This is a genomic window from Gracilibacillus caseinilyticus (genome assembly GCF_022919115.1).
Lineage (GTDB): Bacteria > Bacillota > Bacilli > Bacillales > Amphibacillaceae > Gracilibacillus > Gracilibacillus caseinilyticus.
In genome coordinates, this window is sequence record NZ_CP095072.1 from 3977477 (window position 1) to 4092819 (window position 115343).

The window sequence follows — 115343 nt, forward strand, 5'->3', positions numbered from 1 at the left end:
TTTTTTAACTTGTTGGCCTCGTGATTTTTTAACGTTAACGTTTGGCGGAAGTTGATCCGCTACCTTGCCGGCTAATAAGTCGGGGTTTCTAACGTCCTGTACGTTCTGCAATACGATGCTAGGCTTTATATTAACCTCGCTTTGATTGCCTTTCCTTCCGTTGTACTTCTCGCCTGCTTGTTCAATGGCGGAAAGTAGTCCGTCCATTTTTGATTGAAGCGCTACTTTCTCCGAGTCGCTCAAATGTTTTATACTTGCTTCGGCATCTTTTAACGCGGCAGCTGCTTCAAGTCCATTCGACGCCCCTTTAATTTGTAGCGCTAACCTTGTCGCTAGTTGGTCGGCAAGTGTATAGTCCGCTTGTGTGACGTTAACTGTCGCTTTAGCTGCTTTCTGTTGCGCTTGGTTAATCATTTCTTTTTGTTTCTCTTCCCACTCTCTTTGTAGCGCTCTTGATTCGTTAGTGTATTGACGTTCAAGTTTTGAGATTTCCCAACGTTTATACTCGTCCGTATGAAGTGGGTTGTCTGATTCCTTGATTTCTTTTACTTTCTGTTTATAGTCGTCGTAAGCCTTCGACGCTTTAGCCTCTAGTTGGTCATAATCTCCGAATGATATTTCAACCCCTGCGCCACTTTCTACAATCTCTTTCGCTTTCTCGTCGCTTACTTTTGTTGCTGTGTGCTGCGGTATTCCTTCGGTTTGCTCAAATGTAAATATTCTTTTCTCTGCCATGTTATAAATCGCTCCCTTTTATTAGTTTTTATTGAAACGGATTCCATACGCCCTTCTTTTCAGTTGCTCCTGGGTCGGCGTACCCTTTTCCACTTGTATTATGACTCTGTACTTCCTGCGATAACTCTAGCGCCTGGCGCTCGATCTCTTCGCTTGATTCTCCTGTTACATACTGTTCATACTTCGATATTTGGTCGAAAGAGAATCCGGCGTCTAATAGCTTCGCTTGCTTTAAAGCGTTAAGGTACTTTGCTTTATATTCGGCTTGCTCGTCGTTCTTGTCCTCTGTTTGTTCGTCGCTTGCTTCGGGTTCTTCTTCCGGCGTTTCCTCCTCTTCCGGATTGCCTTCGCCTTCTAACTCTGCAATTCTCGCTTTTAATGCTTCGACCTCTTCACGGTATTTTCTTTTTTCTCGGTCTAGTCTCTTTTTTACAACCTCGTTTACTTCTTCTTGATTTAATAAAACTTCCTCGCTCATGTAATCCCTCCGTTATTTTCTACGTAATTTTCCTTTTTCTCGAAGCCTTCTTACCGCCTCACGACCTTTCTCAGCCTTATCTTTAGGCTTTGCTTTCGTCCGTGTTCCGTTTATAATGCTTGGTTCCGCGTATTTCTTTTTCGGAGGAATGTCTAGCGTTAACTTGCTTACCGATTCTTTTATTTCATCGTCGGTATCACCTGTTATTTGTTCGGAATATTTATTCGCTTGCTCCTCCGAATAACCTTCGCTAATTAACCTTTGACGTTTCTTCTCGTAGGTTGACTTCGCTTTTCTTGCGGATAAGTCCGCTTGTAATTGCTCGTACAGTTGCTTGTAGTCCGTTTGTTCTTCGCTCATATCCTCGTTTGCCTCCTTAGTTGTGATCATTCCGAAGCCTTTTAGCTCCGTCCTTCGCTTTACGTTTATTACCTAGTTTCTTATCCGTTTGTTCTTCGCTTGCAAGTAGCTTCTCCGTCCAGTTCTTGCCTTCGGACATTGATTTACGTTTTCTGATATCTCGGTTACTTCTCAAGTGGTTATTCCGTTTCTTCTTCGCCATGCTCGGCATTACCTCGCTTTTTCTGAGGAATATCTATTCTCGTAATTCCCGGAGAACGTCCGCCTTGATAGCCTTTGTTCGGGTTATCCCCTTTGGGTTGTTCTTGTCTCGCTTTTAAAGTTTCATTGTAAGATTGTGGTTTTATATTGATTTCTCTTTTGTCGTTCATCGGTTACCATCCTTTCTATAGTGAGCCTCTTCTTTTTCCGCTTCTTTCGATTGAACTCTCTTCGGCGGTCTTTCTTTTTGAATAAGTATTCCGTTTTTATTAAATTGTTTTTTCCTTTGCATTATTTCGTGTCCTCCATTTTTTCGATAATAGTCGTCTTACGTTGTAACGCATCCTCAGCTAATGCCAACGCCTCTTTATTCGCCTTATCTATCGAAGTAGCGTAAAGCCTTAGCGCTTGCCTGTCGTTCTTCCAATGCTTAATATGCGAAGTGCTAACTCCGTGGCCGTTAATGAATGCGAAGTCCTCAGCGTTTAGTAAGTCGTTTATATAGTCGAGTAGATAAAGCGTTCTTTCTCGATTTGTTAGCTTGGTAGGTTCGTAGATCGAATAGAACGCGATTGTTTCGTTTTCCTTACGTTCAACTATTCCAAAGGCGGTCGCGTCGTCCTCTGTTAAAGTAACGTATCGGAAACGCCTTGTATTATTTCGTTGAATTAAGCCGTGCCCGTATTTTCGCAAGTAGTCGGAGTACGGTAATTCGACTTCTTTAACTTCGTCAACTACCATTAAATTTTCGATATAAAAGTCTAACGCCTTTACGGCTTGGATAGCGTCCGTTTCCGTTCCTTCTCGGATAACCTCGCCTGCTTTTGTTGTGAGTCGGTAGCCTTCGGAAGTGACGGTTATAACTCCGCCGTGCTTAAATATAGGCTCGTACGTTTCAGCGTCTACCAGGACGGTCTTTCCGGCTCCGTACGTGGAGTGTTCGTGCATTTTTATAATACATTTCATTTAACGCCCTCCAATCAGATATAGTAGGTACAGATATAGCGTTTTGGCGTAAAAATATCGAAGGTATGAAGCTTGTTTTTACTTAGTTACGTATTATCAGCTATAAATACCCTCGACTACCTTTAACGCTCTAAAAACCGCCTTACAACGCCTATATTTTAGGCTTGAACAAGCGTACTTGATTTCGATCTACATAACCGTCAAATGATATGATTCTTCCGGCTTCATCCGTTGTTTTAGCGATCATTTCCGCTTTTCCTAGCAACTGTCGGATGTCTGGCGGATAAGTCGAGTACACTCGCCACCTTTTTTCTAATACATCGTAAGTGTAGATCGTTTCTTGTTCAGCCTTATCGTAGTAACTCATTTCCTCACCTCTTTAGTTGTAAGCGCTTACATTATTGTTCATGCGCTTTTATTATTCCGTCGGTTATTCGCCTGTACCTCGTACGTCGCAAACCTTACATTACTAGGCTCGTAGTTTCCGTTAGAGTCTATGCGGTCAAGTGTCGTTTCTTTCTCTCCGTGTTGTAAGGCGTGTTCGTTATACATATGAACTACATCCCGATAGAACATGATAAAGTCCTTCCATGGTTCATATACGGTTACCCCTCGCCCGCCGTAGTTGGCGAAGTTGTGATAATTTTCGGAATAGCATCGGCCCATCATGTGTGTCCATGTTTTATATAAGCGAAGGTGACTCATGCCGTGCGTTTTGTTATGCTTTCTTTTAGAACATCCACACGTTTTCGTGTTTCCGCTTGTTAATGCGCTGCCTCTAACTTCCTTAACAGTTTCACACTCGCAAATACAACGCCAATAACTGCGCCCTTTACGATTCTCTGCTCGTTCTATTACCGTGAGTTTTCCGAACTGTCCACCTTTTAAATTGTTTACTTTTCTCATTCAATTCCACTCCATTCGGTAAGTATTCCGTTCATACCCTCCGGCGATTGCCTTCATCGAGTGCTCTAAAATGTGTTGGTTTTCGGTACTAATAACTTATTTATATATAGGAGTATCTAATATAACGAGTAATAAAGCATAGTTATACTGGTACATACTCCCTCCAACGGCTCTCAAATTCATATCGTTTTACATGTTTACGGATCTCTGTAACCGTGCAAAGTTTTAATGCAACTTCGATCATATCCTCTTCTTTTGTAACCTTGACGGATTCTTCGTCCTCTTTCGGTTTATCGAAGGCTAGTCGGTACTTATTAGGCTTGTATCGTACTTGTCCGATTTCTAAACTACGCGCCCTGTCGACCTCAGCTTTACGGTGATATTCGATAAATCCACTTTCAATTAGCTTTTTTATAGCTGCCTGCACGGTTTGCCTAGAATTTGTACCGATCATCTTCATAGCGGTATTAACCGTTAGATAAAATATATTTCCGTAACGTTTACTTGTCATAAGCATGGCGTAAGCTAACTGCTTTTGTCGGAACGTTCCACTATTTAAAACGGCTAATATCTCGGATTTGTGTATCTTCACAGGTCTGTCGGACCCTGCTACCGTTTTATCCTGATCGAATACGTAGTCAACTAATCTAACCGCCTCTTTATGCCAATATTCCGGCGTACTTCCTTCGCTAAAATAATCTTTCGGCGTATTGTGAAGTATTTCGAGAATAACCTCGACCGTCTCTTCGCGTTCCCAGCCTTGCGTATTTCCGAAACAAGCTAACGTATAGGTTACCTTGTGACGGCTCCCACTTTCCGTAAGGCGTCCGGTTTCGATTATCTTAGCTGCCTTATGCAATGCACCCGATAAGTCTATAGCGTTAACGGTTACGTCCGTAGTTGCGACAACCTCTTCAAACTCCGTTATTTGTTCGTTAGTTAGGTTTATCTTAGAATCGGTTACAATCTCGGACGACATAGGCTCAATCGCAAGGAAATAGTCGTAAGAGTCGCCTTCGTCGAACGGCTCTAACGTTTCATTGTCGACAAACAAGCAACGCCTACCGGTCTTCTGGTGCGTTCCTAACGGTAGCTTAACCCCTTGCGTCCATGAAGGTCGGAACTCGATTTCCCCTTCCGGTAGTTTTCCAACGCTAATAACAACCGATTGATAGAACGCTTTCAATTCTTCGACTTTAACTTGATCTTTAAAGAATAGGTCGACGTGATAACCTTTATTTCCGGAATAGCTTACGTGAATGTTATCTCGTTCGATCTCGTATTCCGTTTCAAGTACGTAAGCAAGTCTTAACGTTATCCATCGTGACATAGATTCGTTACTACAATCGACGTCGAACGTTATAAACTTACTGAAATAACCTCCGGCGAAAACTCCATATGTTAGATCACCTTTTAAATGCGTGTTAAGCATACTATCGTTCAACTTAACTACTTTGTTGTCCGGTGCATGTGTTAACGTGATGTACTTACTTTCCGGAAATTGAACAAGATACTTACTTCTCGTTTGGATGTACAACTCGTTGAATTTCGCAACAAGCTGCTTGATAGGCTGTTCCATTGATTAACGACGTCCCTTCTGTCGATATTTAGATAACTCGCTTTCAAGTTCTCCGCTATTCTCGAAAACGAAAACGAGTTTCCCCTCTCTTTTATGCGATGGTTCGATATAGACTAGCTTATAATTCTTCGCTACTAAATCATTCGCCACCCTTAAACTTAGAATACATTTGTACTTTTCCATTTCTTCCACCCCTTTAGTAGTTTGATAGATTTTAGATGTGTTGGTTTTCGGTACTAATAACTTATTTATATAGGTGATAACGTATAGAACGTAAGATAGTACGCTTATCTAGCTCCCATACGCTCACAGAACGCTAAGTAACCGGCATCTTGTAGATCATAAACTCGAAGCACCCTCGATCTTGTTACGTCGGATACGTCTACAAAACCCGCCTCAACTTTCGCGACTGTCGATAATGCTAAGTCAACCTTTTCTGCGAACTCTTTCTGAGTTAAGCCTTCATAGAGTCGCAACAACTTCATTTGTTTTGGTGTCATCCTTATTCCTCCTCGTTTAATTAGTGTTAAAATTATTCTTTAATCGAAAATAAAAAAGCGAGGCTCTGCGCCTGCTTCAATTAATAAAAAGTATTCCTCATATACATAGTTACAAAATCGCCTCTTAGACAACCCTCTAAGCGAAAGTTTTTAAAATAAAATTCCCTCTCACCTATATAGTTACAAAATCACGTCTTATTACAGTATCGAAACAAAACTTTTTTAACTTCCTCACTATACTAGTGTATTTTTTCGCCTGTTTGTTGCATACCTAACACAAACTTTTTAAAATAAATAGTTCCCTCACCTATATAGTTACAAAATAAAGGCTTATACAAGTAGTAAGAGTAAATTTCTTAAAATAAAATTACCTCTCACCTATATAGTTACAAAATCGCCTCTTATTACAGTATTGAAACCAAACTTTTTAAAATAAATAGTTCCTTCTCATATACATAGTTACAAAATCACGTCTTTGTTGCATAGTCGACCGAAACTTTTTTAACTTCCTCACTATACTAGTGTATTTTTTCGCCTCTTATACACCCAGTAAATCGAAACTTTTTCCGAAAATTTAAAAACCCCTCTATATTCTTATACAATTTTCGCACCCTTAGTTCGGCATTTTCAGCGAAAAAAAAGAGAAGCGCCTAACTCTCAGCGCCTCTTCATAACAAACCGGACATATTCGAGTTGTTTTTCGTCATTTTTAACTTTGTCTATTAACGTATCCTTCACCCACTTTGGCAGCCGGTCAAACTCGCTAATTAATTCACCTAAGTAGCTTTTAACGATACCTTCCGTATTGTCTACTGGTGTTACTTTTCCGTTACTTCCGATCCAATAAAATTCGCTAAGTTGCTTTGCCACAATAAAATCGCTCCAATTCTGTTAGTTTTATTTTCGTAAGTTGCTCGTACTTTATTCCGTTCAATTTTCGGGTATACTATTTATTTCGGTTCTACGAAACCCGCTCGCATCTAAGAATAACTTGACTTAAAAGTAGTTGGCGCTACTTTGTTCGGATATTTGGCGCTATCCTTGTTCGGCAGTTGGCGCTGCCTTTCGATTAAAAAACTCTAGCGTTACTTGCTTGCTTGTATACGTGCATTAGATGCGGATTATTCTCCGCGTATTCTTGCGTAGATTCTAACTCGTTCATAAAGTCGGCTAGCTTGCGATTTTTAATTCTAACGGAGGTTATTTCCGTTTCAATCGCTTTAAGGCGGTGTAAGTAATTGTTTAGTTGGCGTAGTTGCATTCGGTGGCCTCCTTCCGTTGTTGTGTGTGCTTGGCGGCTACAAATATAACTATATCGTATAAGCGATATATCGTCAAGTAGATATTGCGATATTTTTAAAAAAGAATTATAATACGGATAGTTAGCGAAATATAAACGTGAGGGAACGGAAGGGGAACGAAAGTAATGTCGGATAAGTATGTATTGGAAATAAAGATAGGTAGCGAGTTAAAAAAGCGAGGCTTGACGCAAAAAGACCTGGCCGAACTAACCGGAATACGTCCTAACGCCATTTCTAACCTTGTACGAGGCTTTGTAGAAAGAATAACGATAGATCACCTTGAACGGATAGCGAAGGCCTTAGAAGTCGACGACATTAACGAATTATTAACATTACATATAGAAGAGTCGAAGGAAGAAAGCGCCAAATAAAGGCGCTCTTTTTTTTCGCCTAAAACTCCCGAAAAATTACAGAAATTTTTTTTCGAGTAGGGACGTTAAGCCAGGCGGAGGCATTTTCGGAGGCTTTCGCTTGAGAAGGCGCTTGCTTGGTTGCGAAGGTATTCCGATAATGGTCCGATAACTTTTCCGACCCCGATGCTACAAAATTTTAACTCAATTTTCCAGATAGCCGGCCGAAGGAAACCGCTTACATTAGGGGCGGGACTTCTCCGCTATTTCCGTCGCATTCCCGAACGATAGAGCGATCCTCCGACTGAAACGAATGTAACCTTTTGAATAAAAGCATACATACGATTTACTATAATAACGCCGTTATTCCGTTGACCACTATTCGAATGTATGGTATTATATCTATAACGAATAAAACGATACATATTAAACGTTAATGTTACGTTACGGAAGGACGGATATATTATGGCAAATACTACGGATAAAAAAGGTATGATCGTAGACGTACAACCTCTTAGAACTTCGGAGGCTATAAACGACTTTAGAGAGTCGCTTAGCTTAGCCGGTAAGAATAGCGCTCAAAGTCAGCGTAACCTTCTGCTTTTCAATATCGGCATTAATACCGGCTTACGGATCGGCGATATAGTGAAACTACGGATAGAAGACGTCAAAGGACGTTCATACCTGGTAATCCGTGAAGGTAAGACGGAAAAGACTCGTAAGGTATACCTTAATTCGATCATGGCCGACATATCCGACTACTTGGACGGTAAACCATCGGAAGGCTGGCTTTTCCCTAGCCGTAAAGGTGACGGACATATATCGACCACACAGGCCTATAGAATACTTGCGAAGGCTGCGGAATTAATCGGACGTAAGGACATAGGAACTCACACACTCCGGAAAACTTTCGGTTATCATTACTACCGGGAAAAGAAGGACATAGCGACGTTAATGGCGATCTTTAACCATTCGAGTCAATCCGTAACGAAAAGATATATCGGAATAACGGACGAGGAAATCGAAATAAGTCTACGTGACTTTAGCTTATAACCGAACAATGCTGCGGAGGAACTCGCTTTCCTTCGCTTTTTTACGTAGTACGGACGTTGCCCCTCGATGTTTGGCGAGTCTGTCTGCGGTGAAGGCTTCGCCCGGTAAATATTCGGTTATATTAACGGTCATCCACTCGATGAGTAACGATGCGTATACACTCCGAACACATTTCGCCTTACTATATCGTAATATTTCCGACTTTCTTCATATGTCGTTATTTATCGTTAATCCGTCAAGTATTTATACTTTACAGTACTGTTACACATTCGGAATTACTTCGGCTTTATCTCCTGGAATACTTTCGGCTACATACGATACATTCGTCGGTGTAGAAGTCAAAACGATGCTTATTAAATAACCGGCAATCTAACCAGTGTCTTAAACGTCGGAAACTCATTCCGTTCACCTCCCTATAATTGCATTGCCTCGGACATCAACTCGTCTAACTTATTACTAAGAACTCCCGAGAAATATCCGGCTATATTCCGTATGTTCTTTCGCTTAGTCGCTTTGAACGTCTCTCTTATCGCCTGTACTGCTGCGGATATTAGTGCCGGTTGTCCTTCGGTGCTATAATATTCCGTTAACCTTAACGGCTTTGTTTGACCGAGATACACTCCGAACAAACGGCTTACTAACGGTTGATTGTCTTCGCCTATGAACGTAGTTACTGCCTCTTTAAATGCGACGTATGGCGATATATGACGGCTTGTTAAATACGTATTAATAGAATTATTAATAAATTGCTTATAGTGAATTGGTTGCGGAGTATTTTCGCTTTCTATCTCGTTGGGTGGCGTAACTTCTTCGGCTTTCGTTGTGGTGTCATTCTGTGGTGTCAACTGCGGTAAAATACGAATAATATTAACGGACTTCTTTCGGCTTTTGCCTCGCCAGGTTTTAACCGTCGGTAATTTCTCGATCATTCCGTAGCCTGCTAATACGTTCATACAACGGATAACTGTTCGCTTTGATTTATTTATTGCGGTTGCTATCGTTTCATATTTGGCGAAACTTACTCCGGTTATCCGAAGACTCGAACGGCCTAAGAATAACAACGTATCTACAACGGACGTTGGTTCGTCGTTGGTGCGTAGTTGCTCTATGTATGAATAGATAACATCGTCCATTTCTGCGGTTGTTTCAAAGGTTGCTAAAGGTTGTAATTCCGATAGATTGATAGTTAGGTAGCTTAGCATTGCGTAATTCCTCCGATTTATGACCGGAAGAAACTAACCCTATTACAAACGTATGTTCTGTTAAATCTACATAGATTCAGAATTTTAGTACTTGCGAATTTTTAGAAATACGTTTATAATTTACTTACGTCAATAAGTGGTATCGGGGTTAATTCTCCGGTACTTCTTTTTTTTGTTTTTATCCTCGTTTGTTTAGCTTCATAACTGGCGAATATTGGTCATGGCTCGATCTCATTTCCGTAACGTCCATTTGTATATATCGCCTCATGGTGCGTATGTCTGCCCAGCCTCCGATCTTTTGTAACGTGAACGGATCGCAACCGTTAAGAATCATATTCTTCGCCCAGGTGTGGCGGTAAATATGTGCAGTTACTTTCTTGCCTTCTACTCCAGCTTTTTCTGCGTGATACTTCAAACGTTTGTTAAAGTGATTAGCCTGTATCGGTTCTCCGTAAGAAGATAGGAAAATTCGATCCGTTTTGAAATGCTCTCTATTCTCCGTTATTAACTGTAAGAGTAACTTAGAGACATGCGTCGACATCGGCACAAGTCTAGCTTTTAGATTCTTACTTCTTCCGGCCTGTATCGTAATAAACCTAGAGGCAATATCGACATCTCCGGCTCGTAAAGAAAGTAATTCTTGTATACGTAATCCGGTATCTAATAGCGTATTAATCGCTACAAAGTCTCGGAAACCTACAAACTCCCTTAAATTTGGTTGTGCTAATATTCCTTTAACTTCCTCGTCGGTTAAGGCGGTTTTTAAATCGCTCTCGTTTTCAACTCTAAGGAGTTTAACGTTCTCAACCGGATTAACTTCGATCATTCCCTCACGATATAGAAAGTTAAATAGCGCCTTTAAAGCCCTCAAGTTAATATTTATCGTTGTTTTTGCTAGTCCTATCGGTTGCTTTTCGTAGTCAATCAGCTTATGACCGCTATACTTCTGCTTGTCGTATTGTAGATAGTTAATGTAATTACGAAAGACTTCCGGCGATAATTCGTTAACATACTGAAATTCATAGTTCTCGTTTAACCATTCTTCAAAATAGCCGTACATTTTAACGTAATCTTTTAGCGTACGTTCTCGAATTCCTTCTGCCCGTTTTCCTGCTAGTACAATGTCTAGCGCCTGGCTTCCGGTTAACTTCGGATATTCCTTAACACTTTGCGATAACTTAGTGACTCGCTTCCTCCGTTTTAATGCCATAAAAAAAGAGACCTCCTTAACGTTTTAAATTCCGTTAAGAAAGTCTCGATAGTAACCGCCCTAAATCGTGCCTATTGCGGTTGTTTTTATTCAGTTGAACAGTTATATTGCGTCTATTTTCCGTTGCAATCCTCAACCCCTGCGAAAAGTTTCCGTAAAGTTTACGAATTGTTTCCGTTGACGTAAACGCCTCAAAGCCTTAACAGTTTTCCGGTGTTCCTTCACGCTCTTTTGCTTTAAAGGATGAACCGCATCCGCAAGAAACGATAGCATTCGGATTATCGATGGTGAATCCGCCACCCATCATATTTTGTTTGAAATCAATGGTCGTTCCTTGGATTACATCAATGTCGAACTTCTGAATGGTTAGTGGAATACCATTTGATTCTTCGGTATGATCTAACTCTTCGTTTACATCGTAATCGAATCCAAGTGAGTAGGATAAACCACTGCACCCTCCACCTTTCACACCGAAACGAAGGCGAACTGTTTCTGCATCCTCTTCCTTCATCATTTCTTGAATCTGCATTTTTGCATTTTCTGTTATATTAATTACCATAGAAAAACTCCTTTTTCTAAGCACTTTTATTAGCTATTGTATGTTCAAGTATACAAACTAGCACGAATGATTTCAATATTTTTGTTTATTTACTGCCAGAAGAAAATGCCAGTAATGCTAGTCTCCGCTTTCCCTCTCATCCATACTCTGTTATCTTCTCTCCAGGTAATATATAAATCACCACCAGCTAAATGGACAGTGATTTCTTTAGCTTTTTCCATTGTTTGATTTAGAATAGCCGCCACAACGGATGCACATGCTCCTGTTCCGCATGCCTGTGTCACACCAGACCCACGCTCCCACACGCGGAAATGTAATTCCCGATCATTCACTTTTTCAATAAATTCTACATTCACACTTTCTGGAAAGCGTGCATCTTTTTCAATGATCGGTCCGAGTGTTGTTAATGGTGCCTGATTTATATCATCGACGAAAAAGACAGCATGTGGGTTCCCCATCGAAACGGTAGTAACTGCTAATTCCTGATCACTCACCACAAAAGGCTCGGCAACTACCTGCTTTACCTCATCACCTTTCATAGGTATTGCTGAACGATTTAAAATCGGTTCTCCCATGTCTACAGTTACTTCTTCGACATAATCTTTGTCTCCGTGCACTTCGGCCGTAACATTTCCTGCTTTCGTTTCAATGGTGAAGGTTTTCTTTGATACCAGCTGATGTTCATATGCGAACTTGGCCACACAACGTAAGCCATTACCACAGTTTTTCCCTTCTGATCCATCTCTATTAAAAATGCGCATACCTACTTCTGCCTTGTCGGTGGGATGGATTAAAATAAGACCATCCGATCCGATTCCTGTATCTTTATCAGCTACAGCAATAGCCAGATCATGTAATTTTTCATCCTCAACGGGATAGTCAAAAGTATTGATAAAAATATAACTGTTACCAAGTCCATGCATTTTTGTAAAAGGTATTTCCATTATCCGCTTGCTCCCTCTCTATAACTGATCGATTAATTCATTATCGATATAGTCCTCTATATTTTCAAGTAACGCTTCCGGTGTATCAGCTTGTATGGGTTTACCATTGACAATTGCTACGTGATAATTACGGCATATCCCACAGTAACTTGTACAGCCATACTCTACAACATCCATATCAGGATCTGTTATTAACTGCTGACGAACCTTCTCTGTTCCCTTGGCTAAATTTTTGATACAGAAAGCTACTTTGATTCTAATCATTATTATACCACACCTCTATTTTATCCAACGTCCATGCCGCCTCCATATACTATTTTTAACACACTTTTATTTACAAATAAAACGATAATCGCTAAAATAGTAGTGGAAACTTTAATAATAAAAAGAGTGCAACCATAGATTTTTTATATAGTTGGATATATAATAGTAATGTAGTGACGAAAGGAGAGTCTCCATTCATGGAACAACAATCAGAGCAAGTACAAGAAGTGTTAAATAAATTACGTCCATTCTTGTTACGAGATGGTGGCGATGTCGAACTAGTAGACGTAGAGGATGGTATCGTTCGCTTACGTTTAATGGGTGCATGTGGCAACTGTCCAAGTTCCACCATTACATTAAAAGCAGGAATCGAACGCGCCTTAATGGCAGAAGTCCCAGGCGTAACCGAAATCGAACAGGTATTTTAATTATACATGCAAAGGAGTTATCTTCGAGATAACTCCTTTTTTTATCATAAAAAATAGCATAATTGTCTTACCACAGACTGTGTCCACTAACTAGCAATTTTGACATTATATATAAAGCCGCTGCCGATAATATGGATTATGTCAACTAGCGTTGAAGTCATTTTGAAATGCTTAGTGTGCTGGCATACCGCTAGGGCAACCACTTCGCGTCCTGCGGGGATATTTCCGGAGCTTTGCTAAACCCATAAAACATGTCAAAATAGCTAAATAGTTATACAGTTCCACTTTACGTAATCCATTTTATAAGAACCTACTCTTCACCCTTAGCATGATTACTTTTGTGATTCGCTTTTATGACTGAATTTTATATCGATAACGAAAAAAACCTGCTGACCATAAATAGATCAGCAGCTTTCGTTACTATTGAGCTTGTTCTTGTATTCTGTCCACTTTTGCTCCACTATTTTCGACTTGAAGTGGCAGCCACTTGAACTCAGGATAATCATTTCGCCATTTCTTTAATGTAAGAAAAACTTTTTTGTCATCAACTACCGCGATCATTGTCGGACCCGCTCCACTTAAGAAGACACCATATGCTTCTTCGAGCAAATAATCATACAGTTCATCATAATGTGATATTAATGATTTACGATACGGCTGATGAAAATGGTCCTTCTCCATCATTTTTCCTAGTGTTCGCCAGTCTCCTCTGCAAATAGCAGCAACACTGACATTGGCTACACTGCTTGCCTGGACGCTTTCTTTAAACGAGAAAGTATCCGGCAGTACTGCCCGCGCATCCTTTGTTTTTAGTTCAAAGCTTGGAATCAGTGCTACAAACGTAACACCATTCACTGGAATCTTGGTATATGAAACTTCGCCGTCATAATGCCCAATCACACATCCTCCTAGCAGACATGGTGCCACATTATCCGGATGACCTTCAATATCGGTTGCGATCTGAAGTTTCTCACTAGTGGTCAGTTGTAATTGTAGCAACACATTCGCAAGTTCAATACCAGCGATAATTGCTGTTGCACTACTTCCAAGGCCTCTTGCTAACGGAATATGGCTGGTCATTTCTACACGACAAGCAGGAATATCTTGAGCCTTGTCGTATTTCTCTGCTACCTGTTCCACAATTTCATAGACTAAATTACCTTTTCCAGACGGTATTCCTTTAAGACACTCGGATTTCGGAATGAACTCCCATTGCTCTGCTTTGGAGATATCGAGCTCTAAATAGAGATTTAATGCTAGACCAATCGAGTCGAAACCTGCCCCTAAATTTGAGGTACTCGATGGTACTTTAATCGACCAGTTCATGCCTTGACACTACCCAGGATTTCGTTCATGATTACTTCTTCATCATTGGGTAACACGGTTGGCTTCACTTCACTGTAGTCGATTGCTGTATTAGGATCTTTTAATCCATTTCCAGTTAAAACTGTGACAACTGTAGAGCCTTTTTCCACTTTACCCTCTTTCAGTTTTTTAAAAAGACCTGCTACAGAGGCACATGATGCTGGTTCCGCAAAAACTCCCTCATTTTGGGCGATCCATTGATAGGCTTCGATCATCTCTTCATCGGTAATCTCATCGATTTCACCTTGTGATTCGTCACGCGCATTGACGGCACCTTGCCAGCTGGCTGGATTACCAATTCGAATCGCTGTACCGACTGTCTCCGGATTTTCAAAAACACGATCATGAACAATTGCTGCTGCACCACTTGCTTCAAAGCCCATCATTGTTGGCAATCCTGAAGCTTTCATCTCATGGTATTCTTTGAAACCTTTCCAGTATGCGGTAATATTTCCTGCATTACCGACCGGAATAAATAAATATTCAGGAGCTTTGCCTAGCGCATCACACACTTCGAATGCTGCTGTTTTTTGACCTTCAATTCGATATGGGTTGACGGAGTTTACTAATGCTACTTCGCCTGTTTCAGCCAATTTTCGCACATAACGTAATGCATCATCAAAATTCCCCTGAATCGAGTAAATTTCTGCGCCGTACATAACAGCTTGCGCTAATTTACCTTGAGCGATCTTTCCTTCCGGGATTACTACGATACATTTCAACCCTGCTCTAGCTGCAAATGCTGCAGCTGAAGCAGAAGTATTCCCGGTTGATGCACAAATAACAGCTTTCGCTCCATCTTCCATCGCTTTTGCCATTGCCATGACCATACCGCGATCTTTAAAAGAACCAGTAGGATTTAAGCCTTCGAATTTAGCATAAGCATTAACACCATACTTTTCAGATAATCTTTCCAGTTTAATTAACGGTGTATTTCCTTCGTGTAAACTGATGATTGGTGTATTTTCGTTAATTGGTAGATATGCTTTATATTCTTGTAACAATCCTTGCCAAGCCATAAAAATTAATCCTCCCCATCGACGCGATAACAACTGATAATTTCATTAACAACGTCTAATCCTTTTAGATTTTCTCTGCTATTTAATAATTGCTGTTTGCTGATTTTGTGTGTGACCATGACGATTTCCGCCATTTTCTTTTGTTCAGATGGTAATTGCAAAATCTTTTGGAAACTAACACTTTCATCTAAAAATACATTTGTAATTTTCTGAAAAGTACCAGCTTCGTCGTCCACTTCCATGCGAATGAAATATTGCATGTACTTCTCATCATCTTCTTTTAGTTGCTTTTGAAACTGAGGTAATATATATTCATTTCCCGTGATGCCTAAGCGAATGTTCTTGACGACATCCATTAAGTCCGAAACAACCGCTGTTGCAGTTGGCATGCTTCCTGCACCAGGACCGTAGAACATTGTCTCCCCTACTGCTTCACCATAGACATATACGGCGTTAAATTCATTTTTAACCATTGCTAATGGATGGTCTTTCGGCAAAAGGGTTGGTTCAACGCTGACTTCCACTTTTCCATTGTCATTAATTGAAGCAATCCCTATTAATTTAATAGTATACCCTAAACTTGTTGCAAATGTAATATCTTCTTGTGAAATAGTTCGAATACCTGATACTTCTACATCCTCTAGGCTGATTTCCATTTTGAAAGCAAGGTTTGCTAATAGTGCCATTTTTCGTGCTGCATCTAATCCATCAACATCTGATGTTGGATCTGATTCAGCAAACCCAAGATCCTGTGCCTCTTTTAATACTGGCTCAAATGCTACTTCATCATCCGTCATTTTCGTAAGGATATAGTTGGTCGTACCATTAACAATACCCATAATTTTCTGAATACGGTCAGATGCAAGTCCTTCTGTTAACGAACGAATAATCGGAATACCACCGGCCACACTTGCATCATACAAAATATCACAATTATTTTCTTTCGCTAAACGGAGTAATTTCTGTCCGTGTACAGCCATTAGATCTTTATTGGCAGTCACGATATGCTTCTTATTGCGGATTGCTTTTTCCAACAGCAGATTGGTGTCTTCAATACCACCCATCACTTCAATAATAATATCTATTTCCGCATTATTCACTAATTCATCTGGATTATCTGTTAACCATTCAGCCTGGATCGCAACATCACGTTTCTTGTCGATGTCATGGACCAGGATTTTTTCTATATGGATTTCACAACCCACTTTATATTTGATTTCTTCGGCATGGTTTTGCAACAGCTTTACTACCCCTGTACCAACTGTTCCAAGACCACATAACCCTACGTAGACTTGATTCATTAAGACGCCCTCCCTTTGTTCACTTTACGAATACAATTGTTTATATATAGTGGACATTATACAACTGTCTCACTATATTATCAAGACACAATTGCCTAAAAAACAAAAAAAAAAGCATCCCATCTATCAAAAATGGAAATGCATCGCCTTTCCTAATATACATTTTGTAACCAATCTAATTGTATACTATTTATTTCTCTTTGATCAATGCCTAATTGTGAAAAAAATGTCCGTAAATTCTCTTCATAGTGCGTTTGGTTATCAATCACTTGTTCCATATCCGGGTATTCCGAAGAAAATGACCGGATCTGATCCATGAAATCAAGAAGGTGCACTGGAAATAATAAACGGGCATATAATAATTTCCAACCAAATACCGACAGTTGCTGATTAGTCAGGTATTCTCTTAAAAAATCCCTGCACTGTGGAGAAGCAAGGCCTTCTTCCGTCAGCATATAGCCTCGTAGTTTTTCTGCTAGATCTCTGACCGGGTGATCATATACGAAATGATCACACCAAATAAATGATGAATCCATCTGATTATCGTATCTGCCGAACGTAATAGCGGGTTGATCACTTTCATTAAATTGTGTTTCTTGTTCTACTACGTGCAAGTATTGAATCGCATTTTCTGCGATCCCCATCATATAAGGAAATATGTTAACAAATTCTCTTAAAAATGCATTAGCAGGACGTTGCTGATACAATTGTTGAAAGAGTGCTTCGTACTGATCAATTTTGGTCGTCCATAAATCCTTCCATTTTCCATAGCTGTTCATCGAAGACGGCTGATAAGGATAAGTAAATCCGGACTGGTGAAACATTGCTAATCTGCTAGCCTCGTCTCGCTTATCCTTGTGATTGATTGCATAGCTTAACAAGTATTTCTTTTTGCCTATCGTTGTTAAAAACTGATTATGAACATTTGGCATAGGACAAGAAACATTGTTCCAGCCTTGTTGGTGGAAATGGGTCGCTATCGTATATAATTCTAATGCATTTCGCTCGCTCATATCTGTAGGAATGACAAAATAATAATAGGATTGATCAGCAAATGTAACATACGGCTGATCTGCTATTTGTTTAGTTGGCACCTGAATTGGGTAATGTAAGAATATGGGATGCATGAATTTTCCCCCTATATAGATTATATATTAGAATATATGTCATAAGGAAAAATAAAATGATGAATACAGGAAGTGATGAAATGAAAAAAAACTTAACTGAATTAGAACAAAAAGCACGCCAATGGTTGAAGGATCGCGGTGTACAGCTGGAGGATATAGCTGATCTAGTTTATTTTCTGCAAAATGACTACCAAGACGGATTAACCTTGGAATTATGTTATGAAAATGTGGATAGCGTTATCGGAAAACGTGAAGTGCAAAATGCTATCATTACAGGGATTCAATTAGATATGCTAGCCGAACAAAATAAGTTAGAATCTCCATTGCAAGAGATTCTTGAAACAGATGAAAGTCTTTATGGCATTGATGAAGTCATAGCGTTATCGATAGTTAATGTTTACGGTTCAATTGGTTTCACCAACTATGGCTACATCGATAAAATGAAGCCAGGTATTTTAGAGAAATTAAATGATAAATCAAATGGCTGTCATACCTTTTTAGATGATATCGTCGGTGCAATAGCAGCAGCCGCTTCTTCCAGACTTGCACACCGTGCCGTTAATGACGAAACCATTGATGATGAATAAAATACGTTAAAAATTAGTAAAATGCCAAAAACCGCCCCTCATTCTGTAAATGAAGGGGCGGTTTTTGGCTGCTTTTCTTTTAACAATGGAGAAGTAAAAATAAATATACTAACAAACACAGCAATAGCTAATACAAAGAGTTTCACGAACAATAAAGGAATGATCATTAAGGTAAACAGTACACTCGTCCAAACAATGACCACAGCGAAGCCTTTAATACGCAGTGGAACACCTTTGCCATTTTGATAATCCTGCAAATAGTGTCCAAAATATTTATTCGTCACCAGCCACTTATGTAAGGCAGGTGATGATTTACCAAAACAAAAACCAGCAAGAATTATTAATGGCGTTGTTGGCAAAATAGGTACAATGATGCCGATCAAACCTGTTGTTAAACTTAAAGTACCAGCAATTATCCAAAGAAACCGTATAACTCTTTCCATTCCCTTCACCCCTCTTTGTTCGTAATATAACGATAAAAGTCATCTGCAGAATTAATATTTACAAAACAAGAAGATTCTTTATCTCCGAAAGACACATATTTTACCTTTAGTCTTGTAAGCAACTGATGCATAGAACGCTTATTGTCTGCTAACTGCTTTTGAATCACTGCTAGTACATTTATATTGTAAATACCCACTAACGGCTGAACACGGCCATCAATACAGGGAATGATCGCGTCATAAGTGGGGTCCATCTGTTCAATTAAAACGTGAAGGATCGTTTTTTTCATGAAAGGTGTATCAACTGGAACAACGAGATACCACTGTGCATCCGTGACAACCATAGCTGAATAGATGCCGGCAAGCGGCCCTTCTCCTCTACATCGATCGTCATCGGTCAAAACAGATACACGTTGATCTGCTATCACATTCGTTTGATCAAGTCGACAAACAAGAGAGACCTGTTCAACTAATGGAGTCAGGAGATCGATGGCATGCTGATAAAATGGCTTGCTTTGATAAATCGCAAAAGCCTTGTCTCCATTGAACCTGGAAGAGCTCCCCCCTGCCAACACTATACCATGAAACCGGTGCATCCTTCTCACCTTCCACTCTCAATATGCCACTCAAACAATTTCAAGTTGGTTTCCACCATTTTCATCGCTTCCTCTATCTGTCCACGACTAACCAGCTGCACATTTTCTAGCTGATGCATAACGTCCTCCCGGTCATCTCTTATCAGCACTATTTTCGGCAATGGCCATTGTTTGAAGCCTTCTACAAACACATAATCTGTACCTAGTAATTGATATAGGTTTAACAACTTGTCTAATGGCAGTTTGTCCTTCTCTGCTGTCATCAACAATTGATTCTCGCCAATGACAGTAGTAATCGAAGCACCTGCTCGATAATGCTTATAGCTATCTTTCTTTGTCAGTATATCCGGATCTCCACCATGACCATGATGCTTTATCGTAGCCGTTTGCAATCCTTTAGCGGTTAACGTTTTAATCCATTGATTAATGAAAGTGGTTTTTCCACTATTTTTATAGCCGACTATTTGGATGACATACATCTTAGCCACCACTAACTGGAGGGATAATCGCTACTGTATCACCGTTTCTCACCATGTCTTGCTCTAATGCATATGCTTCATTTATTGCAATCATCGATTCCGAAAGTTGGCTAAGTTTAAATTGTGATTGAAGCATATTTTTCAATTCAGCTACGGTGCCTTCCTGAAAATCGATTTCGATCACATCTGTTTTGGCTTCTTCCTGTAACTGAGCAAATAGCAATACTTTAATCATCCTGATCCCCTCCATTTATCTCTGGCTTACCTGTAGGGTATGGTACATTCTCTAATTGATCGCCAATCCATGCCGCTCCATCTTCCCATTGCTCTTTTTTCCATATCGGCACTATTTGTTTAATTCGTTCTATCGCATATTCATTGGCCTGATATGCCGGTTTTCGATGTGGAGAAGAGACAGCAATTACAACAGCAATATCAGAAATATTTAGTGAACCAATACGATGCGTTATAGCGACGTGTGTACCTGACCATTTTTCGCCAATTTCTTGTCCAACTTGCTCAAGCATTTTCTCTGCCATCGGTTTGTAAGCTTGATATTCCAAATAAATGGTACGTTTATCGCCCGTCAATTCTCTTACCGTTCCAATAAAGGTCGTAATCGCTCCTGCATTGCGATCCTCAACTTTTTGAATAATAGCATTTATATCAATGGGATTTTTGACAATTTCAAAATGTTTGCTTGGCATTCTCATTCTCCTAACCGATGAATCAACACGCGATCACCTTTATTAAATCCTGCTGTACCACCCGGTAATTCTATCAGACAATTCGCATTTGCCAACGAATGGACCATATTGGATTTATCTTTACCTGCAAGTTGAACAAAGACGGTTTGATCTTGAAAGTAATAGTACCCTCTCATGAAACGTGAGAATGGATTTGCTTTTGGTATATCCACATCAAGCACCGCTTCCACTGCAGGTAAACCAATTTGACGTTTACCTAAGAAGTGATCAATCAGTGGTCTCGTAAATAGTTCAAATCCGACATAACAAGCAGAAGGATTTCCTGATAATCCAAACAAAATATTATTTGCGGTAGTCGTTACAGTTGTCACACTTCCTGGTCGCATTGCCACTTTGTTAAACAAAACGTCTGCTTCTAAAGCCTGATAAATTTCTGGTAATAGATCAAAATCACCGACAGACACACCACCTGTTGTAATTAAAAAATCAACCTCTTCTAACACTGCAGAAATTTTTTCAATACTGGACGCAAGATCATCAGCTAATTGCCCATAATACCTAGGAATGGCTCCTGCCCGCTCTAATTGTGCCGAGATCATATATGCATTACTGTTACGAATCCTGCCTGGCTCTAGTGGCTCAGATACTTCTAATAGTTCACTGCCAGTAGCAATGACACCGATCACTGGTTTTTTTGCAACAGGTACAGAAGCATAGCCGAACGTAGCTAGTAAAGCGATCACTCCTGGGTTTATTTCTGTACCCTTTTTGATGATCACTTCGCCTTTTTGAACGTCTTCCCCTTTAAAGGAAATATTTTGCTGTTGTGCACTTGGTTTCATAATATTAACGTATGTTCTGCCTTCTATTTCTTCAGCCGCAGTATCTTCCAGCATAACAACTGCATCGGCTCCTTTGGGAATGGCTGCACCTGTCATTATTCGGACGGCCTGATGATCTGTCAGTGGTTCAGAATGGACGCTGCCGGCCCCGATATGACCCACGACCTCCAGTTTTTTGGGCTGCTCTGCGCTCGCTCCTGTTGTATCATCTGACCGCAATGCATAGCCATCATACGGTGATCGATCAAATGGTGGGACGTGGTGATCTGCCGTAATATCCATAGCTAGTATACGAGTTGCTGCTTCTGTTACCGGGACCCACTCTGTCTGCCCCGTCTGATAACAGGCTTGTACTTTTGCTATGGCTTCTTTTACCGGAATCGGATTTCGCTCGTTTAACATAATGACATACTCCTAACCAACAATCTGATAATATAATTTTTTGGCTTCTTCAATTGATTTAGTACCGTGGATAAAGGTACGTCCATCCTTAAAGAAAATAATGCGTTTATCATGGATATCTACCGACAATAAAAAGGCATTCTCACGCACATTATGATAACTGGATAGTTTTTGTTGCAAATGAGAGAAACTAAATTTTTTTCCGCGAATTTGAACGGTATCCCGGCCACATAAAATTTCTGTTTTTGTTCGATTCTGATAAGAAAGACTCGGATAGTCAGGAGTGGCACCACAACTTGCACATTGAGGCTGTTTTGCCCTGCTGACATCAATGGTTTGATAATGGTGATGCCACAGATCGAAAATAATTAATTTACTACTTACTTCTTCGTCAGCCCCAATTAATAGTTTCATAGCTTCTGTCGTTTGGTGCGCAACCACCATTTGTACTGCAGGACTGATAATACCAACTGCGTCACATGTCGCACCGAACATCGGCGTAACCTTTAACAAACAGTCCAAGCAAGGTGTCTTTTCAGGAATAATCGTAAATGTCATACCAGAACTGCCTACACATGCACCAAAAATCCATACTTTTTTATTTTTTTGACAAAGATCATTCAAGATAAATCTGATATCAAAATTATCCGTAGCATCAATCACCAGATCTGCCTGTTGTACATAGCTTTCAAGATTCTCTGCAGTTGCGTCCATCACAACTGGCTCTATTTCAACACAGCTGTTGATTTTTGTTAAATGATCACTTGCCGCTGCCGCTTTCGGGAGCTGATCGCGCGCATCTTCTTCGGTAAACAAATGCTGCCTTTGTAAATTGCTCCATTCGACATAATCACGATCGATGATGGTCAGCTTTCCTACTCCGGCTCGAGCAAGGATTTCCGCTACAGATGATCCCAATGCACCACATCCGACAATCAAGACGCGCTTGGCCAATAATTTTCGTTGACCCTCTTCACCAATTCCTTTGAAAAGCATTTGGCGATCATATCTATCTAGTTCTGGCATAGGACTAACTCCCTTTCTTATCCACCGATATACGACATTTCAATTTTCTTACGATTGCGTGCTGTTTCTTCGGTCCGTTCGTCGGAATAACGATCCTCCCGGTATTTCCAGCGGGACACAATCGTTTCTTCCATTTGCTCATCACTTATACCGCTCCGCAAAAGATCTTTTAAATTAAATCCTTCCCCGGCAAATAAACAAGTATAGAAGTTACCGTCTGCTGCAATTCTTGCCCGTGTGCAGGAGGAACAAAAAGATTCGGAAACAGATGTGATAAACCCTACTTCTGTGTTAGTCCCTTGATAACGATACCTTTTGGCTACTTCACCAAAATAGGATGGGTCAACCGGCTCTAGTGAATAATGTTCGCTAAGCATGTCGAAGATTTCTTTCTTAGTAAGCACATGTTTAAAATCCCAACCGTTTGTTTGACCTACATCCATAAATTCGATATACCGTAACGTAATACTCAAATCTTTAAAAAAAGCGGCCATTGGGACAACCTGGTGATCATTCATCCCTTTTTTTACGACCATGTTGACTTTCACTTCTAATCCGGCTTTTTTTGCTTTGATAATACTATTAATAACTGGCTGCGTCCGGTAATTACTATCATTAATCTGCATGAACGTTTCATCTTCAATCGCGTCAAGACTGACATTAACCCGTTTTAATCCTGCTGCTTTTAAATCATCGGACATTTTGCCAAGCAGTACGGCATTTGTCGTTAAACCAATGTCCTGGAGACCCTCTAATGCTGCTAATCGTTCAATTAACGACACTATGCCCTTTCGTAATAATGGTTCTCCACCTGTTAGTCGAATTTTTCGAACACCTAATTTTAGAAATATCTTTGCTAAACGCTCAATTTCCTCAAAGCTTAACAAATGCTCTTTCGGAAGAAATACAAAGTCCTTTCCAAATATTTCACGGGGCATACAATAGCGACAGCGAAAATTGCAGCGATCTGTCACTGAAATTCGCAAGTCCTGCAGGGCTCGGCCAAATTTATCCGTTATGACTGACTGTTGCATACAGAATCGCTCCATTCCTATTTTTGTTCTGCTTGACCATTTGTGATATACATCACAATTCATATTAAGTGTAAGCATTCTTATATGAAGAATGCTTACATTCTTTTAATTAATATTGGTAAACGTATTAGCAATTCCCATTTCACTAGCCAAGTAGCTCCGAATATGCGTGGTAAATTGCAATAACACCGGCAAATTCTCAGCTAACAATGTTTGCAGTTCCTGATGGTCCATTTTTTTATAATCCTGCACTAATTTCTTGCGAATGCTTACTATATCTTCATACACCTTAATATCTTCTTCCGGCAATACGTTCTCATCAGCTAAGATGTGGACAATATCAAGGTAACTGCCTGGATCTCTCATGATAAAACCATCGATCATCATATTACCTGTATCAATAATGGCTTCGATTAATACATGTGTGATCCGTTCCAATGCAAGATACTCCAATGAGGTTGCAAAGTGCTGTTCTTTCACTATCTTTAACGTTTCATCAAAAAAATCCAATGTTTCATTCATTTGTCTCATATCAACAAAATACATGATGACTCCCCCTCGTTGACAACTTATTAACATGATACCACATATAATCAGTTGACGTTAAGGATATCTTATGTTTAAGGGTAGTCTAATCATCAAACGGTTGAAAATCAGGGAAAAGGAGTGACTATTTTTTGCAAAACGATCGACTTACATTTATAAAAAACGAACAAGAAAACAGTAATATACGATTAGTAAGCTTTAAAGGTGGCCTAGACCGCTTTGACCTTGCGATTATTTCTTCAGATTGCTTGGGTGATGAGTTTATCATTGTGGATCTGAATACCAATAAGTATTCCAAGTTAAATGCATCGATGCTTGACAGTACTGAATTTGTCGAACATGCTTTTCAGTACAGTCAACTGGAAGCGGACGATTTTCGTGCCTATTTAAAGCCAATATTACAGGAAAACTAACACAGAGGTCCATGTTAGTTTTCCATTTGCTTCACGATAAAGAAACGGCAGCCAAAATTACAGTATTCATATAAATAATCTTCACATGTGCTGATTTTCGTATCAAATGTTGCCTTCGGATTTTGATCATCATAAAAACCTTTTAGGCGTAACTGCTCATAACCCCAGTCTCCAACGATAAAATCGTATTTACTTAAAATATCGGTGTATCTGTCCTTAAAAGCTTTTTCTTCAAAGCCATTTCGATAGTCTTTAATAATTTGATAACGTTGACCTTGTACCTCAACCAATCTATTTCACACCTTTTCTTTTCTCAAGATAGTCAAATTAACAAATGTTGCTAGCATGAAATCAATATTTATAACCAAACTAACGATATGATTGCAATAGCAGAAGGAGGTTATTTATTGATTCAGCGCTATACAGTTTGTATATTCCTTAGTTTTTTTCTTCTCTCTACTATAGCACATGCAGAAGAAAATGTGGATATCGAACAACAAAAAATCACATTATATAAGCAAATCGAAGCAATCACACTTATACCTTGGCACTATTTAGCAGCCTTGAACCGATATGAAGCAAATATTGCGGAAGATCCGGCAGAAGACGCGCTAATCCATATTAATATCCCGAAAGAAAAATGGTATGGCGCAGCACCTGTGGATGAACCAATCGACGAAGAAACCATTTTATTGTTCGGCGGAATTGGGAAAGATGGAGACGGAGATGGAATTGCAGATCGAAATAACCAGTATGACATACTATATACCATCGCCAATTACTTACAACAATACGGGAGCACTCCTCAGGATATACGCACGGGACTTTGGAATTATTATAAACGAGAACTCACTGTTTTATCTATCATGAACTATGCCCGTTTGTTTGATACGTATCAGAAGATTGACCTTGACGAAACGGCCTTTCCTATACCTAAAGGCTATAATTACAGTTACCGAAATACTTGGGGAGATGCTCGTGGATTTGGTGGTCGTCGTATTCATGAAGGGACCGATATATTTGCCAATTATGGAACACCTGTAAGAGCAACTACCTATGGTATCATTGAACTTAAAGGCTGGAATAAATATGGCGGATGGCGCATTGGTATTCGAGATATCTACAATCGTTATCATTATTATGCGCATTTGAATGGGTTCGCAGACGGTTTAGAGATCGGTGACATTGTCGAAGCCGGACAAACAATCGGCTCCGTTGGGGCATCAGGTTATGGACCTCCAGGTACTTCTGGCAAGTTTCCGCCACATTTGCATTATGGATTATATAAGGACAACGGCAAGACAGAATGGTCATTTGATCCTTTTCCCAATTTAAAAAGGTGGGAAAGAAAAAACCCGTAAAGAGCATAATAACCTCTTTACGGGTTTTTTGCATTAATTATTAGAAGCATTTTTGGCGTTTAATATACTTACAATTAAACCACCCCAAATAATAACGCCACCGATAATCGCCATTACAATCGCACTTGCTGTCATGAAGTAAACCTCCTTTGATCCTTTGTTTTATGCTTCATGATCTTTCTCAGGCCATTTTTTAATCGTCAGTAATGCACCAAAGAGCATGGCACCGATCGCCACGATCCAGCCATACTTGAATAAGAAATCAATCGGATAGCCTTCATATGCATCTGATAGTTCATTTTTCAAATTCAGCAGCATCATACAGCCTAAAATTACTGGTGTTATAATACTTAAACAAAATCTCCACCATACACCTAGCTTAATATCAGATACAGAATCCGCATGAATTTGTAAATTCTTTAACTCACGGGCAAACCATGCAATGGCTACAACTTCAAATAAACCAGCTAAAGCGACGCCATAATTATTAATAAAGTGATCGACCGTATCTAACAAGTTTAATCCGCCTTGGTTGGCATAGAATAACGATACAACAAACGCAAGACCTCCACCTATCAGAACCGCAGTTCCACGGGAAATAGAGAATTTCTCTTGAATACCTGCAATATACGTTTCGGAAATTGAAATCATGGAAGATAGCCCTGCTAAGAATAATGAGGCAAAAAACAAGAGTCCGAAGAAAGTAGACCCTGGCATTTGACTGATAATCTCAGGAAATACCATAAATGCTAGTCCAACTCCACCTTGCACGACTTCTGAAACACTAACACCAGACTGTTGTGCCATAAAACCTAATGCCGCAAAGACTCCAATACCGGCTAATAACTCAAAAGAAGAATTGGCAAAACCAGTAATAAACGCATTATTAGTAATATCTGATTTTCTTGGTAAGTAAGATGAATAAGTTATCATAATGGCAAATGCAATCGACAAACTGAAAAAGATTTGACCATATGCTGCCACCCAGACCGAACCGTCCAAAATTCTGCTCCAATCCGGTTCAAAGAAGGCATTTAAACCTTCGACAGCTCCAGGTAATGTAACGGCACGTATAACAATAATAAAGAAAACAATAAATAATGTCGGAATAAAAATTCTATTTGCAAATTCAATCCCTTTCTTAACTCCTCGTCCTAAGAAAAAGAATACGAGTATCCAAACAAGAATTAATGGCAATAATACAGAAGGAACAAAAGATCCAAATGTTCCTGCATCCGCCAGATTTAAATAGTCACCAACGAAGAATCCGGTCGGATCGTTGCCCCATTTTGTCCCAAATGAGAAATAAGCGTACATTAAGGACCAGGCAATAATAATTGGGTAGTAAGTAGAAATAACGAAAGAAATGAATACTTGCCACCATCCGATCCATTCCATTCCTTTACTTATTTTTGCAAAACTGCGTGGTGAAGAACTACGAAACTTATGACCTATTGTGTATTCCATAATCAGCAACGGAATACCTGCTGTTAATAAGGCAAATAAATACGGTACAAAGAACGCACCCCCGCCATTTTCAAATGCTGTTGCCGGGAATCGCCAAATGTTTCCCAACCCTACAGCAGATCCAATTGCTGCAAGAAGGAAACCTATGCGTGTTCCCCATTGTGATCGATTTTCCATCACATAAACCCCTTTCTTCTTTTGACAAATGATTATAATAATTCTGAAAATTATACATTGCTAATCTTTGAAATTATAACGAACTTTCGAATATTCTGTCAAAGGTAAAATAAGGTATTTATCCTACTCCATTAAATCAGGCTCAATCGGTACGGAAAGATTGGAAGAACCTTCGCCATCATGATAGTAATCTGGTACATCACCAGGATGGAAAACCTTTGAAACCGGTATATCTTGTTCAAGTTTTACAGGTTTAGAAGCAAATGGTATAACTACTCTCATTTCCACGTTAATGTGGACGTTTATATAAATCCACGCACCATTAATGCCTGTCTGCACAAGCTGGCTCGTTATTTCCGTTCCTACCGCTCCGATCACTTCCATATTCACCGGAATTTTCGGACCCAAATTAGCTAGGATTGGAATTCCTAACGCTTGACCAACCGGAACCTCCACTAACAAACCATTTTCTCTTATATCATCCAGCAGTTCTTGCTCTGAAGGATCTAGATCCTTTTCCAGCTCTATCGGGATCCCTGTTTCTGGTCTTTCGCCCTCCTCCAACAACTTCAGAAAATTTTCAACCCGATATTGAATGTTACGCTGTACCCGATTTTCGACAACTGCATTAAACGTATAGCTCTCCACATTCCCTTGTTCATTGACTTGCGTTTGAATTAATTCTTCTGCATTTAAATCTTCTGATATTTTCTTACTGACAGCAATCCCCATTGCTTGATTTGAAATAGACTTTACTCTATATTCTGCATAGTCAAGCAAAACTGGTTTAATACCGTCATTCACCACATATAGACTTGCAATCATCGCCAATATAAAAAAGAAAAAGGAGATAAACACGATTTGGCTTGGAGGTGTTGCTACTTTTCTTTTTTTAACCCATCTTTTCTTTGGCATCATAAAATCCCCCCAATACATTCATATGATTGGAGGGATTTATTTAGAGATAAATCTATAAATTTTTTATTTATGAGAAAGCATATAATCACTCTCATTAACGAGATCAACATTTTATAAATGTAAATTGGGTTCTTATAATACGGATTATGTAAACTAGCGTTGCATCCATTTTGAAATGTAGTTAGAGCTATAATGTCGCTCCGGCCAACCACTTCGCGTCCTGTGGGGCACGGCTTCAGCTAACTTTGGAAAGAAAATCTTTTTCTTTCCAAAGTGGATCTTCAGCTCGCGCTGATCCCACGGGAGTCTACGTGGTTGGCCTGCGCTAAGGTATGGATCTACAACAGAGTCATGAGAAAGCAGATTGATTGATACCCTCATTAATAGCTGCTTCATTCTCAAACACATTATGCATAGAACTGCTGCTTTTATCTGTTCCAATCGTTGTAGAACATCCCTTAAGCGTAGGAAATATGCGGAGACTCCCGTGGGATCAGTCGTGTCCGAAAATCCCGCAGGAAAGCGGGATTTGCTTTCTGAGGAAGTTGAGGCCGACCCACAGGACGCGGAGCATATTTCCGGAGCTTTGTTACGCATATATAACATTTCAAAATTACCAATTTGACATACTGCTACACTTTACATAATCCGTATTATAGGTAGCTGTATATATGGAAGTTTGTTAGGACCGGGCTAGGGTTTTAGCCCGGGTTTATTTAACTGGACTGCGTTTGTTTGTGTGAATGAATCATGACGTTCAGCACTTTGGCAAGATCCAGATCATAAGGAGTAACGTTGACACCATTCTCCTTCAAAATTCGCACAACTGGCCTTTCTAACAGATGATAATTTTGGTGGGCAACGACTCCTTCACGGCCATCACTCAATTGAACCGTCAACCCGTTTGGATAGAGTGCAATGGTTTTCTTGAATGTTTCGACTAACGATTTATCAAAAAGAGTACCAGCGCCACTATAAAGTATTTCCAGGCCTTCATGCGGCAACAGCGCTTCACGGTAAACCCTGTTACTTGTAACTGCATCAAATACATCTGCAACACCAATTATCCTGGCGTACGGATGAATCACGTCTTCTGTAATGCCGCGCGGATAACCGGATCCATCCAAACGTTCATGATGCTGAAATGCACAATGCGCAACAAGTAAAGGAATTCCGGGTGCCTTCCTCAACATCTCAAAGCCATAATCGGTATGGGATTGTACTATTTGAAACTCCGTATCAGACAGTTTACCCGGTTTATTTAATATTTCATCAGGCAGAATTATTTTTCCGATATCATGCAAGATTGCACCTAAACCAAGCTGTTCTAATTCTGATTTTTTCATATTTTTTTCTTGTGCGAGTGCCAGGGTATACAAACTTACATTAAATGAATGAGAAAAAACATAATTATCAATAATTAACAGGTCAGATAAATAATGAATCACGTCTTCATTTTTTCCCAGTTCCTCTGCAATTTCAGTTACAAGATGATTTAATTTATTTACTGTTTTATCTAATAAATAATTTTGATTGGAAATACCCTGAACTTCAACAGGTTTAAAGGTCTCTTTGATCTGCTGAATCGCTTCCATCCGTTGTTGGTCTGGAATTGGTGGATGGACAAAAATATCCTCCGTATCCTTATCACGTATAAAAACATAGGTTACACCTAAATTCTGCAGACGATGGACCATTGATTGGGTTAACCTTATTTCTTCTTGGACAAGTATCCTTCCACGTGCATCATAAATAGGCTTCGCTAATTCAAAACCAGGACGGATATTTTTTGTGGGAATTAATTTCATCGACATACACCTATTTTATCATTTTAGTAAAATTTTATCAGATTATGTCAGTTTAATCTAGTATTATTATCATAAAAATGCATATTTTTCACATTTTCCTTGACAATATTTACACAATTTTCAATAGTGCTTCTTCTATAGGCATACCTTCATACCAGCCGAATTGTTTAGAATGGTTTGTTACTTTATCTAAGGTTGCTTTTTTTAAATCCTCTATGGTCTTTACTCCCACTGCGCGTCCTGCAATAATAGGACGATCTGTCAGCCGGTCATTTAATAAGTCTACATCTAATGCACCACACATTACATAACCTTTTTCGTTCGTAATCACTAATAAATTGGTATATGGTAATCGAACCGTTACAGCAGTAAACGCATGACCTTTAATATCAATTGGCTTCATTTCCATCATAATAAAAACACCCCTCTCCATATAAAATATGAAGATAGAGTGTATGTGTGTACTATTCTCTATAATCTATTTTGCAAGGTTTCCTTTAATAAATCTCGAAGAAATTCTGGTAAGTAAAATTGTTTCGTCTTCGAGCGGGCTATTTCCGGAAACATCTTGCCAAAGGTAAACATATCAGCTGTAGCAAAGGTGTAGACTCGCTCATGTTCTAATTCCTTATTATTTAGTAATACTTTCTGAACATGCTCCACCCCCTCTTCATCTTGAGTCGTCTGAATCTCAGTACCACTAAAGACAAATGCACCGAGAATCTTACCTCTAAAACCAAATCCCATCAGCTCTAACTCCACTAATCGCTGGTTATATGCACCCCGAACTACTTCTAAAATTTCAATTCCTCTGAGTTGTACGGTACATGGATTGATCGGATGAGGACAGATTCGATGCACATCACCATATGTGATATATCCTGGCTCCATACTTTCCAGAAGAAGCCCGGCATTTAACATACTGATATCAGCCTTGGTCCACTTCTTTAATTCATCTGTTAAAAGTTGAATAATTGGTGTTCGTTTATACCAATCTACTTCTAACCGTTGATGCAGATAAGTGACCGGTTGATTTAACTGTTCTTCCGCCTGTTCACTTTTCTTTTCAAGCAATTGGATCGTGTCCTTGTCTTGCTTCATATGTTCTGTTTCAACTGCATATGCTTGCTTATCAACAATCTCAGCAGAAGTTCGATCCCAGCCAATATGAATTTCTCCTACATATTTACCATGCTTTCCCGCAGCTGTTAGAAGGGTTTGGTTTACAACCTCGCCATTTTTTAGCAGGTGATGTGTATGGCCCCCTATAATAATATCAATCTGGGGAAATTTCTCAGCAATCAATTGATCCTCTGAGTAGCCTAAATGTGATAAGAGGATCAAAATATCCGTATCTTCTTTCAACTTATTTATTTCACGTGACAAATAATCAAACGGACTTTCCACTTGCCAGCCTAACGGATTATAGAAAGGATTAAACGGTGCCGTTAAACCAAGGATTTTGACACGGGTATTTTCGTTTGTTGTGAAAGCTATACTATTTTTTAACCAGGTTGGTTGCTTTCCTTCGATAGACTGCAAATTAGCACAAGTAACTTGGAAATCTGCCTGGTCATACAAATGATACAGGTCATTATATTCGAGCGTGATGCCTTCATTATTTCCAAGCGTTGCAAAATCAAAGCCAGCCTCATTTAACAGTTCGACATTTGCCTTCCCTTTGTATGCTTCTGCAATGGGGTGAGATCGGTCGACATGATCTCCAATATCAATGAACCAGGATTCCTGATTGAGCCTTTGATGCTGGTGTTTTTTTTGTTTAAAATAATGAACGATCTGCGGCCATTGTTCAAAGTGACTATGTAAATCATTGCAATAATAGAAATAAATATGTTCCATCATGACGTGACCCTCCTCTAACTAAACAAACCTTGCCAAATTAAACGAATACCGATAATAAGTAAGATAATGCGCAGTAGGTATTCCACTGCTTTACTCGACATCTTTTGATTTAATTTCGCACCGAAAACCCCTCCTAGCCATGCGCCGGGAATGAAGGCCCAGACGTAGCTCCATTCAATATGTCCCAAGGCTATATGCGTTACAGAGCTGACCATACTTAAGGCCAATATCATAAACATCGAAGTTGCCGTGGCAATATGTGGTGGAAAATGAAAAAATAATATCATAGCAGGAACCATTAAAGATCCTCCTCCAATACCAAAGAAACCAGATAAAATTCCAACTAGAAAAGCAATCCCACAGGCAATCAACGGTGAAAAGGAATAACGATAGCTGCGAGAACCTAACCAGACTTCACGAATTATCTTGCTTGAATGGTGAACCTTTTCATTAGCAACAGGTGATGGGGCAGATTTCTTGAATAAAAAAATCAAGAATATCAATAACATAAATATCCCTAAATAGACGGAAAATAAATCTGTTTGCACAAATTGATTCAACCATGATCCAAGGATGCCGCCAGGGACACTGCCTACAATAAAATAGATTCCGCTTGTATAATCAATTCGGTTACTTTTTGCATAGGCGTATGTGGAAGACATTGCCGTAAAAATCATAACAATTAGTGATATTCCAACAATCGTACTTGCATCCGCCCATTGAAAAAGACCTGTCGTAGTATGGAGGATAAGTAAAACCGGTACTAATATTACGCCACCGCCTAATCCGACGATACTGCCAACCATAGCCGATAACAGTCCTATGACAAAACAAATAATGATAACCACTATTATCCCTACTATCTTATCGTAAGTTTTATGTTGAAGGTACTCACTCTATTATATAGGTTAAATATGTATTTATCCAATCAAGCAAATTTGAGTGATGAGAGTCAGATGTCGAAGACACCCTCCTTTTTAGCAAGTGAGAGAGAGTATTAAAAAATAAATGTTTCGAAAGTTGTAGAGTCTCACTGAAACGCAGGAATTATATTTCGATTTACTATTATATCAATTCAATTGCTTGAATTTTCTAAAACCCAAAACTAATTATCGCTCTATTCGTAAGTGATTAGAGATAAAGATTTATAATAGGAACAGGTAAATTAAAAAATGTCAAATATGAGGAGAGATTTTTATGGCTGAGTTTTTTTTCTGTTACTTATTGTTTTAATAACTGTTGTGATCATCGAAAAAAAGAAAAAAGAAGAAGAAATTGTAAAAGGAGCAGTTTTTCACGTTGCTCCCTTTATTATAGTATCAAATAACGTTTTACTTAGCTGAACAACTTACAAACGTGACAAAACCGGTACCATTACTTTAATACTTGCTGCATTTTTTACAGAACAAAATAGCTTGCAGGCAGGATCCCGTATTAAATCTCACTCGCACATTTGTGGATCGCCATACAAGCACCTTTCGTTTTAGGACTCCATTTCCTATCCACCATAAGCCCAGTATTAGATTGTTTGTTCAATGTTTTAATTAGTGCTGCTAAGGTTTCAATACTGACGAAAGAAAGCCAGTTTACAGTATAATACGAACCTACACATTACACATCGTCTTGAGCATGATTACATCTGCAGTCCGTCTTTATGACTGTAATTATATACTTTCTCGATTACTAAAAAAGCAGTTATCGATATGCCGGCACTGCCTTGAACTTCAACACACATCACCACTCAGAAGTATAATATTTAATATTATATATGTGCTTAGAATATGATGCTGAACAAAGAGTTTTCAATACTTACCAACACAATAACAAGCTTCTTGGATAAAGACCCAATGGTCTTCGCCAATGCTAAGCAACTTTTTTTAGCCAACAGAAAAGATGTTATCTTTCTTATGTCATTAATAAGACAGGATTAATGTATAGGAAACGTTAAACACATGCGGACACTTATAAAGAAAAAAGCACGAGGAGATAAGCTTTTTTAAACGAATAACGTTTCATATGCTTATACCTCGTGCTTAAAGCTTTATATAGCTAAAGATTGAATTAACCGATAGAACCTTCCATTTCGAACTTGATAAGGCGGTTCATTTCGACTGCGTATTCCATTGGAAGTTCTTTCGTAAATGGCTCGATGAAGCCCATTACGATCATTTCTGTTGCTTCTTCTTCTGAAATACCGCGACTCATTAAATAGAATAATTGTTCTTCTGATACTTTAGACACTTTTGCTTCGTGTTCTAACGAAATGTTTTCATTTAAGATTTCATTGTAAGGAATTGTATCAGAAGTTGATTTGTTATCCATAATCAACGTATCACACTCAATGTTGGAACGAGCATTATCTGCTTTACGACCAAAGTGTACCATACCAAGGTATGTTACTTTACCACCTTGCTTCGAAATCGATTTAGATACGATTGTTGAAGAAGTATTTGGTGCTAAGTGATGCATTTTCGCACCAGCGTGTTGGTGCTGCCCTTTACCTGCAAGCGCTATAGAAAGGGTATTACCACGTGCACCTTCACCTTTTAGAATGATCGCTGGGTATTTCATGGTAAGTTTAGAACCAATGTTACCATCAATCCATTCCATCGTTGCATTCGCGTCACATGTAGCACGCTTGGTAACTAGGTTATAAACGTTATTTGCCCAGTTTTGGATCGTTGTGTAACGGCAATATGCATCTTTTTTAACAAAGATTTCTACTACTGCACTATGCAAGGAGTTCGTTGTATACGTTGGTGCTGTACAACCTTCTACATAGTGTACAGATGCGCCCTCATCGACAATAATCAATGTACGTTCAAACTGTCCCATATTTTCAGAGTTAATACGGAAATACGCTTGTAAAGGTGTATCTGCTTTTACGCCTTTTGGAACATAAATAAATGATCCACCAGACCATACAGCCGAGTTTAACGCAGCAAATTTATTATCAGAAGCTGGAATTACTTTACCAAAGTACTCTTTAAATAAATCTTCATTTTCTTTTAATGCTGTATCAGTATCTTTAAATACAATACCCATTTTCTCCAGGTCTTCTTTTAAGTTGTGATACACAACTTCTGATTCATATTGTGCAGAAACCCCTGCAAGATATTTTTGTTCTGCTTCTGGAATCCCTAATTTATCAAATGTCTGTTTGATTTCATCAGGTACTTCATCCCAAGAACGCTCAGAACGCTCAGAAGGTTTTACGTAATACGTAATTTCATCAAAATCTAATTCAGATAGATCGCCGCCCCACTGTGGCATTGGTTTTTTGTAAAATTGCTCCAATGCTTTTAAGCGGTACTCTAACATCCATTCCGGTTCTTCTTTCATACGAGAAATTTCTTCTACAACTGCACGCGTAAGACCTTTTTCAGTACGAAAAATCGAAACGTCTCTGTCATGAAAGCCATATTTATATTCGCCTATTTCAGGTGCATTTTTAGCCATTTTATTACCTCCTATTTTAGGATTTCTAACTTACTGTTCTTCATCAGCGTCAACTGCTTTTTCCATCGCCTTCCACGCCAACGTTGCACATTTTATTCTGGCTGGGAATTTAGTTACACCTTGTAGTGCTTCGATATCTCCCAGGTCGAATTCCACATCTTCCACATCTTCCCCTAACATCATCTTCGAGAAGATGGTTGACATTTTTAACGCATCTTCCTTTTTCTTCCCTTTGATCGCTTGTGTCATCATTGAAGCAGATGACATACTGATGGAACAACCTTCCCCTTCAAATTTTGCATCTGTAACGATGTCATCTTCGATTTGAAGGTGCAATTCAATGCGATCACCGCATGTAGGATTGTTCATATCTATTGTAACAGATTCCTGCTCCAAAGTTCCACGGTTGCGAGGGTTTTTGTAATGATCCATAATTACTTGTCTGTACAATGTATCCAAATTATCAAAAGACATCGCCGAAATACTCCTTCGCTCGCTGAATTCCTTCTGCTAACCGGTCAATATCACTTTCATCATTATATAAATAGAAACTCGCTCTAGCTGTTGCTGTAGCATTTAACCATTTCATTAAAGGCTGTGCACAATGGTGACCAGCACGCACGGCAATTCCTTCCGCATCAAGCACAGTAGCTGTATCATGAGGGTGAACATCTTCTATATTGAACGTTACCAAGCCTGCTCGGTGCTCTGGCCCATAAATATTAATTCCTTCTATTTGGGACAATTTGTTCTGAGCATAGCTGGCAATTTGCTGCTCATGCTCGATGATGTTATCCATACCCACTTCGCTTAGGAAATCGATAGCTGCCCCTAAACCGATAGCACCAGCAATAATAGGTGTACCACCTTCAAATTTCCAAGGTAACTCTTTCCACGTTGAATCATATAAATCAACGAAATCGATCATTTCCCCACCAAATTCTACTGGTTCCATCTTCTCTAACAATGCTTTTTTACCATAAAGGACTCCGACTCCGGTTGGTGCACACATTTTATGACCAGAAAATGCATAGAAATCACAATCGAGTTCTTGCATATCCACCTGCATGTGTGGCACGCCCTGTGCACCATCCACTACAATGATAGCACCGTTCTCGTGTGCAATTTGTGCTATATCTTTGATCGGGTTGATCGTACCAAGTACATTTGACACTTGCGTCACAGCTACCATCTTTGTTTTGTCTGTCACTGTAGCACGAACAGCCTCCAAAGTGATGGTTCCGTCAGCTTCCATTGGAATATATTTTAACTTGGCACCGGTATATTTGGCTGCCTGTTGCCATGGAATAATATTACTATGATGTTCCATTTGCGTTAAGACTATCTCATCATCTTCTTTAAGAAAATGACGAGCATATCCGTAAGCAACCATGTTTAACGAGGTAGTGGTTCCACGTGTAAAGATAACTTCTTGTGTAGAACCGGCATTGATAAAGTTTTTGACTTTTTCTCTTGCCCCTTCGTATTGATCTGTCGCTCTCGTTCCAAGCGTATGAACACCACGGTGAACATTAGAATTATGCTGACGATAATAAGCCTCTAATGATTGAATCACCGGTAACGGCTTTTGCGACGTAGCGGCAGAATCTAAATACACAAGTGGATGACCATTTACTTCTTGATTTAAAATTGGAAACTGCTCACGAATAGCTTGAACATCCATTAATATACTTTCCTTTCAATTACCTCTGTTAATTGTTCACGTACCGCTGTAATCGGAATTTCTTTTACAACTGGTGCCAAGAAACCATGAATAATTAAACGCTCTGCTTCTTGTTGTGAAATACCGCGACTCATTAGATAATACAATTGAACCGGGTCAACGCGTCCTACAGATGCTGCGTGACCAGCTGTTACATCATCTTCATCAATGAGAAGAATTGGGTTGGCATCTCCACGAGCATCTTTACTTAGCATTAATACACGAGATTCTTGCTCAGCATTAGCTTTAGTAGCACCATATTCAATTTTTCCGATACCATTGAAAATAGTAGAAGCTTTTTCCTTCATTACACCGTGCTGTAAAATTAAACCTTCACTTTGCTTACCGAAGTTTACAATCTTAGCAGTGTAATTTTGTGCTTGTGTACCACGTCCAACAGAAACTGTCTTGGCATATGAATAGGAATTATCTCCAATTAGATGTGTAATATTTTCTGATACTGTATTACCATCATTCATTTGTCCAAGGTTCCATTCGATTTTCGCATCACGGTAAGCAATTCCACGACGATTGACGTAAACAGTAGTTCCTGCAGCAAAATTATCAACAGAACCAAAGTTGATATTTGCATTATCATGTGCAATAACTTCTGTTACGATATTTGCTACTGCATGCTCTTCTTTATTTTGGGAAATATAATTCTCTACATATGTTAAAGAGCTGTTTGCTTCTGCAACAACAATAACATGATTAAATGTCCCAGCATTTAGATCTTCTTGCCAGAAAACGGCTTGAAGCGGCTCTTCGACTTGTACGTTTTTCGGTACATACACAAACAAGCCACCATTCATTAACGCGGTATGCAATGCTGTAAGCTTGTGTTCATCAATTTGTACCGCATCTTTCATATAGTAACGTTGTACAAGGTCGCTGTGTTCTTTCAATGCTGTTTGAATATCCGTTAAAATAACACCTTTGTCTTCAAGATCAGCTGTTAATGTTTTATAAGCAACGGATTGGTTACGCTGAATCACTAAATTCTGATTTTGGTTTTCCACATCAAGAAATACTTGAATGTCTTCAGGTAATTCATCAAGTGATGAAATCGCGTCACCATTTACATCATGTTTATAATCTTCAAAGTTCCAGCGCTTAATACTTGTTTTATCAGGTTTAGGCATTTCTAAACCTTCTGCTAAATCAAGTGCCTGTAAACGCAAGTTTTTCATCCATTCTGGTTCATTTCTATTTTCTGAGAATGACCGGACATAGTCCTGATCATATGGCAGTTTAGTTTCCACAGTCATACGATACCTCCTACTTACGCGTTTTGTCCTACAGTTTCATCTTCGATACCTAATTCTTGCTTAATCCAGTCATAACCTTCTGCTTCTAGACGTTGAGCTAATTCAGGTCCACCAGATTTCACAACGCGTCCTTGCATCATTACATGAACTTTATCTGGCGTAATGTAGTCTAATAGACGTTGATAGTGAGTGATGATTAAGCAACCGAAGTCTTCACTACGCAATTTGTTGATTCCTTTAGATACAACTTTCAACGCATCGATATCAAGACCAGAATCAATTTCGTCTAGGATGGCAATTTGAGGCTGAATCATCATTAATTGAAGAATTTCATTACGTTTCTTCTCACCGCCTGAGAAACCTTCATTTAAATAACGTTGTGCCATGTTTTTATCCATTTCAAGATAATCCATTGCTCCGTCCATTTCTTTAATGAATTTCATTAAGGAAATTTCATCACCTTCTTCACGCTGTGCATTGATAGAAGAACGTAAGAAGTCAGAAGTTGTTACACCACTGATTTCACTTGGGTATTGCATTGCTAGGAATAGACCAGCTTTTGCACGCTCATCTACTTCCATTTCTAAAACATCTTCTCCATCAAGAATAATTTGACCTTGTGTTACCTCATATTTCGGGTGACCCATGATAGCTGAAGCCAATGTAGACTTACCTGTACCGTTTGGACCCATTACTGCATGAAATTCCCCACCAGTGATTGTAAGGTTAACACCTTTTAATATTTCCTGACCTTCAATTTCAACATGAAGATCCTTAATTTCTAGAGTAGAACTTGCCATAACTACATACCTCCAAAACTTATAAATGTTATTGATATGAAGTGGAATTAAATTCATTCTCACTTTATTCTCATTATAATCTTATACTATTTCGAATCTATAATCAACCTTTTCACTACATATTAAAATGACTGACCTTTTCCCTACCGTCTGTTATTATACCACATATAAGCGGATATTATCGATTCATGTATTTTTTTAGAAAAAGGAATGCTATAATACGTAAAACTCAACAAAACAGATTTCTAATTATTTGGGTATCCTTTATAAGAAAACGTGGCCACATTCCTATTTACTAACAGTTATTCTAAACTTTCTATAATCATAAGAAAAACTTGGCTAAACACACCGGACTCTTACTAACTTAAGTTTAAACAACTACCTATAATACCTATTATGCCAACTAGCTTGAGTGGTAATTTTGAGAACTTTAAAGTGCTATGATACCGTTCCGGCCAATCATTTCCGAAGCTTTGCTAAACATATACAATATGTCAAAATCACCAAATTGTAATACCTCTTTATTTTACATAATCCGTCTTATAAGCACTCTTACTTTTACTTTCCAATCCGCATTACGATTCCCTTCTGTAAAAATTGCACACTTTCTTTTCATATAAGAAAAAAACAACTGCGCGCATGCAGCTGTTTTTTTATGTCTATTTTCATTTATTCATTTTTGCCTCTAACGCACTTTTACTTATCTGTGCACTTGTCGTTCAATATCTTTTACAACATTCAAGCTTTTCTTATAACTGCTTTCTCTTCGCTTTTCTACATTCAACATTTTAGAAAGCTTACGACCGTATTCTGCATAGCCTACACCATGAGACTGGTGCATTGCCTTTTCCATTTCGGGTGTATACTGTAGATTTGCTAGTTGGTCACTAATAATGAACCCATCCTTTCTTTATTTGGACAGTTAATATTGTAACATTTTCTCACAGTGTAACCAACAAGCAAATAACGCTATTTACTTTTACACAGCATCTCGTACTCTTATCTCTCACAAACAAATTACCAATGATATTCAATTTGTCGTTTTTGCTAACTTTTATTAAGAAATGCTCTGTTTTTGCTTCCAACCATCGATTACACCATGTAATTTTGTAACAGATTCGAAGGCATACAACTGATCTATAACTTGACCATCCTGAATGAATAACAAAGCAGGTACACTATGAATTCTGTTTGACTCCATGAATGCCGGAAAGAAAGAAGCGTTCATACGATAATATTCAACAGATGAATCTGTTTGTTCCATTATCGTGATCATTTTTTCAGCTAACTGACATGTTGCACAAAAAGGTGTATGCACAAACATAACGAAGGATTGCTTTTCTTGCAAAATCTCAGCAAAGTTTTCGGTTGTCATTTCCATCATGTCGATCACCTTCTATAAAAAATTGGGATTAATTCTAATATGAGAGGATACAAGCGCGACAGCCAGCTCCGATTCAGGAGTTGCTGCTACTTCGCGATAGGATTTATCAATATTAATATGGATAGCATGTGGTAATTCTTTCGATAATTGCTTTCTTAGCTTTTTTCCTGCGTTATCCTCGTCCACTAAAATAAACACATCTCGATGATCCATATCAAACATTTCGATTAAATCTTCCAATCGTTCTACGTTTATCGTCCCATTGGTGCAGACGATTTCTACGTCTTCGTTCACCACTTTCAATACTTTCTCTTTATCTGTTCTACCCTCCACAATGATTACTTTTATATCTTGTCTTGTCAAATGGCTCACCTACTTCATCAAAGTTCAAATATAAATGACACCCTGTTAATTTATCTTATGGATATATGTTAATATCTTATGACAAACTAGCCAATCTTGCGCAAATAAAATTTGGATTTATTTAACATGAACAAAAAATAAAGCTTTATTAATAAATAATTTAAGTGAATCATCGGGAATTATTCCATCTTTTTATCATTATAGCTCTTTCTCAGTTATTTCCGGCTAAAAAGATAGCATTCGCTTATCGCGAATGCTACTTCTTACACTTCGTTAATCAACTGGTGATAATCTTCATCAGTTAATAATTGATTCAAATCAGCTGAATCGGCTGGTTCAACGACAATCATCCAAGCTTTCTCATACGGAGACTCATTGACTAATTCCGGACTATCCTCTAAATTGTTATTTACTTCAACTACTTTACCTGAAACAGGCGCATACAGCTCAGAAACCGTCTTAACTGATTCTGCACTTCCAAACGGCTGATCTAATTTAATCTCATCGCCAACTTCCGGGAGCTCAATAAAGACAATATCTCCTAATTCATCCTGAGCATGATCGGTAATACCGATACGCACGTTATTGGCTTCTTTTTTCACCCATTCGTGCTCTTTTGAGTATAAATAGTCTTTTGGTAATGTCATTTCAGATTCCTCCTATTAATGTATGTTTACTTCCATGTATTTTCAAAAGTTTCTTGTTTAAAACCTACCGTTGCCTGGTTACCATCATATGTTAGCGGCCGTTTAATTAACATACCGTCAGAAGCTAAATAAGCAAGCATGTCCTCTTCTGTTGCATCTTTTAATTTATCTTTTAAGCCTAGTTCACGATACTTTTTTCCACTGGTATTAAATAATTTCTTATACGGCAACCCGCTTGCTTCGATAATTCCCTTTAATTCTAACTCAGTCGGTGGCTGATCGACAATATGTATGGATTCATAATTGATTTCATGATTGTCCAACCATTTTTTTGCTTTTTGACATGTGCCACATTTAGGATACCAGTAAAATTTCAACGTCATGTTAATTCCTCCCATTATTCGTTGCTATTATTTTAACGAAAACAGGTATTAAAAACAAATGATCTAATTTCAACATGTATTTTCCATATTGTGAAATACTATATAGGAACAAACATTTTACAAAACGTAATGATTACGATATAATTAGTAAAGATTTTTGAGCGAAGGTGATAATTATGAACAAGACGATTGTAGAGATGAGCGATGTCAGTTTCTACTATGGAGATCGGCAAGCACTGTCTCACATCGATTTTTCCATTCAACAAGGTGACTTTATCGGACTGATAGGACCAAATGGCGGTGGGAAAACCACTTTAATTAAATTACTGTTAGGGCTAGTCAAACCTACAAATGGCAAGATCGAATTATTTGATCAGCCAATTCGTAAATTTAAAGAGAAAAATAAAATTGGCTATGTATCGCAAAAAGCAAACAGTTTCAACCGGGGCTTCCCCGCTACCGTTGAAGAAGTCGTAACAGCGGGGCTGACGTCAAAGCTCGGATACTTCAAACGACCAACTGCTTACGATCACGAAAAGGTATTTCAAGCTGTTGATAAAGTTGGTATGTCGAGCTATTTCAAAGAAAATATCGGCAACCTGTCTGGCGGGCAGCAACAGCGCGTCTTTATCGCACGTGCCCTTGTCAGCGATCCCCAGCTATTAATATTAGATGAGCCAACTGTCGGTGTAGACGCAGAAAATGCAGATAAATTCTTTGACTTGTTACATGAATTAAATCAGCAGCAAATTTCTTTATTACTGGTTACTCATGATATTGGAACGATGACACATCACGCCTCTAAGATAGCCTGTTTGAACAAATCACTGCATTTCCATGGAAATCCGAATGAGTTTAACAACATGTCAAAAGATCAATTATCTGATTTCTACGGACATCCGCTACATGTAGTCACACACGAGCATTAATGGAGGAAATGGTATGCTAGCGAATTTATTAGAATATGAGTTTTTAAGAAATACATTTTTGACCGGTATTATTATAGGTATAATCGCACCTTTACTTGGAGCTTTTATCGTGGTAAGAAGATTATCGTTGATAGCTGATGCCCTGTCCCATGTGACACTTGCCGGCATTGCTTTCGGACTATTTTTAGAAAAAAAGACAGGTGCTATGCTGATTACACCTTTCTATTCTGGTTTAGGCTTTTCTGTACTTGGATCTATTATTGTAGAACGACTGCGCCGTGTCTATACGGCTTTCCAGGAGTTAGCGATCCCTATCATACTGTCTGGCGGAGTCGGTTTAAGTGTCATCTTTATATCTTTGGCGAACGGATTCAACACTGATTTATACAATTATTTATTTGGGTCGGTTTCAGCCGTAAGCAGGCAAGATTTATATATGATTATCGGAATAGCGATAATTGTATGTACAGTGATTTACTTTTTATATAAAGAATTGTTTCTCTTGTCATTTGATGAAGAGCAAGCAGTTGTCACAGGTATTCACGCTAAACGAATTCATTTTATCTTTATTGTATTAACAGCCTTGGTTATTGCTGCATCCATTCGGATCGTCGGTGTGTTACTGGTCTCCTCTCTTATGACCTTACCAGTAGCATCTAGCATTCGTATTGCAAAAGGATTTAAACAAACGATCATTTATGCGATAATATACGGAGAAGCAGCGGTTATTTTTGGTTTGGTAGCCGGTTATTATTTAGAAATTCCACCAGGCGGAACCATTGTCATGCTGCTTATTCTGTTCTTAATTGCAACGATGCTGATTAAAAATGTGATAGCTAAAGTGAAAAGCCGCAAGCATCGGATCAAAAACGGGGTGATCGAATGAATACCAGTGAAGCATTAACGATTTTGAAAGAGAAAGGTTACAAATATACGGATAAACGAAAACATATGATTGATTTTTTCGAAAAAGAGAATCGCTACCGGACAGCAAAAGACTTATTGGAAAACATGGAGCCGAATTACGTAGGAATCAGTTTTGATACCATTTACCGAAATCTCCATCTGTTTGATCAATTAGAGATTTTAGAATCTACTGAACTCAATGGCGAAAAGCATTTCCGGCTTAAATGTGACCATCATCACCATCACCACTTTATTTGCAAAAAGTGTGGTGTAACCAAGGAAATACACCAATGTCCAATGGATCAGTTATCCGAAGAATTAAAACAATATATGATTGACGATCACAAATTCGAAATTTACGGGTTTTGCCCAACTTGTCAATGAAAGTACACTTCCAATTAAATAAAAGCTAAAGAACAAAGTATATAATGAACTAACTAAAATACGGATTATGAAAATAGAACTGTATTATAATGTGTCTATTTTGAAAAATTTTTGTGCCCTAACTATGCTCCGGAAATATGCCCCTCTTCCTGTGGGGGCACGGCTTTAGATAGGATACTACTTGGTTGCTGCCTTGTGCCGAGGAAGCTCACTTTGAAGCGATACTTGTAGTCACAGGCAAAGCCAAAATGGATCCTCAGCTCTCATATTTCCTACGCTTAAGGAAGTGCTACAACGCGTACGGAAAAGCTAACTAGGCATTATGTTATTACTTCAAGTGCTGTTACTTATGGATGCGCTCAATATGCTAGCTCTTATAAAAGTTGTAGAATACCTATCCTAGCGTAGTCCAAACACGTAGACTCCCGCAATTGCGCAGGTGCTGAAGCGAAGTGGTTGGACGGAGCAATATCCCAGCACATTAACAATTTCAAAATTACCACTAAGTTGACATAATCCGTATTATATTTACTTTCACTTCTATTTTCCCAAACTCAAGCGAAAATTTTAGTATTTCGGCTTGAGGTAATTATATACTTTCCTTTTGAAACAGGATCGGGTGTGTGCCCGGTTCTGTTTTGTTATATATACGCAAGCTCCACAAAAACCCTTCTCCTGTTTATCGTCCACGTTATAAATCTCGTGTGTAATTTTTTATTTACAAATATTTTACATATAACTGTTGTTCTTTACAACTTTTCGACATATGTTTGTAGTAAGCAAGTGATTTAAGGGGGGAGACAATTTGAAAATTGCGATCTTTACAGATACTTTCCTGCCTGATGTAAATGGTGTGGCCAAAACATTAGGACGATTAACCAAGTATCTTGACAAGAGTCATCATTCGTATATTGTTATTTCACCTAAACTTACCAGAAAAGAAATAAACGCTGGTCAAATTTACCGTCAATCCAGCTTTCCTTTTCCGCTCTATAAGGATTGTCGTATTTCTGTCCCAAATACCATTCACCTGAAAGAAATTATCAAAAAATTTCAACCGGATATTATTCATGTAGCCACACCCTTCTCGATCGGATTGGCCGGATTACACCTCGCAAAAAAATATGACATACCAGTTGTTGGTTCCTATCACACTGATTTTGATCACTATTTAAAATATTATCATCTCACACTTTTATCAAAGGCATTATGGCGTTATATGGAATGGTTCCATCAGCCCTTACTGCGAATTTTTGTACCTTCAGCGGTTACAAGGGACCAATTGCAGCAAAAAGGATTTCAACGATTACAAATATGGCAGCGTGGCGTTGATATGAATGTCTTTCACCCTAGTTATGAACGCTCTGTTATCCGTCAAAAATATCAAATAAAACAAAAATATATCCTGAGCTATGTAGGGAGATTAGCGCCTGAGAAAAATGTAGAATTGTTACCTAAAATTGCAGAACAACTGCCACCTAAATTGAGAAAAGATATTCATTGGTTAATTGTTGGTGATGGCCCTTCAAAGGCTGAACTAACGAATACCTGGCAACACCAAGTAACCTATACAGGCTTTTTACCACAAAAAGAAGTAGCTCAAATTGTTGCTACAAGTGACTTATTTATTTTCCCTTCCGAAACAGAAACATTCGGAAATGTTGTGCTAGAAGCTTTAGCAACAGGTACTCCTGTTGTGGCAGCGAACGCTGGTGGCGTGAAAAATATTATTCAGGAAGGTTTTACAGGAAAATTATGTAATAGCAATTATATTAATTCTTATACTGATTCGATTCGATCGATTTTAGAAGACGCTGAATGGCGGCAACAATTAGAACAGAATGCCATCCGCTATGCGCAAAAGCAAAAATGGGAAGATCGCTTTGAGGAATTATTACACAGTTATCACCAAATTGTAGAAGAAATAAAAACAAAGCAAAAGCATGCTTAATAGCATGCTTTTGTTTAAGAAAATGCATTTTTCGCAAGTAATGAGAGAACCATATCATCCATTGGCGGGTTATGAAGCCCAGCACGTACATCACGATAATATTGCTCAAATGGCATGTTTTTTGATAAACCTCGACCGCCTGCAATTCTCATCACCAGATCAACAATTTCATTCGCACTGTTTGTCGCTACTAATTTCACAGCCCCAAGTTCTTTCATAAGCTGTGACCTCTTATCGGGATTTTGATCCCATTTCTCTGCAACACTATACATAAAATAACGAGCTTGTAACAGTTTCAGGTCTATCTCTCCTACTTTATTTCTCACATGCTCCACTTCTGAAATTGGAGTATTTAGACTGTTAGGCTGGAAGTTTTTCGCAAATTTTATAATATCATTTCGCGCTGCAATAGCTATACCTAAATAACAAGCAGGAATATGTAAAAGCCAACCTTTTGGACCTGGCTTTTTAGGTTTATCGCTTAGTTCCACCAAATTTGCTTTTGGCACACGAACATGATTTAGTATTAAATCATGACTGCCAGTTCCTCTCATCCCTAAAGTATCCCACGTTTTTTCTACATAAATGCCCTCAGTTTCCCTAGGGATTAATAATGAACCGACTGCATCCTTTTCTTTCACATGTGCTGTTACAATGTAGTAATCTAATACTTCTGCCATGGTTGTAAAGCTTTTCCGTCCATCAATCACATACTCATTACCATCTAACACAGCCTTTGTCTCAGGTATGCCTCCACGTGTGGGGCTTCCTGTCGCTGGCTCTGTTGCACACCGATTAATCAATATTTGCTTTCCCGCTATTTCTTTCGCAATTTGTGCAAACATAGATGGCTTCCATAGATTTTCTTCACTGAGTTCTTTGACTACTCCTAAGTGCCAACCAACCGATAACGCTGTTGCGCCATCCCCTTCTGCTAATTTCTCTTGAACTAATAACATTTCATATAAAGACAGAGCTTCTCCACCATATTGCTCTGGTAATGTTAAAGATAAGTATTTTTCTTTTCGCAATGCATCAAGATTCTCAACAGGTAAACTTGCCAACTGGTCAGCTTGTTGCCTACTTTCCTTCAATTTTTCTGCCAATTGGGCAGCTTTTTGATACAGTTGTTCCTGACGATCAGTTTGAATAAAGTTATTGGACAAGTTCATGCAGTCCCTCCTTCTACGGCTATTTACTATTGATCATAGCGAACTAACACTAAAATTTCCAACAATCTACTCATTCTAAAGTGGATTTATAATATGTATATTTCATGTTCATAACCACATACTAACATTAATTATTCGCATGAAAGGAAGTTTCTATTGATTCGCAAAAGATTAAACTCATCCGCAAAGAAATCACAATCATCAGAAGAAACTAAAACCTTTCATCAATTAATGCAAGTCATGCACAAAAGTGATGATTTTTTTGAATTTCATTTAGGAAACATGAAAAATATATCGATTTACTATTTTGAGTCTTTAACGAATACAGAAAAAATTGAAGCAAATTTGTTGGATACGTTAAAAGATGCTGAGATTCAGGATATTGATGTTTTAAAAAATATAGTGCCGTTTACACAATCTTACGTGACCTCTGATATCCGACAAATTGAAGAGAAGCTTCTAGTAGGATTTATTGCACTTTGTTTAAATGATAATACACAAGAGATTTTACTTATTCCATCCAAATTTAATACAGACCGGCAGATATCTCAACCAGAAATCGAGTTTAGTGTAATTGGTCCAAAGCTAGCTTTTATTGAGGACATGCAAACGAATATTAGTTTAATAAGAAAAAGAGTTAGTCTGCCCCAGCTTCACGTAAAAAAGTTAAACGCTGGAAAGATTACGAAGACAGATGTAGCAATCATTTATATAGACGGAATTGCAAATCAGACGAATATCGATACAATTATTCAGCGCATTACCGACATTGAATATGACCAAATTATTGACAGCTCATTTATCAGTCAAATGATTTCTGATAATTCTCAATCACCTTTTCCACAATTTATGGATACGGAACGACCAGATCGTGTGAGCAGTGCGTTGGTTGAAGGAAAAATTGCTATTGTTTGTGAAGGATCTCCTCATGTGCTGATTGCTCCTACCACTTTAGTAGAATTTTTTGCTGCTTATGAGGATTATTTCTTATCATGGCATATTGCTACTGCATTTCGACTTATTCGCCTTTTTGCCGTTATTTTCTCAGTGCTTGTAACACCAATGTACGTGGCAGTCTTAACCTATCACTATCACATTATACCTGGTGATTTACTAGGGACACTAATTTCGTCTAGAAAAGACATTCCTTTTCCACCAATTATTGAAGTATTAATTTTAGAATTAACTATTGAGCTTTTAAGAGAGGCAGGGGCACGACTCCCTACAAAGATCGGTCAAACAATTGGTATTGTTGGTGGTATCGTTATTGGAACAGCAGCTGTTGAAGCAGGACTAACGAGTAATGTACTTCTCATTGTTGTTGCGTTGGCCGCACTTGCTTCCTTTACTACTCCTATTTATCGTATTGGTAATACCATTCGTTTAATTCGTTTCCCCTTTATCTTCTTTGCACAACTTTGGGGAATGATAGGTGTTGTTATTGGTATTATGTTTTTCGTTACCCATCTGCTAAGATTAACCTCTCTTGGAAGACCATTCCTTGAACCCATCTATCCATTCAGGTGGAAGGATTTTAAAGACACGATTATTCGTTTACCTTTTGATGTACAAGGAAAAAGACCTATATTAAGTGGAGCAAAAGATAAAAACCGTATTAATACATCACGCACATTGAAGAAGCATGATAAACGAAAGTAGGGAAAGTATGAAAGACTTTAAACCTGATATTACTCAAATGGTATCACCTTTTTTACTCATATTTATCATTCATGCTACCCAATTAGGAGAAGGGATATTAAGTTTTGAAAGGCAGATTGCAGAGGTAGCAGGCTATGATAGTTGGATGAGTATTCCTATCACTGCTGTGTTAACTTCTATTGTAATTGTGATGATATGGAAAATAATTGGTGATGAGTCTGTTGATTTGATCGATATACATCAAACAACATTCGGAAAAATAATAGGAAATATTCTTTCGTTTACTTTTTGTGTTTACTTTCTTGCTATTTCCATTATCGTTATCCGCTCATATATTGAGATTATTCAAATTTGGTTCTTTCCAGATATTTCGATCACTTTGTTCTTAATAGTGCTGTTTTTATTATTCCTTTACATTTGTTTAGGTGGGTTTCGTATTGTAGTAGGATTTGCTTTTTTTAGTATATTTGTAACAGCTTTTTTAGCGATATTTAAATATCAAGCTTTCATTGATGGACATTTCACAAACCTATTACCTGTATTTATTCATCCATTAACAGATATATTAAAAGCTGTTGAGCCAATGTCGTTTAGTTTTTTGGGAATTGAGCTTATTTTAATCTATGCTCCATTTATCCATCGTTTTCAATCCGGATTAAAATGGGCATTATCGGGTAACCTGCTAACTTCGTTTGTTTACCTTTTCTCTGCGATAGCAATATTTATGTATTATAATGAATTACAGATCCAATATGTGTCCTGGCCAACTCTTCATTTGTGGAAAGTGATCAGCATTGCGTTTATCGAGCGATTTGAGTTCATTGGAATCAGCTTACACTTTATCGCGATTATTGCTACTTGTGCTATTTATTTTTGGGCAGGGGTTCAATGTTTTCACCGGCTAACCAATTTGTCATTTAGTGGCATCGGCATTGCAGCTACAATTTTGGGTATTTCAAGCGTCTTTTATATTAAAAATTTTCTCATTATTGAAAAAGCAACCACACTCATTTCAAAAGTAGGCGTATATTTAATGTTTGTTTATATTCCCTTGTTATTTATCATCCATAAGATAGTGGCAGGAGTGAGAAAAAAATATGCTAAAAGCTAAAAAAACAACCATGCTGTTCCTTTGTTGCATGTTAATGACCGGCTGTGTGAAGACCAAAGTCATTGATGATGTAGAATTAATTATGACGATGGGCTATGATTGGAATTCAAATACACAAAATTATAAAGGTACTGCCGTTGCTCCTTTGTACGGAAGCAGTGAACAAGCAAATATGCGTGATAATATACGATATTCCGGCAGTGCCGAGACATTTCAGGATATTAATGCGATGATTCAGACAAAAGCACCTTTTCGAGTGGAGGTCGGAAACTTATTAAGCGTAATTTTTGGAGAAGAACTTGCAAAGCAAGGGATTCAGGATATCGTGATGGGAATAAGTGAGGATCCAGCAATCGGGAGAAACTTATATCTTGCCATTGCTGATGGTACTGCAGAGGAGATGTTAAATCAGGAATATAAATTGGAGCATACATTACCTAGATTTCTTGAACAGTTAATCGATACGAATACACAATCGATGATACCCAAGATGAATCTTCATCAATTTAATTATCGCCTAGTTGGCGAAGGTATGGATCCATTTCTGCCCATTTTAAAAGCAAGCACACCTTCGATTGATATTGTTGGTATTGGATTTTTAAAAGGGGATAAATTAGTACACCGAATTAATTATGATCAGTTTTTTATATTTCATATGTTATACAAGGATACCAAAGGCAGCGCATATGAATTTGATCAAGAGACTACAGAAAATTCAATTGCTATAAAATCCATCCGTTCCAACAGAAAGGTAACCTGGAAATCCAAAGATCATGTAGAGATTAGAGAGGATATTATCGGCATTCTAGTAGAATCTGATAAAATGGGTATGAAAACGTTTAAAGAAAAAAGAAAACTAGAAAAAAATATATCTGAACACTTAGAAAAACAAGGAGATAAATTAGCGGCAACATTTCAAAAGTTAGAAATTGATCCACTGATGATCGGAGCATCTGCAAGATCACATTTTAGAAATTGGAATCTTGAAGAATGGGAAAAAAGTTACCCTGACATAAAAATCACAACAAAAGTAAAATTCAACCTAGAAATTCATAATATTTCGAGATAATATTTCCTTCTATTTTGTTTTCTGTTATAGTGAATGATGCTAGGGAGGAGGGATTTATGCTACAAGTTGTACGTTCTTTTTTTATTTATCTTTTAGGTATAACGGTATTAACATTAGGTATATCCTTAACTATTCAATCTCATTTAGGAACTTCACCATTTGATGCTTTACTCGTTGGATTGTTTCGAACATTTGGATTATCCGTCGGCAGCTGGGAAATAGTTTTAGGCTTTACCTTTGTACTTATAAACGCAATCACACTTAAAACGAAGCCAGAATTCTCTGCTCTTCTAACCTCATTCATAACAGGAATTGGCATTGATTCATGGTTAATGATTCAGAACTCCTGGTTATCTCCTGATGGCGCAGTTGGACAATGGATATGTCTTGTATCAGGAATAGTATGTACTGGTATTGGAGTAGCTATCTATCTAGAATCAAGCTTTGCTCCTAACCCAATGGACCGCACAATGGTAATCCTTACAGATAAAACCGGATGGTCATTTACACGTTCTCGTGCATTGATCAGCATTATATTAGTAATCGTTGCCTTTTTCTTTAATGGTGCGATTGGTATTGGTACATTGCTAAATGCCTTATTTTCAGGACTGATTATTCAATCTGTAAAATCAGTTGCTATGGTCTCCGGACAAAAAAAATTAGCGGTAACAGTAAAAGCAGGATAACACAGCGGAAGGAAATTGTAGCTCTTTATAAGAAAAGTGATCATATTTGTCCAAAATATGATCACTTTTTTATGTAGTATTACAATAACTTTTCCAACGTCTCTTTCACTCTATCTTCTGTAAATGGTTTAACGATAAAATCCGAAGCACCTGCTTTTATCGCGTCTAAAACCATTTGTTGTTGTCCCATTGCGGAACACATGATAATCTTGGCATTTGCATCCTTTTCTTTAATTATTTTCGTTGCTTCTACACCGTTCATTTCCGGCATCGTAATATCCATCGATACAATTTCTGGCTTTAATTCCTCGTATAACTGAGCAGCTTCTTGCCCATTTGCTGCCTCACCAACTACTTCATGACCTAAATTCGTGAAGATATTTTTTAATTGCATGCGCATAAACGCAGCGTCGTCTACAATCAATACTTGAGCCAACTCAAATCCCTCCGTTATTTGACCAAAAATTTATTCTGCTGCTACATGTTGTACTTCTTCTAATTCATGTAAACTTAACACATGGTTTAAGTCTAATAACAACAACATGCCTCTATCCTCTAACTTTGCGACACCTTTCATGTATTGATAATCTACACTCTTGACAAGCTCAGGTGCATCCTCAATACTATCTGGGTGAATGTCAATAACATCAGTAGCTTCATCAACAATGAGTCCTAAACGAAAATCACGGACATTCGCAATTAAAATTCTGGTTTGTTCCGTTGGCGCAGCCTCTATCAATCCTAATCTTGTTCTTAAATCGACAATCGGAATGACACTTCCGCGCAAATTAATGATTCCTTTAATAAAATCAGAGGTTTGTGGCAAAGGTACGATCTCTTCAAACCTTTCAATGGAAATGATCTGCTCAATATTCGCCCCGTATTCCTGGTTGTTTAATTTAAAAATAATAGTCTTCGTCATTGTTTGTACCACGATTCCATCACCAACCTGTTTATTGATTTAATAACAGTGACATTTTCATATCACCGATACGCTTATAATGAATGGCTACTTCTAATACTCGCTTAAATCCTGTTAACCTTGCCTCTCCACTGATAATAGTGGGATGAGTAATGTCTGTTTCAATACCGGCGTCAGCTAAATGTGTAGACAGACCCCCTGCAAGCATATTGCCTAATTCACCGGAAAATGAATCGAGCATTTCTGCTGATAATTGCATGCCATACAACGCTTCGCCAATCGAGCTAAATACGGAATGGCTAGCCTGGATTAATAAATCACCTTTAAAGGTGCCGCTGTACCCGATAAGAACACCATACTCGACACTTAATGGATTTGTTGATATTTTAGGAGATTCGAATTCATGCTCAACAGGTACAACACTTTTAATCGACTTCACCGATCCATTATATAATTCTTTAATTATTTCGTTCACATTCACTTCCGTTGATGATGCCATTTTCATTTCTCCTATTCATAACTAGTAAAATATAATCAGTTCTTACTTCTCATAATACCTAATTGTATACCAAGTTACAACATCATCTCATTAGTTTCTAATATAAATGTGACTTTATGGTATAATTATATCATAAAAACAGGAAAATTAATAAGTATTTATACCTCATCAGAAATAACTTTTTCCGAATTATGATTACCTGTCAAATAAAATTGATAAATTTCAATATCGACCGATTCAATTTGCACCTATCATATAGATGGAAGATTGGCCTTTCCTCTTCTAAAACTACCTATAATATCGAATATGTAAAGTAGAACTTGGAACTGTTTAACAATGTGGTAATTTTGATAGGTTGTATATACGTAGCAAAGCTCCGGAAATATGCTTCAGTGAAGTGCTATACCGTTAGAAACAGCTAAAAGCAGCAAGTGCTAAGCAAAGTGTTATATACAAATAATATTTCACTATATCCATTCTCACACTTAAGTTGTAGAATCTGTACCATAGCGCAGGCCAACCATGTAGACTCGAGGTCACTGAAAAACTTATTATGGAAATTTATTCTCCCACTAATATAGCTATGCCCCACAGGACGCGAAGTGGTTGTCCGGAGCGGTCTCCCAGCACATGAATCATTTCAAAATTACATCTAAACTACTTTACATAATCCATATTATAAGAACCCCTACATCTTTTTTGTGAATGCTTGCTACTGCCATTCGACTTGATGATAGTAAAAATATAAAAACTACCGAAAAATCAGTGTTTGCTGACTTTTCGGTAGCTCTGCTCGTTAATTTATTGATTTACTCTAACTCAGCTACAATCTCTTCAATTTTTGCAAGTTCGGATTGTAAACCGCCACCACTCAAGTACCAAAGCGGTCCATCTAAATAAATAATATGATCATTTTTGTAAGCTGTAGTTTGTTTTATAATGTCATTTTCCATATCAGCCTCAATATTGGAATCCCCACCAATTGCTGCTGTACGGTCTATTACAAATAATACTTCCGGATCAAATTCCAAAATCGCTTCGAATCCAAAGTTCGAGCCATGTGAAGATGATTCAATATCTTCCGTTACCGGTTGGAAACCATGTACATCATAAACATAGCCAAAACGGGAATTAGTAGCGAAACCAGATAAGCTTCCTTCGTTATACATCGTTACTAAACTTGTCTCAAATTCACCTGCTAGCGTGTTGACCTCTTCTAAAGCTGAATCGTACTTAGCAAGATACTCTTCTGCTTCCGCTTCTTTACCAAAGATTTGCGTTGCAATATCTACAGATTCCATGAATGTATTCCAGTAATCATCTTGTTGAGTACCAACAAAGACAACATTAGGTGTAATTTCTTTTAATTGGTCATAGAATGCAGATTGACGACCAGAGATAAAAATGGCATCCGGCTCTAAAGCAGCTATATCTTCAAGTAAAGGCTCTTTTAATGTACCAATATTCGTATACTCATCTCCTGAGTAATCTTCAAGATGCTCAGGTAAAGTAGAACCTTTTGCAACACCGACAATACCTTCCACCCCAAGTGAATCTAAAGTGTCCAAGAAACCATAATCAAAAACGACAATTTTTTCTGGCATTGATTCGAACGTTACATCTTCAAAATTATATGTGGAGCTTCCATCTCTGCTTTCAGATGAAGAAACGGTAGATGAAACTGTCATTGGATATGTAGAACTAGCTTCGTCAGTTGATTCTTCTATAGACTCTTCTGAACTTTCGTTATTACCTTCTTCTGTTGATTGTTCTTCTTGATCCGCAGTTTCTCCACTAGCAGAATTATCTGCTCCTCCGCATGCTGCTAAAGCAAAGATTAGTGAAACTAATATAAAACTCAGAAATTTCCAATTTTTCATTTCCTGTATTCCCCCTACAATAATAATATATATCTCGTCGATAATGATAATCGTTATCATTGATAACAATTATCATTATATGCAAATGCTTTACCGTTGTCAATGATTAAGTGTAATATTTTTGAAATATTGTTGTAGATATTGTTTACACCTAATCGTTTTGCAGACTATTATGCCAGTTTTTTTATTGTGAGGGGGGGTTTGTGATCAATCGCTGACTTCAAATTCGCAAAAAGAATGTAACCTTTCTGTAAATTACTTCTTTGTAAAATAGTTTTATCAATAAACGCCTTAATTGCTTTGATTAAGGCATTTATTTCTTCATATATATTTATGACTGCGCATTAAAATATACACATATTCGGCAACCGTTCTGTTCCTGAACCGGAATATCCATATCGTAAATATCCCGGAGAGCTTCGGAGTTAATAATGTCGTTTGTCGGCCCGTTTTTCACTAATTTCCCATCCTTTAAAGCGACAATACGATCTGAATAAACGGATGCGAAATTAATATCATGTAACACAATCACAACTGTTTTACCTAGCTCATTAACAAGCCTGCGTAAAATTTTCATAATTTGCACAGAATGCTTCATATCCAGATTATTTAAAGGTTCATCCAATAAAATATAATCAGTATCTTGTGCAATTACCATTGCGATAAACGCACGTTGTCTCTGTCCTCCAGAAAGTTCATCAATAAATTGATCTTGCATATCATGTAAATTCATATAATCCATCGCTTGATCTACAAATTCTTCATCTTTTTCAGTTAGACGACCTTTCGAATATGGATAACGACCGAATGAAATTAGTTCACGGACAGTTAAACGGACATTTGTATGGTTCGATTGTTTTAAAATTGAAACTCGTTTTGCAAATTCGTTCGATTTCCATTTTTGTACATTTCCCTGATCCAGTAGGACTTCACCTGTATCTGCTTCTAATAATCGACTTACCATGGACAGCAATGTTGATTTACCTGCACCATTTGGACCTATAAATGATGTAATGGTACCTGGCTCAATCGTTACAGAAACGTCTTCGACTACATTTTTTTTACCAAAACGCTTCGTTAATTCCTTTATTTTTATCATTATGCAGCCCTGCTTTCTTTTAATAATAAGTAAATGAAGTAAATACCACCGATAAAGTTAATCATTACACTTAACGTGGTACGTAGTTCAAAAATATGTTCGACAAGGAATTGTCCTCCTACTAAAGCGATAATACTAATTAGACTTGCACCTAAAATTAAGATGGAATGTTTATATGTTATCAAATACTGATAAGACAGATTCGCGACAATTAATCCTAAGAATGTAATGGGACCAACTAAAGCGGTCGACGTTGCAATCAGTACAGAAGATAAAATTAAAATATTCATTACCATACGATCATAGTTAATTCCAAGGTTCATCGCATTTTCACGGCCTAGTGACATAACGTCCAGTTTATCCATAATTCGATAGCCATAAATAAACGTAATAATTAAAATAACAATAGAAATGTATAGCAATTCAGCTTTAACTTTTGTGAAACTCGCAAATAACATCGTTTGTAAGCTTAAATATTCAACTGGATCGATTAACACTTGCAAAAACGTTACAAAACTACCTAAAAGTGTCCCTAATATCATGCCGACTAATAATAATAGATAAATAGGATGCTTATCAGATCGGAATAGAAAACGATATAAAATAAGCGCAAATAAAACCATTGCAATAATTGCGGCTCCAAAATTCAAATATCGATTTACCACCCAGATCGACATGGAACCCGAAAAGAAATATATCAATGTTTGGACTACTTCATACATGGAATCCATTCCCATTATTGATGGAGTCAAAATACGGTTATGAGTTATGGTCTGGAACACAACGGTAGCATAAGAAATCGCTACTCCTGTCACAATCATCGCTGAAATTTTTATGACACGTTTGGGGAAAGCATAATCAAAGCCGCCTTTAATATCATAAAATGCATAAAAAAGTATCGAAATGATTGCCAGCACCAATAAAAAAATTAACTTCGCACTATTTTTTCGCATATACTCTCCCCCTAAGTAACATAATTAGGAAGATCGCACTTCCGATTACAGCAACGGTTACGTTTACAGGTATCTCATAAGGATGAATGATGATACGACCCATAATGTCACAAATTAATAGAAATACAATCCCAAGTACCATTGTATGGGGAATGGTTTTTCTTAGATTATCCCCCAGATAAAGAGAGACAATATTAGGGACAATTAGACCTAAGAATGGTATCATCCCGACAGTTAGTACGACGGATGTAGATATGATTGCAACTAGAACGAGCCCAATATTAAGCACGAACTTATAGCTTAATCCGATATTTTTGGCAAAATCCTCTCCCATTCCAGCAACTGTAAACTTGTTCGCATAAAGGTATGCCAATACAACTGCTGGTATACTGACATATAACAGTTCATAACGACCAGAAATAATTAATGTGAAACTCCCCATCAACCAAGATGAAATGTTTTGAAGAATATCTGCTTCATAACCAAAAAAAGTCGTTATCGATGATAAAATGTTTCCATACATTATCCCGATTAATGGTACAAAAATAACATCTTTAAATTTTATACGATCTAAAATTTGCATAAAAATAAATGTTCCTGCTAAAGCAAATGCAAAACTGAAAATAACTTGCTGTGTATATGTAACATTCGTTAAAAACAGCATGGAAATCATGATTCCTAATTTCGCCGCATCTAATGTTCCTGCAGTTGTAGGAGAAACAAATTTATTACGACTCAAACTTTGCATAATTAAACCCGCGATACTCATTCCTGCCCCTGCCATAATAATCGCCAACAACCGAGGTACTCTACTAACTAAAAAGATTTGAAACTTATCAGAATGAAAGTCTAGCAAATCACTTACTTTAATATCTATCGCACCTACAAAAAGCGAAATAAATGACAGGATAATGGCACAAATGATTAATATCCATAATCTCATGTGCATTCCTCATATCCTGTTATTTTTTGCATCTAATTGATAATGATCATCATTATTAACGCAATAAATTTAATTATAGCTTTAAGGTTAAATAATATCAAGTTCCTATTTGTCTTTATAAGGTACAATTAATCATCGTTTATAAATGTTAAGTATGATATGTACTTAACATATTGTTCGTATATAACGGTGTTATCGGCTATAATAACTAATGGTATATTGATATAGAAAGGAAGAAATCTTTGATTGTTATTATCGATAATTATGATTCATTTACATATAACCTTGCACAATATTACCGGCAACTAACGGATACAGTACGTGTCATTAGAGTCAATGAAGTCACGATCGAACAACTTGCACAAATGAAACCTAGCCTGATCGTTATTTCACCTGGTCCTGGTGCACCAGAAAATCAACCCGTTTGCTTCGATATTCTGGATCACTTTCATCCTACTACACCGATATTTGGTGTGTGTTTAGGAATGCAAATGATGGTACATTATTTTGATGGAAAGGTGAGCAAAGCGACTGCACCCATGCACGGCAAGACTTCTGTGATAAGCCATACTGGTACTGGTGTTTTCGAAGGGGTTCCTAACCAGATTCGTGTGACCAGATATCATTCATTAGTTACCCACTACATTCCTGAACAGTTTGACATTACTGCACTAACAAGTTCGAATGAAATTATGGGTATCAAACATCATCATTTTCAAGTGGAAGGTATTCAATTTCACCCTGAGGCTATTTTAACGGAATATGGTTTTGACATGATCCGGAATAGTTTCAATCAAGCAATGGAGAGATATACATGACACAGCCATTATTGCAATTCAATTTTGATCATGATGTCCAACAATTTATCGATCCTGTCCAGATTTGGAAAACAGATAATATCCATCAAATACATCGTATTTTCCAAGAAATAGAAGCCTATTTGAATAACGGCTATTATATTGCAGGATTTGTCTCATATGAAGCAGCACCAGCTTTTGATCCAGCTTATGAAGTAAATACAGATCACAAATTACCGCTTGTCTGGTTTGCTGCTTATGACAAGATGGTAAACGATCAAGAAATAGTCGCTGAACAATCATTACAATATTTGTCTGATTGGCATAATACAACGGACTTCCAACAGTATCACAAGCATATCAACCAAATTAAAAACGCGATTGCTGAAGGCAACACCTATCAAGTTAATTACACAACACGACTCGAAGCAACCTTCAATGGCTCTGCTTATCACTATTATCAGCAGTTACTGGCTAATCAACACGCTTCCTACAGCGCATTTCTAGACATTGGTTCGCAACAGATCCTTTCTGTTTCCCCTGAGTTATTTTTTGCTGTGGAAAATGGCGTGATTACAACAAAACCGATGAAAGGAACAATAAAACGAGGAAAAACCTTTGAAGAGGATCAACATTTAAAAAAAGCATTAAGACATTCCAAGAAGGATCAGGCTGAAAATGTAATGATTGTTGATTTATTGCGAAATGATCTTGGAAGAATAGCTAAGCCAGGAACGGTTCAAGTCAAAAGCTTATTTGACATAGAAACATATCCTACTGTTCACCAAATGACTTCGACCATCACAGCAGAACTGGAAACCGAAACAATTTTTGAGTGGTTTCGAGCATTATTTCCTTGCGGTTCCATAACAGGCGCTCCTAAAGTAGAAACAATGAAATATATTGCAACACTGGAAAATACACCTCGAGAAGTATATTGTGGAGCGATTGGCTGGATTAGTCCTGATCGTTCTGCTACATTTAATGTCCCAATTCGGACTGTTATTATCAACGAAGGCAAAGCAACATATGGAACCGGTGGCGGAATTACTTGGGACTCATCAAGTAAAGGTGAATATCAAGAACTACAGCACAAAGCGGAAATACTAAAACAAAAACGCGAAGAAATTTCATTAATAGAGTCCCTATTATTAGAAAATGGGGAATTCCCTTTATTAGAGGAACATATGTCAAGGCTTGCTAATTCAGCTCAGTATTTTGGTTTTTCTTTTTCTGAAAACAACGTGCGCACTAAATTACTGGCTTTAGCAGCTGAATATCAGTCTGATACCTACAAGGTCAGACTTCTGTATCACCGTAATGGTGAAATCAAGATAAACAGTCAAGTGATTGCCACTGTTCAGCAACCAGTTTCCGCTATAATTGCGCCGTTTCCAGTTAATAAAGACGAGATTTATTTGTATCATAAGACAACAAGAAGAACGACATATGACAGCATTTCTGAACATCAGCCTGCAAACGCATTTACCTCATTACTTTGGAATAAAGATCGTTATGTAACAGAATTTACGATTGGAAATGTTGTGATCGAGAAAAATGGAGAATTTTTCACCCCCCCTGTTTCGGACGGATTATTGCCAGGTACTTTCCGTCAGCGCTTACTACAGGAAAATAGAATAAAAGAGAAGTCCATCTTAGTTGATGATTTAGGCGACTATGATCAGGTCTGGTTCATCAATAGCGTCAGAGGCTGGTTAAAAGTAACTATTTCTGATCCTTTTTAAAACAAATAGGTCGTAGAATGATGCGAGATTTGTTAAAATCAAATTAGTCATGTTTTAGAGGAGGTAAACGAATGAACGCTTATGAACAATATATGAGAGAAATTGCGCAACCTATGCGTGATGAACTAACGAACGCTGGCTTTAAAGAACTCGTTACACCAGACGAAGTCGATGAATTTATGGATACTAATACAGATTCAGCCCTTATCGTCGTTAATTCTGTGTGTGGATGTGCTGCAGGATTAGCAAGACCAGCAGCCATTGAATCACTTCAAGGAGAAACAAAACCATCCCAATTGGTGACAGTTTTTGCTGGTCAGGATCGTGATGCAACAGCAAAAATGCGGGATTATTTCAAGGATGTGGAACCCTCTTCACCTTCAATGGCCCTTGTTAAAGATGGTCAATTAAAGCACTTCATCCCTCGTGAACAAATTGAAGGCTATGAAGTAGAAGACATCGTTTCTCAACTGACAGATGCCTATGCAAAACATTGCTAATAACATCTACAAAGCCGAGTAGCCATACTGCTCGGCTTTTTTATTATGCTGTAAATATAAAGTGTGAAACAACTATACATATAATAAGGCTTTCTACGTCCTTATAAAATAACAGCTTGTAATCGCTCAGTATTCTAAAACTTATAATTGCTTCGAAAAAGAAGAATACCTCTTTATATCGTATTGTCATTCATACCTTTTTGATCCACGATCATTCGTTTACTAAAAAGATAGGAAAGATCAGGCTTAAAAGCGTCCGATCCTTGCTTTGTATATATTAAAGTTACCTATAATACGGATTATGTAAAGTGGAACTATAATACAAAGTGGTAATTTTGAAATGTTTTAGATGCTTAGCAAAGCTCTGGAAATATGCTCCGCGAACTGTGGGGCATATTTCCGGAGCTTAAAGGAAGTGCTACAACGCATGAAATAGCTAAAAGCAGTGGTGCTAAGCATTATGTTTTTGAAAGTAAAACTGATAATATAGATGGACACTTCAGTTTACCAGTCAATATACAACCTCATGACTCAATTGTTGAGCCTAAATACTAGCGTAGACCAACCACGTAGACTCCCACGGAGTGGTTGACCGAAGCGGAATACTACCACATTTTCTATTTCAAAATGATTCCAACTCTAGCATTACATAATCTGTATTATAAGAATTGTCACTTCTTCTTGAGCATGAATCTGCCATTCGCCTTTAAGAATATACTTCTATACTTTCTTTAAGCACAAAAAAAGCAAGTGAGCATGGACTCACTTGCTTTTTTATTTATTGTGCAACACGACGTACATAACCAGAGAAAGTAGATTTCCAGTAACCACTGCTCATACTCTCAATTGCAACACCAGATGAACTTTGAGATCCGATAAATTTATTGTTTCCTAAATAAATTCCAACATGACCGTTTGTTTTGTATGTGTTAAAAAATACTAAGTCGCCTGGCTGCATGTTACTTGAAGATACTCTTTCTCCAACCGAAGATAATGCAGATGTACTTGCAGGAATACTTATTCCAGCCTGGCGGAATGCCCAGCTTACGAATCCAGAGCAATCAAAACGACCATTTGCAACATCATATGCAGTTCTGCCTCCACCGAAAACATAAACGGAATTACCGATATATTTATTACCTGCTGTCATAGCAGTCTGAAGTGCACCGCTCCCTGCTGATACAGGTTTAGATGATTCACTTGCATACTGGTCAATCACATTTTTGCTGGAGCTGCTTGATGATGACGATTGACTACTGCTAGTTGAAGCGGCTTGCTGTGCTTCTGCTTCTTCTAATGCTTTTTGTTTTTTTGCTAGTAACTCATCTTCAATTTTTAAATCATCAAGAATATCGCTATTTTCTTCTTCTTTTTGTTGTAATTCTGATTTTAAATCTTCATTTTGTTCTTTTTGTGCAACAATCTGTTGTTGCATTTCTTCATACTTTGCCTTCATGTCTTCTAATTCTTGCAATTTTTCATCATGTTCTGCTTTTTCTTTTTCGATCTCTAATTTATCTTGCTCCTGGCTTTCTAACAGGTTTTGATCTGCTTGAGTAATCTTATGTACTAGTGTAGCTCGGTCAATAAGATCCAGAAAACTTTTGGCACCAAAAATCACTTGTAGATAGCTTGAAGAACCGCCGTTTTCCTGTAAAGATGCAATTCTTTCTTTTAAAATTTCATTACGCTGATCGATCTTTTCCTGGATGGTATCAATATTAGACTCTAAATCTTGTACTTCCGACTCTACATTGTCCATCTCTTTTTCCGTTTCTTTAATCACTTTTTCATTGTCTTCAATCGCTTCATCAAACCGAGCGATTTGTTCATTTAAATCAATCAATTCTGTTTTAATTTCTTGAATCTCTTGCTCTTTCTGATCAATATCAGATTGTACTTCCGAACGCTGTGACGAAATCTCTTCCTTTGTTTCTGCACTTACCGATTGAGCAAAAAACAGGCTGGAGACAACTGTTAAGACAACAACTGAATCTTTCACTAAGACTTTCATTTCTCTCATGAGACTCCCCTACTTTCCACAAAATTAGTTATCATTATTTCTTTGTATTTATGTACTATTCGTGTTTTGTATTGTATGTAATCTTGTATTCTATCTTTAGAACCAGACTCATTGTAACACATGTAGATTGCAGTCATATTATATGAATATTACAATTGTGTTTCAAAACTATCAGTTATTATGTTATTTTGTGTAGAAATCAAGGATAATTCTACCATTACAAGCACCAAAATATGCCAATGAATATGCTTACATCCACATTACTCCTGTTACAATTCTATTCATGTTACACTTCAACATGTCGAAATATAGTAGGACAAGCATAGGATATAATAGGAAATCGGCAGCAGATCATCAAAAAGTTGAATAGAACTAATAACATTGCAAAATGTTGAAAAGCAAGGATATATTTACAACAAAAGACCCTGAAATTGGATCACCATTCTATTAAATCCTGATCATAATAGTGTTTTAATAGTATTATAGTGCGAACATTATCGATTTGTGTAGGCTTTTCTCCTTAGACAAGCAAATATCAACAGATGCGGATAGAATATTCGAGTGAATCTCCGGTGTCACTTTAACTAAAAATCGCTTCAGAACTTGATAGCAAAACCTTAAAAACATCAAATTCTCCCGATCCTAACTAACTTGAGTATCTTCAGAATGATTTCTTCTGAGATTCGCTTTTGAGTGTGATTAAATGCTAAAAAAACACCACCAAATAATAATGATTCATTACCATTTGGTGGTGTTGCTTTTTATTCTTCTGCTAATGCACTGTCGTCATAAGTTACCTTCTTTTCCTGGATTTTTTCAAAAGCTTTTTGAGCAGGTAGCATGACCGCAAGCGAAATCAGACTCATGCTGAAGAATAGCGCCCATCCTTGGAAATGCCATAATATAAACGTAATGCCAAATACCCCTAGCATCATGATTAAAGTCTTTAACGGATTTAAGATCATGATAAAAAAGGCACTTTTTACCACTTCTAAGAGTCGCATCTTGTAGTGTACATATACCGGGAACACATACAAAAAGGTTAATCCCGCGAGAATGCTGACAAACAAAAACGGCACTGTCAGTATCATAACAAAATCATTTGGTGCCAACGTGATGAATACAAAATCCAAATATAATACATAAGCGATTGCAGCAAAGATATAACCTAATATATTTGCCTGCACAAACGATGCTCGAAAAGACTGCCAGAACGTTTTAAAAAGAGGAATATCAGTATAGCCGGTTATCCATTTTCTCGTGACAGCAAAAACAGCAGCTGTTGCTGGAAAAAGTCCTGCAACAAATAAACCCAATATGGTAAATCCAATCCATAATACATTCAAATATGCCATTTTGCTTATCCATTCAAAAGCTTTATTTAACGCGTTCATACTAATATCCTCCTTCTATGCTCGATATATTAGAATAACTCGGTATTCGCCTAGTCTTTTAGTTAGTGCCGTAGTTTCTCTTATACTTGGTACACTCTGAATTTTCACTACGTCGTGCTTCATCATTGCTAAAATTTTATGCTTTCCTAACGCGCAAAGAAAGGTGTTACCCTTTCAAACCACTTGTACTGATTCCTTCGACAACGTAGCGTTGGAAAATAAAGAAGATGACAAAGACCGGTATTAATGACACGACGGACATGGCAAACATGGCGCCCCAATTCGATACGGTTTCGTTACTTAAAAACATATTTAACGCCATTGAAACAGTATATTTTGATGGACTGTTCAAATATAATACTGGTCCAAGTAAGTTATCCCACGTCCAATAGAACGTAAATATTGCAGTAGTTGCTAAAGCTGGCACAATTAAAGGTAAGATAATTCTTCTGTATATGCCAAACGTATTACATCCATCAATAATCGCTGCTTCATCTAATTCACGTGGTATTGTACGGATAAATTGCACCAGTAAGAAAATAAAGAACGGATGTCCAAAAAAGGCAGGAACGACTAACGGTTTTAATGAATTCAACCATTCTAACTTTGCAAAGATAATGTATTGCGGTATCATTACTACTTCATATGGAAGCATTAATGTCATGATCATTATCGCAAACCAGAATCCACGCCCCGCAAACTTCAATCGCGCAAACCCAAATGCTATCAACGAACAGGAGATTAAGTGACCAATTAATACTAATGCGACAAACACTGCTGTATTCGTAATAAATGTGCCAAATCCATAATCACCAAACCCTTCCCAACCTTGACCATAATTGCTTAATACAAATGGATCCGGTAAAAGCGAATCAGCCGTTACGAAAATGCGTTCACTTTTTTTGAAAGAACTCATTACAAGCCAGGCAACAGGATATAATAACAGGATGGCAAAGCCACCGACGATGACATGATATATTAGTTTTTTTATGTGTTTTGGTTTCATCGATTATTTGCCCCCTTCTGATTCATAGTGCACCCAGAATCTGGATGTCATAAAAATAATAGAAGTTAATATCGCAATAATCAACAGCATTACCCATGCCATTGCGGAAGCATATCCCATATGGAAAAACTCAAAACCTTGCTTAAATAGATACAACGAGTAAAGAAGCGTTCCGTCCAGTGGTCCACCAGTACCTTTTGAAATAATAAAGGCAGGAACAAATGTCATAAATGCTCCAATCGTTTGCATAACCGCATTGAACAAAATGACAGGACTGAGCATTGGAATCGTAATGCTAAAGAACTTCTGAAAGAAACTGGCGCCGTCTACACTGGCCGCTTCATAATAACTTTGCGGTATCGATTTTAAGCCGGCTAAGAAAATTAACATCGAAGAACCAAATTGCCAAATGGACAGGAAAATAAGCATCCATAATGCAGCAGTCGGATCCCCAAACCACCTGACAGGATCAATTCCCATCGACATCAGCGCAATGTTGACAACACCATCATCACCAAAGATGTTACGCCACATAATCGCAACTGCAACACTTCCTCCAATTAAAGAAGGTAAATAATATAATGTGCGATATAAGCCGACTGCTCTTGAAGCCGTATTCAATAACATCGCAACGATTAACGCAAATAGTAATCGTAAAGGCACACCAGCAAAAACATAAATAAATGTAATCTTTAATGAGTGTAAATACCTTGGATCAGCAGTGAACATCTCTTTAAAGTTCTGTAACCCAACCCAACGTGGAGAGTTAAATAAATCGTAAGAAGTAAATGAAAAGTAAAAAGAAGCAACAATAGGAATAATAGTAAATGCAAGGAATCCAATAACAAAAGGGCCAATAAATAGATATCCCCAAAGGTTTTGCTTCATATTTGTCTGCATTTTGTAAAGCTCCCTTCTATTATCAACGATGGTTGGAAAAACAATAGCTGACCTCTTCTGGATCAGCTACTGTCCTTCACAACTTGATTAATTGCCTAAAATACTTTCAGCTTGTGTTCTGAATTGTGTGGCTGCATCCTCTGGTGAAATTTCACCATATGCAATTTGCTCTTGCAGTCCATCAATTAATTCGATAACTTCACCTGCTCCAGCTGGATCTGGAGCACCCATTGCAGTACTGTTTTCTTCTGCCCATGCAACATATTCAAAGACTTTTGCCTGTGCTTCAGAAACTTCACTTAATAAAGCATCTTTTACTTCTGATGAAACTGGCACACCACGGTCACCTAGAATTAATTTATTTGCTTCTACATCATTGATAAAGAAGTTAATAAAATCAGCTGCTGCTTCTTTTTGCTCTGAGTTCTCAGACACGGAGAAGAACATACTAGGTTTTAAGAACAACCCTTGGTCTACATTCGGACCTGGTGTAGGAGCAAATTCAAAGCTAGACTCTGAAATATCTTCTAATCCTACAAACTGGTTAGACCATTGGAAGATACCTACTCCTTCTCCTTTGACGACTGGATCATCTTCCGGACCTGCTAATTGTGCTAAGAAATCAGGTGTTGGTGTTGCTCCTGATTCCACTTGTTCCTGGACCATTTTAAAGAAGTCTACAAATAATTGATCATCTTCATATCCTAAACCGCTTCCATCTTCAGCGTATAAGCGTTTCCCATTCTGACGTAAATAATAATTAAAGAATACATCTGCTTTCAAGCCGTTATCGAAATAATAGCCTGCATCTACCGCTTTCTGAGAAATTTCTTGATATTCTTCCCAAGTCCACTCTTCAGGGAATTCATCATATCCTAATTCAGACATTATTTCTGGGTTATAATGAAAACTTAAAGCATTTACACCAAGGTTAAAACCATAAACACCATCGCCGACTTTTCCGCCGTCAATTGCATTTTGTGAAATATTAGTATCATCAATGTTACTTCCAATAAAAGGTGATAAATCCGCTAATTGATTATTTTCTGCATATTGTGAAAGATAAGATAAGTCCATTTGCACGATGTCAGGTAATTCGTTTGCTGCTGCTTGTGGTGCTAATTTTTGCCAATAATCATCCCAACTTGCATATTCTGGTTCGATTGTGACGTTGGGATGTTGCTCCTCATACAATTTAATTACTTCTAATGTATAATCATGTCGTGGTTGTGAACCCCACCAAGCAATTCGTAATGTTACTTCTTCATCCCCAGACTCGGCACCTTCAGAGTCTCCATTGTCTGCAGTTTCTTCAGATGCATTATCGTCACCGGAAGTTTCTTCATTTCCACCGTCGCCGCTACATGCCGCAAGCCATAAAATCATCATCATTCCTAACAGTACTAACAAAGATTTCTTCATTTCTTACCCTCCCCTTTTTAATAACGCTGTAAGCGATTACACTTATATATTATCAAAAGATTTGAAGAAATAGGATCTAATTATCAGTGCTAAATGTTCAAAAATCAGTGTTAAACCATTAAATAGCAGAGAATTCTTTCACTTAACCTGATTTAATCCGCTCTGATGGAGAATACCCTTTCATTTTTTTAAAGATTTGGCTGAAATATTGCGGGTTATTGCCGAAGCCTAATCTTTCTGCTAATTCAAATACTTTAATGTCCCCTTCTATCTCAATAATTTCAATCGCTTTATTTATCCTGGTATTGGTAAGAAACGCAGAGAAACCTTTTCCTGTTTCCTTCTTAAAGGTTTTGCCGAGATAATCAGCATTCATAAACAAACGGTGATTCGCTATCCATTGTAGTGAAAGTTCTGGATTAGCAATTTCCTCTTCGATAAATCCGAGCATCTGTTTAACTGTTTTAGAATATTTACTTTCTTGGCTGGACATCTGAATTAATCGATCATATAACTGTCCAAAAAATACCGTAAAATCGGTTACATGATGATAATCCTCCATTTCGCTTATTACTTGGATATGATCCTCTGTCGATCGATGACTTAAGCGTTGAACGATGAATAAATAGATTTGAATAAAATATCCTCTAGCTCTTTTTGGCAAGACATAATGTTCTCTTAATTCTTCTTCTAATTGTTGGAAATAAGCTATCATTTCTGGCTTTTTGCCTTCTCTCATACAATTCAAAATTTTCTCGAATGAAAAATCAATACTCTGTACAGTTCTGTTAAGGTAAGGATACCAACGCTTATGATCAATAAATTGCTGTTTTGTCCGATAGAACACTTGAAAATTCATTTCCTCTAAACTTGGAATACCTTGTATATTATGACGGCTAAATGCTCCTGTTGTAACTGTTGTATGAGTAAAATGGTGGAGCATTTCCTCATCTTGTAAAAATTGCTTTAGGTGATCACAGTCGTTAGAACGCATCAGTAACATGATTTTATTATCTATAATGTTTGCAAGAACTGATTCGTGTAGGAAAGTACTTTTTATCGAATGTTTTAACGAGACTAATTGATCATAGGCCACCTTTTCTTTCATATAAATCATTGCAAATAAGCAAGATTCTCCTTTATAAAGTTCCTCCATGATTGATTTCAGCTTCGTTACCGCATTTAAGTTTTGTTGTGGATGAGTAAATAACTGCTTTAGTGCTTCCTCGTATTCATTTATCATTATTTTTGCATTTTCTTCTTCCATTTCTTTCACATATGCTGAGGACTGTTCTTCTTGTTGTTTTTCTTGAACAACATCTGCTAGTGCTTCGGCAATATTATCCTCGTTACATGGTTTTAGTAAATAATGTTTCACTCCAAATCGCATCGCTTGTCTGGCATACTCAAATTCATTATAGCCTGAGATGAAAATCCATTTGATCTCGGGATATTCCATTTGTGCTTTTTTGACTAATTGCAGACCATCTAAACCAGGCATTGTAATATCAGTAATCACAATATCCGGCTGATTTTTGGTAATGAAATCGTAGGCTTCCAGGCCATTTATAGCTTTTCCGATTAATTGTGTCTGGTATTTGTTCCAATCGACAATCGTTGATATACCATCTAAGATCATCCGTTCATCATCTACTAATAACACTTTGTACATTTTCTTTCATATCCCCCTTCGGCAAAATAATGGAGACCTCTGTTCCTTTCCCCAATGTACTCTCTATATATAAGCCATATGCATCTCCAAACAGGAGTTGAACTCTTTCATTTATATTGCGAAGACCTATACCAGTCCCTTTGGATCGATAATTTCCCTCCTTGATCTGATCGACATATGACGGAGACATCCCTGGTCCATTATCTATTAACTTAATGACTAAGTTTTGTTCTACATAAACTATTGATAAATGAATGCTGCAAACTCCAACCATCTCCTGTAATCCATAGCGAATGGCATTTTCAATGATTGGTTGAATGATAAATTTTGGCACTTGAACGTCTAACAATGCATCCGGGATTTCTTTAGTAAATAATAATCTGTCTTCAAATCTGTGTTTTTGAATCGTTAAATAATGGTCAACAACTGATATTTCTTCTCGTAAAGAAATCAAGTCATCTTTCATATTTATTGAAGCTCTCAATATATAACCTAACGATTCTGCCATCTGAGAGATCTTTTTTTCACCAACGACCTTGGCAGACCAGTTAATCGAATCAAGCGTATTATATAAAAAATGTGGATTAACTTGTGCCTGAAGCGTTTTAAATTCAGATTCCTTTATCAATAATTGCTTTTTATAATTCTCTCCGATTAAATAATTAATCTGATTCATCATAGTTTTGAAATTTTCATGCATTTGACCTGCTTCATCTCTATTTAAATTCTGATCAAATCCGACATCATAATAATCAAGGTCGCCTGTTTGTACTTTTTTCATTTTCTGATTTAAACTTTCGATTGGATTAACGATCGTTCCGGTAAATTTACTTCCCAAAAAGATCATAATAATAAAGAGAATAAGATACGTTATAAATACAGCAGTTCGTGCATTATTGATGACAGAAAACAGATTACTGTATGGCGTTACTATCATATACGTCCAATCAAGATGACTAGCTTCAGCATATGTCAAAAAGTACTTCTCGCCATCCATATCGATAATTTGATAACCTGATCTCCCTTCATTGAAATCAGTTGGCTTTATGGAAGCTATATCATCCTCGTTTGTAAAGATTTGATTTCCATTATTATCATATATTAAGAAGGATGTTTCTTGATCTTTAAGATTATTGGTTAAATCAGCCATAATCCCTTCAATGTCTACTCGAACAGCAACTGATCCAAGTCTGGTAAATGAAAAATCCACAAAATCTCGTAAATCCCTAACTGCCATAATCGTTTTATCATTCTCTGAAGGTGATACCCAGTTCACACCACCTTCTTTTTCCGCTGCCAATCGTTTCAGCCTGTCTAACCGGTCTTTTGAAAGGGTTACCGGGGCCGTTCCACTTGCATACTCCTTGTCTGCGGTATCATACACCTGGATTGACTTTACATACTTATTTAAGCTGCCAATATTCAATACACGCTGACGTAAATTCATCCCAATGATGAACTGATTATAGCTGTTATCTGTTTCTTTTATTTCTTTTAAATACGATTGCACATACACATCGGTTGAAATCTGATAAGACAATCGTTCCATTTTTTTTAATTCTGCCTCCACTGAATTTGCTGATACTTGTAAGGATTGTGCTGATTGAAGATATATTTCTTTGTTATATAAATGAAATGCATATTGAAGGATCGATAGTCCGCCGATACTAAACGCTAGTAAAACAAGAGAAGTTAATATGACCATTTTGTATTTTAAGCGCAAATCAAGATAATATTGTACTATTTTTTTTATCATAATCACCATCCTGTGATACCGTTTTCATTTTTTCTTAATTATATGGATATTACCATCGATCGTCAATTTAGAATCGGGAATACTTAAGAGGATGGATCATCGGCATTGATTAATATATTTTATAACGTTTTACTAGTACAATTATTCGGAAGTAATATCAGTTAAAAACTTTCCGTCCCATGAAACATTGCTTCATTAACCAATTTTAAGCAAAAGCATTTGATCAACAAATACTTTTGCTATTTATGAAATTTCCTAGGCTATAATATTGGTGACAACAGCCTTGAAATCCCTTCTTTTATTTTAATAATAGTGGACCTTTTCTTATACCGCTCTATCGTTATCTCTGAACAGTAATTGCGATCTTCTTGAAACATATCATATAGCTGCTGAGCTATTTCTTTTTGATATACAATGGCATTCACTTCAAAATTCAGCCGGAAACTTCTGGAATCAATATTCATCGTTCCGACAGACGCTACCTCCCCGTCTACCACGATTGTTTTAGCATGGAGAAAACCTTTCTCATACAGTAAAATCTTCGCACCATAATCCAACAGTTCTGCAGCATGTGCCCATGTTGCCCAGTATACGAAAATATGATCTGGTTTATTTGGAATCATAATTTGCAGATCTACTCCAGCTAGAAGTGCCATCTTGCAAGCGTCCATAAAACTGTTATCTGGAATGAAATAAGGAGTTTGAATGAGTACTGTTTCCTTTGCCCCTTGAATCAATTTCATATACATAATTTTTAAATGCTCCGTTCTGGAATTAGGGCCACTGGAAACGATCTGCAATGGGATATCACCTGCAGGTTCAGCCTGATTAAACAAAAAGTGATCAGAGAAACCTTTTTTATGTTTTCCCGCCTGACGCCAATCAAGAAAAAACCTGACTTGAATATCGTTCACCGCGTGACCAGTGATACGCAAGTGTGTATCACGCCAATATCCAAATTTTTTGTTATGACCAAGGTACTCATCACCAACATTAAATCCCCCTATGTAAGCGACTTCCCCATCAATAATGCATAATTTACGATGGTTGCGATTGTTAATGCGGAAATTGATAGGTCTGATAATAGAAGGAAAAAAGACCTCTACCTCTCCACCAACCGATCTCAAAGATTGAAAGAAATGAGGTGAAATTTTTTTCGAACCAATTTCATCGTACAATAACCTAATTTTCACACCGTTCTTCGCTTTCTCCGTTAATATATCTCGTAATTTTTTTCCTAGGGAGTCAGTTTGAATAATATAATATTGAATGTTTATTTCTTTCTTAGCTTTGTTTATATCATGAAACAATGCATCGAATTTTGCTTGTCCATCATGATAGATCTGTATATCATTATCAGTAGTTATTAGAGAATTGGAAGAACGTAAATTCATTTGAATTAAAGCTGCATATTTCTGAAAATAGAATGAGCTGTTTTGCTTTTTTTCTTCAATCATACGAAATTGCTGATCTACTTCGGATTGCAGAAAATGTTTCTCCTCTGCAGTCAGATGGTAGAAATTTTTCTGTTGTACCTTCCGACCGAAAAATATATAGATCACAAATCCTGCTATCGGGATAAATAAAAGGACAAGCAGCCAGGCCCATGTGTAGCCTATATCTCTTCTTTCAAAGAACAATACACCTGCAGATAAAATGATATTAAAAACGGTAATGATGGAAACAACGAGTGCGATAATACTACTGGTATCCATGATTATCTCCTTTACTTGTTACATATGGCATTCAATGTTGACTTTTATAAAGCATCTTTATTTTGGAATACGAGCACTGTTCATGTTCACAAATTTTCTGATTACAGGAAGAACACTGAGTCGCATCGTAATATCTCGTAATAGAATTCTAAGACGAGTATCAGGAAGGAAATAGTTTGCAAATTTTCTCCCTGATGCTTGTGTTTTACGGATTTGTGTTTTTAGATTCTGTTCATATTTTATTAATGCTTGCCTTATATCGTTGCTCTTCTGCAGATTTTCAGCTAACACATAACCTCCTGTCATCGCCAGCGAAGCACCTTACCCTGCTACTAATGAAACAGCTTGACACGCATCACCTACGAGGACAACTCTATTTTGGCTCCAGTGAGTCATATCTACTTGTGAAATCTCATCAAAATAAAAGTCAGAGGCAGCATCAAGATTTTCTAGCAATTCAGGGACGATCCAGCCCGTGTGCTGAAATGTAGTCTTTAATTCCTGCTTTGCATCATCCATTGACAAACGCTCCGGCTTCTTGTTAGCCCGATACAGAAAGCCGCTAAACGATCACCTCTGATAGGATATACAGAAGCTTGTAAATCCGGAGCATACAACGAGTATAAAGCATCTGTTTAGTCATGAAATCTACTTGAATCGTCTAGAATATAAGAAGCCGTATAAAACCCCAAATGTTTAATATATTTCCGATGTTCACCAAACACCATAGAACGAACTTGAGAGCCAATCCCATCAGCACCCACTAACAGATCCGAGGTCTCGACCTTTCCATTGCTAAGTGTTACATGAACTTTATCATTATCTTGCTATACTTTATTTATCGTTGTACCAAATTGAAATGTTACTCTGTCTTTTATCAGATGATATAATACCTGTTCCAAGTCCCCTCTCATAAAGTTAAAATGACGGTTATCAAATAATTCTCTTAATGACGGATAAGACAGGCTAAATTTTATCTTTCCTTCCTTATTTAAAAAGGTCAACCCTGATATGGGATAATGAATCTGTCTTAGTTGACCAATTATCCCCATTTTCTCCGTAACATCATAACCTGGTCCAAAAAAGTCCAACATATACCCTTTCGTTCTTAATTCATTGGATTTTTCGATTATATAAACCGAATTACCATTCTTTTGGAGCCAATAGGCTAAGGTTAAGCCCGCTATACCTCCACCTGCAATCATTACTTTCATGAAATATCCCCTCTTCTTCCCCAACATCAAAAAAAGGGCTGTTTTATCCATTAAACAGTTGATTAGCAGCATATAACAAAAGGTATTATTTCCCTGTAATTACTACCTATATTATAAAGTGTTTTTAACATGTTATCCAATTATATAATCTCGTTTATAAATTAGTGATCACCACAAAAAACTGAATAACCATAACAGTCTAGTCATCCAGTTTTCATTCATAATGATGGTATTTTCTATTAGAATCAAAAACGTTAGGAAACTTGGATATTTCACCTAAAACAGTTCCATTCACGATATGTGCCCCTTGGAAAATTAAAAATCCTTTAACGATTTTTCTTTGAGGACAACATGACTTTCGTAATTATTGATCTTATAATCTAATCAATCTAACGCATTATTCATCTGATTAATTCGCTCTTGAAGTACCTCTCGTTGATCCATTAACAGTTCAACTCTGGCTGTTATCGTGTCATCTCCAGCTCGAAAAAGGGTTATATACTCAATTAATGTTTCAATAGATAGTCCTGCATTTCTCATTTATCTACTAAACCCTATCCACTTTATATCTTCTTCATCAATGGTGCGAACACCATTGTGATCACGTTGAATGGGGGGGATCAACCCGATTCTCTCATAATACCGGATTGTATCAGCAGAAACATTCGTTTTTTTGGCTCACTTCCTTCTTATTCATATTATTCACTTCTTTCTTATAGAGTTATTTCACGGCAAATTTCATTGTAATAAAAAGTTATTAATTCTAGCTTATCACAAACAATACTACCGGTTAGAGTACACTCTAAGTCAACTGAAAAATTCTTGAATTGAAGTGTACTCCAGCATCTATTATCAAAGAAGATTTAACAAAAGGAGGAAACATGCATGTAATATACAAATGTGGGAAATACTGGTATCGATGTATCTCGAAATTGTCTTGGTTGTATGGGTTTTGGTGATCCAGATAAGTGGTTTCACCCTTGGGTATTGAAAGAAAAAGAAAGTCGGCCCATTATAAAACATGCGTTAGATTTAGGAATTAATTTCTTTGATACTGCTAATGTCTATTCAAAAGGAGCAAGTGAAGAAGTGGTTGGAAAGGCGCTAAACGACTTTGCGAATCGAGACGAAATAGTTCTTGCGACCAAAGTACACTTCGGCAGTGATCGGCCTAATGGTTCTGGACTTTCGAGAAAAGCCATTATGAGTAATATTGATAAAAGCTTACAACGACTTGGAACAGATTACATTGACCTTTATCAAATTCATCGTTGGGATTACAATTCTCCTATCGAAGAAACAATGGAAGCATTACACGATGTAGTTAAGGCTGGCAAAACTAGATACATAGGGACGTCTGCTATGTACGCCTGGCAATTTTAGAAAGCACAACATATTGCTGATAAGAATGGCTGGACTTCCTTCATTTCCATGCAAGATCATTTAAACCTTATTTATCGTGACGAAGAAAGAGAGATGCTACCTCTGTGTAGAGAAGAAAAATAGGGGTTATTCCATATAGTCCTCTTGCTGCCAGAAGATTAACTCGTGACTGGCAAGAGACTATTGAGCGTTCTAAAACAGATGATGTACAAAAATCAAAATACGATCCTACAGCCAAGCATGATAGAGTAATAATTGAACGCGTTGCCGAAATCGCATAAAAATACAATGTCCCGCGTGTTCAAATTGCCCTTGCTTGGCTATTACAAAAGAAACCGTTTCTGCTCCAATTGTCGGAGCTACGAAAGTGTCTCATTTAGAAGATGCGATAGCTGCACTCACTGTTACATTGTCATCTGAAGATATAGCTTATTTAGAAGAATCGTATTTACCACAAAGTGCGTTGTAAAGCAGTTGCAAGTGGTAGACCCATTATAGTATTCAACAAAAACAGTTGCAGAATTAATTCGGCAGCTGTTTTTCGCTAACCTTCACTATTTACCTAACAATTCACACTAAATATAAAGACATAATTATTTGGAAATAAATTCAGTTAAAAGTATAGTAATTGTAAAATATTACTAACAAAGGAGTTAACGAAATGAAAATGGAGGAAGCCGCATACTTGGCAGACAGGTATTATTGATGGTGATGGAACCATAACTCTCACACGCATGCATAAAAAAACCATAGACGTCTATGTATAACAATTGCTTCTACAGTTTTAGCACTTCTAGAATATGTACATTTAATAGCTGGTGGGAAAATCTCTAATAAGAAAAACTATAATCCTGATAGTTTTAAAGAGTCTTATGTTTGGAGCATTAAAATAAAAAGTAAGGTGTTGTGTTTATTAGAAATGATCCTTCCCATCCTTAGAATTAATAAGAAAAGAAAGCGTGCTGAATGGATTTAAAGCATTATAATACCGTCACAGTTAGAAACGGGAAATACTCAAAGCAACAATTGCAAACAAAATTGAGTTTGAAAGTAATTTTTTCAATCTAACATCATATTAATTCAATTTTAAAAATGTGACGTAAACCATAATGATTCCAACAATTGATGCCAAAGGGTTTCACAGACAATATAACCTAATGGTTTTGTTTAAAAAATGTAGTAATATTAAATATCACTACATTTTTCGAATTATTCGTATACTTTAGGAAAGGTTATCGTTTATTTTTTATTAGCAATTATTTACTAAGTCCAGCTCATACACTTGGAATTTTTCATAATATTCATCATTAAATATTCACTAAGGTTGATTATAAAGTACGGTAATTATTTTTATAATTGGACACATAAAATGTTGAATATTCTAAAGCCTCTATCACACTTTTTGATTCCTGTCCTCACAAATGACGAAAGGGAGATTATGATCGCAAGAAGGTACCACATCCACCATGTCATTCACCATAATTTCCCACGTGTTTTACCACTTGATTTCAGTTTGAGTTTAATTACCAATATAAAAAACGCGAAGAAAAGGCTTATTGTTTCTGCAATCATAACTGATTGAGGAATTACATTATTAATGAATAGTATCGTTGTACTATGCAGCAAGACAAAGGCATTGTTCACAGAAGAAGACCACATTCATAGTTCTGGACAGTAAAATGAAATTTAGAGATATTAAAAGAAAAATAATTGCATATCCCAATGGTTGTTAATTTAACCAAAATAGGGAGATCCGTTGATCGGATCTCCCTTTAATTTCAATTAATTTTTTTAACTTAGAATATCCAACCAAATCTTAATTGAAGTTCCCAAAATTAACAATGCTAATATCCATTGTAGTAGTTTCGTATTTACTTTCTGTCCCATTTTCGCTCCTAAAGGAGAAGCAATTAAACTCGCTATAACCATAATAAACGCAGGAAGAAATTCGACCTGGCCAGTTGATATTTTCCCAACTGTAGCACCAATAGATGAGATGAACGTAATGGCTAAAGAGGATGCAATTGTCACACGTGTTGGTAACCTTAAAATAACTAACATAATTGGAACCAATAGAAAAGCCCCTGCTGCTCCAACAATACCGGCCCCTATACCTACAATAAGAGCAAATACTGCTGCTAACCATTTATTAAAAGTAACTTGATCTGGGGGGATATCATCTCTACCTTTTTTCGGTAAAAACATCATAATGGCTGCAAGCAATGCTAAAATACCATACACAAGGTTTATGATTTCTCCAGACATCATCCTTGAACCATAACTTCCTATAAAACTACCAATTAAAATACTTATTCCCATAAAGGTGATAAGTGTCTTATTTAAATAGCCACCTTTACGGTAAGCCCATACCCCACCAAGCGTTGCAAAGAATACTTGTACAGCACTAATACCTGAAACTTCATGTGCACTAAACGCTGCTAATCCAAATAATGGAGGAATATAGAGTAACATTGGATATTTTATGATAGATCCACCTACACCAACCATACCGGATATATAGGAACCAATGAAACCTATCAGAAAGATCGTTACGATAAATAGTAAATCCATTTCGTTTTACCTCCTATACGATAAAAGGGAACCTTATTGGTCCCCTTACATTTTTAGCCTTTTTTAATCCAGAACTTTAGTACACCAGCATCTTCTGAATCTTTTAGTAACTTATGACCACCTGACTTTGCCCATGCTGCAAGATCACTTTTTGCTCCTTTATCTGTCGCATGAATTTCTAAGACCTCTCCTGCTTCTAATTCATTGATTGCCTTTTTTGTTTTTACAATTGGCATTGGACATGCTAATCCTTTTGCATCTAATACTTTTGCTACGTTCATGTTAACATTCCTCCTAATATATATTTGATTTATCGAACAGCACAACGGTTTGGACCAATTTCCATCTCACGTTGTTTCTCATCATCTGGACTGATTTTCCCCATGTTTGTTTCACGGATTTCTTGGTAAGCATTTGGTTGTGGCGGTAAATTTTCCGTCACTAATTTTCTAAACTCGTTTTCGTCTTTCATGTTTAACCCATGGTTTTGAGTAAATAGAGTACCTAATTTTGCAGAAATACTACCGTCTTCATTTAATTCGTCAATAATCATAAAGTGGGCTGGAAGAACAATAAGTTCCTCAGACAATTCTCTGTAACGTGAGTAAAGACTTTCTCGTAAATCTGTTACCCAATCTTCTGCCATACCTGCTAAATCCGGTCTACCGATAGAATCAATGAATAAAATATCACCTGAAAGTAAGAACTTTTCATCGACAACAAAAGAAGTTGAACCAATCGTATGGCCTGGAGAATATAAAGCATGAATATTGATCGTTGTGCTACCAATGGTTATATCAATACCACCTTCTAATGACTGATACTCAAATGTAACATCTGTTGCATCTTTTGGCGGTAACCAGTACTTTCCATTTGTTTTTTCGGCTATTACTCTACCACCTGAAATATGATCCGCATGTAAATGTGTATCAAATACTTGTGTAATCGTTGCACCAATCTTTTCTGCAAACTCCGTATAGACATCTGTCATTCTTGATGCATCGATAATGGCAGCCTCACCATTTGAAACGATCATGTAAGATAGACAACCTTTTCCAATACGAACAAATTGATAAAGGACTCCGCCATTTTTTAGGTCCCCTACTTTAATAGGCTCTAAGTGTTCACTCCATGCCTTCATACCACCTTTTAGATAGGCAACATTTACCCCCTCTTCAGAAAGCATGTCAGCAACCATGACAGATGAACCCTCTTTTGCACATACAACTAGAATTTCTTTGTCTGATGGAAGTTGATCTAAGATACCTTCCACTCCATCTAATAAATCGAAATAAGGTACATTTAAATAATCAAAGTTTGCTCCTTCAATTTTCCAATCACTAAATGCATCTTCATTTCGGACATCTAAAATAAATAATTCCTCTTGGTTAATTACTTTCTGTGTTATTTCTCTTGCAGTCATTTCTCTTACACCCATTCAAATACCTCCATCGGTATAAATTCAGTTAAAAAAATATAAGATATTAATCAGTTGTTAAAATGTTAATGTTACATCAGCATCTTTTGCAAACTCAAGGAACGTTACGGCTCCCCCAACCTCAATACCATCTATAAACGCATCTTTCTCTAATCCCATAACGTCCATTGTCATCTGACATCCAATGAACGTTACACCCATTTCTTTTGCCATATCTACTAATTCTGGGATAGAAGGAACCTTTGCTTTTGTAAAGTCTTCTACAAAATGTTCTTTTCCACCTGGCATTGGAAGTTGTCGATACCCTTCTTTATGAATCAGATTCAATCCTTCAAAAGTAAAGAAAATGGCTACTTCTTGATCTGTTGCTGCTGCAGCCGTCGCAATGTTAAATACTTTGTATGCATCAAACAATCCGCCATTACTTGCAATAATCGCTACTTTTTTGTCATCTAATATACCTCCTTCATAAACTCCTAATCTACTGTTTTTTCAGTTTCACCTTCCCAACCGCTCATACCTGGTACAACATTTATGACTTGTTTAAACCCTTGGTCGGTTAGTTTTTGTGCTGCTAAATCACTACGATTACCAGTTCTACACACGATATAAATTGGAGTCTCAGGATTTAATTCGTTTAACCGATTCTCCAACTCACCAAGTGGTATTGATTTTGCCTTTGGGATGTGACTAAATACGTATTCCGCATGCTCTCTTACATCTAGCACAATCAAATCTTCACTGGATGAAAGTTTTTGCTCTAACTCATCATTACTAACGATATGAGGGTGTTTCTTTTCTAATTTTTCTTCTCCACTTGCTTTACGAAGGTAATGCTTTAATACATCGCCTTCTTCGAGAGTTCCTAAATACTGATGTCCTGAACTTTCTGACCATGCTTTAATATCTGCCTTTGATCCTTTGTCCGTTGCTTGAACTTCTATGACTTGTCCAGCCTCTAGGTTATTCATGGCTTTCTTCGTCTTTACAATCGGCATTGGGCATGCTACATTTTTCGCGTCTAAAATAACATCTGTTTTTATCATTTCCATGTTATACAACCTCCAATTTTAATTACCGTATAGGGTATATTTATTCCTAAAAAATTTATTCGATTGGCCCTTCCCATGCAAGCATTCCACCTGTCATGTTAATCACATTGAAACCGTGGCTTTCGAGAAATTTTAATGCTTGTGCACTTCTTCCACCTGAACGACACACCATAATATATTCTTTTGTTTTATCTAGTTCATGCATTCGAAATTCCAATAAGCCTAGTGGAATGTTTATTGCTCCAGGGATTGTTCCTTGTGCTATCTCACGGGCTTCACGAACATCAATTAAATTCAATCCCTCACCAAGTAAATTTTCAACTTGTGTTGTTGTGAATTCTCTCATTCTATTAACCTCCTAGCCCTTCCAGGTGCTTACGCCACCTTTTACATTTGTTATTTGTTTAAATCCTTGTTTTTTTAATACTTTACTTGCTTTCTTACTTCTCATTCCACTTTGGCAAATAACGACTACTTCTTTATCCTTTTTCAAAGTGTTTGCCTTTTGTGAAAGTTGATGTAAGGGGATATTTTTAAAGCCAGGAATATGGTATTGACCAAATTCACCTTGTGTACGAACATCAACAAATTGAAACCCTTTTTCTTTCAATAAACCTTTTAATTGAGTTGTATTGACCTGTTTTACCCCCTTCACAGGCATAAAACGTAGGGCAATAAAAAGTATAACTAGAGAAATAATCAGCGTATCAACACTAAAAACATTCAAGGAATGACCTCCTGTTCTCTTCTAAATAGGCTACTAGATAAATAAGTTTACATTTCCTTCTTCTGCGTCACCAATGTATGCAGCAACTCCGGCGTAATCAAGCCCATCAATTAACTCTTCTTTTTGTAATCCAAGAAGATCCATTGTCATTGTACATGCAATTAATTTCACATCTTGTTCTTGTGCCATTTCTATTAGTTGTGGAAGTGGCATAGCATTATGCTTTTTCATCACATGCTTTATCATTTTAGGTCCCATTCCTGCAAAGTTCATGTTAGAAAGGCCCATATTATCAGCACCGCGAGGCATCATTTTGCCGAACATTTTTTCTAGGAATCCTTTTTTCACTGGTACTTGTGCGTCTTTTCTAAGAGCGTTTAATCCCCAAAATGTATGAAAAATAGTTACCTCATGATCGTAAGCCGCCGCTCCATTTGCAATAATATAGGCTGCCATTGCTTTATCATAATCTCCGCTAAATAGAACAATCGTTGTTTTCTTTTTCTCTGACATTCTAATTCCTCCTCATTATACCGTGTGGGGTATGTTTGTTTGTAAAAAAATTTAACCTTTCCTAATTTGGAAGATAAATACACCGTTCTCTTCTTTATAGTCAAGTAATTCATGTCCAGTTGAATTTGCCCAAGCAGTTAAGTCACTCTTAGCACCTTTATCTGTTGTATGAACTTCTAGGACTTGACCTGTTTCAATTTCACTTATGGCCTTCTTTGTTTTAACAATAGGCATTGGACATGCTAGTCCTTTTGCGTCTAAAATCTTTTCAACTTTCATTTTTATCCCCCTCGAGCCTTTAATTTCAATTACCAGTACCCGTATAGGTATATGTTATCCTAAATAAAAAAGGATGTCAACCCTTTATTATCTGCTTTTTACAAGCATGTTAACAGCCTCTTTGACCAACTCATCGCTACTTTCCACATTTTCTTCTGCTTTTCTAACACATTCTATTAAATTGGCACTCACTAAAACACCAATTGTACGATCAATTGCGGTTCTACTAGCAGACAACTGGGTAATGATGTCCTTGCAATCTTTGCCCTCTTCCATCATTCTCAAAACACCTCTTATTTGACCTTCAATACGTTTTAAACGGTTCTTTGTCTGAACATCATATTCCATACTAGCACCTCCATATTAGATAAAGATTTCATGGTCCAATTCAGTAATAAACCTAGGTGTTTGTGATTCAATAAGTTGATTATATACCCGACTGGGTATTTTGTCAACGTGTTTAAATTACTTTATTTCTAGTTACTCACACATAACTTTTCTATACCTTTTCGATTTAACTTGTAACTCTCATTACATAGTTCTTGAGAAGATAGCGAGTAACTGACTACTTTAAAACCTTTCTTTCGTAATATTCGAGTTCCAACGTTCTTATCCAGAGTATTTGAACAGATTAGGTGTAATGGTCGATAAGGAATTTCGTTATAAAATCTATTCAAATAAGCAACTGGAATGTTAATTGCTTCATTCATTTGGTGATTATATGCAACGTTGTAATCTCTTATATCTATTACAACCTTATCACTAGACTTAATTACATCACTTATATCAAAATAGGACATACATAGAACAGGAACGTATCTTTTATAAATGCCTATTAGGATAGGCATACATAATAAAATGAAAATAAAATTCATCAATACCCTTCCACTCTCCTTAGCACCCATGAGCAACTAACAACTCGCATTATATACCCCGTATAGTATATTGTCAACAAAAGGAGACATAAACTGTTTTACATCTCCTTTTTTATTATTTCATACTATACTCTTGTCGATGCATCCAATTAGACGTCGCTCAATATCTTCGGCAAGTTCCTTTATCTTAGGATCATCCACCATACTCACTAAAGCCGTGGGTCTTGGCATACCTATTTTTGTTTTACCTTGATCATCATAAACTACGATTTTACAAGGAAGAAAATATCCAACCATTTGATTTTCACTAAGTATTCGCTGGGCTTCATGTGGGTTACACACTTCTAATACCATGTATTCCTTGTTAAAGTCTAAACCCTTTTCTTGTAACTTACCCTTAATATCAAATTCCCATAAGACACCAAATTTCTCTTCCTTTAGAGTTTCTTTCAATGAAGATATGGTTATTTGAATATTATTATTGGTTTCAACCGTGTAATCAAATTGCAATAGTATTCCTCCTTATATAATTGATAATCGCAACATAAACTGCATCACTAAAGTGAATGATTGACGGAGAAAAATCATTTTCAATTAGTATGTCTTTCATTTTATCTGAAGAGATTCTTTCGTGTAATGGCGGTCCCATTTCCATTTCTATAGCTTCCCATGTTCTAATCGCTTTGAATCTAATAACTTATCTGCTTTATCGGGGTTAAAGCGATATCCTGCCAAATCCTTCACACCTTTCCAAAAATTATTACAAAAAACACATACTAAATTAAAACGATTCGCGCTATAATTCCTAGTAATCATATATGTTTTAACTAGATTTTGATTTGGGGTGATAATAAATGAATTTACTTAAACTCTTTCTAAATGAAAAATGCCCAAATTGTAACAAGACTTTAGAAACAAAGAATTCAAGCATACTAAGTGCTTTTGTTATTAAATACTGCACTAAAGGTCGTTATCAAAAAGAGTATCATCCATCTGTGACCGTCAAGTAGAATGATACAATTTTTGCTCGTTAATTTGAAACACTTTGTTGACCAAATATAGTCTTTCTATATTTCATTCGCCAACTATCTTCATTCAAATGAATAATTTCCACTCAGTGTAGTATTCGATCTAATATTGCGGTAGTAATTGCTTGATCTCCTAACAGTTCTCCCCATTCTTTTGGTCCTTTATTTGAAGTCAAAATGATGGACGCTTGATGATAAAGGTCATTAATTAAATGAAAGAACATATTTGCTTCTTGTTTATCCATTGCCATGAACATTAGATCATCAATAATGACTAAATCTGCTTCTCTAATCCTTTTCATTCTTGTTTCTGCTTTCCTAGTAATTTCTTCAGTTTTTAACACACTTATTAGGTCTCCCATGGTTGTAAGTATTACTTTGAAACCTTCGTTTAAAGCCTCCATTCCTAATCCAATGGATAGGTGGGTCTTGCCAACACCTGGCGGTCCAAGAAGAATAATATTGTATAATTGCTCTATCCAGGTTAAATCCTTAAGCTGGTTTAATTTCTTGCTGCTTAATGATTTCTGTTGTTGTATATTAAATTCCTCTAAAGTGCTATAGAAGGGAAATGTCGCCCATTTGAATCGTTTTTCCAATTGCTTTTCTTCTCTACGGTTTTGCTCATAAGTTGTTACATTTCTTTTCAGTGCTTCTGTCTCCATTACCCCTCCAGAAATTTTATTTAATGGTGTCACCACCTCATCGTAATCGGTTGCTGTATCATCGACTCGTCGTTGTCGTTTCAGGTATGAAACGATATCGCTGAAATCATTCCTTTTGATACATTCACGCAGTGATGTTTAGCGAAATTATGTTTTATAAAACCTACCACATTTTCTATTTCCATTTACTCTCGGGATCAGCTTTTCTACATCCATTTAAATGTATTTTCATGAGCTCGAATTACATCTTGTGTTGTAAAAGGTCTATCTAACCATTCTTTGTATTTGTATCTTGAATTGGCTAAAACAAAAGCTATAAAGTTAAGCTTTTCATCTCTATTATCATGCGTTTTTTGTTTAGTATGACCAAAGTCGACTTGAATTTGCTCTCCCATCGGTAGGTAAATCAGGAATAGCTTCATAATCTCTAGGTGATGTTACTTTTTATATTTGCTACTCTTCTCTTAACTCTCTGACAAAAGAACGAACTGTATTTTCACCAATCTTCAAATCTTCATGCTTTTCTTGCAGCCAATCGTGAACTTGTGCAGCTGACATATCAGGATGTTTTTATACAAATCTAAAGCCTCGTTATCTTAAGTATACTCTTCCACAAAATGACGGAATAACGGATATTTTTGTTGCGCAGAAGTGTCAAATACGAAGAAGAGACGATCACTTAATAACGTAATCGTCCCAGAAAATTTTAAACAGTATCGTTGCTGTGCAACAGAAAATTGTTTTCGTTATTGCTTTTCTTCAACATGAGTTCTAGTTTGTGGAAACTTTTTTCGTTTACATACTAAAAAGGAGCCAATCATTTGGCTCCTTTTTAAATAAGAATTAATTTATTGATTTCCCTTTTTAACCCACTCTGCCACTGTAACAGTACGCTTAGCTTGATGCTTTACTGCAGCTTCTACGTCTTCAACCATCTTACCATCTTGATCAACTGTTACACTTGTTCCATAAGGATTTCCACCTGCTCCAAATAGTACTGGATCAGTGTAACCAGGAGAAGCAATGATAGCACCCCAATGCATCATAGAGGTATATAATGACAATATTGTTGCTTCTTGACCACCGTGAGGATTTTGTGCAGAAGACATCGCACTTACTACTTTATTAACTGTCTTACCACTTGCCCATATCCCACCTTGTATATCAAGGAACTGTTTCATTTGAGATGCCATGTTCCCAAAACGTGTTGGTGTACTGAAAATAATTGCGTCTGCCCACTCTACATCATCTGATGTTACTACTGGAACATCTTTTGTCGCATCAACAGTTGATTTCCATACTTCATTTCCTTCAATAACTGATTGTGGTGCTAATTCTTGAACTTTTAATACTTTAACCTCAGCTCCTGCTTCTTTTGCTCCTGCTTCTGCCCATTTAGCTAATTGGTAGTTAGTACCACCCATGCTATAAAAAACTACAGCTAATTTTACATTCGACATATTATCCATCTCCTTTGGTTTTCTAAATAGTTTGTCTAAAAATCCCATATTTTACACCCACTTATTTTTATTTCTTTATTCCTTATAAGAACCACCTTCATTGAAAATCAACCATTTCCAATGTTGCCCTGTTCTTGGATTCCTATTCAGATAATAATACATTTAATTCATATATCTAGATTTTGAGATATAACAGATAAAAAAATTTCTTAAGATTCCCTATTCTTAGATACTAGCTGACCGAGAGAATATAGCTTACTACCATTTAAGTTAATGTGAATTGCAATAACTAATAACACAAGGTCATATACATAACCATTTAGGAAACCATCAGGCAACTTAACTGTAAAGATTGCACCAAGCATGATAAGTCCAAATAGTAGTGCAACGATACGTGTACCTAATCCTAGAATAATTGCAATACCACCTACCAATTCAATGATAGCTACAACATAAGCTAGAAATCCTGGAAGTCCTAAACTATCAAACCAACCTACTGTATTCTCTATACCACCTTGAAATTTCGCTATACCATTTGCTAAGAAGACAACCCCCAACATAACACGAAGTAACAGTGTTCCAATTTCATTTTTATTAAACATTAAAAAATCCTCCTTAATTTATCTCTACATTGAATATTCCATTTAATATATCTCTAATTCAAGATATTCGTAATAATTTTTTACATTTTTTCAGAAAATCTAGTCTACTTAATCTCTTTATTAAACACATACTGATTTCTATCTACTTTAGCTTGATATAATGCGTCGTCTGCGCGATGAATTAATGTTCTAAAGTCTCCGCCGTTATCTGGAAATAGCGCAATTCCTATACTTGAAGTTACGTGGATACTTAAACCATCAATCTCGTAAGGTTTTTGAAACATAGTATGCATTCTTTCTGCAACATCTATTGTTTCCTTTCCCAGCGTGATTTCTTTCAGTAAAACAAGAAATTCATCCCCGCCAACTCGGCAAAGTGCATCTCCATTACGAACACATGATTTTAATCTGGTTGCAAATTGCTGGAGTAATTGATCACTTACATTATGACCAAAAGTATCATTTATTGCTTTAAACTTATCAATGTCAATATACATCAATGCAACTTTTTTGTTTTCTTTCTTGGCTATTTCAATTGATTCTGTAACAATTTCTGTAAAACTCCTTCTGTTTTTCAACCCTGTTAAAGGATCTTGATACGCAAGATGTTCCAGTTGTTGTTCGTATTTTTTCTTTTCAGTCACATCCCGAAAAACAATTTGTATATCTGGTTTCTTTTTACTACCAATCGGTATTATTTTTACTTCTGCATCAATCTCTGTACCATCACTTAGAGCAAACATACCAATCAATGTCTTAGGTACTCCCAATTTGTCATCTACATATACGTTATTTATCACATGCTGTATTTCGACTCTTCTTTCACTTGTTATAAAATCCCAAATAGATTGACCAGCAATATCTTCTAGGTTTTGTTTTCCAAAAAGTTTAACAGCAGATGAATTAGCAAATTCAATCTTATTATTACGCTGTTTTACTATTACTTCTGGTAAATATTCTACAAGCGTTCGATAGCAGTATTCACTTTCTTCAAGTTGCCTCTGAATTTGTAATTGCTCCGTAAAGTCCTTATACATCCCTATTGCAAGAATTCTTTTGTCATTAACTGACCAGTAAGATGCTAAGATATCCAACATCAAATCATGCTTACTTCTTCTTTTTGCAACCTCATAAGGGAAGTCTTGCCCATCTTTTAAATTACTTAATAGACTCTGATGTTCTTCTTCTGTCATATTGGTAATGAACGGAGGAAAAGTAATATCATGTAATTCCTCTAACTCCCAGCCAAGCATATGATTGAAGACTGGATTCGCGTCAATTACTGCTCCTCGATAGTCTATAGCAAAAATAGCATCTGTTGTATTTGTCCAAATAAGATCCAATATATTATATTTTTTATTAGGTTGATATACTAAATCCATCATAGCCACCCGATTCTTTGTTCGCCAGTATTATGAATATATGCTGTTTCCACTACCTCACTTGATAAATAGTAGTCTATAGACCCAGGTTTTCCTAACACATATCCTTGTGCATACCGAATTCCTAATGCTTTTGCCATGTATAAATCTTCTACTTTCTCTAAGCCTTCTAAAATAACAATTGGATCATCACCTAAGAGCTTAATTATGGATTGAATCGCCCTTTGCTTATCAAGGTTATATGCTAGATTCTGTGAAAAATAACAATCTAGTTTTACAATGTTTGGCTCAAGCTCCATAGCGTATGGTATGGTCGAATCACCTTTACCTAAGTCATCCAATGCAATTAAAAATCCTTGTTTTTTCATGTCAGAAACCATGGTTTTACACATCAATAATTCTGCTTCTTTTCTCTCTTCCGTAATTTCAAACACTATATTATGAACAGTTGGCTTTAATGTTGATTTAAGCTGCTCTATCCCCTGTATATTAAAATTATTTGCTATGTTGGACGGAAGGATATTGATGAATAAATGTTTTCCCTTTAGCTCAGATGCACGTTCATTTATTTCTTCAAATGCTTTATTTATGGAGTACATATCTAAATCAAAAAGCTTGCCTTTTTTTTCTGCATAACCGAAGATTTTCTCTGGACTATCCATGTCTTTTGAGCGAAGTAACATTTCATAGCCATAAACCTTATTAGTAGTTAATTCAACGATTGGCTGTACCATATGGTACAAGCTTTTTTTGCTTAGGTATGGACCTAAATTTATATTATTCACCAACCACAATCCTCAACTCTCTATCAGTTAAGATCTTTCATATAAGTTTCTAAATTATGCTATAGACTGTCCGTCCCTTCCTTTCTATTCATTTAAGTCTAAGGTAGAATACCATTTACTAGCAGCCGCTACCTCTGTAGGTGTCAGTTGATGTCCTCTATCTTCCCAGTGTATATCTACTTTCGCGTTGGCTTTTTCTAGTAAAGTTTGTAATTCTGTAGATTCTACAGCTGAACAAATAGGATCGTTTGTTCCAGCTGCAATAAATACCGATTTCCCTGATAAATCTGGCAGTTTTATTCCTCTTCTTGGAACCATGGGGTGATGAAGGATTGCGCCCTTTAGAGTATTTTGGTAATGAAATAATAAACTTGCTGCAATATTCGCACCGTTTGAGTATCCGATGGCAATAATATTATCTCGGTCAAAGTCATATTCTTGCGCTGCATCATCAAGGAATTGATTCAGCTCTTCAGTACGATATACTAAATCTTCTTCATCAAATACACCTTCTGCTAACCTCTTAAAGAAGCGGGGCATTCCGTTTTCTGAAATGTTTCCACGAACACTTAATACAGATGCTTCATCATCTACTCTTCCAGCAAGAGGTAATAAATCTAATTCATTACCACCAGTTCCATGTAACAGTAGTAACGTTGGCTTCTTAGGATCTTTTCCTTTGTTAAATATGTGCTTCATTATTTATCCTCCTCTAAATCTCTAACTTTCACATTGGGCAAAGCAGCTTCTAGTTCTTCCTTTTTTCTTCTAACCAAGAAGGAAGCATAAGTTCCTCTCCTAGTTTATTGATAGGTTCATCAACAATCAATCCTGGTGGATCTGTTGCTATCTCAAAAAGAATTCCACCTTCTTCATGGAAATATAGTGCTTTAAAATAATTGCGATCTTTTATTTCTGTAGGGTAATATCCCTTTTCTATTAGTAGTGACCGCCACTTCTGAAGGTCTTCATCGTCCTTGGCTCTCCATGCAATGTGATGAACTGTACCAGCCCCCATTAAACCACGCGGAGATGGTGTTAACTTTATATCAACCGTATTGCCAAGCTCTGCTGCCGATTTGAATCTAAGGTATCCTTCCTCTTGCCCAATGAGTTCAAACCCTAATATATTCTCTAGTACATTTGCCGTTTGATGTGGCTTTGCTGAATTCAATGTAGTTCCACCAAATCCTTTAATTGCAACTTTATCGGTTATTTCGCCAAAACTCCATCTATTTATTGGTCCATTAATTCGTTCAACTAGTTCAATTGGAAGTCCGTCTGGATCGCTGAACCTAAGATATCTCTCTTCAAACCAGGTTAATTTTCTCTATTTCTACTCCAAACTTTTGCAAACGGTTCTCCCAAAATTCAATCGAACCATTCGGGATAATATAACTTGTGACTCCTACTTGACCAGTGCCAATATGTCCTTTAAGTTGTTTCTGCCATAAAAAAATGTAATTATAGTTCCAGGATCAGCAGATTTATTTCCAAAATAAAGGTGATATACTTCTGGCCTGTCAAAATTTATTGTCTTTTTTACAAGTCGTAATCCTAGTACACCGGCATAAAAATCTATATTTCTTTGCGCATCATTAACCATCGCTGTAATATGGTGAATACCTGCTGTCTTGTGCAAACTACTCACTCCATTTCTTACAAGATTATACCTAGAATTATTTCGGTCTTTCCTTAGTAAAGATTTCACCAATCTTTGCGTAATCATGCCCTGCTAACCTGCTTATGGCACCAAGACCTCTGGGATCTATTCTTCCGTTTTCGTAAATATCACTTTCAACATGATATTGAACTACTCTCCCTATCAGAAAATCACACCCTGGTGTATCTTCGTTCTCCAACTCTAATGCATGTTCCAGCACACATTCCATACGGACTTTTGCTTCCCTTATGCCTGGCACCGAGATATTTACACTTTCTACTTCCGTTAAAGCCGCCAGCTGAACCTCACTTTGACTTGGTGGTAATTTTGCTGCCGTTGCATTTATTTTTTCAACATTTTGTTCATCGACAATATGAACTACAAATTCCTTACTCTTCATGATGTTTCTAGCAGTATCCTTCTGGTTCCCTCCAGACCGTTGTATCGATAAAGAAACCAAAGGTGGATTAGAAGATACAATATTAAAATAACTAAAAGGTGCTCCGTTTAAGATACCTTCTTCGGACAAACTTGTAACAAATGCAATTGGTCTCGGTATAATACTCCCGATTAAAAATTTGTAATTCTCTCTTTCCGTTATTGTCCGTGGATCAATGGAAAACATCGAATCACTCCTTTACAAAGTTTAATCAAGTTCTTTCACTTTTATTGGTATCAATCTACGTTCTAATTGCTCTCTGTATTGTTCATACTGGGCTGGTAACATTAATTGTCCCCCCATTGTTTCATGTGATTCATCATGAGCAAATCCAGGAGGGTCTGTTGCAATTTCAAACAAGATTTCCCCATGTTCTCTAAAGTAAATAGCGTTAAAGTAATTTCTGTCTTGCACAGGCGTAACACCATAACCTTGGTCTGTAACATACTTTTGCCACTCTAACTGATCATTGTCATCAATAGCTCTCCACGCAATATGGTGAACTGTACCTGCACCTATCTGTCCATTCCCTATTGTAGTTAATTTCAAATCAATGACATTTCCAATATCACCGGAAGAACGGAAACGAATAAAATCTCCTTCTTCCCCAACTTTTTCTAGTCCCATTACCTTTTCTAATAATTCAGCTGTTTTTTCTGGTTGTTTGGATAAAAGTGTCGCTCCACCAAACCCTTTGATTGCATTATCTGGTGTTAATTCCCCGAATTTCCAATTGTTCTTGTCCCCTTCTTCTCTTTCAACTATTTCTAGGTGAAGTCCATGAGGATCATCAAACTCCAAGTATTCTTCTCCAAAACGGTGCATCTTTGTATAAGGGACGTTAAATTTTGTTAATCTATTTTCCCAGAATGTCATTGCACCTTTTGGAACGACATAAGAAGTAACTCCTACCTGACCATCTCCGATCACTCCTTGACTAGCATCTGCCCATGGAAAGAATGTAATGATAGTACCTGGTTTACCACCTTCATCACCAAAATATAGGTGGTAAGTACCTGGATCATCAAAATTAACGGTTTTTTTCACTAAACGTAAACCTAGAACTCCAGCATAAAAATCTACATTTTCTTGCGGATGACCTACTATTGCTGTAATGTGGTGAATCCCACTTGTTTTTTTAATCATTTCATTTCACTCCTATTTAATATAATTGTTGTTTTATTATTAGATATAAGTTACAAATTCATTTACAGGTTTTCTATATCCTCTCGGTTTTCTGCTTTCCACTTTTTCCTTTCCAAGTGTAATAAGTGTAATCATCATGACGACCTCGTATTGTTCACTTATGTTCAATACCTCTTTCACCTTTATAGGATCGAAGCCAATCATAGGACAGGTATCCCAACCTTTTTCTTTAGCAGCCATCATAAAAAGCATGGAAGATAAGGATCCATTTCTAATGGCTTCATCCCTTTGAAACTCTTCCCCTCTGGATTGATAAAAAGAAACAGTATCATTGACCATTAAATCATATTCTTGTTTGTTTACTATTCCAAGCAGTTTTAAGCCTTCGTAGATCTCTGCGGTTTGATGAAAAGCATTCTTATCTCCCAAAACGATAATAACTGCAGATGAACTTAATACCTTGTATTGACCATTAGCCGCCACTTGTAACATTTCCTTTTTATCTTTGTCTAATACAGTTATATAGTTGGTATGTTGCAAATTAAAAGCAGAGGGTCCCAACTTGACTAATTCAAAAATTTCATTTAATTCTTGTTTAGAAACGGTGAATTCTGGGATGAAATTTCCTGCTGATCGCCTTTCTTTTACTAACTCTTTAAAATCTGACATATCTATCCCCACAAACGATTCTTATTTATTATTAATTAATATATTACTAATTCGAGATATTATTGTAAAAAATTTACATGCTTTGTGCATGGAAGCCTAGTTTTTTCAACTGTACAATTAGACCTTCTTTTTCTTTAATGTCTAATCCCCCAAAGATTTCTTTCAAAGCTGCTTTATGTTTTGGAAAGACTTCATTTATCAGTTCAATTCCAGCTTCCGTTATGACAGCATGTGTTATTCGTCGATCTTTTGGACAAGGCTTTCTCTCTAATAATTTTTTCTTTTCTAGTTTATCTACAACATAGGTAATACTACTACTTGCAATTAAAACTTTTTCACCAATTTTTTGTATTGGCTGATCACCTTTACTATAGATTAATTCTAAAACAGCAAACTCAGTTGGATTTAATCCTAGACATTTTATGTCTTCTTCTACACGCTTTTTAATTGATTGTAATGCTCGAGATAGGACAATAAATGCCTTTAATGACAAATCCTCTTCATATTTCTCCATGTCTTGACTATCCATGATACTCATTCCTTTCAATTACCTCGAATTCGAGATAATTGTATTATATTGATTGGCATGTGTCAACCCTTTCTAAAATTGTTTTTAGTCATTTCATAAAACTTAGTATCAATTATACTACAGATTTACGTAAACCTTTAAGTGGCCAATTCAACTTCTAATAATATAATCTCCCTTTTTTTCTGCGGAAATTATCTACGGCCTTTGTAGTATGTTCCGCTTTTTGAAAACCATATAAATCAAGACACTTCTATGCTTTAGGTACATCGTTTTATAAATGAAGTTGATTGCTGAGTAGTAAGCGTCTACTACGTAATACAAGAGTTAAGCTGAGCCATTTATAAAAACTGATTATAAAATAAAATATTAAACCTTTTATCACCAGAGAAACCGCAGTGGTAAACAGTCTGTAGTTCTTTGGTACACTTTGGGTCATTTTGTGGTAAAAAACTATGCCAGAGGTGGGACATTTCAGTGGTCGTATTAAATACGACGTTACTCCTTGTTGTTCTCTTTTAGTGTTCAACAATATCCTAAAGTCAACACTGCGATTATGATTTATTAAAAAGTTAACAAAATAAGGATTTAAATCAGGTTCCCAATAGATGTAAGAATATTTGGAGATTTATGTGATATAAATTTATTGATAGTGCAACAATATACTTAGTAATAAAAGTATCGAAAATGCTTTATTTACCCCGACATATATTCTGGGGCCAATAAACAAAGACTGAAAGAAAAAAGAAACTCTTTAATCTCCCAGCCCTATCCAAACGTTCTTAATTTTAATATATCAAGTTTTTCTTTTTCCATCTTTATTCGACTAATTTCCAATTAAATTGTGTCGATTCTAAATCATCTTTCTCTCTTTTACAGAAAAAGATTGATGTTGTGCGATACATTTAGAGATGGAATACTTTTAAAAAAACCCGAATTTATTTAAATAAACAATATTGAACCACCAAAAGTTTGTGGACTTTCGTTGTAGCAATAGTTTATGCTTATTTGAATTTATTATGGTAGTTCACAATAAATTATCAAGCATAAGATTCCATAAAGTATATTCAAGCATAAGCTTTCATTTTATGAAAATTTATGCTTGAAGTAACAAAAAAAACAAAAAAACCACCAATTATGTATTGGTGGAGACGGTGGGACGTGCACTTCCATGCTTTCGACATGGCACTGACTATATCATGAACCTGTTAATCACAGGCTCTTCGGCGTATTATGCAAAATGTAGATTTTGTTAAAAACAACAAGTATTTTGCATCCTAGTACTACCTTCCTGGTAGCCTATAAGTCGATACACGGCTGTTGGATTCCTCCACATACCGCTCGGTGTTGCCTTATCACCTTTATGGTAACTTAGATTTCACCGATAAAGCCGAATTATCACTCATGTGTTGCCACACGAGGCGACTATTTACTAATCGAACCCACGTCCAGAGATATCGGCACTCAGGCGTCTACACGCATAGTTGGTATATTGCGCATTCGCCAGCTCTTCTGCCTACCAACAGGCGTCCGAGTGGCTAGCCTGATTAGTCTCTTCTATCCTTCCCCAGGCGGAGGATGATAGCGTAGCCCACTAATAAGTGAGACCCTTCAATCTACCACATGGGCGATGGTAGGAAGGATCCTTCAGCAGTGCTTACGCAGCTGCTAAAGAGTAATTGTTTTCTTTGCCAGTTATTATTGGCGTTAACGTTTTACGAGTCGTAACCTCGACGCGCAACCTGAGCTCGATCTATCCCTGTCGAATCCGTAACGTCCCCATATATAAAATAAAAGGGCAAACGGACAGAGCGAAATTGCTCAATATATTCAATTATAGATGTCCTGCCGACTTAAACTATTATAACATAAATTCTCTCTAATTCAAGGAATATGAACTGGGAATATTTAGTTCATACTATCTTTAATCGCTCGGTCCATATCACGTTTCGCCTGTTTTTGTTTCAGGTCCTCACGCTTATCGAATTTCTTCTTCCCTTTTCCTAATCCGATCAGAACTTTGGCAAACCCATTCTTAATATATACTTTAAGCGGAATGATAGAATAACCCTCCTGTTGGCTTTGACCAATCAGCTGATCAATCTGCTTGCGGTGAAGCAACAGCTTACGTGCTCTAGTCGGCTCATGGTTATATCGATTTCCTTGTTCATAAGTAGAGATGTGCATGTTATTGACATAGGCTTGCCCTTGCTTAATGGTCGCAAAACTGTCTTTCAAGTTTACTCGACCTGCTCGAATTGATTTTATTTCCGTTCCTTGTAAAACAATTCCTGCTTCAAACGTATCCTCAATAAAATAATCATGATTTGCTTTTTTATTCTGCGCAATTACTCTTCCTTCTTTTTTTGCCATAATCCGGTTCCTCCTACTGTTACGTAAAATACATTTTAACAAAAAAATGAGAAATGTGCGAATAATTGTAGAAAGAAGAACTGGGATAGCCCAAATCATGCTACATCGCTATCCCAGTAACTTGTGATTACCTTTTCTTTTTCTTCTTTTGACCTTGTTTCTTATTGTTGTTTGGTTTACTCGAATTTTGTGATTTTTTTGCCGTTTTCTTTAGTCCACCTTTATCTCGACGAGCTTGAATTACCTTATCTTCTGGCTTTGAACGTCTTTTTTTTGGCTTCATACCGACAATTTCAAAATCGACGGAGCGTTCATCTAAGTTAACCTGTGCTACTTTTACTGTGATCGCATCGCCAACTTGAAAGACATTGCCTGTTCGCTCACCAATCATGGCATACGCTCTCTCATCAAAATGATAATAATCATCTGTTAAATAGCTTACGTGTACAAGACCTTCAACAGTGTTTGGCAATTCCACAAACAACCCGAAGTTGGTAACAGAGCTGATCACACCATCATATTCTTCTCCGATTTTATCTTGCATATATTCTGCCTTCTTCAGATCATCAACTTCACGTTCAGCATCTACAGCTGCACGTTCTTTTAATGAAGCTTGCTTTGCTATATCAGGCATTTTGTCTTTCCAATGATGTCTCGTATTTTGGTCTAGTTTCTTTTCAATCAAATACGTACGAATTAATCGGTGCACAATTAAATCCGGATAACGACGAATTGGTGACGTGAAATGCGTATAAAATTCCGTAGCTAAACCGAAGTGACCAATTCCTTGTGGATCATATTTTGCTTGCTTCATGGAACGCAGCATTAATTTGGAAATAATCATATCTTCTTCTGTACCTGCTACTTCATCTAATACATTTTGCAATGCCTGTGGATGAATTTCATTGGAACTACCCTTAACAACATATCCAAATCTAGCAATAAATTCAAAGAATGTTTGTAATTTTGCTGGATCAGGATCTTCGTGAATACGGTGAATGAACGGAACATCCATCCAATGAAAATGTTCAGCAACAGTTTCGTTGGCACAAAGCATAAATTCCTCAATTAATCGCTCCCCAACGGAACGCTCCCGAATCACAACATCTTCTGCCTTACCTTCTTGATCAACCAATACTTGTGCTTCTTTAAAATCAAAATCAATAGCACCACGGCCAAAACGTTTCTTACGCAATACTTCCGCTAATTCTTCCATGTCCTCAAACATCGGAACAAGGGATTGATAGCGGTCAATTTGTTCTTGATCCTTGTCCACTAGTATTTGGTTAACTGCCTTATATGTCATTCTTTCTGTTGTATTAATGACTGCCTGAAAGATATCATGGTTGACTACTTCACCTTTTGGATTAATTTCCATATCACAACCCAATACAAGGCGATCTACTTGAGGATTTAATGAACAGATACCATTGGAAAGTCGATGCGGAATCATCGGTATAACACGATCCACTAGGTAAACACTCGTTCCTCTTTCATAAGCTTCACGATCGATCGGAGAGTTCTCCTCCACATAATGCGTGACATCAGCAATATATACACCTAGCTTATAATTACCATTTTCTAATTTTTTCACTGTTACTGCATCGTCTAAGTCCTTGGCATCAGCACCATCAATCGTCACAATCGTTTCTTCGCGTAAATCTTTACGACCTTCTAAGTCTTTTTCAGGTATTTCCTTGGAAATACTCTCTGCTTGTTTTAATACATCCTCTGGAAAATCAATGGTAATACCATTCTTATAAATGATTGATAATATATCCATTCCTGGGTCATTTTTGTGACCAAGGATATTTACTACTCGTCCTTCAGCACTCTTACGTCCTTCAGGATACTTTGTTATTTCAACAATAACTTTATGGCCACCAACAGCACCTTTTGCTTCGCCTTTCGGTACAAAGATATCATTAGGAATTCGTTTGTCATCGGCAATTACGAATCCAAACGCTCCATTATCTTCATATGTACCGATAATTTCTGATGTGAATCGTTCAATGATACGGACGACAACACCCTCCGCCCGTTTACTAGTATCATCATGATGATCCACACGGACGAACACTTTATCGCCATTCATTGCAGAACCAAGATCAGCATGGTTAATGTATACATCCGCCATTCCTTCCTCTTCTGGAATCAAGAAGGCAAAACCTTTAGCATGCATTTGAATACTACCGCGTATTAAATTCATTTTCTCTGGTAATCCATAACGGTTTTTACGAGTCCGAATCAGTTCTCCGGCGTTTTCCAGCTCATTCAAAGCTTTCATTAATTCAGTGAATTGTTCTGATTCATCTAATTGCAATACCTCTTCGATTTCTTGAACCGATAAAGGTTTGGTGGCATTTTCGTTAAAATAGTTGAGAATTTGTTGTTGCATTGTTGACATGATTTTTACTCCACCTCTTTCTCTTTTTCTCTTAGTATGGGCTTTTACCAGTCAAGTGATGCGAAAAAAGCAGCGATATCTTCATGTAATTGATCTTTTGCTTTACTGAATGTAATCGCATGACCAGCATTTTCATACCATTTGATTTGTTTATTGTTTGATTCAACATTCTCATAAATATAATTCGCGCTGTCAGGATTGATCATTTCATCCTGTTTAGCTTGTGCGACAAGGGTTGGTGTATACAACATATCGATATTATCCTTTACCCTTGTAATGGATTTTTCAATCTCTTTAAATAAATCTTTTGAATCGTCTAACAGCTGTTCTGTCTCTTGTTGGATGGTTAATTCATCTTTTCCTTCCAATTGTTTAAATTCTTTGGCAAAGTGTCGGAATCCAATTGTTAATTGTGATTCATTATCAAAGAACATTGGTGAACACATTGTCACAATTCCTTGAACAGGATTATTACAAGCAAGGCGTAACCCCAATACTCCACCAAGTGATAAGCCGACGACCGCGATCTTTTGATAACCTTGTGTTTGTAAATACTGATAAGCATCTTTTACATCTTCCCACCATTGTTCCGCAGTTGCATTAACTAAATCTTCAGGCGATTTCCCATGTCCACGATATATAGGTGCATAACATGTATAGCCCTCGCTATTTAAATGTCTGCCTAACATCCGCACATCAGCAGAATGTCCTGTGAATCCATGTAGTAGTAATACCGCACGTTCGTCTCCTTTAAACATAAACGGTTCTGGCTGTTTTCTCTTCATTGTTGTTCTTGTCCCCTTTCGATCTTTCTAAATATTTCTAAGTGTACTATATTTTACGTAATGTTACGAAAAAAAAACACCCTCTGCAATCCGCAAAGGGTGTTTCATCATGATTGTATTTTTTTATAAAATATAAGCAATAGCAAAAGTTAGCACGAACAGAATTACAGAAGTAATGATTGTGCCTCGGTGTAAGACAGCGTCTATCCCTCTCGCTTTTTGCTTACCAAAAAGTTGTTCAGCACCACCAGAAATAGCTCCAGAAAGTCCAGCGCTTTTTCCTGACTGTAATAATACAAATACAACTAATACAATAGCATCAATAATTAATAAAGTCATTGCAACGGCCATCATGTTGCAAACCCCCCTTAGACGTACAAATCAATACTTACAATGTAGCAAAAAGAAACCAAAATGGCAAGCTATTTTTACAGGATTCGTGGTAAGATGTAGAAAAAAAGGAGTTCATTTTAATGAAAGATAACCGTTTTTGGCTTGAAACACACGATCGGCAATCACTGTATGTGAAAAGCTGGCAAAACAATGCGGAACCAAAGGCAGTCGTTCAACTGACACACGGTATGGCAGAGCATATCGAGCGCTACTATGATTTCGCCGCTTTTCTTACTGATCGTTCATTCATCGTATATGGCCACGATCATCGCGGTCATGGTCGCACTGGGGAAAATGCAGATTCACTTGGACATATAGCAGATCATAATGGTTTTGCTAGTATGGTTAACGATGCCATCACCGTTACAGAAGCGATCAAGAAAAAGCACCCAAGCCTCCCCGTTTTTCTTATTGGACACAGCATGGGATCTTTTATCAGCAGGCGTTATATGACCCTCAGACCTGAACTTCTTGATGGTGTTGCGCTGATTGGCACTGGTTTTCAATCAAATGCTTTATTACACACAGCAAAATTGCTAGCCAAAATGGTTTGTATACTACGAGGCAAAAAAACACCAGGAAATCTGTTGCATAAACTATCTTTTTTTGGCTATAACAAGTATACAGAAAATAATAGTGAATTTGACTGGCTTTGCACGGACCGGGAAATTATTGATCAGTATAAGCAAGACCATTATTGCGGTTTCACACTTTCCAATCAATTCTTTTATGATTTATATGACGGACTGCTTTCCATTCAATCCACCAGACAAATAAAGAAGCCATTCAGTGACTTACCTCTACTTTTATTAAGTGGAAAAGAAGATCCGGTCGGAAATTATGGCGATAGTATCAAGAAGGCTGTAACCTTTTACAACTCGATAGGAATGGTAAACATGGAGTGGAAATTATATAAAAATGGAAGACATGAAATATTGAATGAAACGAACAAAACAGAGATTTTTCTAGAAATTGCTACATGGATTGAAAAGCAAATGGCTTGTCACAAAGACACACAATCCGTATAATGAGCATGTTACATGATAATATCCCTTGAAATATGACCTATATTAAGAGTAAAATTAAGGTGAAGTATTATCTTAAAACAATTTTTATTAGGAGGTTTTTTATAATGGCAGTAGAAAAAACAGTAACAATTACAGATGAAACAGGTGTACACGCACGTCCAGCAACTGTACTAGTTAATAAAGCAGGTAGCTTTGCATCTGATATGAACTTAGAATACAATGGCAAATCCATTAACTTAAAATCTATCATGGGTGTTATGTCTCTAGGTATCCCTCAAGGTGCAGAAATTAAAATTATTGCAGACGGTTCTGATGAGCAAGAGGCTTTAGATGCAGTAGTTGAAGTTATTAAATCAGAAGGTCTAGGAGAGTAATTCATCCATGAATCAATTAACAGGTATAGCAGCATCGAACGGAATAGCTATTGCCAAAGCATACAAATTAGCTATTCCGGACCTTTCTTTTTCCAATGAGAAAGTAGAAGATACAAACGCTGAAAAAGATCGTTTAACAAAAGCTCTAGACATTTCTAAATCAGAGTTAGAAAAAATCAAAGAGCATGCTCGTACCTCACTAGGGGACGAGCATGCAGAAATTTTTTCAGCTCATTTACTCGTACTTAGTGATCCGGAATTAATTAATCCGATCAAGGATAAAATTGAAACGGACAGTGTTAATGCGGAATTTGCGTTAGATGAAACCGCTCAGATGTTCATTCAAATGTTTGAAACGATGGACAATGAATATATGCGTGAGCGTGCCGCTGATATTAAGGACGTTACCAAACGTGTAATGGCCCATTTATTAGGGGTTAATTTCCCTAACCCCGCATTAATTGACGAAGAAGTTATTGTCATTGCAGAGGATTTAACACCATCTGATACGGCGCAATTAAACAAACAATTTGTACAAGGTTTCACTACGAACATTGGTGGCCGCACATCCCACTCCGCTATCATGGCTCGCTCATTAGAAATTCCGGCAGTCGTTGGAACGAAAAATATTACCGAGCAAGCAAAAGCTGGAGACATGTTAATTGTAGACGGAATCGATGGAAAAGTTATCATTAATCCAACTGAAGATGAAATTGCTAGCTATCAAGAGAAGCAGCAACAATTTGAACAACAAAAGCAGGAATGGGCGAAGTTAAAAGATGAACCTACTGTATCAAAAGATGGTTCGCATGTTGAGCTGGTAGCGAACATTGGTACACCAAATGATGTAGAGGGTGTTATGAATAATGGCGGCGAAGGTGTCGGCCTTTATCGTACAGAATTCCTCTATATGGGGAAAAATGAGCTTCCTACAGAGGACGAACAATACAATGCGTACAAATCTGTTTTAGAACAGATGGGCGATAAACCGGTAGTTGTCCGTACATTAGATATTGGTGGGGACAAAGAGCTTCCATACTTAGAACTGCCAAAAGAGATGAACCCGTTTCTTGGCTATCGTGCCATTCGTTTATGCTTAGAACGTGATGATATTTTCCGTACACAATTACGCGCATTGCTTCGTGCCAGCGTCTATGGAAACTTAAAAATCATGTTCCCGATGATTGCTACTCTCGATGAATTCCGTCAAGCGAAAGCAATTCTTTTAGAAGAAAAAGCGAACTTAACGAATGAAGGAATCAAGGTTTCCGATGATATCGAAGTTGGTATCATGGTTGAAATCCCTTCTACTGCGGTAATCGCTCGTCAATTCGCAAAAGAAGTCGATTTCTTCAGTATTGGAACGAACGATTTAATTCAATATACGCTCGCAGCTGACCGTATGAATGAACGTGTTAGCTACCTTTACCAACCCTATCACCCAGCAATCCTTAACCTAGTGCATAATGTGATTGAAGCAGCACATGCAGAAGGTAAGTGGGCTGGTATGTGTGGTGAAATGGCTGGCGATTCCATCGCGATCCCTATCCTTTTAGCATTAGGCTTAGATGAATTTAGTATGAGTGCAACATCTATCTTACCAGCACGTACACAAATCCGTGATCTTTCTAAAAAAGAACTTGCTTCTTACAAAGATCAGTTATTAGGCATGAGTACTGCTGATGAAGTGGAAGCATTCGTACGCGAAAAAACGAATCAATAATTTTTTGGACTCAGACTTATGTCTGGGTCTTTTTTATATAGTCAGCTCCAACAATCGGGCAATTTTTCAAAATACAGTATTTGTCCTGCTTCTTATAACAGTTATGTTCACTAAATTTATTTCAAGATTATTATTTTAAAATAAGGCATTTGCGTGGCAAAGCTTTAAACAGTTAATAGCAGTGGTGCTTTGCATTATGATTTGTGTACAGGTCCTAACATTTCTAGCTACTTCTTAATTTTGATAACTTATTGTTGAAAACCTTATCATTTATTGTAATACAAAAGACTTGTACTGACAAGTCTTTTGTACTCTTAAAATTTCCATTTGTTTGAACGATTCATTAACCATAAAAAATACGGCGCGCCAATGATGGCGACGATTATGCCTGATGGTATTTCCTTTGGTACTAATAAAGTTCGGCTGAGTACGTCAGCAACCATAAGGAAAACAGCGCCTAATAAAGCGGTAGCTGGCAATAATTTTTTATGAACCGGACCTAATAATAAACGGGCAACGTGCGGAGCGATCAATCCAACAAAGCCAATTGTACCTACTGTAGCAACACTTGCGGCTGCTACGACAGAAGCCAATAGCGCCAAGTAAAACCTCGTTTTAACTACCCCTAATCCTAGCCCTTTTGCCGTATCATCCCCAAGTGCAAGTGTATGAATACGATCACTTACAACATATATGATGGGAACTAAAATAACTAGTGGCCCAAGCAGATAATAGATCAATTCCGTCCAGCTAGTCGCATACGTTGTGCCCGATAACCACGTTAATGCGGAAGCTACTGCCATGTCCGACTGTACGACAATTATTTGGATAACTGCAGAACCAAATGCTGAAACACCTATCCCTAAAAGTGCCAGTAATGCGGGTTGGAAATCTGTCTTATATGCTAATGCCATCACAATTAAAAATGCGATAATAGCACCTAAAAATGCTCCCAACGGCACCCAAACAGCTGAAACAGAGCCGATATACAGAAAGAGAAGCGCTCCGACACCTGCACCAGATGTAATTCCGATTACCGAGGGATCTGCAAGCGGATTACGCAGTACACCTTGAAAGATATAGCCGCTTATCGCTAAGAGCACCCCACTTCCTGCCGCTACAAGTAATCTGGGTAATCGCAAATCAAGTGCCATATTTTTTAAAAAAGAGTCTTGATTAAAAAATATCGCCTGAAAAGTTTGGATCAGTTCCATACCATTGTTACCAGTAGCAACTCCAACAAACAGTGTGATGATAGCAATCACGATTAGAATTGGCATCATCCATTTTTGTAAAGTCGGTGTATGTAACTGGCCAGCCAAAATAGCAGTATCTTTTTGACTGTATTGTTTGTTCCTTTTCTTCATAATAAGCCAAATTAGCCATGGTGCCCCGATAAATGCGGTAATCGCTCCAACAGGTAATTCTGAAAAACTGGAATCTATCATTCGAGCGAGAACATCCGCACCTAAGAGCACATTGGCTCCCCATAAAAAAGAACCTAATATAATAACGATATGCTTTTGAAAACCAAATAATTTGATCAGGTGTGGTGCAATCAATCCGACAAACCCGATTGGACCGACAACACTAACGGTTACAGAGGTAAGAAAAACTGCAACAAGGACAGCAATCAGTCGCATTAATGGAACATTTTGCCCCAGTCCTCTTGCTACATCCTCTCCCAATTGAAATATATCAAGTGATTTTGCGATGATCATAGAAACGAGAAGACCAATTAAAATAAATGGTAAGACAAATTGAGCTCCATTCCAGTTATTTTGCACAAGCGTCCCGGAACCCCATAAAAATAAACCAGCTGTTTCATTTTCAAAGAAAATCTGCAATAACGAGGTAAATGCCGAAAACATCATGGTCACAACCATACCTGCTAATACCATCTTTACTGGACTAGCATGGACCACACCTGCTAAAGTATAAACGATAAATGCTGTAAGTACTCCACCAGTAAAGGCAATGATTAAACCACTCCATCCACTTGTCGTGGTCATAAATACACTAGCAAATACCACTGCAAAGTAGGAACCTGAGTGAATACCTAGCGTACTTGCTGATGCCAATGGATTTTTCGTTATTGTCTGCAACAATACTCCGGACACTGCCAGTGCGCCACCAGCAAGAATGCCCATCACCGCTCTTGGCATCCTTAAATAACGAATTGTATGGTGTTCGATTATATCCTGAGGATTAAAAATTGCTTGTAACATAGTAGCAGCCGAGACGGAGACACTTCCCTGCTGTAAATGAATAAATAATAGAAAAAGTAAAAGGACGGTTCCCCCTCCAAAGGTAAGAACCGTTTTCCAACTATATGAATCTTTCATTATATTCATGTTATCACTTCGCTTGCACTAGTGCTTCCTTAATTTGATTGGCAAATACTTCTGCAGATAAAGGACCACCAAATGTCCATGTGTCTCCAGGCAACTGATATGTTCTGTCTTCTTTTACAAAGGCAAGTTCTTCCCATGCAGGATTTCCTGCCAAATGATTGGTAAAAATATTGTCATCTTCTTGCACAATATAAAAAAAGTGAGCATTTTGTACCGTTTGTAATGCTTCCACACTTGTTTCATCGAAGCCATAGACTTGAAAACCATCGGATTGATAAGCATTTTCCAATCCTATCTTCTTCATGATTTCTGTTGCCATTGCGTTATCTTTGAATAAACGAATAACTGGTGAATTTTCAGAGCTGTATGCTTGTGATAAAACAAATTGCTTGTTCCCAACACCTGCGTCAGAGATTTCAGATTCAATATCAGCATACGATTGAGATAAATCACCCAGAATTTGGTCAGCTTCTTCTTCTTTTTCTACTAATTTAGCAATCTCTTTAAAAGTAGCTTCCATTTCTTCATATTGTGTGCCTTCCCCTTCTTCCGGGTATGCGTTATAAGCTAATGTCGGTGCGATATCTTTTAAGCTGTCCAGAATCTTCTCATGCCGAGAACTTGATGTAATGTGTTTCATACGCTTGCACTTTTTGCGGTCGTAATCATGGAATTCTTTTTGAACACGTCTTCTCACTCGTTCTAAAGCCCAATAAATATACCGACAAAAGTGGAAGCGATCTGCAATGATGATGGGGTTCCGCAAAGCCTTTTGAACTGCTGACTTAAAGCTTTAGCTCATATCCATGACAACCATCTTTACTTGAGATCCTTTTTTAGCTAAGTACTTTTTAATCGTACGTACAGAGCGATTCGGTAATATATCAAGCGGGACACCTGTTTCTCCATTTGCGATGATTACTTGGTATTTACCTTCTGTTGTATCCCCTTTATATTCATCGATAGCTATTACTGGTGGTAACGTGTCCACTTCTTTTAAACTAGTAGCTGCTAGTTGATCAAATCGACGAATAGCTGTTGTTTGAGAAGTTCTGAACTGACCAGCAGTATCTTTAAAGTTTTTTCCCTGAATAACACGAAGCCCTAGGGCTTGATTCCATTCCTTTGAATGTCTTTGATATCGCCCTACAACTTGGTTTTTCTCAGGAAACCTCTTTCCACAAGTACAAACGTATCTTCGCTTCCTATAAAACAGATAAGATGTTCGTTCAAAGAGCTTTAAGTGTTGTACCTTTTGTATTCTATAGTCATGGACGTGGCTTGTTCTTTCCCCACAAGCAGGACAACGGTGTTTCTTAACAGGCAACTTTATATGTAAGTAAAAGTCCCCCTCCAACTCCTCCATCTTAGTAACAATAACACTTTCTAATCCTGGTAAATTCATGTTAAACTGCATGTACACGCATCTCCTATCCCTTTGGTTTGTTTCTAGTCCATTCAAGTGTAAAGGATATAGGAGCTTGCGTGTTTTATTATGCTTAATTTTTTCAAACCCCAACATATATAATAGAGCCTGCTTTTATACTTTCTTTCCTCCTGATAAAAAAGCACCCCAACTAAGGGATGCTTTTTATTAATATAACTTATTTGTTTAAGTTATAGAATGCTGTTTTTCCAGCGTACTTTGCTGTTCCAACAAGCTCATCTTCAATTCGTAGTAACTGGTTGTATTTTGCAACACGATCTGTACGAGATGGTGCACCTGTTTTGATTTGACCAGCATTTGTTGCTACTGCGATATCAGCGATTGTTGCGTCTTCTGTTTCACCAGAACGGTGAGAGATAACTGCTGTATATCCAGCGCGTTTTGCCATTTCGATTGCTTCGAATGTTTCAGTAAGTGTACCGATTTGATTCACTTTAACAAGGATAGAGTTACCTACACCTTGCTCGATACCTTGTGCTAGACGTTTCGTGTTTGTAACGAATAAGTCGTCACCTACTAATTGTACGCGGTCACCGATGCGCTCTGTTAAGATTTTATGACCTTCCCAGTCATTCTCATCTAAACCATCTTCGATAGATACGATCGGGTATTTGTTAACCATTTCTTCATACCAACCAACCATTTCTTCAGAAGAACGAACGACACCTTCACCTTTAAGGTTGTATTTACCATCTTCGTAGAATTCAGAAGAGGCAACGTCCATTGCTAATTTCACTTCTTCACCTGGCTTGTAACCTGCTGCTTCGATCGCCTCAATGATCGTAGAAAGTGCTTCTTCGTTAGATTTTAAGTTTGGTGCGAAGCCACCTTCATCACCAACACCAGTGTTATAGCCTTTGCTGCTAAGTACTTTTTTCAAGCTGTGGAATACTTCAGCCCCCATGCGTAGTGCTTCACGGAACGTTGGAGCACCTACAGGCATGATCATAAATTCTTGGATATCTACGTTGTTATCCGCATGCTCCCCACCGTTTAAGATGTTCATCATTGGAGTTGGAAGAGTTGTTGCATTGAATCCACCTAAGTAAGTGTATAACGGAACACCTAGGTAATCAGCTGCTGCATGTGCTGCTGCCATTGATACACCAAGGATAGCATTGGCACCTAATTTACCTTTGTTTTCTGTACCATCAAGTTCTAGTAAGAGTTGATCGATTACTACTTGACGAGTAACATCGATACCCATTAATTCAGGCGCGATTACTTCGTTCACGTTTTCTACTGCTTTTAAGACACCTTTTCCTAAGTAACGGTCTTTGTCACCATCACGTAATTCTACTGCTTCATGTTCACCAGTAGATGCACCACTTGGTACTAGTGCAGAGCCGAATGCTCCTGATTCTGTATAAATTTCTACTTCAACGGTTGGGTTACCACGGGAATCTAATACTTCACGTGCGTAAACATCTGTAATATAAGGCATAATTAAAATTCTCCTTTTGAATGTTTTTTTTATTAAAAGGTTAACGGACAGATAATGGCACAACTTCCTGCACACTATGCTAGCAACAGAAATGCAACTCGCTCCTGCAGAAGCTTTATTACTTGCATTTCTTTAGCGGCATACCCGTAGCCTTATCTAGAAAGTTTCCCTTTTATTTTTTAATTAAACTGTCTCCAGTCATTTCTTTCGGTTTATCAACCTGTAATAAATCAAGAAGTGTTGGCGCTAAATCAGCAAGGATCCCGCCATCACGTAATTCTATGTCATCTTTTGTTACGATGACAGGTACCGGATTGGTCGTATGAGCCGTCATTGGGTCCCCTTCAGGTGTAATGACCTCATCTGAGTTTCCATGGTCAGCTGTAATAATCGCCTGACCGCCTTTTTCAACGATCTTGTCTACAATTTTTCCAAGACATTCATCTACTGTTTCAATTGCCTTCACAGTAGGCTCCAGCATACCTGAATGGCCTACCATATCCGGGTTGGCAAAATTCAAGATGATCGCATTTTGCTCGTCTTTATCCAATTCCTCAAGCAATGCATCTGTTACTTCATACGCACTCATTTCCGGTTTCAGATCATATGTTGCTACTTTTGGTGAATCAATTAAGATTCGTTTTTCACCAGGAAATTCTTTTTCACGTCCACCACTCATAAAGAAAGTAACGTGAGGATATTTCTCAGTCTCAGCAATACGGAGCTGATTCAGGTTATTCTGTGATAATACTTCACCAACCGTATTGTCTAAGTTTACTGGTTTATAAGCGACGTAACCATCCACCGTTTCGCTGAAGTTCGTCAAGCAAACGAAATGAATGTTTTTCGGTGCCTTATCGCCACGGTCAAAATCACGGAAATCTTCATTTGCGAAGGTACGTGAAATTTGGATCGCGCGATCAGGACGGAAATTATAGAAAATAACCGAGTCGTCATCTTGAATAGTTGCTTTAGGTTTGCCGTTCTCATCAGTGATTACAGATGGGATCACGAACTCGTCATAGATTTCATTCTTGTAAGAATCCTCTACAACTTCCAGTGGATCCATATATTTCGGTCCTTCTCCGTATACCATGGCATCATAGGACTTTTTGACACGATCCCAACGTTTGTCGCGATCCATGGAATAATAACGACCAGATAATGTAGCAAATTCACCTACACCATATTCATCCATTTTTTCTTGTGCATCTTTTATATATTTTTTGGCAGATTTCTGATCAACATCTCGTCCATCTAAAAACGCGTGCACATATACTTTCTGCACTCCTTTATCTGCTGCAAGCTTTAGGACAGCATACAGGTGCTTGATATGACTATGTACACCGCCATCAGATAACAAGCCAAAGACGTGTAATGCTTTGTCATGCTTTTTCGCATGGTCTACAGCATCTAATAACACTTGATTTTCAAAGAAATCGCCATCTTTAATAGATAAGTTAACGCGTGTTAAGCTTTGGTAAACGATTCTTCCTGCACCAATGTTCAAATGACCCACTTCTGAGTTACCCATTTGACCCTTAGGTAATCCAACCGCTTCGCCACAAGCAGTTAACTGATTGTGCGCATATTGGTTCCAGTAGCGATCGAAGTTAGGTGTGTTTGCCTTTTTTACCGCATTTCCTTTTTCCTCATCTCTAATAGCATAACCATCGAGAATGATGAGGGCTGCTAGTTTGTTTTGGCTCATTTTGCACCAGCCTCCACTAATTGTAAAAAGGAATCAGCTTCGAGACTTGCACCACCTACTAGCGCGCCATCAATATCAGACTGTGAAAGCAATTCATCAACATTTGCTGGTTTGACACTTCCACCATATTGAATACGTACCGCATCTCCAGCTGTGGCAGATACAGCATCTGCTACTACTTTACGAATATGTGTACAAACTTCATTCGCTTGTTCAGAAGTAGCTGTCTTACCAGTTCCGATAGCCCAGATTGGTTCATAGGCAATGATCGAAGCTTTTACTTGCTCTTCTGATAATCCAGCAAGAGCTGCCTTCACCTGGTCTTCTACAATTGTCATTGTTTCATTTGCTTCACGTTGATCCAATGTTTCACCAACACAGATAATTGGAATTAGATTGTGTGCAAATGCTGCGTGTGCTTTTTTGTTCACTGTTTCGTCTGTTTCAGCAAACATTTCACGACGCTCAGAGTGACCAAGAACGACGTATGTAACGCCGATATCAGCAAGCATACTAGGGCTTACTTCACCAGTAAAGGCACCACTCTCTTCGAAATGCATATTCTGTGCTGCAACTGCTAATTCAGTTCCATTAGCCTTTTCTACCAATGTAGGCAAATAAGGGAAAGGAGCACAGACAACTGATTCCACTTTGTCTTGACTTACTACCTTGTTTTTTGTTTCTTCTACAAATTCAACTGCTTCACCAAATAACTTGTTCATTTTCCAGTTACCCGCTATTACTTTTTTACGCATGTGATTCACCTCTCCTATCATTACTTGTCGGTTAGTACACTAACACCTGGTAGTTCTTTTCCTTCCATGAATTCCAAGGAAGCTCCACCACCAGTTGAGATGTGGTCCATTTGTTCTGCGTAATGAAATTTCTCAACTGCAGCAGCAGAATCACCGCCACCAATTACAGTATAACCTTCTGTTTTACTTAATGCATCCGCAACAGCTTTTGTACCATTGGCAAATGTATCCAATTCAAATACGCCCATCGGTCCGTTCCAAATAACTAATTTAGAATCTTTTACGATGTCAGCATATTTTTCACGTGTTTTCGGTCCAATATCCAACGCTTCTAAGTCAGCTGGAATCTGGTCAATATTTACGATTTGTGTGTTTGCATTATTAGAGAAATCATCCGCTACTACTACATCAACAGGCATAACGAAATTAACACCTTTGTCTTTCGCCTTTTGCATGTATTCTTTCGCTAATTCAATCTTGTCTTCTTCTAATAAGGATTTACCGACCTCGTGACCTAATGCTTTAACGAAAGTATAAGCAAGTCCGCCACCGATGATCAAGTTGTCCACTTTGTTTAGTAAGTTATCAATTACCCCGATTTTGTCTTTTACTTTGGCACCGCCAATAATAGCTGTAAAAGGTCTTTCCGGGTCAGATAACGCTTTGCCTAAAACATCCAATTCTTTTTCAAGCAAGAAGCCTGCTGCAGATGGAATATGTTCTGCAATACCAGCTGTAGAAGCGTGAGCGCGGTGTGCTGCACCAAACGCATCATTCACATAGTAATCAGCAAGACTACCGAATTCTTTAGCTAAGGCAGGATCATTTTTCGTTTCACCTGCTTCGAATCGTACGTTTTCGATTAGTAAAAGGTCACCATCTTCTAATTGACCTACCGCTTCTTGTACTTCTGCACCAAATACCTCATCAGTCTTAATAACTGTTTTGTTAATAAGATCACTTAGACGTTTGGCAACAGCATCCATACGTAATTCTTCTACCACTTCTCCACCTGGACGTCCTAAGTGACTGGCAAGGATTACTTTTGCACCTTGCTCAGATAGGTACTGAATCGTTGGTAGTGCTGCTTTAATACGTGTATCATCTGTAACTTCTCCGTCCTTCATCGGTACGTTGAAATCAACACGGCAAAATACTTTTTTTCCTTTTACATCAATGTCTTTGATTGTTTGCTTGTTCATGCGTTTGTGCCTCCTTAGCGAGATTGCTTTTTACCTTCTATCGGACCAATTCAAAAACGGGAGGAGGATTGATCCCCCTCCCTGTTCAAATAATCTTATAGTCCTTGTGCTTTAACGTATGCTGCTAAGTCTACTACACGGCTAGAGTATCCCATTTCGTTATCGTACCAAGATACTACTTTTACCATGTTGCCTTCCATTACCATTGTAGAAAGACCATCAATAGTAGAAGAATTAGTGTTGCCGATGTAGTCAACAGATACTAAAGGCTCATCAGAATATCCAAGGATACCTTTTAAGTGACCTTCTGCTGCTTCTTTTAATGCACCATTTACATCTTCAGCTGTTACTTCTTGATCTAATTCTGCAACTAAATCAACAAGAGATCCGTCTGGAGTAGGTACACGCATTGCCATACCATTTAATTTACCTTCTAATTCAGGTAATACTAGTGAAACTGCTTTTGCAGCACCAGTAGTTGTAGGAATGATATTTTCAGAAGCCGCACGAGCACGACGGTAATCTTTATGTGGTAAATCTAGAATTTGCTGATCATTTGTGTATGAGTGAATAGTTGTCATCATACCACGTTTCAAGCCGAACTTGTCATTCAATACTTTAGCATAAGGTGCTAAACAGTTTGTTGTACAAGAAGCATTTGAGATTACATCGTGGCTTGCTGGATCGTATTTATCTTCGTTTACACCCATTACTACTGTAATATCTTCTTCTTTAGCAGGTGCTGAGATGATAACTTTTTTTGCACCAGCAGTTAAGTGTTTCGCTGCTGCATCACGTTGTGTGAAGATACCAGTTGATTCAACAACGATTTCTACTCCTAAGTCTCCCCAACCTAAGTTTGCTGGATCACGCTCAGAAAGTACTTTGATTTCTTTTCCACCTACTACTAAAGAATCACCATTTACAGAAACTTCTTGATCAAGTTTACCGTGAACAGAATCATATTTTAGTAGGTGTGCAAGCATATTTGCATCAGTTAAATCATTAACCGCTACTACTTCTACCTCATCATTTTTTAAAGCCTGACGGAAAACGTTACGACCGATACGGCCAAAACCATTAATACCAATTTTTACTGCCATGCTAAAATTCCTCCTTAAAGAATGATTATTAATTTTATATGTAAAAGGGTTCTTATCCCTTTAACAACTCTTGTGCTGCTGCTTCGTCGGTGATCAATACGTTACTTTTTCCTTGTTTGAAGTACGATTGAATTGCCTTTACTTTGGAAGTTCCTCCAGCAACGGCCACGACATATTGAGCTTTCTCTAATTCTTCCAGTTGCATACCAACAGTACGTACCTTGTACACAACTTCACCTTGTTCATTAAGGTAATAACCAAAAGCTTCACTTACAGCATTACCTCTTCTCAACTCATTCAGAACTTGTTCCGATGCTTTTCGGCGCTTTGCCATCGTAAAGGCATCACCAATACTGTGCAAAACGATTTTAGCATCATGAATTAATTCCAGAATGTCTTTAATAGCTGGTTCCTCAATGATCGAATGATACGTTTCTTCACTCAAAGGATCCGGTACATAGAGCATCCGATAATTGCCTTTGCCTTTTTTCGCCATTTGTGCGCAAATTGAATTAGCTTGGTTTTCCACTTGCTCACCAAGTCCTCCTCTTGCTGGCACAAAGGTACAACTTGCTGCATGTTCGATCGGCTTCATCTGATTAGCAACCTCTGCCATCGATGTGCCTCCAGTAACAGCAATTGTTTGCTCGGAAGTTATTATCGTGCTTAAGAACTGTACACACGCTTTTCCTAATTCCTGTTTCACCGAAGGTTGGTTGTCACTATTTCCAGCTACAATGATGACATGCTCCAGTTGTAATTTATCCTTAATTTGAGATTCTAAAACACGGAATTCGGAAATTTCATTCATAAATTCGGATAATTTTTCAACGATAATGTTCCCTTCTTCTGTCAATTTCATGCCTTTTGACGTAACCATGATAAAACCATGGTTGTTGAGAAATTCAATTTCACTACGGACTAATCGTTCTGTCAGCTTCACATTCTCTGCCAGACTTCGGCGTCCGATCGGCTGCAGCCTTTCGATTTTTTGCAGTATTTTATATCTCTTTTGCATGACATCTAGTAAGTCTGGAAACAATTTTTCTTGTATTGCTAACAAATCCTTCAATCGGAAACGCTCCTTTATACTCTACCGGGGGGATTTTGTCCCTCCTAGTCGCATTCCGTCCCACTCAGAACAAAAAAATTAACTTCCGTAGATAATTGTATCAAAAGCTTCACCTGTGCTCAACTATTTTCTGAATTATTTTTCGATAATAGATAGTTTTCGACAGTTTCTATGTCGATTATGCCTATGTCAATGATCGTTTCCTGATCTTTGAGCACTGGAATCATCAGATGGTAAGCTTCTAACAACTCATCTTCATTATAAATATTCACTTCTTCTAATTCAAATATAAAATCCTGTCGCAGTATTTCTAATATATGGTAAGCGTCCGTGCACAAGGAACAATTTTCTTTCCCATATAGTGTTAATTTCATCTCCGTGCTCCTTTCTGATCAGTCAAAATCCAACTGTTTATTAACTAAAAAACATAACACAGAATATGTATACCGAAATATATTTCAATTATTATTTTGAAATTAAAATGGATTAGTAAAGCTTCGGAAATATGCTCCGCGTCCTGTGGGAGCGTCAGCCGCGCTCCCCCCCGCAGGACGCGAAGCCGTTGACCGGAGCGGTATCCCAGCACAATAAATATTTCAAGCGAGTTTACATAATCTGTGTTATCAGCAGTTCAGCTATTGTTTCTTTAATCTTTCAACTCCATCCGTTGCTTAGGTTATCGCTTAATGGCGTTCAATCCGACATCGAGCATTTCTCGTAAGACTTTTGATGAATGATGTAATTGTTCGGTTTCTTTGTCATTCAGCTGTAATTCCATCACTTCCCGAATGCCATTTTCGTTCAATATAGCTGGTACGCCTAAATATATATCTTCTAATCCGTATTGACCATCTACGTATGCAGAAACGGTTAATACAGCATTCTCATTATTTAATATTGCACGAGTCAAACGGACTAACCCTAAACCGATTCCGTAGTAGGTTGCTCCTTTTCGCTCAATAATATGATAGGCAGCGTCACGGACATTTTCGAATAACTCAGCCATTTCATGGTGATTATATAAATCATCAATACCGGCATACTGTGATAATGGAACTCCGCCGATCTGAACATGACTCCATATTGGTAGTTCGGAATCGCCATGTTCACCCATAATA

122 protein-coding genes, 1 other RNA gene and 5 pseudogenes (2 of these 128 running past the window's edge) are annotated in these 115343 nt (G+C 37.4%); 21 read left to right on the forward strand and 107 right to left on the reverse strand.

What is annotated here, in order from left to right; translation table 11 throughout:
• The 13 genes from MUN88_RS19100 to MUN88_RS19155 form a co-directional block, all read right to left on the reverse strand.
• A protein-coding gene (locus tag MUN88_RS19100; RefSeq protein ID WP_244718181.1) for a hypothetical protein crosses the window boundary here: on the reverse strand, window positions 1-735 show its 5' portion. The gene continues 12 nt to the left of window position 1, outside the view; only the first 735 of its 747 coding nucleotides appear in the window; its start codon is at window positions 733-735; its stop codon lies beyond the left edge, outside the window.
• A gap of 28 nt (window positions 736-763) precedes the next feature.
• Window positions 764-1213, reverse strand: coding sequence for a hypothetical protein (locus MUN88_RS19105; RefSeq protein WP_244718184.1), 450 nt, complete (start codon window positions 1211-1213; stop codon window positions 764-766).
• A 12-nt stretch (window positions 1214-1225) separates the two neighbouring features.
• Window positions 1226-1573, reverse strand: a complete 348-nt coding sequence (locus MUN88_RS19110) for a hypothetical protein (RefSeq protein WP_244718186.1) — start codon at window positions 1571-1573, stop codon at window positions 1226-1228.
• A gap of 16 nt (window positions 1574-1589) precedes the next feature.
• A complete protein-coding gene (locus MUN88_RS19115; protein WP_244718189.1) occupies window positions 1590-1775 on the reverse strand; it encodes a hypothetical protein in 186 nt (61 codons plus the stop codon).
• The gene (locus MUN88_RS19120) at window positions 1753-1944 is read right to left on the reverse strand and encodes a hypothetical protein (RefSeq protein WP_244718192.1); all 192 of its coding nucleotides are present in this window, start codon (window positions 1942-1944) and stop codon (window positions 1753-1755) included. Before MUN88_RS19120 ends, MUN88_RS19115 begins: the two co-directional genes overlap by 23 nt.
• A complete protein-coding gene (locus MUN88_RS21680) occupies window positions 1941-2066 on the reverse strand; it encodes a hypothetical protein (protein ID WP_256463972.1) in 126 nt (41 codons plus the stop codon). Before MUN88_RS21680 ends, MUN88_RS19120 begins: the two co-directional genes overlap by 4 nt.
• Window positions 2066-2740 (reverse strand): hypothetical protein, encoded by a 675-nt coding sequence (locus MUN88_RS19125; protein WP_244718195.1) that lies wholly within the window; start codon window positions 2738-2740, stop codon window positions 2066-2068. The genes MUN88_RS21680 and MUN88_RS19125 overlap by 1 nt, the downstream gene beginning before the upstream one ends.
• 151 nt (window positions 2741-2891) lie before the next feature.
• On the reverse strand, window positions 2892-3107 hold the full coding sequence (locus tag MUN88_RS19130; RefSeq protein ID WP_244718198.1) for a hypothetical protein: 216 nt from the start codon (window positions 3105-3107) through the stop codon (window positions 2892-2894).
• A gap of 38 nt (window positions 3108-3145) precedes the next feature.
• Window positions 3146-3646: a hypothetical protein gene (locus MUN88_RS19135; RefSeq protein WP_244718201.1), complete on the reverse strand. Its 501-nt coding sequence runs from the start codon at window positions 3644-3646 to the stop codon at window positions 3146-3148.
• Window positions 3647-3788: 142 nt separating this feature from the next.
• A complete protein-coding gene (locus MUN88_RS19140) occupies window positions 3789-5225 on the reverse strand; it encodes a TOTE conflict system archaeo-eukaryotic primase domain-containing protein (protein WP_244718204.1) in 1437 nt (478 codons plus the stop codon).
• A 287-nt stretch (window positions 5226-5512) separates the two neighbouring features.
• A complete protein-coding gene (locus MUN88_RS19145; protein ID WP_244718207.1) occupies window positions 5513-5725 on the reverse strand; it encodes a helix-turn-helix domain-containing protein in 213 nt (70 codons plus the stop codon).
• A 657-nt stretch (window positions 5726-6382) separates the two neighbouring features.
• Window positions 6383-6595 (reverse strand): hypothetical protein, encoded by a 213-nt coding sequence (locus MUN88_RS19150; RefSeq protein ID WP_244718210.1) that lies wholly within the window; start codon window positions 6593-6595, stop codon window positions 6383-6385.
• A 199-nt stretch (window positions 6596-6794) separates the two neighbouring features.
• Window positions 6795-6986, reverse strand: a complete 192-nt coding sequence (locus tag MUN88_RS19155; RefSeq protein WP_244718213.1) for a hypothetical protein — start codon at window positions 6984-6986, stop codon at window positions 6795-6797.
• A 165-nt stretch (window positions 6987-7151) separates the two neighbouring features.
• Between MUN88_RS19155 and MUN88_RS19160 the strand changes: the two genes are divergently transcribed.
• Both MUN88_RS19160 and MUN88_RS19165 read left to right on the forward strand, forming a co-directional pair.
• The gene (locus tag MUN88_RS19160; RefSeq protein WP_244718216.1) at window positions 7152-7397 is read left to right on the forward strand and encodes a helix-turn-helix domain-containing protein; all 246 of its coding nucleotides are present in this window, start codon (window positions 7152-7154) and stop codon (window positions 7395-7397) included.
• Window positions 7398-7841: 444 nt separating this feature from the next.
• Window positions 7842-8429, forward strand: coding sequence for a tyrosine-type recombinase/integrase (locus MUN88_RS19165; protein ID WP_244718219.1), 588 nt, complete (start codon window positions 7842-7844; stop codon window positions 8427-8429).
• A gap of 413 nt (window positions 8430-8842) precedes the next feature.
• On the opposite strand, the gene MUN88_RS19170 is transcribed toward MUN88_RS19165, so the two are convergent.
• The 5 genes from MUN88_RS19170 to MUN88_RS19190 all read right to left on the reverse strand — a co-directional run bounded on the left by MUN88_RS19170 (window position 8843) and on the right by MUN88_RS19190 (window position 12608).
• Window positions 8843-9631, reverse strand: coding sequence for a hypothetical protein (locus tag MUN88_RS19170; RefSeq protein WP_244718221.1), 789 nt, complete (start codon window positions 9629-9631; stop codon window positions 8843-8845).
• A 178-nt stretch (window positions 9632-9809) separates the two neighbouring features.
• Window positions 9810-10841, reverse strand: a complete 1032-nt coding sequence (locus tag MUN88_RS19175) for a tyrosine-type recombinase/integrase (RefSeq protein ID WP_244718224.1) — start codon at window positions 10839-10841, stop codon at window positions 9810-9812.
• Between the two features lie 199 nt (window positions 10842-11040).
• A complete protein-coding gene (locus tag MUN88_RS19180) occupies window positions 11041-11400 on the reverse strand; it encodes a HesB/IscA family protein (protein WP_244718227.1) in 360 nt (119 codons plus the stop codon).
• An 89-nt stretch (window positions 11401-11489) separates the two neighbouring features.
• Window positions 11490-12347, reverse strand: coding sequence for a diaminopimelate epimerase (gene dapF, locus MUN88_RS19185; RefSeq protein ID WP_369810004.1), 858 nt, complete (start codon window positions 12345-12347; stop codon window positions 11490-11492).
• Window positions 12348-12362: 15 nt separating this feature from the next.
• Window positions 12363-12608 (reverse strand): DUF1450 domain-containing protein, encoded by a 246-nt coding sequence (locus tag MUN88_RS19190; protein WP_244718232.1) that lies wholly within the window; start codon window positions 12606-12608, stop codon window positions 12363-12365.
• A gap of 197 nt (window positions 12609-12805) precedes the next feature.
• Between MUN88_RS19190 and MUN88_RS19195 the strand changes: the two genes are divergently transcribed.
• Window positions 12806-13036: a NifU family protein gene (locus MUN88_RS19195; protein WP_058306846.1), complete on the forward strand. Its 231-nt coding sequence runs from the start codon at window positions 12806-12808 to the stop codon at window positions 13034-13036.
• Between the two features lie 420 nt (window positions 13037-13456).
• Here MUN88_RS19195 and thrB read toward each other — a convergent pair whose 3' ends face one another.
• From thrB to MUN88_RS19215, 4 genes are all read right to left on the reverse strand, one after another.
• The gene (gene thrB, locus MUN88_RS19200) at window positions 13457-14362 is read right to left on the reverse strand and encodes a homoserine kinase (RefSeq protein WP_244718235.1); all 906 of its coding nucleotides are present in this window, start codon (window positions 14360-14362) and stop codon (window positions 13457-13459) included.
• Window positions 14359-15420, reverse strand: coding sequence for a threonine synthase (gene thrC, locus MUN88_RS19205; protein ID WP_244718238.1), 1062 nt, complete (start codon window positions 15418-15420; stop codon window positions 14359-14361). Before thrC ends, thrB begins: the two co-directional genes overlap by 4 nt.
• Window positions 15421-15425: 5 nt before the next feature.
• Window positions 15426-16721 (reverse strand): homoserine dehydrogenase, encoded by a 1296-nt coding sequence (locus tag MUN88_RS19210; protein ID WP_244718240.1) that lies wholly within the window; start codon window positions 16719-16721, stop codon window positions 15426-15428.
• Between the two features lie 152 nt (window positions 16722-16873).
• Window positions 16874-17848, reverse strand: a complete 975-nt coding sequence (locus MUN88_RS19215) for a YutH/CotS family kinase-like spore coat protein (protein WP_244718242.1) — start codon at window positions 17846-17848, stop codon at window positions 16874-16876.
• A gap of 80 nt (window positions 17849-17928) precedes the next feature.
• Here MUN88_RS19215 and MUN88_RS19220 point away from each other — a divergent pair, with 80 nt between their 5' ends.
• Entirely contained in the window at window positions 17929-18435 is a 507-nt protein-coding gene (locus MUN88_RS19220; RefSeq protein WP_244718244.1) for a phosphatidylglycerophosphatase A family protein, read from the forward strand.
• 38 nt (window positions 18436-18473) lie between these two features.
• Here MUN88_RS19220 and MUN88_RS19225 read toward each other — a convergent pair whose 3' ends face one another.
• From MUN88_RS19225 to MUN88_RS19265, 9 genes are all read right to left on the reverse strand, one after another.
• Window positions 18474-18878, reverse strand: coding sequence for a YbaN family protein (locus MUN88_RS19225; protein WP_244718246.1), 405 nt, complete (start codon window positions 18876-18878; stop codon window positions 18474-18476).
• Between the two features lie 5 nt (window positions 18879-18883).
• The gene (locus MUN88_RS19230; protein ID WP_244718248.1) at window positions 18884-19474 is read right to left on the reverse strand and encodes a molybdenum cofactor guanylyltransferase; all 591 of its coding nucleotides are present in this window, start codon (window positions 19472-19474) and stop codon (window positions 18884-18886) included.
• Between the two features lie 5 nt (window positions 19475-19479).
• Window positions 19480-19953 (reverse strand): molybdopterin-guanine dinucleotide biosynthesis protein B, encoded by a 474-nt coding sequence (mobB, locus tag MUN88_RS19235; protein ID WP_244718250.1) that lies wholly within the window; start codon window positions 19951-19953, stop codon window positions 19480-19482.
• A gap of 1 nt (window position 19954) precedes the next feature.
• Window positions 19955-20188, reverse strand: coding sequence for a molybdopterin converting factor subunit 1 (gene moaD / locus MUN88_RS19240; protein WP_244718252.1), 234 nt, complete (start codon window positions 20186-20188; stop codon window positions 19955-19957).
• Window positions 20181-20660 (reverse strand): molybdenum cofactor biosynthesis protein MoaE, encoded by a 480-nt coding sequence (locus MUN88_RS19245; RefSeq protein WP_244718255.1) that lies wholly within the window; start codon window positions 20658-20660, stop codon window positions 20181-20183. The genes moaD and MUN88_RS19245 overlap by 8 nt, the downstream gene beginning before the upstream one ends.
• A gap of 2 nt (window positions 20661-20662) precedes the next feature.
• Complete coding sequence (locus tag MUN88_RS19250) at window positions 20663-21904, reverse strand: molybdopterin molybdotransferase MoeA (protein WP_244718257.1); 1242 nt, start codon at window positions 21902-21904, stop codon at window positions 20663-20665.
• Window positions 21905-21916: 12 nt separating this feature from the next.
• A complete protein-coding gene (locus MUN88_RS19255) occupies window positions 21917-22930 on the reverse strand; it encodes a ThiF family adenylyltransferase (RefSeq protein ID WP_244718260.1) in 1014 nt (337 codons plus the stop codon).
• Window positions 22931-22947: 17 nt separating this feature from the next.
• Window positions 22948-23964, reverse strand: coding sequence for a GTP 3',8-cyclase MoaA (gene moaA, locus MUN88_RS19260; RefSeq protein WP_244718263.1), 1017 nt, complete (start codon window positions 23962-23964; stop codon window positions 22948-22950).
• Between the two features lie 105 nt (window positions 23965-24069).
• On the reverse strand, window positions 24070-24510 hold the full coding sequence (locus MUN88_RS19265) for a DUF86 domain-containing protein (protein WP_244718265.1): 441 nt from the start codon (window positions 24508-24510) through the stop codon (window positions 24070-24072).
• Window positions 24511-24641: 131 nt separating this feature from the next.
• Here MUN88_RS19265 and MUN88_RS19270 point away from each other — a divergent pair, with 131 nt between their 5' ends.
• A complete protein-coding gene (locus MUN88_RS19270) occupies window positions 24642-24923 on the forward strand; it encodes an SAV0927 family protein (protein ID WP_244718268.1) in 282 nt (93 codons plus the stop codon).
• Between the two features lie 14 nt (window positions 24924-24937).
• Here MUN88_RS19270 and MUN88_RS19275 read toward each other — a convergent pair whose 3' ends face one another.
• Window positions 24938-25213, reverse strand: a complete 276-nt coding sequence (locus tag MUN88_RS19275) for a YutD family protein (RefSeq protein ID WP_244718271.1) — start codon at window positions 25211-25213, stop codon at window positions 24938-24940.
• Window positions 25214-25333: 120 nt separating this feature from the next.
• On the opposite strand from MUN88_RS19275, the gene MUN88_RS19280 reads away from it, so the two are divergent.
• The gene (locus tag MUN88_RS19280; RefSeq protein WP_440136861.1) at window positions 25334-26284 is read left to right on the forward strand and encodes a M23 family metallopeptidase; all 951 of its coding nucleotides are present in this window, start codon (window positions 25334-25336) and stop codon (window positions 26282-26284) included.
• A 33-nt stretch (window positions 26285-26317) separates the two neighbouring features.
• On the opposite strand, the gene MUN88_RS19285 is transcribed toward MUN88_RS19280, so the two are convergent.
• The 17 genes from MUN88_RS19285 to MUN88_RS19365 form a co-directional block, all read right to left on the reverse strand.
• The gene (locus tag MUN88_RS19285) at window positions 26318-26419 is read right to left on the reverse strand and encodes a MetS family NSS transporter small subunit (RefSeq protein WP_244718277.1); all 102 of its coding nucleotides are present in this window, start codon (window positions 26417-26419) and stop codon (window positions 26318-26320) included.
• A gap of 27 nt (window positions 26420-26446) precedes the next feature.
• Window positions 26447-27928, reverse strand: coding sequence for a sodium-dependent transporter (locus tag MUN88_RS19290; RefSeq protein WP_244718279.1), 1482 nt, complete (start codon window positions 27926-27928; stop codon window positions 26447-26449).
• 123 nt (window positions 27929-28051) lie between these two features.
• The gene (yunB, locus tag MUN88_RS19295) at window positions 28052-28846 is read right to left on the reverse strand and encodes a sporulation protein YunB (RefSeq protein ID WP_244718282.1); all 795 of its coding nucleotides are present in this window, start codon (window positions 28844-28846) and stop codon (window positions 28052-28054) included.
• A 716-nt stretch (window positions 28847-29562) separates the two neighbouring features.
• Window positions 29563-30654: an HD-GYP domain-containing protein gene (locus MUN88_RS19300; protein ID WP_244718286.1), complete on the reverse strand. Its 1092-nt coding sequence runs from the start codon at window positions 30652-30654 to the stop codon at window positions 29563-29565.
• Window positions 30655-30763: 109 nt separating this feature from the next.
• Window positions 30764-31066 carry a YunC family protein gene (locus MUN88_RS19305; protein ID WP_244718289.1) on the reverse strand — a complete coding sequence of 101 codons (303 nt, stop codon included), beginning with the start codon at window positions 31064-31066 and terminating at the stop codon, window positions 30764-30766.
• A 59-nt stretch (window positions 31067-31125) separates the two neighbouring features.
• Window positions 31126-32517, reverse strand: a complete 1392-nt coding sequence (locus tag MUN88_RS19310; protein ID WP_244718293.1) for a bifunctional metallophosphatase/5'-nucleotidase — start codon at window positions 32515-32517, stop codon at window positions 31126-31128.
• Between the two features lie 14 nt (window positions 32518-32531).
• Window positions 32532-33365 carry a sulfite exporter TauE/SafE family protein gene (locus tag MUN88_RS19315; RefSeq protein ID WP_244718296.1) on the reverse strand — a complete coding sequence of 278 codons (834 nt, stop codon included), beginning with the start codon at window positions 33363-33365 and terminating at the stop codon, window positions 32532-32534.
• Between the two features lie 1213 nt (window positions 33366-34578).
• Complete coding sequence (gene sufB, locus MUN88_RS19320) at window positions 34579-35976, reverse strand: Fe-S cluster assembly protein SufB (RefSeq protein WP_244718299.1); 1398 nt, start codon at window positions 35974-35976, stop codon at window positions 34579-34581.
• Window positions 35977-36006: 30 nt separating this feature from the next.
• On the reverse strand, window positions 36007-36450 hold the full coding sequence (gene sufU, locus MUN88_RS19325) for a Fe-S cluster assembly sulfur transfer protein SufU (RefSeq protein WP_244718302.1): 444 nt from the start codon (window positions 36448-36450) through the stop codon (window positions 36007-36009).
• Window positions 36440-37660, reverse strand: coding sequence for a cysteine desulfurase (locus tag MUN88_RS19330; RefSeq protein WP_244718305.1), 1221 nt, complete (start codon window positions 37658-37660; stop codon window positions 36440-36442). The genes sufU and MUN88_RS19330 overlap by 11 nt, the downstream gene beginning before the upstream one ends.
• The gene (sufD, locus tag MUN88_RS19335) at window positions 37660-38967 is read right to left on the reverse strand and encodes a Fe-S cluster assembly protein SufD (RefSeq protein WP_244718308.1); all 1308 of its coding nucleotides are present in this window, start codon (window positions 38965-38967) and stop codon (window positions 37660-37662) included. Before sufD ends, MUN88_RS19330 begins: the two co-directional genes overlap by 1 nt.
• Before the next feature lie 14 nt (window positions 38968-38981).
• Window positions 38982-39767: a Fe-S cluster assembly ATPase SufC gene (sufC, locus tag MUN88_RS19340; protein WP_244718310.1), complete on the reverse strand. Its 786-nt coding sequence runs from the start codon at window positions 39765-39767 to the stop codon at window positions 38982-38984.
• Between the two features lie 700 nt (window positions 39768-40467).
• On the reverse strand, window positions 40468-40620 hold the full coding sequence (locus tag MUN88_RS19345) for a YuzK family famiily protein (protein ID WP_244718313.1): 153 nt from the start codon (window positions 40618-40620) through the stop codon (window positions 40468-40470).
• A gap of 204 nt (window positions 40621-40824) precedes the next feature.
• Window positions 40825-41151 carry a thioredoxin family protein gene (locus MUN88_RS19350; protein ID WP_244718316.1) on the reverse strand — a complete coding sequence of 109 codons (327 nt, stop codon included), beginning with the start codon at window positions 41149-41151 and terminating at the stop codon, window positions 40825-40827.
• 12 nt (window positions 41152-41163) lie between these two features.
• A complete protein-coding gene (locus tag MUN88_RS19355; protein WP_369809904.1) occupies window positions 41164-41523 on the reverse strand; it encodes a toprim domain-containing protein in 360 nt (119 codons plus the stop codon).
• A gap of 254 nt (window positions 41524-41777) precedes the next feature.
• The gene (gcvH, locus tag MUN88_RS19360) at window positions 41778-42161 is read right to left on the reverse strand and encodes a glycine cleavage system protein GcvH (protein ID WP_244718322.1); all 384 of its coding nucleotides are present in this window, start codon (window positions 42159-42161) and stop codon (window positions 41778-41780) included.
• 26 nt (window positions 42162-42187) lie between these two features.
• Window positions 42188-42544, reverse strand: coding sequence for an arsenate reductase family protein (locus tag MUN88_RS19365; protein WP_244718325.1), 357 nt, complete (start codon window positions 42542-42544; stop codon window positions 42188-42190).
• A 176-nt stretch (window positions 42545-42720) separates the two neighbouring features.
• Here MUN88_RS19365 and MUN88_RS19370 point away from each other — a divergent pair, with 176 nt between their 5' ends.
• From MUN88_RS19370 to MUN88_RS19385, 4 genes are all read left to right on the forward strand, one after another.
• Window positions 42721-43473 (forward strand): metal ABC transporter ATP-binding protein, encoded by a 753-nt coding sequence (locus MUN88_RS19370; RefSeq protein ID WP_244718329.1) that lies wholly within the window; start codon window positions 42721-42723, stop codon window positions 43471-43473.
• Between the two features lie 13 nt (window positions 43474-43486).
• Window positions 43487-44359, forward strand: a complete 873-nt coding sequence (locus MUN88_RS19375; RefSeq protein WP_244718332.1) for a metal ABC transporter permease — start codon at window positions 43487-43489, stop codon at window positions 44357-44359.
• Window positions 44356-44763, forward strand: a complete 408-nt coding sequence (locus MUN88_RS19380) for a Fur family transcriptional regulator (RefSeq protein WP_244718334.1) — start codon at window positions 44356-44358, stop codon at window positions 44761-44763. Before MUN88_RS19375 ends, MUN88_RS19380 begins: the two co-directional genes overlap by 4 nt.
• An 805-nt stretch (window positions 44764-45568) precedes the next feature.
• Window positions 45569-46714, forward strand: coding sequence for a glycosyltransferase family 4 protein (locus MUN88_RS19385; protein WP_244718336.1), 1146 nt, complete (start codon window positions 45569-45571; stop codon window positions 46712-46714).
• Between the two features lie 14 nt (window positions 46715-46728).
• Here MUN88_RS19385 and MUN88_RS19390 read toward each other — a convergent pair whose 3' ends face one another.
• Entirely contained in the window at window positions 46729-47886 is a 1158-nt protein-coding gene (locus tag MUN88_RS19390) for an acyl-CoA dehydrogenase family protein (RefSeq protein ID WP_244718338.1), read from the reverse strand.
• A gap of 231 nt (window positions 47887-48117) precedes the next feature.
• Between MUN88_RS19390 and MUN88_RS19395 the strand changes: the two genes are divergently transcribed.
• The 4 genes from MUN88_RS19395 to MUN88_RS19410 are packed head-to-tail and all read left to right on the forward strand — an operon-like array spanning window position 48118 to window position 52411.
• Window positions 48118-49545 (forward strand): spore germination protein, encoded by a 1428-nt coding sequence (locus tag MUN88_RS19395; protein ID WP_369810005.1) that lies wholly within the window; start codon window positions 48118-48120, stop codon window positions 49543-49545.
• 7 nt (window positions 49546-49552) lie between these two features.
• A complete protein-coding gene (locus MUN88_RS19400; protein ID WP_244718342.1) occupies window positions 49553-50656 on the forward strand; it encodes a GerAB/ArcD/ProY family transporter in 1104 nt (367 codons plus the stop codon).
• Window positions 50643-51725 carry a Ger(x)C family spore germination protein gene (locus MUN88_RS19405; protein WP_244718344.1) on the forward strand — a complete coding sequence of 361 codons (1083 nt, stop codon included), beginning with the start codon at window positions 50643-50645 and terminating at the stop codon, window positions 51723-51725. Before MUN88_RS19400 ends, MUN88_RS19405 begins: the two co-directional genes overlap by 14 nt.
• Before the next feature lie 56 nt (window positions 51726-51781).
• Complete coding sequence (locus tag MUN88_RS19410) at window positions 51782-52411, forward strand: YczE/YyaS/YitT family protein (RefSeq protein ID WP_244718346.1); 630 nt, start codon at window positions 51782-51784, stop codon at window positions 52409-52411.
• A 79-nt stretch (window positions 52412-52490) separates the two neighbouring features.
• On the opposite strand, the gene MUN88_RS19415 is transcribed toward MUN88_RS19410, so the two are convergent.
• From MUN88_RS19415 to MUN88_RS19445, 7 genes are all read right to left on the reverse strand, one after another.
• On the reverse strand, window positions 52491-52847 hold the full coding sequence (locus MUN88_RS19415) for a response regulator (RefSeq protein ID WP_305852480.1): 357 nt from the start codon (window positions 52845-52847) through the stop codon (window positions 52491-52493).
• Window positions 52848-52877: 30 nt separating this feature from the next.
• Window positions 52878-53345, reverse strand: coding sequence for a chemotaxis protein CheW (locus tag MUN88_RS19420; RefSeq protein ID WP_244718349.1), 468 nt, complete (start codon window positions 53343-53345; stop codon window positions 52878-52880).
• Between the two features lie 19 nt (window positions 53346-53364).
• Window positions 53365-53832: a chemotaxis protein CheX gene (locus tag MUN88_RS19425; protein WP_244718352.1), complete on the reverse strand. Its 468-nt coding sequence runs from the start codon at window positions 53830-53832 to the stop codon at window positions 53365-53367.
• Between the two features lie 809 nt (window positions 53833-54641).
• Window positions 54642-55712, reverse strand: coding sequence for a siderophore ABC transporter substrate-binding protein (locus MUN88_RS19430; protein ID WP_244718355.1), 1071 nt, complete (start codon window positions 55710-55712; stop codon window positions 54642-54644).
• A gap of 331 nt (window positions 55713-56043) precedes the next feature.
• Window positions 56044-56811, reverse strand: a complete 768-nt coding sequence (locus tag MUN88_RS19435) for an iron ABC transporter ATP-binding protein (RefSeq protein WP_244718357.1) — start codon at window positions 56809-56811, stop codon at window positions 56044-56046.
• Window positions 56811-57764, reverse strand: a complete 954-nt coding sequence (locus MUN88_RS19440; protein WP_244718359.1) for an iron chelate uptake ABC transporter family permease subunit — start codon at window positions 57762-57764, stop codon at window positions 56811-56813. Before MUN88_RS19440 ends, MUN88_RS19435 begins: the two co-directional genes overlap by 1 nt.
• Complete coding sequence (locus MUN88_RS19445) at window positions 57751-58707, reverse strand: ABC transporter permease (RefSeq protein WP_244718361.1); 957 nt, start codon at window positions 58705-58707, stop codon at window positions 57751-57753. Before MUN88_RS19445 ends, MUN88_RS19440 begins: the two co-directional genes overlap by 14 nt.
• Before the next feature lie 242 nt (window positions 58708-58949).
• Here MUN88_RS19445 and MUN88_RS19450 point away from each other — a divergent pair, with 242 nt between their 5' ends.
• The 3 genes from MUN88_RS19450 (at window position 58950) to MUN88_RS19460 (ending at window position 61749) form a co-directional block, all read left to right on the forward strand.
• Entirely contained in the window at window positions 58950-59525 is a 576-nt protein-coding gene (locus MUN88_RS19450; protein WP_244718363.1) for an anthranilate synthase component II, read from the forward strand.
• The gene (pabB, locus tag MUN88_RS19455; RefSeq protein ID WP_244718365.1) at window positions 59522-61249 is read left to right on the forward strand and encodes an aminodeoxychorismate synthase component I; all 1728 of its coding nucleotides are present in this window, start codon (window positions 59522-59524) and stop codon (window positions 61247-61249) included. Before MUN88_RS19450 ends, pabB begins: the two co-directional genes overlap by 4 nt.
• Window positions 61250-61320: 71 nt before the next feature.
• Window positions 61321-61749, forward strand: coding sequence for a BrxA/BrxB family bacilliredoxin (locus MUN88_RS19460; protein ID WP_244718367.1), 429 nt, complete (start codon window positions 61321-61323; stop codon window positions 61747-61749).
• 778 nt (window positions 61750-62527) lie between these two features.
• On the opposite strand, the gene MUN88_RS21740 is transcribed toward MUN88_RS19460, so the two are convergent.
• The 12 genes and pseudogenes from MUN88_RS21740 to MUN88_RS19520 all read right to left on the reverse strand — a co-directional run bounded on the left by MUN88_RS21740 (window position 62528) and on the right by MUN88_RS19520 (window position 75499).
• On the reverse strand, window positions 62528-63772 hold the full coding sequence (locus tag MUN88_RS21740; protein ID WP_305852481.1) for a C40 family peptidase: 1245 nt from the start codon (window positions 63770-63772) through the stop codon (window positions 62528-62530).
• 761 nt (window positions 63773-64533) lie between these two features.
• Entirely contained in the window at window positions 64534-65166 is a 633-nt protein-coding gene (locus tag MUN88_RS19470; protein WP_244718369.1) for a YesL family protein, read from the reverse strand.
• A 166-nt stretch (window positions 65167-65332) separates the two neighbouring features.
• Entirely contained in the window at window positions 65333-66172 is an 840-nt protein-coding gene (locus MUN88_RS19475; RefSeq protein ID WP_244718371.1) for a carbohydrate ABC transporter permease, read from the reverse strand.
• Window positions 66173-66175: 3 nt separating this feature from the next.
• Complete coding sequence (locus MUN88_RS19480; protein ID WP_244718374.1) at window positions 66176-67072, reverse strand: carbohydrate ABC transporter permease; 897 nt, start codon at window positions 67070-67072, stop codon at window positions 66176-66178.
• Between the two features lie 87 nt (window positions 67073-67159).
• On the reverse strand, window positions 67160-68494 hold the full coding sequence (locus tag MUN88_RS19485; RefSeq protein ID WP_244718377.1) for an extracellular solute-binding protein: 1335 nt from the start codon (window positions 68492-68494) through the stop codon (window positions 67160-67162).
• 142 nt (window positions 68495-68636) lie between these two features.
• Window positions 68637-70166 carry a response regulator gene (locus MUN88_RS19490; RefSeq protein WP_244718380.1) on the reverse strand — a complete coding sequence of 510 codons (1530 nt, stop codon included), beginning with the start codon at window positions 70164-70166 and terminating at the stop codon, window positions 68637-68639.
• Window positions 70141-71922, reverse strand: a complete 1782-nt coding sequence (locus MUN88_RS19495) for a cache domain-containing sensor histidine kinase (RefSeq protein WP_244718383.1) — start codon at window positions 71920-71922, stop codon at window positions 70141-70143. Before MUN88_RS19495 ends, MUN88_RS19490 begins: the two co-directional genes overlap by 26 nt.
• A 260-nt stretch (window positions 71923-72182) precedes the next feature.
• Complete coding sequence (gene cls, locus MUN88_RS19500; RefSeq protein WP_244718386.1) at window positions 72183-73637, reverse strand: cardiolipin synthase; 1455 nt, start codon at window positions 73635-73637, stop codon at window positions 72183-72185.
• Between the two features lie 57 nt (window positions 73638-73694).
• Window positions 73695-73943: a hypothetical protein gene (locus MUN88_RS19505; protein ID WP_244718389.1), complete on the reverse strand. Its 249-nt coding sequence runs from the start codon at window positions 73941-73943 to the stop codon at window positions 73695-73697.
• A 15-nt stretch (window positions 73944-73958) separates the two neighbouring features.
• Window positions 73959-74156, reverse strand: a complete 198-nt coding sequence (locus tag MUN88_RS19510) for a hypothetical protein (RefSeq protein WP_244718392.1) — start codon at window positions 74154-74156, stop codon at window positions 73959-73961.
• 308 nt (window positions 74157-74464) lie between these two features.
• The gene (locus tag MUN88_RS19515) at window positions 74465-74851 is read right to left on the reverse strand and encodes an FAD-dependent oxidoreductase (RefSeq protein ID WP_244718396.1); all 387 of its coding nucleotides are present in this window, start codon (window positions 74849-74851) and stop codon (window positions 74465-74467) included.
• Between the two features lie 315 nt (window positions 74852-75166).
• Window positions 75167-75499 (reverse strand): annotated as a pseudogene (locus MUN88_RS19520) (MerR family transcriptional regulator).
• 297 nt (window positions 75500-75796) lie between these two features.
• Here MUN88_RS19520 and MUN88_RS19525 point away from each other — a divergent pair.
• A pseudogene (locus MUN88_RS19525) lies at window positions 75797-76703 on the forward strand (aldo/keto reductase).
• Window positions 76704-78025: 1322 nt separating this feature from the next.
• Here MUN88_RS19525 and MUN88_RS19530 read toward each other — a convergent pair.
• From MUN88_RS19530 to secG, 27 genes and pseudogenes are all read right to left on the reverse strand, one after another.
• Window positions 78026-78805 carry a sulfite exporter TauE/SafE family protein gene (locus MUN88_RS19530; RefSeq protein WP_244718399.1) on the reverse strand — a complete coding sequence of 260 codons (780 nt, stop codon included), beginning with the start codon at window positions 78803-78805 and terminating at the stop codon, window positions 78026-78028.
• A gap of 53 nt (window positions 78806-78858) precedes the next feature.
• Entirely contained in the window at window positions 78859-79086 is a 228-nt protein-coding gene (locus tag MUN88_RS19535; protein WP_244718402.1) for a sulfurtransferase TusA family protein, read from the reverse strand.
• Between the two features lie 29 nt (window positions 79087-79115).
• Complete coding sequence (locus MUN88_RS19540) at window positions 79116-80243, reverse strand: MBL fold metallo-hydrolase (RefSeq protein ID WP_244718405.1); 1128 nt, start codon at window positions 80241-80243, stop codon at window positions 79116-79118.
• A gap of 57 nt (window positions 80244-80300) precedes the next feature.
• Complete coding sequence (locus MUN88_RS19545; protein ID WP_244718408.1) at window positions 80301-80657, reverse strand: DsrE/DsrF/DrsH-like family protein; 357 nt, start codon at window positions 80655-80657, stop codon at window positions 80301-80303.
• Between the two features lie 62 nt (window positions 80658-80719).
• Entirely contained in the window at window positions 80720-81295 is a 576-nt protein-coding gene (locus MUN88_RS19550) for a sulfurtransferase TusA family protein (RefSeq protein ID WP_244718411.1), read from the reverse strand.
• A 55-nt stretch (window positions 81296-81350) separates the two neighbouring features.
• Window positions 81351-81641, reverse strand: coding sequence for a rhodanese-like domain-containing protein (locus tag MUN88_RS19555; protein ID WP_244718415.1), 291 nt, complete (start codon window positions 81639-81641; stop codon window positions 81351-81353).
• A 12-nt stretch (window positions 81642-81653) separates the two neighbouring features.
• Window positions 81654-81956 carry a rhodanese-like domain-containing protein gene (locus tag MUN88_RS19560; protein WP_369810006.1) on the reverse strand — a complete coding sequence of 101 codons (303 nt, stop codon included), beginning with the start codon at window positions 81954-81956 and terminating at the stop codon, window positions 81654-81656.
• Window positions 81957-82055: 99 nt separating this feature from the next.
• Entirely contained in the window at window positions 82056-82535 is a 480-nt protein-coding gene (locus tag MUN88_RS19565; RefSeq protein WP_244718420.1) for a DsrE/DsrF/DrsH-like family protein, read from the reverse strand.
• Window positions 82536-82586: 51 nt separating this feature from the next.
• Entirely contained in the window at window positions 82587-82814 is a 228-nt protein-coding gene (locus MUN88_RS19570; RefSeq protein WP_244718423.1) for a sulfurtransferase TusA family protein, read from the reverse strand.
• A gap of 87 nt (window positions 82815-82901) precedes the next feature.
• Window positions 82902-83162: a metal-sensitive transcriptional regulator gene (locus MUN88_RS19575; RefSeq protein ID WP_244718426.1), complete on the reverse strand. Its 261-nt coding sequence runs from the start codon at window positions 83160-83162 to the stop codon at window positions 82902-82904.
• Between the two features lie 647 nt (window positions 83163-83809).
• A complete protein-coding gene (locus tag MUN88_RS19580) occupies window positions 83810-84199 on the reverse strand; it encodes a DUF302 domain-containing protein (RefSeq protein WP_244718429.1) in 390 nt (129 codons plus the stop codon).
• Between the two features lie 520 nt (window positions 84200-84719).
• Window positions 84720-85478: pseudogene (gene istB / locus MUN88_RS19585) on the reverse strand (IS21-like element helper ATPase IstB).
• 752 nt (window positions 85479-86230) lie between these two features.
• The gene (wrbA, locus tag MUN88_RS19595) at window positions 86231-86842 is read right to left on the reverse strand and encodes an NAD(P)H:quinone oxidoreductase type IV (RefSeq protein WP_244718431.1); all 612 of its coding nucleotides are present in this window, start codon (window positions 86840-86842) and stop codon (window positions 86231-86233) included.
• 209 nt (window positions 86843-87051) lie between these two features.
• Complete coding sequence (locus tag MUN88_RS19600) at window positions 87052-87444, reverse strand: DoxX family protein (RefSeq protein ID WP_244718434.1); 393 nt, start codon at window positions 87442-87444, stop codon at window positions 87052-87054.
• A 104-nt stretch (window positions 87445-87548) separates the two neighbouring features.
• The gene (locus tag MUN88_RS19605) at window positions 87549-88829 is read right to left on the reverse strand and encodes a diguanylate cyclase domain-containing protein (protein WP_244718437.1); all 1281 of its coding nucleotides are present in this window, start codon (window positions 88827-88829) and stop codon (window positions 87549-87551) included.
• The gene (locus MUN88_RS19610) at window positions 88826-89611 is read right to left on the reverse strand and encodes an EAL domain-containing protein (protein ID WP_244718440.1); all 786 of its coding nucleotides are present in this window, start codon (window positions 89609-89611) and stop codon (window positions 88826-88828) included. The genes MUN88_RS19605 and MUN88_RS19610 overlap by 4 nt, the downstream gene beginning before the upstream one ends.
• Window positions 89612-89695: 84 nt before the next feature.
• Window positions 89696-90313: an alpha/beta hydrolase gene (locus tag MUN88_RS19615; protein WP_244724639.1), complete on the reverse strand. Its 618-nt coding sequence runs from the start codon at window positions 90311-90313 to the stop codon at window positions 89696-89698.
• Window positions 90310-91217: pseudogene (locus MUN88_RS19620) on the reverse strand (ring-cleaving dioxygenase). The gene MUN88_RS19615 and the pseudogene MUN88_RS19620 overlap by 4 nt, the downstream one beginning before the upstream one ends.
• Before the next feature lie 73 nt (window positions 91218-91290).
• Window positions 91291-91899 carry a flavin reductase family protein gene (locus MUN88_RS19625; protein ID WP_244718443.1) on the reverse strand — a complete coding sequence of 203 codons (609 nt, stop codon included), beginning with the start codon at window positions 91897-91899 and terminating at the stop codon, window positions 91291-91293.
• Window positions 91900-91920: 21 nt separating this feature from the next.
• Window positions 91921-92859 carry a ring-cleaving dioxygenase gene (locus MUN88_RS19630; protein ID WP_244718445.1) on the reverse strand — a complete coding sequence of 313 codons (939 nt, stop codon included), beginning with the start codon at window positions 92857-92859 and terminating at the stop codon, window positions 91921-91923.
• Window positions 92860-92898: 39 nt separating this feature from the next.
• On the reverse strand, window positions 92899-93528 hold the full coding sequence (locus MUN88_RS19635; RefSeq protein WP_244718448.1) for a nitroreductase family protein: 630 nt from the start codon (window positions 93526-93528) through the stop codon (window positions 92899-92901).
• Between the two features lie 73 nt (window positions 93529-93601).
• Window positions 93602-94057, reverse strand: coding sequence for a MarR family winged helix-turn-helix transcriptional regulator (locus MUN88_RS19640; RefSeq protein WP_244718451.1), 456 nt, complete (start codon window positions 94055-94057; stop codon window positions 93602-93604).
• 1430 nt (window positions 94058-95487) lie between these two features.
• Window positions 95488-95827: a transfer-messenger RNA gene (ssrA, locus tag MUN88_RS19645) on the reverse strand.
• Window positions 95828-95962: 135 nt separating this feature from the next.
• Window positions 95963-96427, reverse strand: coding sequence for an SsrA-binding protein SmpB (smpB, locus tag MUN88_RS19650; RefSeq protein WP_244718454.1), 465 nt, complete (start codon window positions 96425-96427; stop codon window positions 95963-95965).
• A gap of 127 nt (window positions 96428-96554) precedes the next feature.
• On the reverse strand, window positions 96555-98834 hold the full coding sequence (gene rnr, locus MUN88_RS19655; protein WP_244718457.1) for a ribonuclease R: 2280 nt from the start codon (window positions 98832-98834) through the stop codon (window positions 96555-96557).
• A gap of 44 nt (window positions 98835-98878) precedes the next feature.
• Window positions 98879-99619, reverse strand: a complete 741-nt coding sequence (locus MUN88_RS19660) for an alpha/beta hydrolase (protein WP_244718460.1) — start codon at window positions 99617-99619, stop codon at window positions 98879-98881.
• 123 nt (window positions 99620-99742) lie between these two features.
• Window positions 99743-99973, reverse strand: coding sequence for a preprotein translocase subunit SecG (gene secG, locus MUN88_RS19665; RefSeq protein WP_244718463.1), 231 nt, complete (start codon window positions 99971-99973; stop codon window positions 99743-99745).
• Between the two features lie 119 nt (window positions 99974-100092).
• Between secG and MUN88_RS19670 the strand changes: the two genes are divergently transcribed.
• The 3 genes from MUN88_RS19670 to ptsP all read left to right on the forward strand — a co-directional run bounded on the left by MUN88_RS19670 (window position 100093) and on the right by ptsP (window position 103137).
• Window positions 100093-101040, forward strand: a complete 948-nt coding sequence (locus tag MUN88_RS19670; protein ID WP_244718466.1) for an alpha/beta hydrolase — start codon at window positions 100093-100095, stop codon at window positions 101038-101040.
• 104 nt (window positions 101041-101144) lie between these two features.
• A complete protein-coding gene (locus MUN88_RS19675) occupies window positions 101145-101414 on the forward strand; it encodes a phosphocarrier protein HPr (RefSeq protein WP_208588073.1) in 270 nt (89 codons plus the stop codon).
• Between the two features lie 7 nt (window positions 101415-101421).
• Window positions 101422-103137, forward strand: coding sequence for a phosphoenolpyruvate--protein phosphotransferase (gene ptsP, locus MUN88_RS19680; protein ID WP_244718468.1), 1716 nt, complete (start codon window positions 101422-101424; stop codon window positions 103135-103137).
• Between the two features lie 314 nt (window positions 103138-103451).
• Here ptsP and MUN88_RS19685 read toward each other — a convergent pair whose 3' ends face one another.
• From MUN88_RS19685 to MUN88_RS19735, 11 genes and pseudogenes are all read right to left on the reverse strand, one after another.
• Window positions 103452-105482: an iron ABC transporter permease gene (locus MUN88_RS19685; protein ID WP_369810007.1), complete on the reverse strand. Its 2031-nt coding sequence runs from the start codon at window positions 105480-105482 to the stop codon at window positions 103452-103454.
• Window positions 105483-105495: 13 nt separating this feature from the next.
• The gene (locus MUN88_RS19690; RefSeq protein ID WP_244724642.1) at window positions 105496-106131 is read right to left on the reverse strand and encodes an ABC transporter substrate-binding protein; all 636 of its coding nucleotides are present in this window, start codon (window positions 106129-106131) and stop codon (window positions 105496-105498) included.
• Window positions 106120-106914 (reverse strand): annotated as a pseudogene (locus tag MUN88_RS19695) (ISL3 family transposase); the annotation flags it as partial. The pseudogene MUN88_RS19695 and the gene MUN88_RS19690, both read right to left, overlap by 12 nt.
• Before the next feature lie 181 nt (window positions 106915-107095).
• On the reverse strand, window positions 107096-108382 hold the full coding sequence (eno, locus tag MUN88_RS19700; RefSeq protein ID WP_244718473.1) for a phosphopyruvate hydratase: 1287 nt from the start codon (window positions 108380-108382) through the stop codon (window positions 107096-107098).
• Between the two features lie 172 nt (window positions 108383-108554).
• Window positions 108555-110093 (reverse strand): 2,3-bisphosphoglycerate-independent phosphoglycerate mutase, encoded by a 1539-nt coding sequence (gene gpmI / locus MUN88_RS19705; protein ID WP_244718476.1) that lies wholly within the window; start codon window positions 110091-110093, stop codon window positions 108555-108557.
• Window positions 110090-110848, reverse strand: coding sequence for a triose-phosphate isomerase (gene tpiA, locus MUN88_RS19710; protein ID WP_244718478.1), 759 nt, complete (start codon window positions 110846-110848; stop codon window positions 110090-110092). Before tpiA ends, gpmI begins: the two co-directional genes overlap by 4 nt.
• Before the next feature lie 20 nt (window positions 110849-110868).
• The gene (locus MUN88_RS19715) at window positions 110869-112050 is read right to left on the reverse strand and encodes a phosphoglycerate kinase (RefSeq protein WP_244718480.1); all 1182 of its coding nucleotides are present in this window, start codon (window positions 112048-112050) and stop codon (window positions 110869-110871) included.
• Window positions 112051-112145: 95 nt separating this feature from the next.
• Window positions 112146-113153 (reverse strand): type I glyceraldehyde-3-phosphate dehydrogenase, encoded by a 1008-nt coding sequence (gap, locus tag MUN88_RS19720; RefSeq protein WP_244718481.1) that lies wholly within the window; start codon window positions 113151-113153, stop codon window positions 112146-112148.
• Window positions 113154-113205: 52 nt separating this feature from the next.
• Window positions 113206-114225, reverse strand: coding sequence for a sugar-binding transcriptional regulator (locus MUN88_RS19725; protein ID WP_305852482.1), 1020 nt, complete (start codon window positions 114223-114225; stop codon window positions 113206-113208).
• Between the two features lie 119 nt (window positions 114226-114344).
• Complete coding sequence (locus tag MUN88_RS19730; protein WP_244718482.1) at window positions 114345-114599, reverse strand: glutaredoxin family protein; 255 nt, start codon at window positions 114597-114599, stop codon at window positions 114345-114347.
• Between the two features lie 302 nt (window positions 114600-114901).
• Window positions 114902-115343, reverse strand: the 3' portion of a protein-coding gene (locus tag MUN88_RS19735; protein ID WP_244718483.1) for an L-lactate dehydrogenase. Its footprint extends 524 nt past the window's final position; the window shows 442 of its 966 coding nt (coding positions 525-966); its start codon lies off the right edge, out of view; its stop codon occupies window positions 114902-114904.

Bases quoted from the DNA above. Each gene is read 5' to 3' on its own strand.
- MUN88_RS19145 (WP_244718207.1), bottom strand. From the start codon at position 5,725: ATGACACCAAAACAAATGAAGTTGTTGCGACTCTATGAAGGCTTAACT.
- yunB (WP_244718282.1), bottom strand. From the start codon at position 28,846: ATGATGCCAAAGAAAAGATGGGTTAAAAAAAGAAAAGTAGCAACACCT.
- MUN88_RS19400 (WP_244718342.1), top strand. From the start codon at position 49,553: ATGAAAGACTTTAAACCTGATATTACTCAAATGGTATCACCTTTTTTA.
- MUN88_RS19410 (WP_244718346.1), top strand. From the start codon at position 51,782: ATGCTACAAGTTGTACGTTCTTTTTTTATTTATCTTTTAGGTATAACG.
- MUN88_RS19435 (WP_244718357.1), bottom strand. From the start codon at position 56,811: ATGATAAAAATAAAGGAATTAACGAAGCGTTTTGGTAAAAAAAATGTA.
- MUN88_RS19430 (WP_244718355.1), bottom strand. From the start codon at position 55,712: ATGAAAAATTGGAAATTTCTGAGTTTTATATTAGTTTCACTAATCTTT.
- MUN88_RS19505 (WP_244718389.1), bottom strand. From the start codon at position 73,943: ATGACAGGAGGTTATGTGTTAGCTGAAAATCTGCAGAAGAGCAACGAT.
- MUN88_RS19470 (WP_244718369.1), bottom strand. From the start codon at position 65,166: ATGAACGCGTTAAATAAAGCTTTTGAATGGATAAGCAAAATGGCATAT.
- gpmI (WP_244718476.1), bottom strand. From the start codon at position 110,093: ATGAGCCAAAACAAACTAGCAGCCCTCATCATTCTCGATGGTTATGCT.
- sufD (WP_244718308.1), bottom strand. From the start codon at position 38,967: ATGACTGTGGAAACTAAACTGCCATATGATCAGGACTATGTCCGGTCA.
- MUN88_RS21680 (WP_256463972.1), bottom strand. From the start codon at position 2,066: ATGCAAAGGAAAAAACAATTTAATAAAAACGGAATACTTATTCAAAAA.
- MUN88_RS19285 (WP_244718277.1), bottom strand. From the start codon at position 26,419: ATGACAGCAAGTGCGATTGTAATGGCGATTATCGGTGGCGTTATTATT.
- MUN88_RS19160 (WP_244718216.1), top strand. From the start codon at position 7,152: ATGTCGGATAAGTATGTATTGGAAATAAAGATAGGTAGCGAGTTAAAA.
- MUN88_RS19230 (WP_244718248.1), bottom strand. From the start codon at position 19,474: ATGCACCGGTTTCATGGTATAGTGTTGGCAGGGGGGAGCTCTTCCAGG.
- sufC (WP_244718310.1), bottom strand. From the start codon at position 39,767: ATGGCAAGTTCTACTCTAGAAATTAAGGATCTTCATGTTGAAATTGAA.
- MUN88_RS19370 (WP_244718329.1), top strand. From the start codon at position 42,721: ATGAACAAGACGATTGTAGAGATGAGCGATGTCAGTTTCTACTATGGA.
- MUN88_RS19405 (WP_244718344.1), top strand. From the start codon at position 50,643: ATGCTAAAAGCTAAAAAAACAACCATGCTGTTCCTTTGTTGCATGTTA.
- MUN88_RS19215 (WP_244718242.1), bottom strand. From the start codon at position 17,848: ATGCATCCCATATTCTTACATTACCCAATTCAGGTGCCAACTAAACAA.
- MUN88_RS19670 (WP_244718466.1), top strand. From the start codon at position 100,093: ATGAAAGATAACCGTTTTTGGCTTGAAACACACGATCGGCAATCACTG.
- rnr (WP_244718457.1), bottom strand. From the start codon at position 98,834: ATGTCAACAATGCAACAACAAATTCTCAACTATTTTAACGAAAATGCC.
- pabB (WP_244718365.1), top strand. From the start codon at position 59,522: ATGACACAGCCATTATTGCAATTCAATTTTGATCATGATGTCCAACAA.
- MUN88_RS19600 (WP_244718434.1), bottom strand. From the start codon at position 87,444: ATGTTTAATAAAAATGAAATTGGAACACTGTTACTTCGTGTTATGTTG.
- MUN88_RS19540 (WP_244718405.1), bottom strand. From the start codon at position 80,243: ATGGGTGTAAGAGAAATGACTGCAAGAGAAATAACACAGAAAGTAATT.
- MUN88_RS19730 (WP_244718482.1), bottom strand. From the start codon at position 114,599: ATGAAATTAACACTATATGGGAAAGAAAATTGTTCCTTGTGCACGGAC.
- MUN88_RS19290 (WP_244718279.1), bottom strand. From the start codon at position 27,928: ATGGAAAATCGATCACAATGGGGAACACGCATAGGTTTCCTTCTTGCA.
- MUN88_RS19195 (WP_058306846.1), top strand. From the start codon at position 12,806: ATGGAACAACAATCAGAGCAAGTACAAGAAGTGTTAAATAAATTACGT.
- MUN88_RS19480 (WP_244718374.1), bottom strand. From the start codon at position 67,072: ATGCAGACAAATATGAAGCAAAACCTTTGGGGATATCTATTTATTGGC.
- MUN88_RS19330 (WP_244718305.1), bottom strand. From the start codon at position 37,660: ATGGATGTTCAAGCTATTCGTGAGCAGTTTCCAATTTTAAATCAAGAA.
- MUN88_RS19635 (WP_244718448.1), bottom strand. From the start codon at position 93,528: ATGTCAGATTTTAAAGAGTTAGTAAAAGAAAGGCGATCAGCAGGAAAT.
- MUN88_RS19115 (WP_244718189.1), bottom strand. From the start codon at position 1,775: ATGGCGAAGAAGAAACGGAATAACCACTTGAGAAGTAACCGAGATATC.
- smpB (WP_244718454.1), bottom strand. From the start codon at position 96,427: ATGGCAAAAAAAGAAGGAAGAGTAATTGCGCAGAATAAAAAAGCAAAT.
- MUN88_RS19180 (WP_244718227.1), bottom strand. From the start codon at position 11,400: ATGGTAATTAATATAACAGAAAATGCAAAAATGCAGATTCAAGAAATG.
- secG (WP_244718463.1), bottom strand. From the start codon at position 99,973: ATGATGGCCGTTGCAATGACTTTATTAATTATTGATGCTATTGTATTA.
- MUN88_RS19395 (WP_369810005.1), top strand. From the start codon at position 48,118: ATGCAAGTCATGCACAAAAGTGATGATTTTTTTGAATTTCATTTAGGA.
- MUN88_RS19170 (WP_244718221.1), bottom strand. From the start codon at position 9,631: ATGCTAAGCTACCTAACTATCAATCTATCGGAATTACAACCTTTAGCA.
- MUN88_RS19225 (WP_244718246.1), bottom strand. From the start codon at position 18,878: ATGGAAAGAGTTATACGGTTTCTTTGGATAATTGCTGGTACTTTAAGT.
- MUN88_RS19365 (WP_244718325.1), bottom strand. From the start codon at position 42,544: ATGACGTTGAAATTTTACTGGTATCCTAAATGTGGCACATGTCAAAAA.
- MUN88_RS19120 (WP_244718192.1), bottom strand. From the start codon at position 1,944: ATGAACGACAAAAGAGAAATCAATATAAAACCACAATCTTACAATGAA.
- MUN88_RS19475 (WP_244718371.1), bottom strand. From the start codon at position 66,172: ATGAAACCAAAACACATAAAAAAACTAATATATCATGTCATCGTCGGT.
- MUN88_RS19300 (WP_244718286.1), bottom strand. From the start codon at position 30,654: ATGAAATTAATTCCCACAAAAAATATCCGTCCTGGTTTTGAATTAGCG.
- MUN88_RS19140 (WP_244718204.1), bottom strand. From the start codon at position 5,225: ATGGAACAGCCTATCAAGCAGCTTGTTGCGAAATTCAACGAGTTGTAC.
- MUN88_RS21740 (WP_305852481.1), bottom strand. From the start codon at position 63,772: ATGAGAGAAATGAAAGTCTTAGTGAAAGATTCAGTTGTTGTCTTAACA.
- sufB (WP_244718299.1), bottom strand. From the start codon at position 35,976: ATGGCTAAAAATGCACCTGAAATAGGCGAATATAAATATGGCTTTCAT.
- MUN88_RS19555 (WP_244718415.1), bottom strand. From the start codon at position 81,641: ATGAGAGAATTCACAACAACACAAGTTGAAAATTTACTTGGTGAGGGA.
- MUN88_RS19425 (WP_244718352.1), bottom strand. From the start codon at position 53,832: ATGGCATCATCAACGGAAGTGAATGTGAACGAAATAATTAAAGAATTA.
- MUN88_RS19575 (WP_244718426.1), bottom strand. From the start codon at position 83,162: ATGGAATATGATGTTCAGACAAAGAACCGTTTAAAACGTATTGAAGGT.
- MUN88_RS19685 (WP_369810007.1), bottom strand. From the start codon at position 105,482: ATGAAAGATTCATATAGTTGGAAAACGGTTCTTACCTTTGGAGGGGGA.
- MUN88_RS19310 (WP_244718293.1), bottom strand. From the start codon at position 32,517: ATGATGGAACATATTTATTTCTATTATTGCAATGATTTACATAGTCAC.
- gap (WP_244718481.1), bottom strand. From the start codon at position 113,153: ATGGCAGTAAAAATTGGTATTAATGGTTTTGGCCGTATCGGTCGTAAC.
- thrB (WP_244718235.1), bottom strand. From the start codon at position 14,362: ATGAACTGGTCGATTAAAGTACCATCGAGTACCTCAAATTTAGGGGCA.
- MUN88_RS19715 (WP_244718480.1), bottom strand. From the start codon at position 112,050: ATGAACAAGCAAACAATCAAAGACATTGATGTAAAAGGAAAAAAAGTA.
- thrC (WP_244718238.1), bottom strand. From the start codon at position 15,420: ATGGCTTGGCAAGGATTGTTACAAGAATATAAAGCATATCTACCAATT.
- MUN88_RS19560 (WP_369810006.1), bottom strand. From the start codon at position 81,956: ATGCCTGTGAAGGGGGTAAAACAGGTCAATACAACTCAATTAAAAGGT.
- gcvH (WP_244718322.1), bottom strand. From the start codon at position 42,161: ATGACATTACCAAAAGACTATTTATACTCAAAAGAGCACGAATGGGTG.
- MUN88_RS19125 (WP_244718195.1), bottom strand. From the start codon at position 2,740: ATGAAATGTATTATAAAAATGCACGAACACTCCACGTACGGAGCCGGA.
- ptsP (WP_244718468.1), top strand. From the start codon at position 101,422: ATGAATCAATTAACAGGTATAGCAGCATCGAACGGAATAGCTATTGCC.
- MUN88_RS19130 (WP_244718198.1), bottom strand. From the start codon at position 3,107: ATGAGTTACTACGATAAGGCTGAACAAGAAACGATCTACACTTACGAT.
- MUN88_RS19155 (WP_244718213.1), bottom strand. From the start codon at position 6,986: ATGCAACTACGCCAACTAAACAATTACTTACACCGCCTTAAAGCGATT.
- MUN88_RS19390 (WP_244718338.1), bottom strand. From the start codon at position 47,886: ATGAACTTGTCCAATAACTTTATTCAAACTGATCGTCAGGAACAACTG.
- MUN88_RS19165 (WP_244718219.1), top strand. From the start codon at position 7,842: ATGGCAAATACTACGGATAAAAAAGGTATGATCGTAGACGTACAACCT.
- MUN88_RS19660 (WP_244718460.1), bottom strand. From the start codon at position 99,619: ATGAAGAGAAAACAGCCAGAACCGTTTATGTTTAAAGGAGACGAACGT.
- MUN88_RS19675 (WP_208588073.1), top strand. From the start codon at position 101,145: ATGGCAGTAGAAAAAACAGTAACAATTACAGATGAAACAGGTGTACAC.
- MUN88_RS19345 (WP_244718313.1), bottom strand. From the start codon at position 40,620: ATGGAAAAGGCAATGCACCAGTCTCATGGTGTAGGCTATGCAGAATAC.
- MUN88_RS19220 (WP_244718244.1), top strand. From the start codon at position 17,929: ATGAAAAAAAACTTAACTGAATTAGAACAAAAAGCACGCCAATGGTTG.
- MUN88_RS19515 (WP_244718396.1), bottom strand. From the start codon at position 74,851: ATGAAAGTAATGATTGCAGGTGGAGGTATAGCGGGCTTAACCTTAGCC.
- MUN88_RS19495 (WP_244718383.1), bottom strand. From the start codon at position 71,922: ATGATAAAAAAAATAGTACAATATTATCTTGATTTGCGCTTAAAATAC.
- tpiA (WP_244718478.1), bottom strand. From the start codon at position 110,848: ATGCGTAAAAAAGTAATAGCGGGTAACTGGAAAATGAACAAGTTATTT.
- MUN88_RS19445 (WP_244718361.1), bottom strand. From the start codon at position 58,707: ATGAGATTATGGATATTAATCATTTGTGCCATTATCCTGTCATTTATT.
- MUN88_RS19210 (WP_244718240.1), bottom strand. From the start codon at position 16,721: ATGAATCAAGTCTACGTAGGGTTATGTGGTCTTGGAACAGTTGGTACA.
- MUN88_RS19510 (WP_244718392.1), bottom strand. From the start codon at position 74,156: ATGGATGATGCAAAGCAGGAATTAAAGACTACATTTCAGCACACGGGC.
- MUN88_RS19550 (WP_244718411.1), bottom strand. From the start codon at position 81,295: ATGGAAATGATAAAAACAGATGTTATTTTAGACGCGAAAAATGTAGCA.
- mobB (WP_244718250.1), bottom strand. From the start codon at position 19,953: ATGTATGTCATCCAAATAGTCGGCTATAAAAATAGTGGAAAAACCACT.
- moaA (WP_244718263.1), bottom strand. From the start codon at position 23,964: ATGCAACAGTCAGTCATAACGGATAAATTTGGCCGAGCCCTGCAGGAC.
- wrbA (WP_244718431.1), bottom strand. From the start codon at position 86,842: ATGTCGAATGTAAAATTAGCTGTAGTTTTTTATAGCATGGGTGGTACT.
- MUN88_RS19630 (WP_244718445.1), bottom strand. From the start codon at position 92,859: ATGATTAAAAAAACAAGTGGGATTCACCACATTACAGCAATAGTAGGT.
- MUN88_RS19255 (WP_244718260.1), bottom strand. From the start codon at position 22,930: ATGCCAGAACTAGATAGATATGATCGCCAAATGCTTTTCAAAGGAATT.
- MUN88_RS19135 (WP_244718201.1), bottom strand. From the start codon at position 3,646: ATGAGAAAAGTAAACAATTTAAAAGGTGGACAGTTCGGAAAACTCACG.
- MUN88_RS19625 (WP_244718443.1), bottom strand. From the start codon at position 91,899: ATGTTTTCCATTGATCCACGGACAATAACGGAAAGAGAGAATTACAAA.
- MUN88_RS19380 (WP_244718334.1), top strand. From the start codon at position 44,356: ATGAATACCAGTGAAGCATTAACGATTTTGAAAGAGAAAGGTTACAAA.
- MUN88_RS19175 (WP_244718224.1), bottom strand. From the start codon at position 10,841: ATGGCATTAAAACGGAGGAAGCGAGTCACTAAGTTATCGCAAAGTGTT.
- MUN88_RS19350 (WP_244718316.1), bottom strand. From the start codon at position 41,151: ATGATGGAAATGACAACCGAAAACTTTGCTGAGATTTTGCAAGAAAAG.
- MUN88_RS19605 (WP_244718437.1), bottom strand. From the start codon at position 88,829: ATGATGGATTTAGTATATCAACCTAATAAAAAATATAATATATTGGAT.
- MUN88_RS19490 (WP_244718380.1), bottom strand. From the start codon at position 70,166: ATGTACAAAGTGTTATTAGTAGATGATGAACGGATGATCTTAGATGGT.
- sufU (WP_244718302.1), bottom strand. From the start codon at position 36,450: ATGTCTTTTGATAATTTGGATACATTGTACAGACAAGTAATTATGGAT.
- MUN88_RS19250 (WP_244718257.1), bottom strand. From the start codon at position 21,904: ATGTTAAACGAGCGAAATCCGATTCCGGTAAAAGAAGCCATAGCAAAA.
- MUN88_RS19245 (WP_244718255.1), bottom strand. From the start codon at position 20,660: ATGCCAAGCAAACATTTTGAAATTGTCAAAAATCCCATTGATATAAAT.
- MUN88_RS19190 (WP_244718232.1), bottom strand. From the start codon at position 12,608: ATGATTAGAATCAAAGTAGCTTTCTGTATCAAAAATTTAGCCAAGGGA.
- MUN88_RS19530 (WP_244718399.1), bottom strand. From the start codon at position 78,805: ATGGATTTACTATTTATCGTAACGATCTTTCTGATAGGTTTCATTGGT.
- MUN88_RS19440 (WP_244718359.1), bottom strand. From the start codon at position 57,764: ATGCGAAAAAATAGTGCGAAGTTAATTTTTTTATTGGTGCTGGCAATC.
- MUN88_RS19105 (WP_244718184.1), bottom strand. From the start codon at position 1,213: ATGAGCGAGGAAGTTTTATTAAATCAAGAAGAAGTAAACGAGGTTGTA.
- MUN88_RS19460 (WP_244718367.1), top strand. From the start codon at position 61,321: ATGAACGCTTATGAACAATATATGAGAGAAATTGCGCAACCTATGCGT.
- MUN88_RS19570 (WP_244718423.1), bottom strand. From the start codon at position 82,814: ATGAAAGTTGAAAAGATTTTAGACGCAAAAGGACTAGCATGTCCAATG.
- MUN88_RS19375 (WP_244718332.1), top strand. From the start codon at position 43,487: ATGCTAGCGAATTTATTAGAATATGAGTTTTTAAGAAATACATTTTTG.
- MUN88_RS19485 (WP_244718377.1), bottom strand. From the start codon at position 68,494: ATGAAGAAATCTTTGTTAGTACTGTTAGGAATGATGATGATTTTATGG.
- MUN88_RS19640 (WP_244718451.1), bottom strand. From the start codon at position 94,057: ATGGATAGTCAAGACATGGAGAAATATGAAGAGGATTTGTCATTAAAG.
- MUN88_RS19565 (WP_244718420.1), bottom strand. From the start codon at position 82,535: ATGTCAGAGAAAAAGAAAACAACGATTGTTCTATTTAGCGGAGATTAT.
- MUN88_RS19305 (WP_244718289.1), bottom strand. From the start codon at position 31,066: ATGATGGAAATGAAGCCAATTGATATTAAAGGTCATGCGTTTACTGCT.
- MUN88_RS19265 (WP_244718265.1), bottom strand. From the start codon at position 24,510: ATGTATTTTGTTGATATGAGACAAATGAATGAAACATTGGATTTTTTT.
- MUN88_RS19110 (WP_244718186.1), bottom strand. From the start codon at position 1,573: ATGAGCGAAGAACAAACGGACTACAAGCAACTGTACGAGCAATTACAA.
- eno (WP_244718473.1), bottom strand. From the start codon at position 108,382: ATGCCTTATATTACAGATGTTTACGCACGTGAAGTATTAGATTCCCGT.
- MUN88_RS19535 (WP_244718402.1), bottom strand. From the start codon at position 79,086: ATGAACGTAGCAAAAGTATTAGATGCAAAAGGATTAGCATGTCCAATG.
- MUN88_RS19690 (WP_244724642.1), bottom strand. From the start codon at position 106,131: ATGAAACACATTACATCAAGTTCTCGGCATGAGAAGATTCTGGACAGC.
- moaD (WP_244718252.1), bottom strand. From the start codon at position 20,188: ATGATTAAAGTATTGCTATTTGCTCAGTTACAGGAAGAAGCCAAAACA.
- cls (WP_244718386.1), bottom strand. From the start codon at position 73,637: ATGGATACCAGTAGTATTATCGCACTCGTTGTTTCCATCATTACCGTT.